This is a genomic window from Nonomuraea sp. NPDC050478, from assembly GCF_044458265.1.
GTDB lineage: Bacteria > Actinomycetota > Actinomycetes > Streptosporangiales > Streptosporangiaceae > Nonomuraea > Nonomuraea ferruginea.
This window is the reverse complement of record NZ_JBITHT010000007.1, coordinates 56865-166493: the sequence shown is the minus strand read 5'-3', so window position 1 is coordinate 166493 and position 109629 is coordinate 56865. Positions and strand designations below refer to the sequence as shown.

Annotated in this window: 114 protein-coding genes, 2 pseudogenes and 1 riboswitch (2 of these 117 running past the window's edge); of the genes and pseudogenes, 56 read left to right on the top strand and 60 right to left on the bottom strand. The window is 72.0% G+C overall.

What is annotated here, in order from left to right; translation table 11 throughout:
* From ACIBF7_RS33680 to ACIBF7_RS33665, 4 genes are all read right to left on the bottom strand, one after another.
* A protein-coding gene (locus ACIBF7_RS33680) for a polysaccharide lyase family 1 protein (RefSeq protein ID WP_397198943.1) crosses the window boundary here: on the bottom strand, positions 1 to 755 show its 5' portion. It extends 58 nt beyond the left edge of the window; the window shows 755 of its 813 coding nt (coding positions 1-755); its start codon is at positions 753 to 755; its stop codon lies off the left edge, out of view.
* Between the two features lie 147 nt (positions 756 to 902).
* The gene (locus tag ACIBF7_RS33675) at positions 903 to 1979 is read right to left on the bottom strand and encodes a tyrosine-type recombinase/integrase (protein WP_397198942.1); all 1077 of its coding nucleotides are present in this window, start codon (positions 1977 to 1979) and stop codon (positions 903 to 905) included.
* 64 nt (positions 1980 to 2043) lie between these two features.
* Complete coding sequence (locus tag ACIBF7_RS33670) at positions 2044 to 3573, bottom strand: UDP-N-acetylglucosamine 1-carboxyvinyltransferase (RefSeq protein WP_148031568.1); 1530 nt, start codon at positions 3571 to 3573, stop codon at positions 2044 to 2046.
* A 16-nt stretch (positions 3574 to 3589) separates the two neighbouring features.
* On the bottom strand, positions 3590 to 5275 hold the full coding sequence (locus ACIBF7_RS33665) for an enoyl-CoA hydratase-related protein (RefSeq protein ID WP_397198941.1): 1686 nt from the start codon (positions 5273 to 5275) through the stop codon (positions 3590 to 3592).
* 177 nt (positions 5276 to 5452) lie between these two features.
* Here ACIBF7_RS33665 and ACIBF7_RS33660 point away from each other — a divergent pair, with 177 nt between their 5' ends.
* Positions 5453 to 5899 carry a pyridoxamine 5'-phosphate oxidase family protein gene (locus ACIBF7_RS33660; protein ID WP_397198940.1) on the top strand — a complete coding sequence of 149 codons (447 nt, stop codon included), beginning with the start codon at positions 5453 to 5455 and terminating at the stop codon, positions 5897 to 5899.
* 86 nt (positions 5900 to 5985) lie between these two features.
* Here the strand turns inward: ACIBF7_RS33660 and ACIBF7_RS33655 are convergent, their stop codons facing one another.
* The 5 genes from ACIBF7_RS33655 to ACIBF7_RS33635 form a co-directional block, all read right to left on the bottom strand.
* Positions 5986 to 6231 (bottom strand): hypothetical protein, encoded by a 246-nt coding sequence (locus ACIBF7_RS33655; protein WP_219546391.1) that lies wholly within the window; start codon positions 6229 to 6231, stop codon positions 5986 to 5988.
* 36 nt (positions 6232 to 6267) lie between these two features.
* Entirely contained in the window at positions 6268 to 6708 is a 441-nt protein-coding gene (locus ACIBF7_RS33650) for a ribosomal protein L7/L12 (RefSeq protein WP_397198939.1), read from the bottom strand.
* Positions 6709 to 7538: 830 nt separating this feature from the next.
* Positions 7539 to 7841 carry a DUF952 domain-containing protein gene (locus tag ACIBF7_RS33645; protein WP_219546390.1) on the bottom strand — a complete coding sequence of 101 codons (303 nt, stop codon included), beginning with the start codon at positions 7839 to 7841 and terminating at the stop codon, positions 7539 to 7541.
* Positions 7829 to 8377: a GNAT family N-acetyltransferase gene (locus tag ACIBF7_RS33640; protein ID WP_271277553.1), complete on the bottom strand. Its 549-nt coding sequence runs from the start codon at positions 8375 to 8377 to the stop codon at positions 7829 to 7831. The genes ACIBF7_RS33645 and ACIBF7_RS33640 overlap by 13 nt, the downstream gene beginning before the upstream one ends.
* Before the next feature lie 20 nt (positions 8378 to 8397).
* A complete protein-coding gene (locus ACIBF7_RS33635) occupies positions 8398 to 8721 on the bottom strand; it encodes a multidrug efflux SMR transporter (protein WP_148031575.1) in 324 nt (107 codons plus the stop codon).
* Between the two features lie 112 nt (positions 8722 to 8833).
* On the opposite strand from ACIBF7_RS33635, the gene ACIBF7_RS33630 reads away from it, so the two are divergent.
* Positions 8834 to 9787: a radical SAM protein gene (locus ACIBF7_RS33630; RefSeq protein ID WP_271277554.1), complete on the top strand. Its 954-nt coding sequence runs from the start codon at positions 8834 to 8836 to the stop codon at positions 9785 to 9787.
* Positions 9788 to 9832: 45 nt separating this feature from the next.
* Here the strand turns inward: ACIBF7_RS33630 and ACIBF7_RS33625 are convergent, their stop codons facing one another.
* Both ACIBF7_RS33625 and ACIBF7_RS33620 read right to left on the bottom strand, forming a co-directional pair.
* Entirely contained in the window at positions 9833 to 11020 is a 1188-nt protein-coding gene (locus ACIBF7_RS33625; protein WP_271277555.1) for an Ig-like domain-containing protein, read from the bottom strand.
* A 171-nt stretch (positions 11021 to 11191) separates the two neighbouring features.
* Positions 11192 to 13426, bottom strand: a complete 2235-nt coding sequence (locus tag ACIBF7_RS33620) for an ATP-dependent RecD-like DNA helicase (RefSeq protein ID WP_378525202.1) — start codon at positions 13424 to 13426, stop codon at positions 11192 to 11194.
* A 78-nt stretch (positions 13427 to 13504) separates the two neighbouring features.
* Positions 13505 to 13570: riboswitch (guanidine-III (ykkC-III) riboswitch) on the top strand.
* A gap of 32 nt (positions 13571 to 13602) precedes the next feature.
* On the opposite strand from ACIBF7_RS33620, the gene ACIBF7_RS33615 reads away from it, so the two are divergent.
* Genes ACIBF7_RS33615 through ACIBF7_RS33595 form a run of 5 tightly spaced genes read left to right on the top strand, consistent with a single transcriptional unit; the run spans position 13603 to position 17738 of the window.
* Positions 13603 to 13917, top strand: a complete 315-nt coding sequence (locus ACIBF7_RS33615) for a multidrug efflux SMR transporter (RefSeq protein ID WP_271277572.1) — start codon at positions 13603 to 13605, stop codon at positions 13915 to 13917.
* Positions 13918 to 13958: 41 nt separating this feature from the next.
* Entirely contained in the window at positions 13959 to 14939 is a 981-nt protein-coding gene (locus tag ACIBF7_RS33610) for an alpha/beta hydrolase family esterase (protein WP_397198938.1), read from the top strand.
* 19 nt (positions 14940 to 14958) lie between these two features.
* Positions 14959 to 16308, top strand: a complete 1350-nt coding sequence (locus tag ACIBF7_RS33605; protein WP_397198937.1) for a serine hydrolase domain-containing protein — start codon at positions 14959 to 14961, stop codon at positions 16306 to 16308.
* Between the two features lie 52 nt (positions 16309 to 16360).
* Complete coding sequence (locus ACIBF7_RS33600) at positions 16361 to 16843, top strand: hypothetical protein (protein ID WP_219546383.1); 483 nt, start codon at positions 16361 to 16363, stop codon at positions 16841 to 16843.
* Positions 16827 to 17738 carry an alpha/beta fold hydrolase gene (locus ACIBF7_RS33595; RefSeq protein ID WP_397198936.1) on the top strand — a complete coding sequence of 304 codons (912 nt, stop codon included), beginning with the start codon at positions 16827 to 16829 and terminating at the stop codon, positions 17736 to 17738. The genes ACIBF7_RS33600 and ACIBF7_RS33595 overlap by 17 nt, the downstream gene beginning before the upstream one ends.
* Positions 17739 to 17756: 18 nt before the next feature.
* Here the strand turns inward: ACIBF7_RS33595 and ACIBF7_RS33590 are convergent, their stop codons facing one another.
* Positions 17757 to 18623 carry a hypothetical protein gene (locus ACIBF7_RS33590; protein ID WP_397198935.1) on the bottom strand — a complete coding sequence of 289 codons (867 nt, stop codon included), beginning with the start codon at positions 18621 to 18623 and terminating at the stop codon, positions 17757 to 17759.
* A gap of 263 nt (positions 18624 to 18886) precedes the next feature.
* Between ACIBF7_RS33590 and rox the strand changes: the two genes are divergently transcribed.
* Positions 18887 to 20359 (top strand): rifampin monooxygenase, encoded by a 1473-nt coding sequence (gene rox, locus ACIBF7_RS33585; RefSeq protein WP_397198934.1) that lies wholly within the window; start codon positions 18887 to 18889, stop codon positions 20357 to 20359.
* 36 nt (positions 20360 to 20395) lie between these two features.
* Here the strand turns inward: rox and ACIBF7_RS33580 are convergent, their stop codons facing one another.
* From ACIBF7_RS33580 to ACIBF7_RS33565, 4 genes are all read right to left on the bottom strand, one after another.
* The gene (locus ACIBF7_RS33580) at positions 20396 to 20815 is read right to left on the bottom strand and encodes an SRPBCC family protein (RefSeq protein ID WP_397198933.1); all 420 of its coding nucleotides are present in this window, start codon (positions 20813 to 20815) and stop codon (positions 20396 to 20398) included.
* Between the two features lie 21 nt (positions 20816 to 20836).
* Positions 20837 to 21058 carry a hypothetical protein gene (locus tag ACIBF7_RS33575; protein WP_397198932.1) on the bottom strand — a complete coding sequence of 74 codons (222 nt, stop codon included), beginning with the start codon at positions 21056 to 21058 and terminating at the stop codon, positions 20837 to 20839.
* Between the two features lie 111 nt (positions 21059 to 21169).
* Positions 21170 to 21610 (bottom strand): pyridoxamine 5'-phosphate oxidase family protein, encoded by a 441-nt coding sequence (locus ACIBF7_RS33570; RefSeq protein WP_219546377.1) that lies wholly within the window; start codon positions 21608 to 21610, stop codon positions 21170 to 21172.
* A 77-nt stretch (positions 21611 to 21687) separates the two neighbouring features.
* Complete coding sequence (locus ACIBF7_RS33565) at positions 21688 to 23979, bottom strand: ATP-binding cassette domain-containing protein (protein ID WP_397198931.1); 2292 nt, start codon at positions 23977 to 23979, stop codon at positions 21688 to 21690.
* Between the two features lie 114 nt (positions 23980 to 24093).
* Between ACIBF7_RS33565 and ACIBF7_RS33560 the strand changes: the two genes are divergently transcribed.
* The gene (locus tag ACIBF7_RS33560; RefSeq protein ID WP_397198930.1) at positions 24094 to 24774 is read left to right on the top strand and encodes a MerR family transcriptional regulator; all 681 of its coding nucleotides are present in this window, start codon (positions 24094 to 24096) and stop codon (positions 24772 to 24774) included.
* Positions 24775 to 24782: 8 nt separating this feature from the next.
* Here the strand turns inward: ACIBF7_RS33560 and ACIBF7_RS33555 are convergent, their stop codons facing one another.
* The 5 genes from ACIBF7_RS33555 to ACIBF7_RS33535 form a co-directional block, all read right to left on the bottom strand.
* Entirely contained in the window at positions 24783 to 25187 is a 405-nt protein-coding gene (locus ACIBF7_RS33555; RefSeq protein ID WP_364235979.1) for a hypothetical protein, read from the bottom strand.
* Between the two features lie 2 nt (positions 25188 to 25189).
* Entirely contained in the window at positions 25190 to 25723 is a 534-nt protein-coding gene (locus ACIBF7_RS33550; protein WP_397198929.1) for a dihydrofolate reductase family protein, read from the bottom strand.
* 102 nt (positions 25724 to 25825) lie between these two features.
* A complete protein-coding gene (locus tag ACIBF7_RS33545; protein WP_148031591.1) occupies positions 25826 to 26470 on the bottom strand; it encodes a response regulator transcription factor in 645 nt (214 codons plus the stop codon).
* Positions 26461 to 27576: a sensor histidine kinase gene (locus tag ACIBF7_RS33540; protein ID WP_397198928.1), complete on the bottom strand. Its 1116-nt coding sequence runs from the start codon at positions 27574 to 27576 to the stop codon at positions 26461 to 26463. Before ACIBF7_RS33540 ends, ACIBF7_RS33545 begins: the two co-directional genes overlap by 10 nt.
* A complete protein-coding gene (locus ACIBF7_RS33535) occupies positions 27560 to 28177 on the bottom strand; it encodes a DedA family protein (RefSeq protein ID WP_222708935.1) in 618 nt (205 codons plus the stop codon). The genes ACIBF7_RS33540 and ACIBF7_RS33535 overlap by 17 nt, the downstream gene beginning before the upstream one ends.
* A gap of 100 nt (positions 28178 to 28277) precedes the next feature.
* Between ACIBF7_RS33535 and ACIBF7_RS33530 the strand changes: the two genes are divergently transcribed.
* Both ACIBF7_RS33530 and ACIBF7_RS33525 read left to right on the top strand, forming a co-directional pair.
* A complete protein-coding gene (locus tag ACIBF7_RS33530; RefSeq protein ID WP_397198927.1) occupies positions 28278 to 31001 on the top strand; it encodes a DEAD/DEAH box helicase in 2724 nt (907 codons plus the stop codon).
* Positions 30998 to 32176: a hypothetical protein gene (locus ACIBF7_RS33525; protein WP_397198926.1), complete on the top strand. Its 1179-nt coding sequence runs from the start codon at positions 30998 to 31000 to the stop codon at positions 32174 to 32176. Before ACIBF7_RS33530 ends, ACIBF7_RS33525 begins: the two co-directional genes overlap by 4 nt.
* Positions 32177 to 32179: 3 nt before the next feature.
* Here the strand turns inward: ACIBF7_RS33525 and ACIBF7_RS33520 are convergent, their stop codons facing one another.
* The 6 genes from ACIBF7_RS33520 to ACIBF7_RS33495 form a co-directional block, all read right to left on the bottom strand.
* Positions 32180 to 32575, bottom strand: a complete 396-nt coding sequence (locus ACIBF7_RS33520; protein WP_397198925.1) for a VOC family protein — start codon at positions 32573 to 32575, stop codon at positions 32180 to 32182.
* A 4-nt stretch (positions 32576 to 32579) separates the two neighbouring features.
* Positions 32580 to 33191, bottom strand: a complete 612-nt coding sequence (locus ACIBF7_RS33515; protein ID WP_148031595.1) for an SRPBCC domain-containing protein — start codon at positions 33189 to 33191, stop codon at positions 32580 to 32582.
* Positions 33192 to 33196: 5 nt separating this feature from the next.
* Positions 33197 to 33550: a helix-turn-helix transcriptional regulator gene (locus tag ACIBF7_RS33510; RefSeq protein ID WP_148031596.1), complete on the bottom strand. Its 354-nt coding sequence runs from the start codon at positions 33548 to 33550 to the stop codon at positions 33197 to 33199.
* Positions 33551 to 33659: 109 nt separating this feature from the next.
* Positions 33660 to 33809: a hypothetical protein gene (locus tag ACIBF7_RS33505; protein ID WP_187281160.1), complete on the bottom strand. Its 150-nt coding sequence runs from the start codon at positions 33807 to 33809 to the stop codon at positions 33660 to 33662.
* A gap of 28 nt (positions 33810 to 33837) precedes the next feature.
* Complete coding sequence (locus ACIBF7_RS33500) at positions 33838 to 34398, bottom strand: dihydrofolate reductase family protein (RefSeq protein WP_397198924.1); 561 nt, start codon at positions 34396 to 34398, stop codon at positions 33838 to 33840.
* A 66-nt stretch (positions 34399 to 34464) separates the two neighbouring features.
* Positions 34465 to 35232 (bottom strand): putative protein N(5)-glutamine methyltransferase, encoded by a 768-nt coding sequence (locus tag ACIBF7_RS33495; RefSeq protein WP_219546417.1) that lies wholly within the window; start codon positions 35230 to 35232, stop codon positions 34465 to 34467.
* A 423-nt stretch (positions 35233 to 35655) separates the two neighbouring features.
* Here ACIBF7_RS33495 and ACIBF7_RS33490 point away from each other — a divergent pair, with 423 nt between their 5' ends.
* Positions 35656 to 36495 carry a nitroreductase/quinone reductase family protein gene (locus ACIBF7_RS33490; protein ID WP_397198923.1) on the top strand — a complete coding sequence of 280 codons (840 nt, stop codon included), beginning with the start codon at positions 35656 to 35658 and terminating at the stop codon, positions 36493 to 36495.
* A gap of 49 nt (positions 36496 to 36544) precedes the next feature.
* Here the strand turns inward: ACIBF7_RS33490 and ACIBF7_RS33485 are convergent, their stop codons facing one another.
* Both ACIBF7_RS33485 and ACIBF7_RS33480 read right to left on the bottom strand, forming a co-directional pair.
* Complete coding sequence (locus tag ACIBF7_RS33485) at positions 36545 to 37666, bottom strand: winged helix DNA-binding domain-containing protein (protein ID WP_397198922.1); 1122 nt, start codon at positions 37664 to 37666, stop codon at positions 36545 to 36547.
* A gap of 147 nt (positions 37667 to 37813) precedes the next feature.
* Positions 37814 to 38236 carry a VOC family protein gene (locus ACIBF7_RS33480; protein WP_397198921.1) on the bottom strand — a complete coding sequence of 141 codons (423 nt, stop codon included), beginning with the start codon at positions 38234 to 38236 and terminating at the stop codon, positions 37814 to 37816.
* A gap of 101 nt (positions 38237 to 38337) precedes the next feature.
* On the opposite strand from ACIBF7_RS33480, the gene ACIBF7_RS33475 reads away from it, so the two are divergent.
* Entirely contained in the window at positions 38338 to 39699 is a 1362-nt protein-coding gene (locus ACIBF7_RS33475) for a helix-turn-helix transcriptional regulator (protein ID WP_397198920.1), read from the top strand.
* A 16-nt stretch (positions 39700 to 39715) separates the two neighbouring features.
* Here ACIBF7_RS33475 and ACIBF7_RS33470 read toward each other — a convergent pair whose 3' ends face one another.
* A complete protein-coding gene (locus ACIBF7_RS33470) occupies positions 39716 to 39889 on the bottom strand; it encodes a hypothetical protein (protein WP_397198919.1) in 174 nt (57 codons plus the stop codon).
* An 11-nt stretch (positions 39890 to 39900) separates the two neighbouring features.
* Between ACIBF7_RS33470 and ACIBF7_RS33465 the strand changes: the two genes are divergently transcribed.
* On the top strand, positions 39901 to 40086 hold the full coding sequence (locus tag ACIBF7_RS33465; RefSeq protein ID WP_397198918.1) for a hypothetical protein: 186 nt from the start codon (positions 39901 to 39903) through the stop codon (positions 40084 to 40086).
* A gap of 330 nt (positions 40087 to 40416) precedes the next feature.
* Positions 40417 to 40857, top strand: coding sequence for a hypothetical protein (locus ACIBF7_RS33460; protein ID WP_397198917.1), 441 nt, complete (start codon positions 40417 to 40419; stop codon positions 40855 to 40857).
* A gap of 7 nt (positions 40858 to 40864) precedes the next feature.
* Here the strand turns inward: ACIBF7_RS33460 and ACIBF7_RS33455 are convergent, their stop codons facing one another.
* The 4 genes and pseudogenes from ACIBF7_RS33455 to ACIBF7_RS33440 all read right to left on the bottom strand — a co-directional run.
* Complete coding sequence (locus tag ACIBF7_RS33455) at positions 40865 to 41782, bottom strand: CU044_5270 family protein (protein WP_397198916.1); 918 nt, start codon at positions 41780 to 41782, stop codon at positions 40865 to 40867.
* Positions 41779 to 42345: an RNA polymerase sigma factor gene (locus ACIBF7_RS33450; protein ID WP_148031602.1), complete on the bottom strand. Its 567-nt coding sequence runs from the start codon at positions 42343 to 42345 to the stop codon at positions 41779 to 41781. Before ACIBF7_RS33450 ends, ACIBF7_RS33455 begins: the two co-directional genes overlap by 4 nt.
* Positions 42346 to 42404: 59 nt before the next feature.
* Positions 42405 to 42668 (bottom strand): annotated as a pseudogene (locus ACIBF7_RS33445) (sensor histidine kinase); the annotation flags it as partial.
* 123 nt (positions 42669 to 42791) lie between these two features.
* Positions 42792 to 43345 (bottom strand): annotated as a pseudogene (locus ACIBF7_RS33440) (response regulator transcription factor); the annotation flags it as partial.
* Positions 43346 to 43630: 285 nt separating this feature from the next.
* On the opposite strand from ACIBF7_RS33440, the gene ACIBF7_RS33435 reads away from it, so the two are divergent.
* A complete protein-coding gene (locus ACIBF7_RS33435; protein WP_397198915.1) occupies positions 43631 to 44650 on the top strand; it encodes a hypothetical protein in 1020 nt (339 codons plus the stop codon).
* Here ACIBF7_RS33435 and ACIBF7_RS33430 read toward each other — a convergent pair.
* Both ACIBF7_RS33430 and ACIBF7_RS33425 read right to left on the bottom strand, forming a co-directional pair.
* On the bottom strand, positions 44647 to 45879 hold the full coding sequence (locus ACIBF7_RS33430) for a PP2C family protein-serine/threonine phosphatase (protein WP_397198914.1): 1233 nt from the start codon (positions 45877 to 45879) through the stop codon (positions 44647 to 44649). The two genes, ACIBF7_RS33435 and ACIBF7_RS33430, sit on opposite strands and share 4 nt — an antisense overlap.
* A 68-nt stretch (positions 45880 to 45947) precedes the next feature.
* Positions 45948 to 46736, bottom strand: a complete 789-nt coding sequence (locus tag ACIBF7_RS33425) for an IclR family transcriptional regulator (protein ID WP_261808552.1) — start codon at positions 46734 to 46736, stop codon at positions 45948 to 45950.
* Positions 46737 to 46867: 131 nt separating this feature from the next.
* Here ACIBF7_RS33425 and ACIBF7_RS33420 point away from each other — a divergent pair, with 131 nt between their 5' ends.
* The 5 genes from ACIBF7_RS33420 (at position 46868) to ACIBF7_RS33400 (ending at position 53507) form a co-directional block, all read left to right on the top strand.
* Positions 46868 to 48109, top strand: a complete 1242-nt coding sequence (locus ACIBF7_RS33420; RefSeq protein WP_271279440.1) for a flavin reductase — start codon at positions 46868 to 46870, stop codon at positions 48107 to 48109.
* 9 nt (positions 48110 to 48118) lie between these two features.
* Positions 48119 to 49396: an acyl-CoA dehydrogenase family protein gene (locus tag ACIBF7_RS33415; RefSeq protein WP_219546361.1), complete on the top strand. Its 1278-nt coding sequence runs from the start codon at positions 48119 to 48121 to the stop codon at positions 49394 to 49396.
* Positions 49393 to 50793, top strand: coding sequence for an aldehyde dehydrogenase family protein (locus ACIBF7_RS33410; RefSeq protein WP_397198913.1), 1401 nt, complete (start codon positions 49393 to 49395; stop codon positions 50791 to 50793). The genes ACIBF7_RS33415 and ACIBF7_RS33410 overlap by 4 nt, the downstream gene beginning before the upstream one ends.
* Positions 50790 to 51920 carry an FAD-dependent oxidoreductase gene (locus ACIBF7_RS33405; protein WP_397198912.1) on the top strand — a complete coding sequence of 377 codons (1131 nt, stop codon included), beginning with the start codon at positions 50790 to 50792 and terminating at the stop codon, positions 51918 to 51920. The genes ACIBF7_RS33410 and ACIBF7_RS33405 overlap by 4 nt, the downstream gene beginning before the upstream one ends.
* Before the next feature lie 168 nt (positions 51921 to 52088).
* Entirely contained in the window at positions 52089 to 53507 is a 1419-nt protein-coding gene (locus tag ACIBF7_RS33400; protein ID WP_397198911.1) for an aldehyde dehydrogenase family protein, read from the top strand.
* A gap of 21 nt (positions 53508 to 53528) precedes the next feature.
* Here the strand turns inward: ACIBF7_RS33400 and ACIBF7_RS33395 are convergent, their stop codons facing one another.
* Positions 53529 to 55121 (bottom strand): nitrilase-related carbon-nitrogen hydrolase, encoded by a 1593-nt coding sequence (locus tag ACIBF7_RS33395; protein ID WP_397198910.1) that lies wholly within the window; start codon positions 55119 to 55121, stop codon positions 53529 to 53531.
* A gap of 87 nt (positions 55122 to 55208) precedes the next feature.
* On the opposite strand from ACIBF7_RS33395, the gene ACIBF7_RS33390 reads away from it, so the two are divergent.
* The 8 genes from ACIBF7_RS33390 to ACIBF7_RS33355 all read left to right on the top strand — a co-directional run bounded on the left by ACIBF7_RS33390 (position 55209) and on the right by ACIBF7_RS33355 (position 61446).
* Positions 55209 to 55490: a Dabb family protein gene (locus ACIBF7_RS33390; RefSeq protein ID WP_397198909.1), complete on the top strand. Its 282-nt coding sequence runs from the start codon at positions 55209 to 55211 to the stop codon at positions 55488 to 55490.
* A gap of 90 nt (positions 55491 to 55580) precedes the next feature.
* Entirely contained in the window at positions 55581 to 56387 is an 807-nt protein-coding gene (locus tag ACIBF7_RS33385) for an oxidoreductase (RefSeq protein WP_148031611.1), read from the top strand.
* A complete protein-coding gene (locus tag ACIBF7_RS33380) occupies positions 56384 to 57292 on the top strand; it encodes an alpha/beta hydrolase family protein (RefSeq protein WP_397198908.1) in 909 nt (302 codons plus the stop codon). Before ACIBF7_RS33385 ends, ACIBF7_RS33380 begins: the two co-directional genes overlap by 4 nt.
* Positions 57285 to 58415 (top strand): aromatic ring-hydroxylating dioxygenase subunit alpha, encoded by a 1131-nt coding sequence (locus tag ACIBF7_RS33375; RefSeq protein ID WP_364236042.1) that lies wholly within the window; start codon positions 57285 to 57287, stop codon positions 58413 to 58415. The genes ACIBF7_RS33380 and ACIBF7_RS33375 overlap by 8 nt, the downstream gene beginning before the upstream one ends.
* Positions 58390 to 59088, top strand: a complete 699-nt coding sequence (locus ACIBF7_RS33370; protein WP_364236044.1) for a hypothetical protein — start codon at positions 58390 to 58392, stop codon at positions 59086 to 59088. Before ACIBF7_RS33375 ends, ACIBF7_RS33370 begins: the two co-directional genes overlap by 26 nt.
* Positions 59085 to 59999, top strand: coding sequence for a hypothetical protein (locus ACIBF7_RS33365; RefSeq protein ID WP_397198907.1), 915 nt, complete (start codon positions 59085 to 59087; stop codon positions 59997 to 59999). The genes ACIBF7_RS33370 and ACIBF7_RS33365 overlap by 4 nt, the downstream gene beginning before the upstream one ends.
* Entirely contained in the window at positions 59984 to 60706 is a 723-nt protein-coding gene (locus tag ACIBF7_RS33360; protein WP_397198906.1) for an SDR family oxidoreductase, read from the top strand. The genes ACIBF7_RS33365 and ACIBF7_RS33360 overlap by 16 nt, the downstream gene beginning before the upstream one ends.
* Positions 60703 to 61446 carry an arylmalonate decarboxylase gene (locus tag ACIBF7_RS33355; protein ID WP_271279346.1) on the top strand — a complete coding sequence of 248 codons (744 nt, stop codon included), beginning with the start codon at positions 60703 to 60705 and terminating at the stop codon, positions 61444 to 61446. The genes ACIBF7_RS33360 and ACIBF7_RS33355 overlap by 4 nt, the downstream gene beginning before the upstream one ends.
* On the opposite strand, the gene ACIBF7_RS33350 is transcribed toward ACIBF7_RS33355, so the two are convergent.
* Positions 61440 to 62783, bottom strand: coding sequence for an MFS transporter (locus ACIBF7_RS33350; protein ID WP_271279345.1), 1344 nt, complete (start codon positions 62781 to 62783; stop codon positions 61440 to 61442). The two genes, ACIBF7_RS33355 and ACIBF7_RS33350, sit on opposite strands and share 7 nt — an antisense overlap.
* A gap of 84 nt (positions 62784 to 62867) precedes the next feature.
* Between ACIBF7_RS33350 and ACIBF7_RS33345 the strand changes: the two genes are divergently transcribed.
* From ACIBF7_RS33345 to ACIBF7_RS33325, 5 genes are all read left to right on the top strand, one after another.
* On the top strand, positions 62868 to 63503 hold the full coding sequence (locus ACIBF7_RS33345) for a hypothetical protein (RefSeq protein WP_397198905.1): 636 nt from the start codon (positions 62868 to 62870) through the stop codon (positions 63501 to 63503).
* Positions 63503 to 65161, top strand: a complete 1659-nt coding sequence (locus ACIBF7_RS33340) for an ABC transporter ATP-binding protein/permease (protein WP_397198904.1) — start codon at positions 63503 to 63505, stop codon at positions 65159 to 65161. The genes ACIBF7_RS33345 and ACIBF7_RS33340 overlap by 1 nt, the downstream gene beginning before the upstream one ends.
* Positions 65158 to 66897 carry a thiol reductant ABC exporter subunit CydC gene (cydC, locus tag ACIBF7_RS33335; protein ID WP_271279343.1) on the top strand — a complete coding sequence of 580 codons (1740 nt, stop codon included), beginning with the start codon at positions 65158 to 65160 and terminating at the stop codon, positions 66895 to 66897. Before ACIBF7_RS33340 ends, cydC begins: the two co-directional genes overlap by 4 nt.
* An 82-nt stretch (positions 66898 to 66979) precedes the next feature.
* On the top strand, positions 66980 to 67876 hold the full coding sequence (locus ACIBF7_RS33330; RefSeq protein WP_271279342.1) for a hydroxymethylglutaryl-CoA lyase: 897 nt from the start codon (positions 66980 to 66982) through the stop codon (positions 67874 to 67876).
* A gap of 87 nt (positions 67877 to 67963) precedes the next feature.
* A complete protein-coding gene (locus tag ACIBF7_RS33325; protein ID WP_397198903.1) occupies positions 67964 to 68782 on the top strand; it encodes a VOC family protein in 819 nt (272 codons plus the stop codon).
* A 68-nt stretch (positions 68783 to 68850) separates the two neighbouring features.
* On the opposite strand, the gene ACIBF7_RS33320 is transcribed toward ACIBF7_RS33325, so the two are convergent.
* The gene (locus tag ACIBF7_RS33320) at positions 68851 to 69987 is read right to left on the bottom strand and encodes an alpha/beta hydrolase family protein (protein ID WP_397198902.1); all 1137 of its coding nucleotides are present in this window, start codon (positions 69985 to 69987) and stop codon (positions 68851 to 68853) included.
* A 110-nt stretch (positions 69988 to 70097) separates the two neighbouring features.
* Between ACIBF7_RS33320 and ACIBF7_RS33315 the strand changes: the two genes are divergently transcribed.
* Positions 70098 to 71237 (top strand): sensor histidine kinase, encoded by a 1140-nt coding sequence (locus ACIBF7_RS33315; RefSeq protein WP_397198901.1) that lies wholly within the window; start codon positions 70098 to 70100, stop codon positions 71235 to 71237.
* Complete coding sequence (locus ACIBF7_RS33310) at positions 71234 to 71878, top strand: response regulator transcription factor (protein WP_364236065.1); 645 nt, start codon at positions 71234 to 71236, stop codon at positions 71876 to 71878. The genes ACIBF7_RS33315 and ACIBF7_RS33310 overlap by 4 nt, the downstream gene beginning before the upstream one ends.
* Positions 71879 to 71885: 7 nt before the next feature.
* Here ACIBF7_RS33310 and ACIBF7_RS33305 read toward each other — a convergent pair whose 3' ends face one another.
* From ACIBF7_RS33305 to ACIBF7_RS33265, 9 genes are all read right to left on the bottom strand, one after another.
* A complete protein-coding gene (locus ACIBF7_RS33305; protein WP_397198899.1) occupies positions 71886 to 72902 on the bottom strand; it encodes an NAD(P)-dependent alcohol dehydrogenase in 1017 nt (338 codons plus the stop codon).
* A gap of 9 nt (positions 72903 to 72911) precedes the next feature.
* On the bottom strand, positions 72912 to 73136 hold the full coding sequence (locus ACIBF7_RS33300) for a helix-turn-helix transcriptional regulator (RefSeq protein ID WP_219546342.1): 225 nt from the start codon (positions 73134 to 73136) through the stop codon (positions 72912 to 72914).
* A 2-nt stretch (positions 73137 to 73138) separates the two neighbouring features.
* Complete coding sequence (locus ACIBF7_RS33295) at positions 73139 to 73558, bottom strand: hypothetical protein (protein ID WP_364236069.1); 420 nt, start codon at positions 73556 to 73558, stop codon at positions 73139 to 73141.
* A gap of 126 nt (positions 73559 to 73684) precedes the next feature.
* Positions 73685 to 74272: an isochorismatase family protein gene (locus tag ACIBF7_RS33290; RefSeq protein ID WP_364236071.1), complete on the bottom strand. Its 588-nt coding sequence runs from the start codon at positions 74270 to 74272 to the stop codon at positions 73685 to 73687.
* Positions 74269 to 76113: a hydantoinase B/oxoprolinase family protein gene (locus ACIBF7_RS33285; RefSeq protein ID WP_246640292.1), complete on the bottom strand. Its 1845-nt coding sequence runs from the start codon at positions 76111 to 76113 to the stop codon at positions 74269 to 74271. Before ACIBF7_RS33285 ends, ACIBF7_RS33290 begins: the two co-directional genes overlap by 4 nt.
* Positions 76110 to 78113, bottom strand: a complete 2004-nt coding sequence (locus tag ACIBF7_RS33280) for a hydantoinase/oxoprolinase family protein (protein ID WP_364236074.1) — start codon at positions 78111 to 78113, stop codon at positions 76110 to 76112. The genes ACIBF7_RS33285 and ACIBF7_RS33280 overlap by 4 nt, the downstream gene beginning before the upstream one ends.
* 16 nt (positions 78114 to 78129) lie before the next feature.
* Entirely contained in the window at positions 78130 to 79326 is a 1197-nt protein-coding gene (locus ACIBF7_RS33275) for a CaiB/BaiF CoA transferase family protein (RefSeq protein WP_397198898.1), read from the bottom strand.
* Positions 79323 to 79964 carry a GntR family transcriptional regulator gene (locus tag ACIBF7_RS33270; RefSeq protein WP_397198897.1) on the bottom strand — a complete coding sequence of 214 codons (642 nt, stop codon included), beginning with the start codon at positions 79962 to 79964 and terminating at the stop codon, positions 79323 to 79325. The genes ACIBF7_RS33275 and ACIBF7_RS33270 overlap by 4 nt, the downstream gene beginning before the upstream one ends.
* A gap of 76 nt (positions 79965 to 80040) precedes the next feature.
* A complete protein-coding gene (locus ACIBF7_RS33265) occupies positions 80041 to 81033 on the bottom strand; it encodes an alpha/beta fold hydrolase (protein ID WP_397198896.1) in 993 nt (330 codons plus the stop codon).
* 80 nt (positions 81034 to 81113) lie between these two features.
* Between ACIBF7_RS33265 and ACIBF7_RS33260 the strand changes: the two genes are divergently transcribed.
* Complete coding sequence (locus tag ACIBF7_RS33260; RefSeq protein WP_397198895.1) at positions 81114 to 81701, top strand: TetR/AcrR family transcriptional regulator; 588 nt, start codon at positions 81114 to 81116, stop codon at positions 81699 to 81701.
* Between the two features lie 112 nt (positions 81702 to 81813).
* On the top strand, positions 81814 to 82278 hold the full coding sequence (locus tag ACIBF7_RS33255) for a hypothetical protein (protein WP_397198894.1): 465 nt from the start codon (positions 81814 to 81816) through the stop codon (positions 82276 to 82278).
* A 50-nt stretch (positions 82279 to 82328) separates the two neighbouring features.
* On the opposite strand, the gene ACIBF7_RS33250 is transcribed toward ACIBF7_RS33255, so the two are convergent.
* Together ACIBF7_RS33250 and ACIBF7_RS33245 are read right to left on the bottom strand one after the other, a co-directional pair.
* Positions 82329 to 82769 carry an ArsR/SmtB family transcription factor gene (locus ACIBF7_RS33250; RefSeq protein WP_397198893.1) on the bottom strand — a complete coding sequence of 147 codons (441 nt, stop codon included), beginning with the start codon at positions 82767 to 82769 and terminating at the stop codon, positions 82329 to 82331.
* A gap of 498 nt (positions 82770 to 83267) precedes the next feature.
* Positions 83268 to 84341 (bottom strand): TetR/AcrR family transcriptional regulator, encoded by a 1074-nt coding sequence (locus tag ACIBF7_RS33245; RefSeq protein WP_397198892.1) that lies wholly within the window; start codon positions 84339 to 84341, stop codon positions 83268 to 83270.
* A gap of 18 nt (positions 84342 to 84359) precedes the next feature.
* On the opposite strand from ACIBF7_RS33245, the gene ACIBF7_RS33240 reads away from it, so the two are divergent.
* From ACIBF7_RS33240 to ACIBF7_RS33200, 9 genes are all read left to right on the top strand, one after another.
* The gene (locus ACIBF7_RS33240; protein ID WP_345483050.1) at positions 84360 to 86051 is read left to right on the top strand and encodes a right-handed parallel beta-helix repeat-containing protein; all 1692 of its coding nucleotides are present in this window, start codon (positions 84360 to 84362) and stop codon (positions 86049 to 86051) included.
* Positions 86052 to 86060: 9 nt separating this feature from the next.
* The gene (locus tag ACIBF7_RS33235; protein WP_271280243.1) at positions 86061 to 86876 is read left to right on the top strand and encodes an LLM class flavin-dependent oxidoreductase; all 816 of its coding nucleotides are present in this window, start codon (positions 86061 to 86063) and stop codon (positions 86874 to 86876) included.
* Complete coding sequence (locus ACIBF7_RS33230; RefSeq protein WP_271280244.1) at positions 86873 to 87307, top strand: nucleoside deaminase; 435 nt, start codon at positions 86873 to 86875, stop codon at positions 87305 to 87307. Before ACIBF7_RS33235 ends, ACIBF7_RS33230 begins: the two co-directional genes overlap by 4 nt.
* A 135-nt stretch (positions 87308 to 87442) precedes the next feature.
* Positions 87443 to 87781 carry a YciI family protein gene (locus ACIBF7_RS33225; protein ID WP_148031639.1) on the top strand — a complete coding sequence of 113 codons (339 nt, stop codon included), beginning with the start codon at positions 87443 to 87445 and terminating at the stop codon, positions 87779 to 87781.
* Positions 87778 to 88995, top strand: coding sequence for an RNA polymerase sigma factor (locus tag ACIBF7_RS33220; RefSeq protein ID WP_397198891.1), 1218 nt, complete (start codon positions 87778 to 87780; stop codon positions 88993 to 88995). Before ACIBF7_RS33225 ends, ACIBF7_RS33220 begins: the two co-directional genes overlap by 4 nt.
* Before the next feature lie 69 nt (positions 88996 to 89064).
* Positions 89065 to 89208 (top strand): hypothetical protein, encoded by a 144-nt coding sequence (locus ACIBF7_RS33215; RefSeq protein ID WP_378582199.1) that lies wholly within the window; start codon positions 89065 to 89067, stop codon positions 89206 to 89208.
* A gap of 96 nt (positions 89209 to 89304) precedes the next feature.
* Positions 89305 to 90720, top strand: coding sequence for an alpha/beta fold hydrolase (locus tag ACIBF7_RS33210; RefSeq protein ID WP_397198890.1), 1416 nt, complete (start codon positions 89305 to 89307; stop codon positions 90718 to 90720).
* 1 nt (position 90721) lies between these two features.
* The gene (locus ACIBF7_RS33205) at positions 90722 to 91795 is read left to right on the top strand and encodes a sensor histidine kinase (RefSeq protein WP_397198888.1); all 1074 of its coding nucleotides are present in this window, start codon (positions 90722 to 90724) and stop codon (positions 91793 to 91795) included.
* Entirely contained in the window at positions 91789 to 92448 is a 660-nt protein-coding gene (locus ACIBF7_RS33200) for a response regulator (RefSeq protein ID WP_397198887.1), read from the top strand. The genes ACIBF7_RS33205 and ACIBF7_RS33200 overlap by 7 nt, the downstream gene beginning before the upstream one ends.
* Positions 92449 to 92581: 133 nt before the next feature.
* Here the strand turns inward: ACIBF7_RS33200 and ACIBF7_RS33195 are convergent, their stop codons facing one another.
* Complete coding sequence (locus tag ACIBF7_RS33195) at positions 92582 to 93541, bottom strand: YafY family protein (RefSeq protein ID WP_271280249.1); 960 nt, start codon at positions 93539 to 93541, stop codon at positions 92582 to 92584.
* 83 nt (positions 93542 to 93624) lie between these two features.
* On the opposite strand from ACIBF7_RS33195, the gene ACIBF7_RS33190 reads away from it, so the two are divergent.
* Positions 93625 to 94023 (top strand): VOC family protein, encoded by a 399-nt coding sequence (locus ACIBF7_RS33190; RefSeq protein WP_148031642.1) that lies wholly within the window; start codon positions 93625 to 93627, stop codon positions 94021 to 94023.
* A gap of 6 nt (positions 94024 to 94029) precedes the next feature.
* Here the strand turns inward: ACIBF7_RS33190 and ACIBF7_RS33185 are convergent, their stop codons facing one another.
* The 3 genes from ACIBF7_RS33185 to ACIBF7_RS33175 are packed head-to-tail and all read right to left on the bottom strand — an operon-like array spanning position 94030 to position 97213.
* Complete coding sequence (locus ACIBF7_RS33185) at positions 94030 to 94476, bottom strand: response regulator (protein ID WP_397198886.1); 447 nt, start codon at positions 94474 to 94476, stop codon at positions 94030 to 94032.
* The gene (locus ACIBF7_RS33180; protein ID WP_397198885.1) at positions 94473 to 96083 is read right to left on the bottom strand and encodes a CHASE3 domain-containing protein; all 1611 of its coding nucleotides are present in this window, start codon (positions 96081 to 96083) and stop codon (positions 94473 to 94475) included. The genes ACIBF7_RS33185 and ACIBF7_RS33180 overlap by 4 nt, the downstream gene beginning before the upstream one ends.
* Entirely contained in the window at positions 96080 to 97213 is a 1134-nt protein-coding gene (locus ACIBF7_RS33175; RefSeq protein WP_261808556.1) for a PP2C family protein-serine/threonine phosphatase, read from the bottom strand. Before ACIBF7_RS33175 ends, ACIBF7_RS33180 begins: the two co-directional genes overlap by 4 nt.
* A 318-nt stretch (positions 97214 to 97531) precedes the next feature.
* On the opposite strand from ACIBF7_RS33175, the gene ACIBF7_RS33170 reads away from it, so the two are divergent.
* The 3 genes from ACIBF7_RS33170 to ACIBF7_RS33160 all read left to right on the top strand — a co-directional run bounded on the left by ACIBF7_RS33170 (position 97532) and on the right by ACIBF7_RS33160 (position 99869).
* Positions 97532 to 98104, top strand: coding sequence for a hypothetical protein (locus ACIBF7_RS33170; RefSeq protein WP_397198884.1), 573 nt, complete (start codon positions 97532 to 97534; stop codon positions 98102 to 98104).
* 66 nt (positions 98105 to 98170) lie between these two features.
* Complete coding sequence (locus ACIBF7_RS33165; RefSeq protein ID WP_148031645.1) at positions 98171 to 98650, top strand: hypothetical protein; 480 nt, start codon at positions 98171 to 98173, stop codon at positions 98648 to 98650.
* A gap of 64 nt (positions 98651 to 98714) precedes the next feature.
* Positions 98715 to 99869, top strand: a complete 1155-nt coding sequence (locus ACIBF7_RS33160; RefSeq protein ID WP_397198883.1) for a tetratricopeptide repeat protein — start codon at positions 98715 to 98717, stop codon at positions 99867 to 99869.
* A 72-nt stretch (positions 99870 to 99941) separates the two neighbouring features.
* On the opposite strand, the gene ACIBF7_RS33155 is transcribed toward ACIBF7_RS33160, so the two are convergent.
* Positions 99942 to 100889, bottom strand: a complete 948-nt coding sequence (locus ACIBF7_RS33155) for a helix-turn-helix transcriptional regulator (protein WP_397198882.1) — start codon at positions 100887 to 100889, stop codon at positions 99942 to 99944.
* Here ACIBF7_RS33155 and ACIBF7_RS33150 point away from each other — a divergent pair.
* Positions 100864 to 102069, top strand: a complete 1206-nt coding sequence (locus tag ACIBF7_RS33150; RefSeq protein ID WP_397198881.1) for an alpha/beta fold hydrolase — start codon at positions 100864 to 100866, stop codon at positions 102067 to 102069. The two genes, ACIBF7_RS33155 and ACIBF7_RS33150, sit on opposite strands and share 26 nt — an antisense overlap.
* 48 nt (positions 102070 to 102117) lie before the next feature.
* Here the strand turns inward: ACIBF7_RS33150 and ACIBF7_RS33145 are convergent, their stop codons facing one another.
* Positions 102118 to 102480: a nuclear transport factor 2 family protein gene (locus ACIBF7_RS33145; RefSeq protein WP_261808557.1), complete on the bottom strand. Its 363-nt coding sequence runs from the start codon at positions 102478 to 102480 to the stop codon at positions 102118 to 102120.
* A gap of 151 nt (positions 102481 to 102631) precedes the next feature.
* Positions 102632 to 102907 (bottom strand): helix-turn-helix transcriptional regulator, encoded by a 276-nt coding sequence (locus tag ACIBF7_RS33140; protein WP_148031648.1) that lies wholly within the window; start codon positions 102905 to 102907, stop codon positions 102632 to 102634.
* 44 nt (positions 102908 to 102951) lie between these two features.
* On the opposite strand from ACIBF7_RS33140, the gene ACIBF7_RS33135 reads away from it, so the two are divergent.
* The gene (locus ACIBF7_RS33135; protein ID WP_148034591.1) at positions 102952 to 103317 is read left to right on the top strand and encodes a glyoxalase superfamily protein; all 366 of its coding nucleotides are present in this window, start codon (positions 102952 to 102954) and stop codon (positions 103315 to 103317) included.
* A gap of 583 nt (positions 103318 to 103900) precedes the next feature.
* Positions 103901 to 104137, top strand: a complete 237-nt coding sequence (locus ACIBF7_RS33130) for a DUF3224 domain-containing protein (protein WP_271276532.1) — start codon at positions 103901 to 103903, stop codon at positions 104135 to 104137.
* Here the strand turns inward: ACIBF7_RS33130 and ACIBF7_RS33125 are convergent.
* Both ACIBF7_RS33125 and ACIBF7_RS33120 read right to left on the bottom strand, forming a co-directional pair.
* Positions 104125 to 104961, bottom strand: a complete 837-nt coding sequence (locus ACIBF7_RS33125) for a virginiamycin B lyase (RefSeq protein ID WP_271276531.1) — start codon at positions 104959 to 104961, stop codon at positions 104125 to 104127. The two genes, ACIBF7_RS33130 and ACIBF7_RS33125, sit on opposite strands and share 13 nt — an antisense overlap.
* Entirely contained in the window at positions 104955 to 106430 is a 1476-nt protein-coding gene (locus ACIBF7_RS33120) for an ABC-F family ATP-binding cassette domain-containing protein (RefSeq protein ID WP_397199125.1), read from the bottom strand. Before ACIBF7_RS33120 ends, ACIBF7_RS33125 begins: the two co-directional genes overlap by 7 nt.
* A gap of 72 nt (positions 106431 to 106502) precedes the next feature.
* Between ACIBF7_RS33120 and ACIBF7_RS33115 the strand changes: the two genes are divergently transcribed.
* Together ACIBF7_RS33115 and ACIBF7_RS33110 are read left to right on the top strand one after the other, a co-directional pair.
* On the top strand, positions 106503 to 107090 hold the full coding sequence (locus ACIBF7_RS33115; RefSeq protein WP_364236116.1) for a TetR/AcrR family transcriptional regulator: 588 nt from the start codon (positions 106503 to 106505) through the stop codon (positions 107088 to 107090).
* A gap of 440 nt (positions 107091 to 107530) precedes the next feature.
* On the top strand, positions 107531 to 107731 hold the full coding sequence (locus ACIBF7_RS33110) for a hypothetical protein (RefSeq protein ID WP_397198880.1): 201 nt from the start codon (positions 107531 to 107533) through the stop codon (positions 107729 to 107731).
* On the opposite strand, the gene ACIBF7_RS33105 is transcribed toward ACIBF7_RS33110, so the two are convergent.
* A protein-coding gene (locus ACIBF7_RS33105) for a BTAD domain-containing putative transcriptional regulator (protein ID WP_364236119.1) crosses the window boundary here: on the bottom strand, positions 107728 to 109629 show its 3' portion. Its footprint extends 1602 nt past the window's final position; 1902 of the gene's 3504 nt are visible here — the last part of the coding sequence; its start codon lies off the right edge, out of view — the gene reads right to left on this strand; its stop codon occupies positions 107728 to 107730. The two genes, ACIBF7_RS33110 and ACIBF7_RS33105, sit on opposite strands and share 4 nt — an antisense overlap.

Sequence of the window (109629 nt, the reverse complement as noted above, 5' to 3'; positions counted from 1 at the left end):
GAGGCCGCCTCCAGGCTGTAGGAGTAGAACGAGCCGGGCGTGAACGCCGAACCCCCGGTCTCCTGCCGGCCCGTGCACCCGGAGCAGACGCTGCCCGACTGCCGCAGCTGGGCCGAGGCATCGCGGTAGTACGGATCCTTCACGTTCTGGAAGTAGCTGTTCTCCAGCACCATCCTGGTGGCGCCGCGCGCGTAGTTGCCGTAGCCGGTGATGTTCTGCAGATAGTTGTTGTACAGGTGCGCATAGGCCACGTTGTCCGTGGACGGGTTACGCGAGGCGTTGTCACGCAGCCAGTTGTGGTGGATGGTCATCCGCGAGGTGACGTTCGGCGTCCAGCCGATGCCGAACGCCTTGCGGCCCTCCGCGATGACGTTCCACGACACCGTCAGATACGAGGTGTCCTCGCGGCTGTCGATCAGGCCGTCGTTCATCCGGGTGATGTGGTTGTGGTCGATCCACACGTGGTGGGCGCCGTCCATCTGGACGCCGTCGAAGTCATAGGTGTCGTCACCGGGGTCGTCCTCGGGCATCAGCGTGTCCCGGATCGTCATGTTGCGGATGATGACGTTCGAGACGCCGTCCAGGAGGAAGCCGCCGCCGGCGAGGGTGCCGTTCCTGCCGACGCCGACGATGGTCTTGTCGGAGGCCACGCGGATCTCGCTGCCCCTGGGCGAGGCGGCCAGGGTGCTGTTGACCCGGATCACGTACGGCTGACTCGCCGTGGCGTAACGGACCAGGTCCGCGTAGGTCGTCACGGTGACCGTCTGGCCCGCGGCGCCGCCCGTGGTGGTGGACAGGCCGCCGCCGCTGGTGGCGGCGAAACCGTCCGCGGTGCCCGGCCGTCAAACGATCCGCAAAAGGTCCGATGCCAGACCTCGGCAGCCCATGCCCGAGGGGGACCCTCAACCCTGCCCGTCGTGAACGTCCCCGCCCGGCCCCACCCCGTCCCGGACGCGACCGGGACGCGGCTCCTTCAACAGCGGATGAGCCCGCATCGCCACCTCCAGCTCACCCGGCAACTCGTCACGATAACGCCCCAGCGTCGACAGATCACCATGCCCCAGCACCCGCCGCACCGCGTCCATGTCGACCGCGTCCGCCAGCAGATGCGTCGCCGTCGTATGACGCAACCCATGAGGCGTGACCGTACGCCGCCGATCCGGATCCACCCGCCGCTGCACCCGATCGATCACCGCCTGCACGTCACCCCGCGCCAGCCGCCGCCCACGCCACGACAACAGCAACGCCTTGTCCGCCGACTCCGACCGGCCCCGCTCCAGATAGGCCTCCAGCACCCGCGCCACATCCGACGGCAACGGCACGTCACGCGTCCGCCCGCCCTTGCCGAAGATCCGCCAATAACGCACACCGTCATTGGTGAAGAAATCCTCCACATTGGCCCGCACCAGCTCCGACACCCGCGGCCCCAGCGTGGCCAGCAACAGCACGATCAACGCGTCACGCAACTCCGTCCGCTGATCACGACGGCCCGGCCCCGACGGCTCCTCACCCAGCCGCCGCGCCGCCCCCACCAGACCCTGCGCCTGCTCACGCGTCAGCGCCCGCCGCTCCGGCCGCAGCCCGCCCCGCTCCCTGGCCGTGATCGTCGCCACCGTCATCGGATTGACCTGCACCCAGCCCACCAGCGCCGCATGCTTGAACAACGCCGAGATCGACCGCCGGAACCGCGCCTGCGACGACGCCGACTGCCGGCCCCGCCCACCAGCCTCCCCACCGGCGGGCCGGCGGCCGTCGGGCTTGCGGGCGAACGCCAGCAGCACCGCGTCGACATCCTCACCCGTCAGATCGTCGAGCACCCGGCCCGCGCCCGCCAGCTCCACCAACGTCGCGACGTCACGCGCGTACACCTCCGCCGTCGCCGCCGACAACGCCCCCGTCAGCACCCTCGCCCGCACCAGCTCCACGTAGCGGTCCGCCGCCTCCGCCACCGACACCCGGTCGAGCTCCGCAGGCCGCACCCGTGCACCCCTTCTCCCGTCAAGATCCAGCAGAAGGACACGGTAGCGGCCGCCACCGACACTTTCAGATGTCGCGGAAGGTCTCGATCCGCGCCCCCAACGCGTTCAGCCGCTCCGCCAGATCCTCGTAACCACGGTTGATCACGTACACGTTGCGCAGCACCGACGTGCCCTCAGCCGCCATCATCGCCAGCAGCACCACCACCGCGGGCCGCAACGCCGGCGGGCACATCATCTCCGCCGACCGCCACCGCGTCGGCCCCTCCACCAGCACCCGATGCGGATCCAGCAGCTTCACCGAAGCACCCAGCCGGGTCAGCTCCGTCAAGTAGATCGCCCGGTTGTCATACACCCAGTCGTGGATCAGCGTCGACCCCTCCGCCGCCGCCGCGATCGCCGCGAAGAACGGCACGTTGTCGATGTTCAGACCCGGGAACGGCATCGGATGGATCTTGTCGATGGGGGAGACGAGCTTCGACGGCCGCACCGTCAGATCCACCAGCCGGGTACGGCCGTTGGCCGCCGCGTACTCCTCACCCCGGTCATGGTCGAGCCCCATCTCCTCCAGCACCGCCAGCTCGATCTCCAGGAACTCCACCGGCACCCGGCAGATCGTCAGCTCCGACGACGTCACCACCGCGGCGGCCAGCAGGCTCATCGCCTCCACCGGATCCTCCGACGGCGAATAGTCCACATCCCGCTCGATGTCCGGCACCCCGTGCACCGTCAGCGTCGTCGTGCCCACCCCCTCGACCCGGACCCCCAGCTCCTCCAGGAAGAAGCACAGATCCTGCACCATGTAGTTGGAGGAGGCGTTACGGATCACCGTCACCCCGTCATGACGGGCCGCGGCCAGCAGCGCGTTCTCCGTCACCGTGTCACCGCGCTCCGTCAGCACGATCGCCCGCTTCGGCGACACCCCCCGCTCCACCTCGGCGTGATAGAACCCACCGGTCGCGGTGATGTGCAGCCCGAAATGCTGCAGCGCCGACATGTGCGGCTGCACCGTACGCGTGCCCAGATCACAACCCCCCGCGTACGGGATCCGGAACACGTCCGTGCGGTGCATCAGCGGACCCAGGAACATGATGACGCTCCGCGTACGCCGCGCCGCCTCGGTGTCCATCGACTCCAGCTCCAGCCGGGCCGGCGGCACGATCTCCAGATCGTTGCCCTCGTTGATCCACCGCGCCCGCACCCCGATCGACGCCAGCACCTCCAGGATCCGGTACACCTCCTCGATCCGCGCCACCTTGCGCAGGATCGTCCGCCCGGAGTTCAGCAACGACGCGCACAGCAACGCCACACACGCGTTCTTCGACGTCTTCACCTCGATACTGCCCGACAGGCGCCGCCCGCCCACGACCCGCAGGTGCATCGGCCCCGCGTAACCGAGAGAGACGATCTCACTGTCGAGCGCCTCACCGATCCGGGCGATCATCTCAAGGCTGATGTTCTGGTTGCCGCGCTCGATCCGGTTGATAGCGCTCTGGCTGGTCGCCAGCGCATCCGCCAGCTGGAGCTGCGTCCATCCGCGGTGCTGCCGCGCGTCCCGGATCAGCCGACCGATCCGTACAAGGTAGTCATCTCCCACAACACCTCAACCTATCTCACATATGAGATGCCTCCGCGTCAGGTGCCGGCGACGCGCCGGACCCCCGCCTATGCAGGGCCAGACGCGCCGGCGTGCACGCGGGCCGCCGCCCGTGCACCAACGCCCTCCGGGCCTCCCCGAACCCGCGACGGTCACCGAACACGTCACGACTCAGCTCCGCCAGCTCCTCCGCACGATAAGCCTCCAACGGCTTACGCCGCTCATCGGCCTCCCGCGCCTCCCGCTTGGCCGCCAGCAACCGCTCATAACGCGGGCTGGAAGCGAGCCTGTCAGCGTACTCCAGCACCGCCCCCTCGAACTCCGGCCGCGACCCCGGCACCACCCGATCCGCCAGCCCCAGCTCCACCGCCTCCTGCGCGCCCACCGGCAACGCCCGCCAGGCCAGCCGCCGCGCCTGCCGCGCCCCCACCCGGCGCGGCAGCACGTACGCCCACAACCCGCCCCCCGACAACCCCAACGTCCGAAAATGCGGATTCAGCACCACACCCGAACGCACCATCACCCGATCACCGCCCAGCGCCAGCATCACCCCGCCCGCCCACGCGTCACCACCCACCGACGTCACCACCAGCTGCCCCGTACACGCCACCAGCTCCCGGCACAGCAGACCGAACGCGGTCACGTTCATCCACGCCTCCAGCTCCGGATACCGCGCCGCCTCGATCACCTCCAGATGCACACCCCGGGAGAACACCTCACCACCCCGCACCACCAGCACCCGCGTATCCTGCGCCGCCGCATACCGCAACGCCGCCACCAGCCGCCGGCACTGACCCGCCGACATCGCCCCCTCATAGAAATCGAACCCCACCACACCCACACCATCACCCCGGTCATAGGTGATCTCGCTGAAGCCCGGCCGCTCCCGCACCCCGTCCAACCGCCCACCCAGCACCGACACCGCCGGCAACGTCACCGCACCCCCCTCCCCGGCCCGCAACTGGCCCACCCACACCGTCCCGTCACCGGTGTGCACCAGCACCGCACCCTCCCGCCGCCCCGCCACCACACCCGGCGCACCCCCCAACACCGGCCCCCGATACACGTCGAACACCCGCACCGCCAGCCCGCACAACTCCGCCACCACCCCCGGCTCCCCATCAGCCGCCCGCACCCGCCGCACCACCTCCTCCGTCGGCGCCTCCCACGACAACACCCCACCCGGCTCCCGCACCCGCACCACCGGCCCGCCCGGCACCGGCGGCTCCGGCACGAACCCCGGATCGGCAGCCCTGTCCGCCACCTCCAGCACCAGCTCCGCCGCCGCCTCCGCCACCGGCCCCCGATACAACGCCGACCTGCGCGGCGGCTCAGCAGGCATCGCGAACATCCGATGCCCCCACACCGGCGCCCCCTCCATCTCCCGCCCGGCCTGCAACGCCGTCACACCCCACTCACCCACCCCGCCCGCGATCGCCCGCTCCAGCGGAAAAGGACCCCGATCACCCGGCGGCCCCGGACGGATCACCACCGTCCGCGCCCCCTCCCACAACGGCGCCGGCGCCCGCCCCGCCGCCGACGGGCAGATCACCAGATCCGGCTTCGCCAGCCGGACCGCCTCCATCACCAACCGCTCCGACAGCGCCAGCTCCACGCTGACCTCGTGCCCGGCCCGGCGCAACGCCAGCCAGACACGCTGCACCAGACCGTCGAAGGAGGAACAGACAAGCAGGATACGCACAGGAAGATCATCCTCACCGGTGGGACGTGCCGCCGGAAGGGACGCGCACAGCCCCGCCCGGCCCGTACAGGCAAGCATGCTGACACGTCCACGCAAACGTCGATGACAGATCCCAGCAAAACCCGCCACATCCGGGGGAGTGGAGCCACCCCCACACGACCGTGCCACCATGGGCCCATGACGGCGTGGCACGAGGTCGAACAAGCAGAGCCCGCATTCGCCCGGCGCGTACGAGCGCTGTTCGACGCCCACAGACACAAGACCATCGCCACCCTGCGCACCGACGGATCACCCCGCATCTCCGGCATCGAGGCCGCCTTCGAGGACGGCGAACTCGTCTTCGGCTCCATGCCCAACGCCCGCAAGGGCGCCGACCTGCGCCGCGACCCGCGCTTCGCCCTGCACAGCGCCACCGTCGACCCGGTCGAGGGCTCCGAGGCGCAGTGGCCCGGCGAGGCGAAGATCGCCGGGCGGGCGCTCGCCGGCGGGGGAGGAGCGGACGGTGATCGTTTCCGTGCCGACATCGCCGAGGTCGTGCACACGCATCTCGACGACAAGGCGACGGTGCTCGTCGTCGAGTGGTGGACGCCCGGGCATGGGCTGCGCAGGGTGGAGCGCGCGTAGCCGCGACCTTTTTTCCGCGTTGACCGGTTCCGATCCGATACCAAACAGAATTCAGCTTCTGTTTGGTATCGGGTGGTTTGTCCGGGTTAGAGGCGGTTGACGAGGCGAGTGGCGGCCCGGTGACTCATGCCGGTCTCGCCGCGTACGAGGAAGACCGCCTCCTGGATCTGACCCATCGCCTTCAGCTCGCGGGCCTGGTCGATGATGTCCTGCCGGGGGGAGGGACGGTTGCGGGGCGCCTTGGTCAGGCGGACGGCCAGGATGATCAGGTAGATGATCGCGACGGTGACGACGAAGGTCAGCGCGATCAGACCCCCGGTGGATACGGCCATGAGTCGATCGTACGTAAAGAGATCGCCTCGCGGGAGTCAGAGCGTGCCGACGAAGGTGGCGGCGTCTTCCTCGTTCATGCCGGTTTCTGCGCGTACGAGGAGGATGGCCTGTTCGGTGTGGCCGGCTTCTTTGAGGTGGCGGGCCCGGGTGGCGAGGTCGGGCTGGGCGGGTGTACCGGTGAGGGCGGTGTAGGCGGGGTGGCTGATGGGGCGGCCCGCGGCGAGGCCGTCGACGGCGTCCTTGGCTTCTCGCAGGCCCATGCCGGTCTGTTCGCGCAGGAGTTTGATGGCGTGGATCATCTTGTTCTGCTGGATGAGGGTGTGGAGCTGGGTGTCGAGCTGGTCTCGTGTGAGCTGGACGTGTGACGGCGCTGGTGTGGTGCGGCCGCGGGTGTTTCTGTTTTTGATGAGGATGGTGGCGCCGGCGGCGAGGATGGCGAGGGTTGTGGCGATGATCAGTAACTCGGTGGTGGGCATGGCTGGGATGGTATCTCGGGCGCTCTTGTGGTTGCTTGATAATGGACATTATGTCAAGTAGTGGCTGAGTGGTGCCCTGTTGGCGGTTAGTCAGATTGGGTGGTTTCGGTGGTGCGGGATTTATATGTTGTGACATGCGTTACGTGACGGTGAGTGACGTCGTTGTGGCTGTCGGGCGTTATCGATGTGTGATGTGATCTTGTGGTGCCGGTGTTGTCGCTGGTGGCGGGGTGTGGCGGGTTCAGGTTGGGACCTCTCCCCCGGTGGGCGGCGGGTGCGGGCTGGATGCGGTGTGTGGTTGACAGGTGACATGACTTGTCGTTGATTCCTCGCCCTCGGGCAGGGGTGGCCTTTAGGGTGGTCTTCTGCTATCGCGCCGCGAGAGGAGCAGCACGTGGGGAACGAGTCCGTGTTATGTCCGGTGTGTCAGGGGGTTCTTCCCGCTGACGGGCGCGAGGCGTATACGCCGCTGCGTGGGCGGTTGATCCTGACGAACGGTTACTGCCCGGGTGGGTGTGCCGATCGGCGTGCCGCGCATGTGGAGCAGGTGCGGCAGCGCGCGCCTCAGGCGCCTCAGGCGTTGCCTCAGTCCATGGTGCCGTCGATGGGGCAGGGGGTGTCTCAGCCGGTCGCGGGGCCTGGTGGGGAGCTTCCGGTGCGGCGGCCGCAGGCGGCTGTGGTGGGGCCGGGGGTGCGGGTTCCGCGCTGATTGTTCCGGTTGCCGGTGTGCGGGGGTGTGCCGGTGGCGGGGTGTTGTGTACGGCGGGTCCATGGTCTGAGGCGGGTGTGCCGCTGAGGATGGTGGGCTCGCCGTTTTCGTGTGTGCGGGGTCAGGGGTGGTAGGGGCGGGTGCGGGTGACGGCGGTGGTGGGGAGCGGTCCGTACAGGTGGGGGTAGCCGTTCTCGTGGCGGATGTCGAGTCCGGTGGGGTCGATGTCGAGGATGAGCAGGGGTTCGGTCACGTGGCTGTAGTAGGTGGCGTGGACGGTGCGGAGTTGGTCGTGGTCGCGGCTGCAGTGGATGAAGCCTTCTTGGTCGAGGGTGCGGCCGAGGGTGGAGATGCGGTACTCCCCTGTGTTCTGGGCGTGGGTCCAGTCGGTGGCGAGGGCGAGGTGGTGGATCATGGGGTCCATTCGTGGTCGACCATGGCGTAGATGAGTTCTGAGGACCATTCGCCTTTGACGTGTTCGTTGTCGATGAGGTGGGCTTCGCGGCGCATGCCGAGTTTTTCGAGTACGCGGGCGCTGGCGGTGTTGCGGGCGTCGAGGCGGCCGGTGATGCGGTGGAGGTGGAGGCCGTCGAAGCCGAGGCGGAGCATTTCGCGGGCGGCTTCGGTGGCGTAGCCGTGGCCGTGGTGGTCGGGGTGCAGGACGTAGCCGATTTCGCCTTGGCGGTGGGCTTTGCTGGTCCAGATGAGCAGGCAGTTGCCGATCAGGGTTCCGTCGTGGGTGATGGCGAGGTCGATGGCGTCGCCTTCGTCGAGGAGTGCGGTGCGGGTGGTTTTTTTGTCGAGGAAGGTGCGGGTGGCGTCGCGGTCGCGGGGGTGCCAGTAGAGGTAGCGGGTGACGTCGGGGCGGGATTCGTAGGCGTGGAGGGCGTCGAGGTCGTCGGGGGTGAAGGGGCGGAGGGTGAGGCGGGGGGTGGTGATGGGGTATTGGGGTTTGAGCACGAAGGCATTTTAGGGGGGTTTCAGTGGGTGCCGGCGAGGTTGAGGATGACGACGCCGGTGATGATGAGGAGGATGCCGCCGATTTTGTGCAGGGTGAGGGTTTCGCCCATGAAGGCGGCGCCGATGAGGGCGATGGCGGCGGTGCCGGCTCCGGCCCAGACGGCGTAGGCGGTGCCCATCTCGAGGTGGAGTTTGAGTGCTTGGGCCAGGAGGGCGAAGGAGGCGATGTAGCCGAGGGCGGTGGTGACGGTCCAGCCGGGGTTGGTGAAGCCGTTGCTGAGTTTGAGTGCGGTGGTGGCGGTGACCTCGCAGATGATGGCGAGGGCGAGCAGGAGCCAGGCCATGGTGTTTCTCCCCGGGAGGCGGTGCGGGTGTCCCAGCGTATGGGGGGTGTGCGTCCGGGTGGGGTGGTGGGCCGGGTTGAAAAGGGTGTCGAATGCGTGTTCCACTTGGTCGGTGGGTTGGGACGCGCAGCCTCTGGTGGAGGCGGCCGATGAGCGGCCGCTGATCGAGCGGCGTGCCGTGGTGCGTGACGGTTTCTACGAGCTGCAGGCGCGTGTGGTGATCGAGCGGGTGGCGCGGACGGCGGGGATCGCGCAGCGGTGGGCGGTGTCGCCGTATCGGGGGTGTGTTCACGCGTGCCTGGGTTGTGGTGCGCGTGGGGGGCATCGGCGGCTGGGGCTGGACGCGGGGCGTGATTTCGACTCGCGGGTCGTGGTGAAGCCGAATGTGGTGGCGCGGTTGCGGGCGGAGCTGGCGCGGTGGGGTGGTGAGCCGCTGGCGGTGGGGGTGAGTGGTGACTGTTATCAGCCGGCGGAGGAGACGTACCGGTTGATGCCGGGGGTGGTGACGGCGCTGGCGGAGGCGGGGGTGCCGGCGACGGTTTATACGCGCAGTCCGCTGGTGTTGCGGGATGCGGCGTTGCTGGCGGAGTGCGGGGTGCGGGTGGCGGTGTCGATCGCGTTCGTCGACGAGCGGATCCGGCGGGCGGTGGAGCCGGGTGCGGTGGGGGCGCAGGCGCGGTTGGAGCTGGTGGCGTCGCTGGTGGAGGCGGGGGTGGATTGCCGGGTGCTGATGGGGCCGGTGCTGCCGTTGCTGAGTGATGGTTCTGATCAGCTGGCGGCGACGGTGCGGCGGATCGGGCAGGCGGGGGTGCGGTCGGTGGAGCCGGTGGTGTTGCGGCTGCCGGCGGGGACGCGGTCGTGGTTCGGGGCGTGGCTGGAGCAGGCGCATCCTGGGCTGGTGGCGCGTTATGAGGAGTTGTACGGGCGTGACGGGTTGCCCTCCCCCGCTTATGAGGAGCGGATTCTGGGGCAGATCGCGCAGTTGTGCCGGGTGTACGGGATGCGGTGCGGGCCGGGTGAGCCGGAGCCGCGTGATCCGTGGTTCGGGCAGTTGGCGCTGGTGTGACCGCTCCCCCGCGCGTGGGGTCGTGCGGGGGGTGTCAGGCCGGGCTCAGGTCTGGTTCTTGAGTGCGCTGCCTTGCTTCCACTGTTTGAAGGACATCTGCCAGAAGCCCCAGCCGTTGTTCCATTCGAGTTCGCGGTCGGTGCCCTTGATCTCGACGATGTCGCCGCGCTGGAAGTTGTCGTAGTACCACTTGGCCTGGTCGGGGCGGGCGTTGATGCAGCCGTGGCTGACGTTCTGGCGGCCCTGGGCCCAGACGTTGTTCTTGGCGTGGACGTATTCGCCGCTGTTGGAGATGCGGACGGCGTGGTCGACCATGACGTCGTAGTAGCCGGGGTCGCCCTTCTTGCGTCCTGGGGAGATCATGCGGACGGGGTTGACGCGTTCCATGGTGAGGTGGACGCCGCTGGTGGTGGTGTATTCGCGGGTGGTGGCCTTGCCGGCGCTGATGGCCATGGTCTGGACGCGTTTGCCGTTGCGGTAGACGTACATCATGTGCTTGGCGGCGTCGACCTTGCTGATGACCTTGTCGCCGATGTCGATGGCGTAGTCGTAGTTCTTCATGCCCCACAGGTCTTTGCCGGCCTTGACGCCGTCGAGGGCGGCGTTGAAGCTGACGGTCTGGTTGGGGGCCCAGTATTTGGCGGGGCGGTAGATGGCGTAGGAGTCGTCGATCCATCGCCAGGCGCCGTCGACGGGTTTTTCGGCTTCGACCGTCAGGGCGCGTTCGACGGCGGCCTTGTTGGCGACGGGCTGGTTGAACCTGACCATGATCGGCATGCCGATGCCGACGGTTTCGCCCTTGATGTTGGGGGTGACGTCGGTGATTTGCAGGACGCGGTCGGGTTTGCGGGTGGTGAAGGCGCTGGCGGCGGTGGCCGCGCCGGCGGTGGCGGCGACGTTGTAGTCGGTGGCCGGCTTGAGCGCGGTTTTGGAGACCCATTTGGTGCGGTCGGTGTTGAAGGTGCCTTCGAGCTGCTGGCCGCCGGTTTGGACGGTGACGTCGTCGAGGGTGCCGCCTTCGGCGGTGACGACGATGCGTTTGCCGGGGTTGACCTTGGTGCTGCCCTGGGCGGGGGTGATGGTGATGGTGGGGGGTTCGGGGGTGGCGGAGGTGGTGGCCTCGGAGGCTGCCGGGGTGGTGCCGCCGGCGGCGGAGCAGGAGGCGGTCAGGGTCGCGGCGGCGAGCAGGGCGACCCCTGTGGCGGTCTTCCTCCAGGGTGTTGTGATGGTCAAGTGAACCTCTCCCCACTTACATGCACTGCACTAAAAGACCTTAATGCTCCTGCATGTAAGACGAGCGTTGGTTTCGGAGAGTTCAGTCACATTTCGATCACTTCTGGCGGTGAGTCGCTGGTCAGCGCGCCGCCGGGTGGAGGGAAAAACTCGCGGCCGGGCCGTACGGGGTCAGTCGCGGCGGGTGAGGCGGTGGGTGAGGCCGGTGTGGCGGCGGCCGGCGCCGCGGGTGCGGACGGCCTGGGCCAGGGCGCGGCGGGAGCCGACGATGACGACGAGCTTCTTGGCGCGGGTGATGGCGGTGTAGAGGAGGTTGCGCTGCAGCATCATCCAGGCGCTGGTGGCCAGCGGGATGACCACGGCGGGGTATTCGCTGCCCTGGGAGCGGTGGATGGACACGGCGTAGGCGTGGGCGAGCTCGTCGAGTTCGTCGAAGGCGTAGTCGACGCGTTCGTCCTCGTCGGTCAGGACGGTGAGAGCGTGGTCGTCGGGGCTGATGTCGGCGACGACGCCGACGGTGCCGTTGAACACGCCGGCGGCGCCCTTGTCGTAGTTGTTGCGCAGCTGGGTGACCTTGTCGCCGACGCGGAAGACGCGGCCGCCGTGGCGGCGTTCGGGGGCGCCGTCGCGGGCGGGGGTGAGGGCTTCCTGCAGGGCGGCGTTGAGTGCGCCGGCGCCGGCCGCGCCGCGGTGCATCGGGGCCAGGACCTGGATGTCGCGGCGGGGGTCGAGGCCGAAGCGGCGCGGGATGCGGCGGGCGGCCACGTCGACGGTCAGGGCGGCGATGTCGTCGGGTTCCTCGCAGGGGAAGAGGAAGAAGTCGTCGAGGCCGGCGAGCTGGGGCTGCAGGCCGGAGTTGACGCGGTGGGCGTTGACGACGACGCCGGACTCGGCGGCCTGCCGGAACACCTGGGTGAGCCGTACGCGGGGGATGTCGGCGGCGGCGAGCAGGTCTTTGAGGACCTCGCCGGCGCCGACGGACGGCAGCTGGTCGACGTCGCCGACGAACAGCAGGTGGGCGCCGGGGGCGACGGCCTTGACGAGGCGGTTGGCGAGCAGCACGTCCAGCATGGAGGCTTCGTCGACGACGACGAGGTCGGCGTCCAGGGGGTTGTCGCGGTCGTAGGCGGCGTCGCCGCCGGGGCGCAGCTGCAGCAGCCGGTGGACGGTGGTGGCCTCGTGGCCGGTGAGCTCGGACAGGCGTTTGGCGGCGCGGCCGGTGGGGGCGGCGAGGATGACCTTGGCGCGTTTGGCGCGGGCCAGGGTGACGATGGAGCGGACGGTGAAGCTCTTGCCGCAGCCGGGGCCGCCGGTCAGCACGGCGACCTTGTGGGTGAGGGCCAGGCGGACGGCCTGGCGCTGCTCGCCGGCGAGGTCGGCGCCGGTGCGTTCGCGCAGCCAGGTCTCGGCCTTGGCCCAGTCGACGTCGGCGAACGCCTTGAGCCGGTCGTGGCCGTGGTGCAGGAGGGTGAGCAGGGAGCCGGCCAGCGACTGCTCGGCCCGGTGGAAGGGCGGCAGGTAGACGGCGGGGACGTCGTTGTCGCCGGCGGGCACCTGCTCGCGGACGACGCCTTCGGCGGCGGCCAGCTCTTCCAGGCAGGTGGCGGTGAGCGGGGCGGGCACGTCGAGGATCTTGACGGCGTCGGCGGTCAGGTTGGGGGCGGGCAGGTAGCAGTGGCCGTCGTCGGCGGCCTGGGACAGGGTGTAGCGCAGTCCGGCCTTGACGCGTTCGGGGCTGTCGTGCGGGATGCCGACGGCCTGGGCGATGGTGTCGGCAGTCTTGAAGCCGATCCCCCACACGTCGTCGGCCAGCCGGTACGGTTCGGTGCGCACGACTTCGACGCTGCGTTCGCCGTACTGCTTGAAGATGCGCACGGCGATGGAGGTGGACACGCCGACGCCCTGGAGGAACACCATCACCTCTTTGATGATCTTCTGTTCTTCCCAGGCGTCGGCGATCATGCGGGTGCGTTTGGGGCCGAGGCCGGGCACTTCGGTCAGGCGGGCGGGTTCCTTCTCGATGACGTCGAGGGTGGCGGTGCCGAAGTGGTCGACGATCCGTTCGGCCATTTTGGGGCCGATGCCTTTGATGAGGCCGGAGCCGAGGTAGCGGCGGATGCCCTGGACGGTGGCGGGCAGGACGGTGGTGTAGGACCAGACCTCGAACTGGCGGCCGTAGCGGGGGTGGGAGGTCCAGCGGCCGGTCAGCCGGAGCGACTCCCCCACCTGGGCGCCGAGCAGGGGGCCGACGACGGTGAGCAGTTCGGTGGCGGAGCGGCCGGTGGCGACGCGCGCGATGGTGTAGCCGCTGTCCTCGTCGGCGTAGGTGATGCGTTCGAGCACGGCGTTCAGGTTGGTGCCGACGTCTTTGGAGCCGCCGTCCCGGCTTCCTTCAGGCCTGCCCACACGGAGGAGACTAGGACAGATCTTCACCGCCGCGACACCTCCCCCGGCGTGGCGGGGGGTGGCTGGTAGCGTGGCGGGTGGCTGCCCGCTGCGGGTCACGCCCCGGACGAGCGCGTCGTACCCGGCATGACAAGACGACGTGGACCGTGGTCTGTTCTCCTGCGGAGGTGCGTGTCGTGGCGTGGATCGTGCTGGTCGTGTCCGGGGTGCTGGAAGCGGTGTGGGCGGCGGCTCTGGCTTCGTCGCAGGGGTTGTCGCGGTTGCGTCCCACGCTGCTGTTCGTGGCGGCGCTGGCGGTCAGCATGGCGGGGCTGGGGTACGCGTTGCGGACGATCCCGGTTGGCACGGGTTACGCGGTGTGGGTGGGGATCGGCGCGGTCTGCACCGCGGTGTACGGGATGGTGTTCCTCGGTGAGGCGGTCACGGCCGCCCGGCTGGTGTGCCTGATGCTGATCGTCGCGGGTGTGGTGGGGCTGAGGCTGGTGTCCTGACGGGATCTCCCGCGGACTGCCTGGGGAGGGCGGGAGGTGCCATGGGCGGAGGGCGGGGCGTCGGCGTGGCGCTGCTGACGGCGATGCTGGTGGTGGTGACGGCCGCCGGCTGTTCCGGCCAGTCGCCGGAGCGGCCGTCGGCCGTGCCCACCGCCGTCCCCACCGTCGCTCCCCCGCCGGACGGTTGCGCGGGCGGGCCGCGGCTCGCGGAGGGGCGGCACACGATCGAGTTCGGCGGGCTGGAGCGGGTGTTCCTGCTGGCGCTGCCCGAGGGGGACGGCCCGCACCCGGTGCTGCTGAACCTGCACGGGCTGGGTTCCAACGCGCGTGAGCAGGCCGCCTACAGCCGGCTGCCGCGGGTGGGCGCCGAGCGCGGCTACGTCGTGGCCACCCCGCAGGTGGCCAAGGGCAGGCTCGCCTGGACGCTGCCGAACGGGTTCGGGCCCGACGACACCGGGTTCCTGGGGGCGCTGCTGGACCGGCTGGAGCAGGAGTTGTGCGTGGACCGGCGGCGCCAGTTCGCGGCCGGGCTGTCGTACGGGGGCGGGATGGCGGCGGCGCTGGCGTGCTCGATGGATGGGCGGCTGGCCGGGGTGGCGGCGGTGGCCGGGCTGAGCCTGGTGCGGCCGTGCCCGGAGCCGCCGCCGGTGACGCTGGTGTCCTTCCACGGCACCGCCGACCGGACCGTCCCGTACGGGGGCGGGCATCCGCTGCGGGACGCCACCGGTGACCTGCGCAAGCTGGCCGACATGGTGAAGCTGCCGCCGGTGCGCCGGAGCGCCGAGGGGTGGGCGGCGGCGCTCGGCTGCCCGGAGCCGCGGGTGAGCTCTCCCGTACGGTCGGTCGAGCTGCGTGCGTGGGACGGGTGCGCGGCGGGGGCGGACGTCCGGTTGTACACGGTCGGCGGCGGCGGTCACACCTGGCCGGGGCCCATCGAGGTGCCGCGGCTGGGCGCCACGGCGCGGGGGCTGGACGCCAGCGCGCTGATCCTGGACGCCTTCGACGCCGCCGAGCCGCGCTGACCCCCTAGGCTTGCTGTTCATGACTCAGGTGGGACAGGTGACGGCCCGCGCGCTGATGCGCCGCCTGGCCGTCGAACAGAGCGAGTCGCGGATCCCCTCGATCATGGCGGCGGTGGTGCGTGAGGGGCAGGTGGCCTGGCAGGGCGGTCGCGGCCGGACGGCCGGTCCGCCGGGAGGCGAGCCGACGCCGGGCACGCAGTACCGGCTGGGGTCGATCACCAAGAGCATGGTGGCGGTCGTCGTCATGCGGATGCGTGACGAGGGCCTGCTCGATCTGGCCGATCCGGTCGGCAAGCATCTGCCGGGGGTGCGGGCCGGGGAGGCCACGGTCGCGCAGCTGCTGTCGCACACGGGCGGGCTGACGGCCGAGCCGCCGACCGACTGGTGGGAGCGCACGCCGGGCGTGGAGGCGGGTGAGCTGCTGGGCAGGCTCGGGCCGGCGCATGTCAAGCATCGGCCGGGGCGGCGCTACCACTACTCCAATCTCGGTTACGGGCTGCTCGGCGAGCTGGTCGCCCGGTTGCGGGGGGTGCCGTGGCTGGAGGCGGTGCGGGAGGAGGTGCTGGAGCCGCTCGGCATGGGTGACACGACGCCGCGGCCGCGGCCGCCGCACGCCGTCGGTTACGCCGTCCATCCGTACGCCGACGTGCTGCTGGCCGAGCCGGAGCATGATCATGGGGCGATGGGGCCGGCGGGGCAGCTGTGGTCGACGGCCGGTGATCTGGCGCGGTGGGCGGCGTTCGTGGCCGGTGACACCGGCGGGGTGCTGGCGGAGGGCACGCTGGCGGAGATGCGGGAGCCGGCGACGGTCGACGACGGTGACGCCTGGACCGGCGGTTACGGGCTGGGGCTGCAGCTGACGCGGCATGCCGGGCGCCGGTTGGCCGGGCACACCGGGTCGATGCCGGGGTTCCTGGCGACGGTGTGGGCCGATCCGGCCGCCGCGACGGGGGTGCTGTTCCTGGCCAACGCCACGTCGGGGGTGGGGCGGACGTTGCTGTTCGATCTGCTCGACATCCTGGAGGAGCATGAGCCGCGGATGCCGCGGGAGTGGGTGCCGGGTGCCGCCGACCCGGATCTGCTGGCGCTGACCGGGTTGTGGCACTGGGGTCCGGCGCCGTACACGCTGCGGCTGCTGCCCGATCGGGGGCTGGCGCTGGGGCCGGTGTCCGGTGGCGGGCGGGCGTCGCGGTTCGTGCCGCAGGACGACGGCACGTGGCTGGGGCTGGACGGTTACTACGCGGGCGAGACGTTGCGGGTGGGGCCGGATCATCTGGATCTGAACACGTTCGTGTTCACGCGTGAGCCGTACGATCCGGGGGCGCCGGTGCCGGGTGGTGTCGGGGACTGGCACACCCCCATTACTTGACGTCAGGCGTAAAGTACTTGCTATGGTACGTCAAGTAGTGGCGGGAGGCGGCGTGACCCACGACGAGCAAGGCGCGCTCGAACAGGACATCCTCCGGCTGGTCGGCAGCAGACTGCTCGACCCGCTGGAGATCCTGCTCGGCGACGGCGCGTCGGGGGCCCTGGAAGAGCTGCGCGCGAAGGCGCGGCACGACGCCGCCACCTGGGCGGCCGACCTGCTCGGGCCCGACCGGCCGCGCGCCGTCCACACCGGCGCGCGGCTGATCGCGGTCCTCTACCCCGGCGACGCCGCCTTCGACCCGCCGCTCGAGTGGTGGCGCACCCCTCTGGGCCGGGCGATCGCCCGGCGCGTCGGCCATCCCTCCGCCGACCGCGTCCCGTACGCGGTCGCCGGGGCGATGCTCGGCATCACCCGCCAGGGCGTCCACGACCTGGTGCGGCGCGGGAAGCTCCAGCAGCACCCGGACGGGGGTGTCGCCACGCGCTCGGTCCGCGAACGACTCGACCCCGGAGGGGCGCATGGAGACCATCCTTGACGGCGACATCCCGATCGCCGTCTGCGACCACGGCGGCGACGGCCCGCCGCTGCTGCTGCTCCACGGAGCCGGCGGCAACCTGCTCAACTGGCGGCAGGTGGCCCCCCATCTGAGCGGGGTGCGCGCGGTGGCGGTCGACCTGCGCGGCCACGGCCGCTCCGGCGACGGCCCGTGGACGTGGAAGGCCGTCCTGGACGACCTGGAACACGTCGTGGCCGCGCTCGGCCTCGGCGAGCCCGCCGTGGCGGGCCACAGCCTGGGCGGCATGCTCGCCGGCCTGTGGGCCGCCCGCCACCCCGCCTGCCCCGCCGCCGTCAGCCTCGACGGCCACCGCGCCGCCGAGACCCACCCCGCCAACTACGCCGGCCTGGACGCCGGGCAGGTGACGGCCGGCCTGGCCACGCTGCACGAGATGTTCAGCCGGCAGGCCGAGGCGGCGGCCGCGCCGATGACCGCCGCGCAGGCCGAGGCCTTCCTCGACGGGCAGCGCGCCTTCGCCGCCGCCCAGAACGCCGACCCCGACGACTGGGAGGAGTCGGTGCGGCGCAACCTGCGCCCCCACGACGGCGGCTTCCTGCTGCGGCCCGGCCCCGCCGTCACCTCCGCGCTGCGCGAACTGCCCGAGTTCGCCGACGCCCTGCCCGTCTTCCGCCGCCTCACCGGCCCGTTCCTCATCGTCAACGCCACCCGCAACCCGCCCGTCCCGCCGCCCCTGGTCCCGCTCATGGACGCCTACCGGGCCGGGCTGCGCCGCGACCTCGCCGCCCTGGCCGCCGAACGGCCCGCCATCGAGGTCCGCGAGATCGACGCCGGGCACGGCATGGTCGCCGAACGGCCCGCCGAGGTCGCCGCCCTCATCACCGGCTTCGTCCACCGCCACAGCAGGGCCGCCTGACCCGCCGGTCGCCGCCCCTCATGCCGGCCAGGCCCGCTCCGCGGCCACGACGCGGGCGGACTCGGCGCGGGTCGCGTCGCGGACGGTGAGCAGATCGCCGTCCGCGGCCAGGACGGTGACGATCGCCCGGCCCGCAACGGTGACACGGTGGGACGTCCCGGGATCCGGCGGCCGGGAGACGGCCAGATCCTGCCTGCGGACGGTGGAGACCGGCGCGCCCGCGGGGTCGAGGTCGTGGCGGATCCGGGTGCGGCACCGGTGCCGCGCGAGGGTCCGCCACGGGTAGGGGTCGCCGGTCACATCGGGCCCGGATCCGTCCCCGGGCGGCGGGGCCGTACGCTCGCGCAGGACGGGCCAGTCCATCGACGGGACGTAACCGGAGGGCAGCGCCGCCGCGTCCTCGCGCAGCCCCGCGGGGCGCGCGTGCAGTGCCGGGTCGAAGACGTCGCGCAGCGGCCAGAACCGTAACAGCACGTGGGCCTGCCGGGGGTCCTCCCAGAAGTCGCCGTCGCTGCCCCTGGCCGGGGGCACGCGATGAGCGCGCACACCGTACAGGAAGCAGGGCGGGCCCAGCACGAGCGCGCCGAGGGAACGCTCGCCCTCGTCGTCGCCCATGGTCACGATGCCGCCGGCGCTCAGGTAGGCGCTCTCCCCCGCCGCCGTCCACGGGGCGGGGGCGGGCGGCGGGTCGGAGTCCCAGATTTCCAGGCGGACGTCCGCTCTGCCGTGGCGGACGCCGCTCTCGACGCGCATCCAGCCGCCCGCGGTCTCCAGGACGCCGTCGGACAGCGACGGGCCTGCCACGACGCCGTACAGGTCGTCGAGCTGGAAACCGCCGTGATAGGTGTCCACGGTGTCCCTGAACGATCGCAGCGTCATGGCCATGGTCTCTCCGCTTCCCGCGGGGATGGGCCCGCGGACAGTGACTCTAGGGACCGCGGCCGACAGTTCCGGCCCATCGGGGAAAGGGTTGGACGGGAGGGTGCCCGGGCTTGTAGTTTGCGGCTGACCGTGACGCCGCCCGAGGAGGTGAGACCCATGAACGCTGTAGCGATGTGGGTGCTCCCCCTTCCCGTCACGGCCGGGCGACCGAGGTAGGGGCCGCCGGGAGCGCCTCGCTGACAAGGCACTCCCGAAAGGCGACACCTATGCACTCTCAGCAGGTCACCGGCGAAGGCGCCGGGCGCGCGCCCCTCACCCACGATGTGATCATCGCCGGGTGCGGGCCGACCGGTGCGATGCTGGCCGCCGAGCTGCGGCTGCACGACGTACGGGTACTCGTCCTGGACAAGAGGACCGAGCCCGCGTCGTTCGTCCGCGTCGTCGGTCTGCACATGCGCAGTCTCGAACTGATGGCGATGCGCGGACTGCTGGACCGCGTCCTCCCGCACGGGCGGCAGCGTCCGGCCGGCGGTTTCTTCGCCGCCATCCCCAAACCCCCGCCCCAGGGCCTGGATTCCGCCTACGCCTATCTGCTGGGCATCCCTCAGCCGGTCATCGAGCGTCTGCTCGAGGAGCACGCGGCCGCACGGGGCGCGCAGGTCCGGCGCGGTCGCGCGGTGGCCGGATTCGAGCAGGACGACGAGGGCGTGACCGTCGAGCTGGCCGGCGGGGAGCGGCTGCGTTCGCGCTACCTCGTCGGCTGTGACGGCGCGCGCAGCACGGTGCGCAAACTGCTCGGCGTCGGCTTCCCCGGCGAGCCCTCGCGGACCGAGACGCTGATGGGCGAGATGGAAGTGGGCGTGCCGCGGGAGGAGATCGCCGCCAAGGTGGCCGAAGTCGGCCAGACCCACCGGCCGTTCTGGCTCCGGCCCTTCGGCGAAACCGTCTACAGCGTCGTGGTGCCCGCCGCGGGAGCCGGCGACCGCGCGGAACCGCCCACCCTGGAGGATTTCCGGCAGCAGTTGCGCGCCATCGCCGGAACCGACTTCGGCGTGCACTCCCCGCGCTGGATGTCCCGCTTCGGGGACGCCACCCGGCTGGCCGAACGTTACCGCGTCGGGCGGGTGCTCCTGGCCGGCGACGCCGCGCACATCCATCCGCCCATCGGCGGGCAGGGCCTCAACCTGGGCGTCCAGGACGCGTTCAACCTCGGCTGGAAACTGGCCGCACAGATCCGCGGCTGGGCCCCGGCGACACTGCTGGACACCTACCAGGCCGAACGTCACCCGGTCGCCGCGGACGTGCTGGACAACACCCGCGCCCAGACGGAACTGCTGTCCCCCGAACCGGGCCCGCGGGCCGTGCGCAGGCTGCTCACCGAACTGATGGACTTCGACGAGGTGAACCGCCATCTGACCGAGAAGATCACCGCGATCGGCGTCCGCTACGACTTCGGCGAAGGGCCCGGCCTGCTCGGCCGCCGCCTGCCCGACGTCGAGGTGAAGAACGGCCGCCTCTACGCTCTGCTGCACCACGGCCGCGGCCTGCTGCTGGACCGCACCGGACGCCTGACCGCCGGCGGCTGGGCGGACCGGGTCGATCACCTCGCGGACGCCTCCGCGGGCGTGGACGTCCCGTGCGTCCTGCTACGCCCCGACGGCCACGTCGCCTGGATCGGCAACGACCAGCAGGACCTGGACGACCACCTGTCCCGCTGGTTCGGCGAGCCCGCCACCTGAACACCGGCCGGTGGTGAGCCGTCAGGGCCGGGGTCGTCAGGTGAGCAGCCGGGCCAGCCGGCGCAGCGACAACCGGGCCAGCGCGTTCACCACCGGCCGGGCCAGCGGCCACAGCAGCCACCCCACCGGCCCCAGCGGCGGCCGCAGCCGCTCGGCCCAGATCACCCGGCTGCCGCCCGCGCACGCCCGCACCCGGATCACCCCGTCGCCGCGCACCAGCCGCCCCACATGCCGCATCTCCACCACGTGGGGCGGCTCCCACCGGGTGATCGTCGTCACGTCCAGGAAGCCCAGCCGGCCGACCCCGGTGAACGCCTCCACCCGGTCGCCGGCCCCCCACGCCGACGTCAGCACCATCCACTCCCGGTGCCGCGGCCAGTCCGTCACGAGCGCGAACACCCGCTCCGGCGGCGCCGGCACGAACACCTGCGCGGCCGCGTACACGTGACAGGTCACCTCAGAGGTCCTGCCCCGCGCTCACCGGCTCGAACATCCGCGCCGGTTCACCCCCTCGACGACGGGCGCCGCGCCATCCTCCGCCGCGACCCGGACCGCCAGGGCCCGGGCCCGCCGCCGGCAGGCCGGGTCGGTGAGCCCGGCGGCCAGCCGTGCGGGCGTCAGGCGGCGCCACGGGATCGCGCCCGGCGCCGTCAGCCCGGCGGCCCAGAACGGCTGGTCGTTCACGCTGGACGCCGCCAAGGAGACGAGAGTCCTGTACGGAACGCCACCCTGGTCGGCCACTACACCCCCGAAGAGGTCACCGCGTCGCTCGACTACCACCTGGCGCGGCTCCGCGTGCGGTGACGCCGGCTAGGCGTCCAGCCACTCGCCGTCACGCATGAGGTCGCGGCCCGCCAGCTCGTCCTCCTCCCGCCACGCCTGCACCCAGACCGGGCGGATCCGGAAATACAGGTACGGGGACGAGAGCGCGCGCGGGTCGAAGCCGGTCTTGGCGGCGAACGCGTCACCCGTCGCCTCCGGCAGCTCCTGCGGCCGGACCGCCTCGGCCGTCCCCTCGATGAGCACCACGTCACGCGTCAGCCCCACGCCGACGCGCACCCGGCCGTCGGCCACCAGGTTGCGCGCCGTCGGAGTCCTCGCCGCCGTGGAGATCAGCAGCGTCTCACCGTCCCACAGGAACGACAGCGGCACCATGCACGGCCCCTCCCCCGCCGTGGCCACCCACGCGTCCACGTCCTTCTCCAGCCGGGACAGGGTGTCCTTCAACCGTTCCGCCGGCGTACGAGGCATTCTCGAGTCCTTTGCTGTCACATGTGGCACTGATGCGGTCACCACCATGACACGCCGCGGAGGGAGAACGTGACGCGCTACCGGCCCACGTAGGCGCGCAGGTGGCGGGCCGTCAGCGTGTCGCCCGAGTCCACCAGGTCGGCGGGCGTGCCCGCGAAGACCACCCGGCCGCCGTCGTGACCGGCGCCCGGCCCCAGGTCGACGATCCAGTCGGCGTGCGCCATCACCGCCTGGTGGTGCTCGATCACGATCACCGTGTTGCCGTCGTCCACCAGCCGGTCCAGCAGGCCCAGCAGATGGTCGACGTCCGCCAGGTGCAGGCCCGTCGTCGGCTCGTCCAGCACGTAGGTGGAGCCGTTCCTGGCCATGTGCACCGCCAGCTTCAGGCGCTGCCGCTCACCGCCCGACAGCGTCGTCAGCGGCTGGCCCAGGCCCAGATAGCCCAGCCCGACCGCCTCCAGCCGGTCCAGGATGACCTTGGCCGGGCCGCTGGTGAAGAACCCGGCCGCCTCGGCCACCGGCATCTCCAGCACCTCGCTGATGTTCTTGCCGCGCAACCGGTAGGCCAGCACCTGCGGCGTGAACCGCCTGCCCTCGCACTCCTCGCACACCGTCGCCACCCCGGCCATCATCGCCAGGTCGGTGTAGATCAGGCCGATGCCCTTGCACGCCTGGCAGGCCCCCTCGGAGTTGGGCGAGAACAGCGCCGGCTTGACCCCGTTGGCCTTGGCGAACGCCGCCCGGATCGGGTCGAGCAGCCCCGTGTACGTGGCCGGATTGCTCCGCCGCGACCCGCGGATCGGCGACTGGTCGGCCACCACCACGCCCTCGCGGCCGGCGACGTAGCCGTGGATGAGCGAGCTCTTGCCCGACCCGGCCACCCCGGTGACCACGGTCAGCACCCCCAGCGGGAGGTCGGCGTCCACACCTTGCAGGTTGTGCAGGGTCGCGCCGCGGATCGGCAGCCACCCGGCCGGCTCGCGCACCTTCTCCCGCAGCGTCACCCGGTGGTCCAGGTAGCGGCCGGTGAGGGTGCCGGAGGCGCGCAGCCCCTCCAGGTCGCCGGCGTAGCAGAGCGTGCCGCCCTGCGCGCCGGCGCCCGGCCCCAGGTCGGCCACGAAGTCGGCGATGGCGATCATCTCCGGCTTGTGCTCCACCACCAGCACGGTGTTGCCCTTGTCGCGCAGTTTGATCAGCAGCTCGTTCATCCGCTGGATGTCGTGCGGGTGCAGCCCGGCGGTCGGCTCGTCGAAGACGTAGGTGGCGTCGCTCAGGCTGGAGTTGAGGTGGCGGACCATCTTGACCCGCTGCGCCTCGCCGCCGGACAGCGTGCCCGACTCCCGGTCCAGGCTCAGATAGCCCAGCCCGATCTCCACCAGCGAGTCGAGCGTGGCCCGCAGGTTGTCCAGCACCGGGCCCACCGCGGGGTCGCCGATGCCGCGCAGGAAGCCGGCCAGGTCGTTGATCTGCATGGCCGAGCACTCGGCGATGTTGCGCCCGCCGATCCGCGCCGAGCGGGCCGCCTCGTTGATCCGGGTGCCGTCGCAGGCCTGGCAGCGCATCAGCTTGACCGCCCGGTCGGCGAACGCGCGGGCCTGCCCCTTCAGCGACTCGCGGTCCTTGCCCAGGTACTGCTTGCGCACCCGGACCACGAGCCCTTCGTAGGTGAGGTTGCTGGAGCCGACCTTCACCTTGGTGGTCGGCTTGTGCAGGAAGTCCTCCCACTGCTGGGGGGTGAAGTCCTTCAGCTTGACCGCCGGGTCGTAGAAGCCCGAGTTCGCCATCACCTGCCAGTACCACGAGTCGACCGGGAACCCGGGCGCCTTGATCGCGCCCTCGTTCAGCGACAGCTCCCGGTCCACCAGCTCGTCCACGTCGATGTCGGTGATCTGGCCCAGGCCCACGCACTCGGGGCACATGCCCTGCGGGGTATTGAAGCTGAAGGCGTAGGCCGGGCCCACGTGCGGGGTGCCGATCCGGCTGAAGACGATCCGCAGCATCGTGTACGTGTCGGTCGCGGTGCCGACCGTGGAGCGGGCGTTGGCGCCCATCCGCTCCTGGTCGACGATGATCGCCGCGCTCAGGTTGTGCAGCGCGTCCACGTCCGGCCGGTTCAGCGGCGGCATGAACCCCTGGATGAACGCGGTGTACGTCTCGTTGATCAGCCGCCGCGACTCGGCGGCGATGGTGTCGAAGACCAGCGACGACTTGCCGGAGCCGGACACCCCGGTGAACACGCTGAGCCGCCGCTTCGGGATGTCGAGGGAGATCCCGGCCAGGTTGTTCTCCCGGGCGCCGCGCACCTGGATGTGGTCGTGGCCGTCGGCGGCGCGGTAATCAGACTTTCGTAGATCGTCGGCGATAGTCATGCCATCAAGTCTGTCATTGAAGTTGCAAGTGTAAGGTTTCACGGTCGTGGCCTGGAGGAGGCGTCGGTAACCTTAAAGTGCGACGTAACCCCTGTTTGTGGAAGGCGGGCGCCCGTGCGGCCCATCGATCTGGCGCGCGTCGCGGGCCTGTCGACCCAGCAGATCCGCAACTACGCCGACGACGGCGTCCTGCCGCCCACCCCGCGCACGCCCGCCGGTTACCGCCGCTTCGACGCCCGCCACCGGCAGGCGCTGCTCACCTACCGGGCGCTGGCCGCCGGCCACGGCTGGGACGCCGCCCGCCAGATCATGCGGGCCGTGCACGCGGGCGACGTGCCGCGCGCCCTCGAACTCGTCGACGCCGGCCACGCCGAGCTGCACGGCCGGCGCGCGGCCCTGGAGTCGGCAGGGCGGGCGTTGGAGACGGCGGGCCACGAGGAAGGCGCCTTCCGGGGCAGCCTGCGCATCGGCGAGGTCGCCGCCCGGCTGGGGGTGCGGACCTCGGCCCTGCGCGTGTGGGAGTCGGCGGGGCTGCTGGCGCCTCGCCGCGACCCGGCCACCGGCTACCGCCTCTACGGGCCTGCCGACGTCCGCGACGCGCGGATGATCTTCATGCTGCGGCAGGCCCGCCACCCGTTCCCGCAGATCAGGCCCGTCCTCGACGGGCTGCGCCGCACCGGCAGCAGCGACGCCCTGCGCGCTGCCATCGCCCGCCGCCGCCAGGAGCTGACCGAGCGCGCCACCGCCATGCTGGCGGCCGCCGCACGCCTGCACGAGTATCTTTCCGGCGGTTGAGACCCGGTCTATCGGGACGCGCCGCCGGTGAAAGGCGGCTCGCCCTCCTTCAGCGGGCGGAAGCGCAGCGCCGACCACGTCTCGTCTACCGCCACCTGGCCGTTCGGGCGCAGCCCGAACTCGCCCACGATGGGCCAGAGCGTGTCACGGTTGACGTCGGACTTGCCGCCCTTCGGGTAGGCGACCCAGAGCACCGGCGGGCCGGTCAGCCGGTCGCGCTGCCCGTCCAGCAGGCCGCGGGCCGAGGCCGCGTCGGCGGCGAAGAACACCCCCACCGCAGCCTCGCCCAGGTCCTCGACGTAGTCCGCGCCCTCCGGCAGGGGGCCGACGAGCGGCCGGTGCTCCCCCGCGGAGATCCACACGGTGCCGCCCGGCTTGACGAGCAGCTTCTCGGCGACGGTCTTGGCGGCCATGGTCAGGCCCTTTCGTAGGTCAGGTCCAGCACGCCGGTGCCGAACGTCTCGGACTTGGTGAGCTTGAGCGGGATGTGCCCCGCGCCCTCCTCGAACAGCCGCTGCCCGCTGCCGACGACCACCGGGTGCACCAGCAGGTGCAGCTCGTCCAGCAGGCCCTCCCGCAGCAGCGACACCACCAGGGTGGGGCTGCCGCTCATGCCCAGGTCGCCGCCCGGCCCCTCCTTGAGCGCGGCCACGTCTCCGGCGGCGATCACCGTGGTGTTCTGCCAGGCGGGGTCGGTGAGCGTGGAGGAGACCACGTACTTGGCGCGGCCGTTCATCATGGTGGCCAGCGGGTCGTCCGGACTCTGGTGAGGCCAGTGGGAGGCGAACGTCTCGTAGGTGTTGCGGCCCAGCAGCATGGCCTCGCAGCGCCGCATGAGCGTGTCGACCGACCGGCCCATGTCCTCGTCGTAGTACGGGAAATGCCACTTCTCCGGCGACTCCACGACGCCGTCGAGCGAGATGAACAGCCCTGCGACGATCTTCCGCATCGTTGACTCCTCGTTTCGGGGTGTGGCTCCACCGTCCCACCGACAAATAAATTTGTCAAGGCGGGCCGCAGGTCACCTAGGAGGGTGATACGTCCAGAAAAATCAGGAACCGAGGAAGCGGAGCACCGCCAGCATCCGCCGGCTGTAACCGGTGACGTGCGACAGGTCCAGCTTGTCGAACAGCGCGTTCACGTGCTTCTCCACCGCGCTCTGCGACACGTGCAGCGCCTGCGCGATCGAGGCGTTCGTCAGCCCCTGCGCCATCAGCTCCAGCACCTCGCGCTCCCGCGCCGTCAGCCTGGCCAGCGGATCCACCTGACTGGTGCGGGCCAGCAACTGGCGCACCACCTCGGGATCGAACGCCGCGCCGCCCGCGCCCACCCGCTCCAGCGCGTCCAGGAAGTCGGCGACCTGCGCCACCCGGTCCTTCAGCAGGTAACCGACGCCCGACACGTCCGAGCTCATCAGCTCGGTCGCGTACCGCTTCTCCACGTACTGCGACAGCACCAGCACCTTCACCCCCGGCCAGCGCCGCCTGATCTCCAGGGCCGCGCGCAGCCCCTCGTCGGTGTGCGTCGGCGGCATCCGCACGTCCACCACCACCGCGTCCGGCAGATGCGCGGCCACCGCCGCCACCAGCGCCTCACCGTCGCCCACCGCCGCCGGCACCTCGTGCCCCTCCTCCAGCAGCAGCCGGACCAGGCCCTCGCGCAGCAGCGTCGAATCCTCCGCCAGGATCACCCGCACGGCAGCTCCGCCCTGATCACCGTCGGCCCGCCGGGCGGGCTGTCCACCGCGAAACCGCCGTCCAGCGCAGCCACCCGGCGCCGCAGCCCCGACAGCCCGCCACCGGACGCGCCCGCGCCGCCCACCCCGTCGTCACGCACCGACACCACCAGCGCCGCCCCCTCCATCCGCACCGCGACCTCGACGCGACCGGCCCCGGCGTGCTTGTTGGCGTTCGTCACGGCCTCGCTCACCACGAAGTACGCCGCCGCCTCCACCGCGGGCGGCGGCCGCCCCGGCAGGTCACACGACACGGTGACCGGCACCTCGGACCGCTCGGCCACCCCGGCCAGCGCCTCCTGCAGCCCGAGCGCGTCCAGCCCGCTCGGATACACCCGCCAGGCCACCTCCCGCAGCTCGCCCAGCGCCTGCTGCGCCTCGACGTGCGCCTGGTCCATCAGATCCGGATGGCCGCGCCGCGCCCGCCCGATCAGCATCGACAGCGCCACCAGCCGCTGCTGCAGCCCGTCGTGCAGGTCACGCTCGATCCGGCGCCGCTCGGAGTCGACCGCCGCCACGATGCCGGCCCGGCTCTCCGACAGCTCGGCGATCCGGCGCTCCAGCGCCTCGGTACGGTCGGGACCCAGCATCCGCGCGGCCAGCCGCCGCTCCAGCGTCCGCACCCCCACCAGTCCCATCAGCGCCAGGAACAGCAGCACGCCGCCCAGCGTGAACATGTAGAGCCCCAGCGGCACCGAACGCGACATCCCGTCGTACGCCTCGTCCAGGACCCACGCCCAGACCAGCCGGCCCGCCTGCCAGGCGCCGAACACCAGCAGCACCAGCACCAGCGCGCCGAGCAACCCCAGCGGCACCCGCGCGGCCAGGAACAGCCGCGCCCGCGAGCCGTCCCCGCCCCCGGCAGGGGGATCCAGGCTCGCGCGGTCCAGGACGGCGGGATCCAGCCGCAGGCGGCGCGCCTCCCACCGGGCCAGCCACCGCGCGGCCCCGGCCGTGCCGCCGGCGAACGGCAGCGTCACCAGCAGGAACACCGCCTCCACCGGCGCGGTCAGCGCACCCAGCACGACCGCGCCGAGCACCCGCGCCCCCTCAGCGGCGAAGCGCATGGCGCCCCTTGCGCCGCTCGCTCAGCCGCACCACCACGAAGACCACCACCGCGAGCAGGACCAGGCCGAGCACCACCTTGGAGGCCACCCCCATGTACGTCTCGACCAGACGCCACTGCTTGCCCAGGTAGTAGCCGGCCAGCACGAAGGTGGTGTTCCAGATGCCGCTGCCGGCCGCCGTGAGCAGGGTGAACTGCAGCACCGGCATCCGCTCCACCCCGGCGGGCACCGAGATCAGACTGCGGAAAATCGGAATGAACCGGCCGAAGAACACCGTCGCCTTGCCGTGCTTGAGGAACCACGACTCCGTCTTCTCGATGTCGGAGACCTTCACCAGCGGCATCTTCGCGGCGATCGCCAGCACCCGCTCGCGACCGAGCAGCGCGCCCACCCAGTAGAGGGCCAGCGCGCCGACGATCGAACCGACCGTGGTCCAGACGAGAGCGTCGACCAGGCCCATGTTGCCCCGGCTGGCCGTGAAGCCCGCAAGCGGCAGGATCACCTCGCTCGGAATCGGCGGGAACAGGTTCTCCGCCGCCACCGCCATGCCGGCTCCAGGCGCGCCCAGGAGCTCCATCAACTGCACAACCCAATCAACCATGCGCCAAGGGTACGGAAGATCGGGTGGTCCCGTTGATGAGGCGGGCTTCCGTGTTCAGGTGTGGGAAACCACACCCCCGCGTACCGTACACTGTACGGTTGTGACAGGCGGACAGGAATCGGTACGGAACGCGGTCGTCTTCGAGCCCGGCGAACCCCCCAGAGCGGGCCGCATGGCCTTCCTCGGACCGGCGGGCGCGGACACCGTCACCGTCGCCGAACCCTACGACGAGGGCATCCGCGTACGCGAGGCGGCCGCCACCAGGACGCCCGTGGCCGAGGCCGTCGCCGCGCTGGCCAGAGCCCGCACCGACGCCTCGGCCCACCCCGCGGCCCGCTTCTGGGGCGCGGCGGCGCTGGTGGCGCTCCAGCTGGTCACCCGCGGCCGCATCCGCCCCACGGTGACCGCGGCCGGCCACGACGCCTGGCGCGCCGGCCCTTTCGACGCCGCCGACGTCCAGCGCATCCGCGAACTCGCCGACGCCATGCCGGCCTCCGCCCGCGCCGTCCCCCTCGGAGAGGACCACGGCGACGCCGGACCCGTGCTGGCCGACGCCGAGACGCTGGTGCGGGCGTTCCTGGACGCCGTGGCCGACGGCATGCCGCGCTCACCCGGCGCCGTCAAGGCGACCGGCACCACCGCGTTCGCCGCCGTGCGCCCCGTCAAGGTGCCGAAGCTGCGCCGGTGGGCCGAGGACGTCTCCGCCGACCTCGACGCCGGCGTGCGGGTGTCCCTGCGGATCGAGGCCGACGACGTGGCCGCGGGCGAGTACCGCGCCGTGGTGCAGGTGCACAGCCTGGCCGGCCCGTCACTCGTGGTGGACGCCGCCGACCTGTGGCAGGGCCGCGACCCCGGGTTCGGCGGCCGGGCCAGGATCGAGACGACCATCGCCCTGCGCCGGGCCGCCCGCGCCTGGCCCCGCCTGGCGGCGCTGCTCGACAGCCCCGTCCCCGACGAACTGCCGCTGACCGACGAGGACGTCGGCGACCTGCTGGCCGGAGCCGCCGAACGGCTCACCGCCGCCGGGGCCGAGGTCCACTGGCCGCGCTCCCTCGTACGCGGACTGAGCGCCCGCGCCGCGATCGGCGAGCGCGACGCGGCCCCGTCCGACCTGCCCTCGTTCCTCGGCGGCCACCACCTGGTCGCCTTCGACTGGCAGCTCGCCCTCGGCGGCGAGCGGCTCACCGCCGCAGAGATGGACCACCTCGCCGAGACGCACCGGCCCGTCGTACGGCTGCGCGACCAGTGGGTGCTCATCGACCCCGACCTGGCACGCAAGGCACGCCTGCGCGAGCTCAAGCCGCTCACCCCCGTGGACGCGCTCGCCGCCGCGCTCACCGGCACCGTCGAGGCCGACGGCGAACAGGTGCCGGTCGAACCCGGCGCATGGCTGAGCGAGCTGCGCGACCGGCTGGCCCAACCGGAGGACCTCGCCCCGCCGCCCGGCCTGGCCGCCACGCTGCGCGACTACCAGCTGCAGGGCCTGCGCTGGCTGGCCAGGATGACCTCACTCGGGCTCGGCGCCTGCCTGGCCGACGACATGGGTCTGGGCAAGACCATCACCCTCATCGCCCTCCATCTGCACCGCGGCGGCGGGCCCACACTCGTCGTGTGCCCGGCGTCACTGCTGGGCAACTGGGAGCGGGAGATCACCAGGTTCGCCCCCGGCGTGCCGGTACGCCGCTACCACGGCTCCGCCCGCACCCTGGCCGACGAGGGATTCGTGCTCACCACGTACGCCACCATGCGGCGCGACGCCACCCGCCTGGCCGCCCACCCGTGGGACCTGGTCGTCGCCGACGAGGCCCAGCACGTCAAGAACCCCGCCTCCGGCACCGCCGGCGCGCTGCGCGAGATCCCCGCCGCCGCCCGCGTCGCCCTCACCGGCACCCCCGTCGAGAACAACCTGTCGGAGCTGTGGGCCATCCTCGACTGGACCACCCCCGGCCTGCTCGGCACGCTGCCCCGGTTCCGCGCCCGCTGGGCCGGGCCGATCGAGTCCGGCGACACCGGGACCGCCGACCGGCTGTCGCGGCTGGTGCGGCCGTTCCTGCTGCGCCGCCGCAAGTCCGACCCCGGCATCGCGCCCGAACTGCCGCCCAAGACCGAGACCGACCGGCCGGTCGCCCTCACCACCGAGCAGGCCGGCCTGTACGAGGCCGTCGTACGCGAGATGATGACGCGGATCGAGGGCGCCGGCGGCATGGCCAGGCGCGGCCTGATCGTCAAACTGCTCACCGGGCTCAAACAGATCTGCAACCACCCCGCCCAATATCTGCACGAGACCGCGCCCCGGCTGACCGGCCGCTCCGGCAAGCTCGAACTGCTCGACGAACTGGTCGACACCATCGTCGCCGAGGACGGCGCGGTGCTGGTCTTCACCCAGTACGTGACCATGGCCAGGCTGATCGCCCACCACCTGACCGCCCGCGGCGTGCCCAACCAGCTGCTGCGCGGCGGCACCCCGGTCGCCCGCCGCGAGGAGATGGTCCGCCGCTTCCAGGACGGCGAGACGCCGGTGTTCCTGCTGTCGCTCAAAGCCGCCGGCACCGGGCTCAACCTCACCCGCGCCGACCACGTCATCCACTACGACCGCTGGTGGAACCCCGCCGTCGAGGACCAGGCCACCGACCGCGCCCACCGCATCGGCCAGACCCGGCCCGTCCAGGTCCACCGGCTGATCACCGAAGGCACCATCGAGGACCGGATCGCCCTGATGCTCGCCGCCAAACGCGAACTCGCCGACGCCGTGCTCGCCTCCGGCGAAGCGGCCCTGACCGAACTGACCGACGCCGAGCTCGCCACCCTCGTGGAGCTGAGATGACCGCCGCCCGCGGCTTCCCCGCCTTCCCCCGCCAGCGCGCAGGCGCCCGCTTCGCCACCACCTGGTGGGGCCAGGCCTGGCTCAAGGCCCTCGCCGACACCTCGCTCGACCAGGGGCTCCTCCAGCGGGGCCGCGCCTACGCCAAGACCGGGCAGCTCGGCCCCATCACCGTCAGCCCCGGGCGGCTGGCCGCCGTCGCCGAGCACGAGCACGACACGGTCGTGCGGGTCGAGCAGCTCTCCGACGCCGCATGGGACCGCTTCCTGGACCAGGTGGCGGCCAAGGCCGGGCACATCGCCGCCCTGCTCGACCGCGACATGCCCCACGACCTGGTACGGGCCGCCGAGGCCGCCGGCGTGCCGCTGCTGCCCGCGGTCGGCGACCTGGAACCGGAGTGCTCGTGCCCCGACTGGGCGTGCCGGCACGCGGCCGCGCTCTGCTACCAGGCCTCATGGCTCCTCGACGCCGACCCCTTCGTCCTGCTGCTGCTACGCGGCCGGGGCGAGCAGGAGCTGATCGAGGCGCTCCACCAACGAGACATCCCGGGCACGACGGGCGCGCGGAGCGAGAGCGCCGAGGGCACTGAGGGCGCGGCGGGCACTGGCGGTGCGGCGGGCGCGCGGGCCGGGACGCTGCCGGGCACGCCCGCGCGCGAGGCGTTCGCGCGCGGGGTGCCCCCGCTGCCCGAGCCGCCCCCGCTGGACGCCCCCCACGCGCCGCTCGGGCTGGAGCCCGCCCCCGGCGTGGACGTGGCCGCGCTGGAGGTGCTGGCCGCCTCCGCCGCCTCCCGGGCGCGCGACCTGCTCGTCTCCGGCCGCCTGCCGGCCCTGACCGAACACCAGGACCGGGTACGGATGAGCGCCGCGTTCGGCCTCGACCTCGGCCTCGACGCCCAGGTGGCGGCCTGGCGACACGGCGGCGCCGCCGGGCTGGAGGCGCTGGAGACGGCGTGGACCCCCGCCCGGCAGGACCTCGCCAGGGCCCAGGCCATGCTGGACGCGGCCTGGGAGGGCGAGCCGCCCGCCGGGGTGGAGTCGGCCCGCAACCGCTGGACCATCGGCGACCGCCAGCTCAGATACGGCAGGGACGGCCGGTGGTACCCCTTCGAGCGGCGCGGCGACACCTGGTGGCCCGCCGGCCCGCCCGCCCGCGACCCGGCCGCGCTGCTCGGCTGACCGTCAGGGCAGGTTGAGCTGCCAGGAGACGCCGAACCGGTCGGCCACCCAGGCGAACTTGGCGCTGAAGCCGTACTGGCCGAGCGGCATCATCGCCCCGCCCTGCTCCGACAGCACCGGGTAGAGCCGGTCGATCTCCTCCTCCGACTCGCACTCCACGAACAGCGACAGCGACGGGGTGAACGTGAAGGCGTGCGACACAAAGCTGTCGTTGCAGAGGAACTCCTGGCCGCAGACCCGCAGGTGGGCGAGCTGGATGCTGCCCTCCGGCCCCGGCTCGCCAGGGCCGTAGCGGACCACGGAGATCACCTCCGCGTCGTCGAACACCTTCAGGTAGAAGTCGATCGCTTCCTGCGCCCTGCCCTCGAACATGAGGAACGGCGTGATCTTCTTGGGCATCGCGTCACTCCGCGGGGGGTGCGTAGAAGGCGGTGGTCGCGGCGGTCACCGCGGCGGCCAGCTCGGGCGAGGCGCCGGAGGCCCGGAACGCCTCGCCCCAGGACCCGCTGCTGCGGACGATGAACTCCCGCCCCTCATCGGTCTCGTGGAAGTGCTCCTCGTCCACCTTCTCGCCGCCGGTCAGGTGCAGCGCCAGGCCGAGCAGCCCGAGATCCCAGCCGACGCCGACCGAGCCGGGACCGAACTGCTCCCAGAACTCGGGCGGCACCACGGCCTCGTGGCGCAGCTCGAAGCGGGTGCGGTCGCCGTCGGCCGCCAGGCGCACCTCCACGTACGACGCCGGGGCCTCACCCATCACCCACGACACCCTGAACCGGTTCGGCGGCTCGCAGGACAGGACCTCGCCGCCGGCGTTGCCCTTCAGCTGGTAGCTGCCGCCGAGCCGCAGGTCGCCGGTGATCGGCAGGAACCAGCGCGAGATGCGCTCGGCGCTGGTGCAGGCGTCCCAGAGATCCTCCAGGCCGGTGTCGTAGTGGCGGGTGAGCTCGACGACCTTGGCCTCGCCGGTGTCGCGCACCTCGCGATGCGTACGGGTGATCTCGTCGATGATGTCCATCGAAGTCAGCTTTCTGTCGGATGGCTGTCGCGGGCACGGCGTTCCCGCTTGCCGCGGGCGATCTCCGTGGACAGCGCGTCGAGGCGCTGCTCCCAGAAGCCGCGGAAGCGATCCAGCCACTGGTCGACCTCGCGCAGGGGCGCCGGGTTCACGACGTAGAAACGCCGGGTGCCCTGGGCGCGCACGGTGGCGAAGCCGTTGTCGCGCAGCACCTTCAGATGCTGCGACACCGCGGGCTGGGAGATGCCGTGCTCACGCTGGATGACGGCGGTGACCTCACCGGAGCTCAGCTCGCCGCCGGCGAGCAGCTCCAGGATCCGGCGCCGGACCGGATCACCGAGAATGTCGAACGCGTGCACGAACAGAGTGTTTCAGGCAACGCTTATATAAGTCAAATGTGAAATATTTGGGGTGTCCGCGCAAGGCGACGGCGGCGCCACGCCGGGCGCCGCCGTCACGAAAGAGCCGTCAGTGCCGCCGGGAACGGAACTTGTCCAGGAAGTGCCTGGCCTTGTGTTGGTTACGGGGGTCGCGGGCCATCCGCTTGGCCGATTCGACCGTCTGCCTGCCTTTCGGGCTGCGCATGTACGCGCGCACCCGGTCCATGAGCGATGCCATGGCCGTCCCCTACCCCACACGGCCGCGGCTACCGCCCGACCCCGTAACGCAGGAAGATCACCCCGTTGCCGAAGCGCCGCTCGTCCAGCAACTCCAGGTCGGCGCGCACCCCGGCAGGGAAGAACGGGACGCCGCCGCCGGCGACCGCCGGCCCGACGAAGAGCTGGAACTCGTCCACCAGCCCCGCCCGGATCGCCTGCGCCGCCAGGTTCGGCCCGTCGACGGTGAGGTCGCGGTCGGAGGCCGCCTTCAGCTCACGCACCCGCTCCGGGTCGAAAGCCTGCTCGATCCGGGTCCGCCCGCTGGACACCTCCTCCAGCGTCGTCGAATAGACGACCTTGTCGGCGGCCTGCCAGACCTTCGCGCACTCCAGGATGAACGGCGGCTGGTCCGGCAGCGTGTGCGCGGTCTCCCAGAAGACCATCGTCTCGTACATCCGGCGGCCGTAGAGGTAGGTGCCGATCGACCGCATGTGCTCGTTGACGAACGTGTGCGACTCCTCGTCCGGCGCGCCCCAGCCGTAGTCGCCGTTCTCGTCGCTCACGTAGCCGTCCAGCGAGGTGATCATCGAGTAGATCAGCTTGCCCATCGCGGGCCTCCCGTCCTTCCGTCACTTCCCCGGGCAGACCTCGGGCCGCCCGGAAACTCATCGGGGTCAGCCCTGCCGGGTGGCGATGAGGACGGTGGCGTCCCAGTCGCCGGAGTGGGCGACGCGCGGTGTCAGGCCATGGCGGGCGATCGCCTCGACGGCGTGCGCCGCCTGCCGGCCGCCGGTCTCGAACAGGAGGTGACCGCCGGGGGCCAGCCATCGCCCGGCGGACGCGGCCACCCGGCGCAGCACCTCCAGCCCGTCCCCGCCGCCGTCCAGCGCCACCCGGGCCTCGTGCAGGCGGGCCTCCGCGGGCAGCAGCGGGATCTCGCCGGTGGGCACGTACGGGACGTTGGCCAGCAGCAGGTCCACCCGGCCGCGCAGCCCGGCGGGCAGCGGATCGAACAGATCTCCCTCGTACACCCGGGCGCCCGGCAGGTTGCGGCGGGCGCAGGCGACGGCGGCGGGGTCGATGTCGGAGGCGTGCAACTCGACCTCGCCCAGCGCCGCCACCAGGGCGGCGCCGAGCGCGCCGGACCCGCAGCACAGATCCACCACGACCGCCGCCGGGCCGGGCGCGGCGGCGATCGCCTGCTCGGCCAGGAACTCGGTGCGCGGGCGCGGCACGAAGACGCCAGGATCGACCTGGATACGCAGACCGCGGAAACGGGCCCAGCCCAGGACGTGCTCCAGCGGCTCGCCGGCGGCGCGGCGCTCCACCAGGCGGGCCAGCTCGGCGGGATCGGGGGCGGCGGCGGCCAGCAGGCGTGCCTCGTCCTCGGCGAAGACGCAGCCCGCGGCGCGGAGCCGGGTGACGATGGCGGCAAGGGACATGAGCGCCTTTCGGTATGTCACGGGCGCTCTCCCCCGGCCGGCTAGACCGGGCAGATGTCGTGAGGTGAGAGCATCCGGCGGGTACGTGCGGGAATCGGTCTCACCTCCTCGTCCATCGCTGGGATGGCGACATTAGCCGAGCCGCGTCCCCGCCCGCAAACACCGGGACGGGATTTGACAGCCGTCGAACGGGCGGCGTTGAATGATCGGCAGGTCGCGTGACGCCGCATGGGAGGACTGCGGCGGCATGGAGGCCGCGACGCAAGGGGACGACACCGTGACCACTTCACACGGACGCGCCTGACCTGAACCGCGCCTGCGCGCCGTCCCCGCTTCCCCTTTTTTCCTCCATAGCTCCGCCAGCTATGCGCTTTTCCGCGCGGTCGGCGTGCGGGCTTTCCCACCGATCGGAGAAAGCACCGCATGACCATGGACTTCAACCAGCACGTCATCGAGCAGTTCAGAGCCGGCCAGGGCCGGGTCGGGCCGCCCTTCGAGGACGCCCGCCTGCTCCTGCTGACCACCACCGGCGCCAGGACCGGCACCCGCCACACCACCCCGCTCGGCTACCTGCTCGACGAGGATCCGGGCCGGCTGTACGTCATCGCCTCCGCCGGCGGCTCCCCCCGCCACCCCGCCTGGTTCCACAACCTCCGCAAGAACCCGCGCGTCACCGTCGAAACCGGCGCGTTCACGTACGAGGCCGACGCGCGCATCCTGGAAGGCGCCGAACGCGACCGGATCTTCGCCCGAGCCACCGGGACCGACCCCGGATGGGCGCGGTACGAGACCGCGTCCGGCCGCACCCTGCCCGTGGTGGCACTCGACCCCGCGGGCCCGCCCGCCCCCGCCGCCGCGCGGCCGGGCGACGGGCTCAAGCTCATCCACGACGCCTTCCGCAAGGAGCTGGCCATCGTCCGCAAGGAGGTCGCCGAGTCCGGCGGCGGCCTGGGCGCGCAACTGCGCATCAACTGCCTGGCCGTCTGCCAGGGGCTGAGCCACCACCACACGATGGAAGACGCCCACATGTTCCCGCACCTCGACGAGCAGTACCCGGAGATCGCCGACGTCATGGCCCGGCTGCGCCGCGAGCACGAGGAGATCGCCCGCCTCCTGGAGGAGCTGCAGCGGCTCGTCGCGGGCGAGCACACCGACCGGGCGGCGGTGTCGGCGGAGGTGGACCGGCTGACCGCGCAGGTGGAGGCACACCTGGACTACGAGGAGGAGAACCTCATCCCGATCCTGAACGCCAACGCCCCATGACGTCTCCGGCCTAAGCTTGACCGCCCGCACCGCCAGAGGCGTCCGGTGGTCAGTGGGGGGATGCGGTGATCCGGACGCCGTCACTGTCGCCGTCGGACAGGAACGTCGCCAGTTGCTGTCCCTGGTCGGCCACGGCTGTCCGGTCGGCCGAACTGAGGCGGCGCAGCGGGGTGACCGTCACGGTGCCCGACTCGACGGTCCAGGTCGCGGCGACCCGGCCGTCGACCAGGACGACGCGGGCGCCGGCGACCGACAGGCCCCGGTGCGCGTCGTCGATGATCCGGCCCCGGGCGTGGTAACCCAGGATCGCGTTGTCGAACGCCGGCAGGAACCGCACCGGGGCGGGCGTGTCGGGGTCGGGGCGCGGCGCGTCGGGCAGGTCCAGCAGCTCCCGGCCCCGCTCGTCACGGAAGGAGACCAGCTCCTCCCGTACCGCGCCCACCGCGCCCGGCAGCCCGGCCAGGCCGGACCAGGCGCGCAGATCGGCCGTGGCGGCCGGGCCGAACGCGGCGAGATAGCGCCGCACCAGCGCCTGGCCGACCGGATCGGAGCCGTCCTGGGCGTGCGGGTCGATCTCCCGCCCCAGCCAGGACGAGAGCAGCACGTTGCGCACCCCCGCCCTCGCGCGCCAGAGCCCGCGCGGGGGCGCCTGCGCCACCGGGACGAGGGCGGAGATCACCATCTCGCCCAGGGCCCGCCGTCCTGGCTCCGGCCAGCGCCCGGCGAGCGCCTCCACGACCTCGGCCATCGAACGCGGCTCGCCGTCGGCCATCACCGCCCGGCCCACCGCGGCCAGCTCGTCCAGGTCCACCCCGGCGAGCTCGCGACGGTAGACCCCGAGCACGCGCTGGCGCAGCATGGCGTCGTGGCGCGCCCGCCAGGCCAGCACGTCACCGGCCGTGACGAGATGGACGGTACGGCGCATCAGATGAACCCGCACCACGCTCCTACGGACCAGCAGACCGGAGAGCGCCGCCGGGTCGAACGCGCGCAGCCGCGACCAGAGGCCGACGAACGGCTCCTGAGGCTCCTGCGCCTGCAGCCCGCACAGGTGCGCCACGGCGCCGGTGACCGGCAGGTCGGCGCGATCGAGCAGCAACTGCCGGGCGAGCGTCGCGCGGTTCAGCGCCCGCTCACCGAGAACGGTCCGCACCGGGGGCCGCATCGTCATGGTGGTCACTTCCTCGTCGTGCTTCCGGGGGCGTCGTTTCCAGGAATGTGGTCGTTTCCGGTGTCGTCGTTCTGGGACGTGTCGTCGTTCTGGAGGGTGTGGTCATTCTGGGGGTGTCGTCGCGAGAGTGCGGCGTACGCCTGTGGCTCAGCCGCTGTATTCGCTCACCACGTCCAGGACCCAGACGACGCCGAAGCGGTCCGTGAGCATCCCGTAGAGAGGCGCCCATTCCGCGGGCGCCAGCGGCCGCGCGACGGTCGCTCCGGCGGAGAGCTTCTCCCAATATGTGGTGACCTCCTCGGCGGTCTCGCCGCGGAGGGAGACGAAGAACGAGTTCTCACCCCGGTCCCACGGCATCCCGGCGGGCACGTCGTAGGCCATCACGTGGAAGCCGTCGCCGGCGATCACCTGGCCCCACATCACCTGGTCCGCCTCGGCGGGGTTCCGCACGTTCCCGGCGTCCTCGTACGTCACGGCGGTGAGTTCACCGCCGAAGACGGAACGGTAGAACTCGAGCGCCGGGCGGGCGTCGCCGCGGAAGTTCAGATGAGTCACGGACTTGACGGACATTTCGGCTCCTGACCTCTTCATGGGTTTCGTGGTGTTCCGGGGACAACAGTCGCAGGGGTAGCGGTCAGGTTGTGGCCGCTATTCACGGCAATATGGGGGACATGCCGAAGACCTCAGCACGGCTGCTGGCGTTGCTCTCGCTGCTCCAGGCGCGCCGCGACTGGCCCGGCGCGGTGCTGGCCGAGCGACTGGACGTCAGCCCGCGCACCGTCCGCCGCGACGTCGACCGCCTGCGCGAACTCGGCTACCCGATCGTGGCCGCCAAAGGTCCCGACGGCGGGTACCGGCTCGACGCCGGCGCCGACCTGCCCCCGTTGCTGTTCGACGACGAGCAGGCCGTCGCGCTGGCCGTGGCGCTCCAGACCGCCGCCGCCAGCGGCGCCGGCATCGGGGAAGCGGCGGCACGCGCGCTGACCACCGTCCGCCAGGTCATGCCCGCCCGCCTGCGCCACCGGATCGACACCCTCCAGATCACCGCCGTCGAGCGACCCGCCCCCCACCCGCTCCCACAGGTCGACAGCGGCGTACTAACTGCGCTCGGCACCGCCGTCCGCGCCCGCGAAGTCCTCCGCTTCGACTACGCCCCCGCCTCCCTGATCATCAACCCCGCCTCCCGGCCACCAACGGACGATCACCCTCCCACGTCCCCGAAGGACGACAACATCCGCCCACCCCGCCGGTACGCCCCCGCACCGCCGACCGACGATCACCCTCCCGCGTCCCAGACGGACGATCACGCCCCAGCGCCGCCAGCGGACGATTACGCTCCCGCGTCCCTGAGGGATGATGACATCCGCCCGCCTCGCCAGCACGCCTCCGCGTCCCCGATGTCCGACTGCGCCCCCGCGCCATCGACGGACGACGGCATCAACCCGCCCCGCCGGTACGCCCCCGCGCCGCCGACCGACGATCACGCTCCCGTGTGTCCGACGGACGACGTGCCCGCGTCACCGACGAATGAGGGCATGCGGCCGCCTCGCAGGGTGGAGCCGCATCATCTTGTCACCTGGGGTGGGCGGTGGTATCTCGTCGCCTGGGATCTTGATCGCGACGACTGGCGGACCTTCCGCGTTGATCGCATCAACCCCCGCACCCCCAACGGGCCCCGCTTCGCTCCGCGTGAGGTGCCCGGAGGCGATGTGGCCGCGTTCGTGGCGGGCCGGTTCCGCGGGGGTGGCTCCGGTGACTGGCCCTGCCGTGGTGAGGTGGTTCTCCGGCTGCCCGCCGCCACTGTCTCGCGCTATCTCCGTGACGGCGTCGTCGAGGAACTCGGCGCGGACCGCTGCCGGCTCGTCCTGGGCTCCTGGTCGTGGGCCGGCCTCGCCGCGAGCGTCGGCAGGTTCGACGCCGACATCGAGGTCGTCGGCCCGCCCGAGCTCAAGGACGCCTTCGCCCAGCTGGCCCGCCGCTTCGCCCAAGCCGCCACCGCCCCTCTGCCGCCACCCTCGCGAGAAGGCGCCTGACCGGCCGTCGCGGGGCTCAGGCGGGGTGGTCGATCCGAAGGGAGGCGGCGGCGTGGCCCGCGCCGAAGCCCTCCGCGCGGGTGACCAGGCGGCCCGACGCGACCCGTACCGCGCTCTCCGTGGCGTCGGCCGGGACGCCCGCGGCCGCCCCGGCGTCGCGCTGGATGATGGGATCATCTGATTTGACCATGGGAGATGACGATGGCCGGCGTTCCGGAGATCCTCCTCGGCGACCCCGAGGCGCTGCGCGACCCCTTCACCGCCTACGGGCGGGCCCGCGAGCAGGCGCCGGTGGCACGTCTCGTCACTCCCGGTCACGGCGCGATGTGGGCGGTGACCAGGTACGACGAGGCCAGGGCGATGCTCGCCGACCGCGTTTCCGGCTGAGCTCCGACAGCTTCATGCGCCCCCCGGTGCCCGACGAGTACGTCCCGTACATGCGCACCATGCAGGAGATGGACGGCGCCGAGCACGCCCGGCTGCGCAAACTGGTCGCGCCCGCGTTCACGCCACGCCGCGTCGCCGCGTTCGCCCCGCGCATCGAGCGGATCGTCGACGGCCTGCTCGGCGCGCTGCCCCCGGGCGAGCCCGTGGACCTGGTGGCCGACCTGGCCAGGCCGCTGCCGATGGACGTGATCACCGGCCCGCCTGGCGCGATCCCGGCGCCGCCGTCGCCACCGGAGACGTGCGCAAGCTCACCGGGCCATCCCGGCAGTCATGGAGGGCGCCAAGGCCGCCATCGCCCGCAGGCGGGCCGCACCAGGCCCCGACGTGATCTCCGACCTGATCCGCGTGCGCGACGGCGACCGGCTGAGCGAGACGGAGCTGGTCACGCTGGTGTGGCAGCTCGTCCTCGGCGGCCAGACGCCCGCCAACCTCATCGCCAACGCCGTCGAGGCGCTGCTCGCGCACCCTGATCAGCTCGCGGCGCCGCGCGCCGACCCCGACCGGCTCGATCTGGCCCGCGACGAGGCCGCCCACCTGGGTTACGCGCACGGCCCGCACTTCTGCCTGGGCGCGTGGCCGGCCCGGCTGCAGGTCCGCATCGCGCTGACCGCCCTGCTGCGCCGATCCCCCGGCCTGGCGCCCGCCAAGACGCCGGAGCGGATGCCCGACCCCGGCACCTGGCGGCTGGCCTCCCTGCCGGTCGTCCTCTGACGCGCGATCAGGAACGCAGGCCGGGCCGGTCCACGATCGCGGCCTCCAGCTGCGCGGTCAGGCTCGCCGTGCCCGCCTCGAAGGTCTCCTTGGTGCCGTCGGACCACTCGTAGGTGCGGTCCTTCAACCGCGTCGAGCTGGTGCCCAGATACCGGTAGGTCTCCGGGTCCAGGACGAGGTAGCTGCGGGACTCGGCGTCGGTGAGGCTGAAGGCGACGCCTCGCCGTCCGTCGGCGACGGGCACGTCATGGGTCACGGTGATGCCCTTGATCGTGGGCAGCGCGCGGAAGAGCGCGGCACGCACCTCGGGGGCGAGCCACTGCTCGGAGATGAGCTGGTTGATCTCCATCCAGAGGATCCCCGGCGGGACCTGGCCGTTCAGCTCCTGGGAACCCCTGCGGTCCTCGTCGAGGACGGCCGCCTCGATCTTGGCGAGCACCCCGGCGGGGGTGACAGGCGGCCGGGCCAGTTCGGCCGGGTCGAAGCTCGTGCTTCCCGAGAACGTCAGCTTGCCGTCCTGGTACCAGGCCGACCGCTTGCCGTCCACCCGCGTCCATCGTTCCCAGGTGTCACCCTGGTCCCCTGCGACGCCGGTCAGTCGCAGTTCCTTGGTGTAGAACCACTGGGCGGGGTCCGGGACGGGCGTGGGGTCGTTCTCGGCCGCCCGGGCGGCGTGCTCGCCCAGCTCGGCCACCCCGGCCACCGGCGCCATGTCCGGCCGGCCGCCGAACACCACGGCGGTCCCGCCGACGGCCAGGGCCAGCGCCGCCGCCACCACGATGCGCCGGCCGAGCCCGTGGGTCACGGCTCGCTTCGGTGCGGCTTCCGGCTCGTGGATCGCCGTCATGAGCCGCGCCCTCGCGGCGGCCTCGGCTTCGTCGGTCATGGCCGGGGTGTTCCGGCGAAACTCCCTGATCGCGTTCATGACAGCTCCTCGTCCCCGAGCACGTTCCTGGCCTTCTTCCGTGCGCGGTGCAGCCGTGACCGCACGGTCCCCACCGGGATGTCCAGCGCTCGCGCCGCTTCCTCGTACGACATGTCCTCCCACGCCACCAGCAGCAGCACGTCCCGGTCCCCGCGTGACAGCGACGCCAGCGCCCCCGCCAGCTCGCGATCCCTGCCCTGCGCCGTCACCCGGCGCGTCACGGTGTCGGCCAGCGCCTCGGGCAGCGGGTCCACGCCGGTACGGCTCAGCGCCCGCAGCATCCGCTCCTCCTGCCGCCGATGCCTGGCGATCAGCGTGGTGGCGATCCCGTACAGCCAGGGCCTGGCCAGCGCGAACGACGTGTCGTACGTCCCGCGCCTGCGGAAGGCGGCCAGGAACGTCTCGGCCACGATGTCGTCGGCGGCCTGCGTGCCGAGTCGCCGGGCCGCGTACAGATGGATCTGTCTGGCATAGCGGTCGAACAGCGCCGCGAACTGCTCTGGGTCGTGCGCCGATCGACGGATCAGCTCTCCGTCGTCGATCTCGACCGTCTCAGCACCCAACGCCTCTCCTTCGTGAGTCGGTGTCTCACCGTGCTGTCTCCCGAAGGGCGGCACCGGGTTCACCGCGCGAACCGCACAGTGATCGACAGGCCGCCTTCAGTGCGTGTGCTGGTGGTGAGTGTGGCGTGGTGAGCCTGCGTGACGGCGTTGACGATGGCGAGGCCGAGGCCGTAGCCGTCGCGGCTGCCGTGACGATCGGGCGCCAGCTTCTGGAAGGGATGGAAGAGGCGCTGGATCTGGTCGTCGGGGATGACCGGCCCGCTGTTGGTGACCGTAAGGGCCACCTGCGTGTCAGAGGCCTGAGTGGTGACCTCTACGTGCCCGTCCGCGTGGTTGTGACGGATGGCGTTGTCGACGAGGTTGGCGACGAGGCTTTCGACCAGTCCCAGGTCTCCCGCCATCACCGCGGGCGCCAGGTGACAGGCGAGGTCGATGCCCTTTTCCGCTGGATCGGCGGCCTCGTCCCAGACGCGTTCGAGCAACTCCTCGGCCGAGATCACCAGCCCGGGCCGGGCGAGCAGGCATTCGAGCAGGGCGAACTCCTTGGGGCTCAGCTCAAGGCGCCGCCCGGCCCGGGACGCGACGCGGCGGGCCGGATCGAGGGTGATGTCCCCGCAGGTCAGGGTGGGCGGCAGCGGCGGGGTGGCGCGGCGGGCCAGGGCGCGGACGCGGGCGACCAGTTCGGCGAAGGCGAAGGGCTTGGGCAGGTAGTCGTCCGCACCGAGGCTGAGCCCGTCGACGCGATCCTCGATCGTGCCGGAGGCGGTGAGCATGAGCACCCGGGTCTGGCAGCGGCCCTGGGCGAGTCGCCGGCAGATCTCGTCCCCATGGACGCCGGGCAGGTCGCGGTCGAGGATCACCACGTCGTAGCGGGTGACGGCCAGGCGGCGAGGGCGGCGGTTCCGTCCAGGACGACGTCGACGGCCATGCCCTCGCGGCGCAGCCCGGTGCCTATGGAGCGGGCGAGGACCTCGAAGTCCTCGACGAGGAGGACCCTCACCGCCGCTCACCGGCGGTCGTCGTGCGGGTGGGGCAGCCGAGCCGGCCACCGGGTCGAGGTGCCATGGGTCAACGATGCCAGAGCCCAGGTTCCGGCCGGGTCGCAGCCGCTGCGACCCGGCCGGAACCTGGTGCCGCGTACAACCGTCGGCATGAGTCCATCTCGGACTGCTGGTCGCCGGAGGTGCCCGCACCACCTGCGTGACCGGGCAGGGCGAAGGCTCCTGCCCGGCGCCCTTGCTGGGACCCGACGGCACGGCGGTGGCAGTACAACTACGTCCACGACATGCCCGGCGGTCCCCACAACGGCCCGCGGTGGCTACGGCTGACCAGGTCGGGCGACACCATCAGCGGGTACGAGTCGGACGACGGCAGGACGTGGACCGAGGTCGGCACGGTCAAGCTGACCGGCCTGCCGGAGACGGTCGAGATCGGGCTGTTCGTCACCTCACCAGGCGTTCTGTGGGACATGGCGAAAGCCTTCGCCCAGGCGACCGCCACCTTCGACCAGATCACGCCGCAGGGCGCGAACGGATCGTGGCGGCACGACGACGTCGGCGCCGTCCTGGAGTCCGACGGCAGGACCCCGCATCACCCGGGCGGGGTCGTGGAGTCCGGCGGCAAGCTCATCGTGACCGGCGGCGGTGACATCGGGCCCGCCACGGTGGAGGGCGGTATACGCGCCGACCTCATGCTGATCGGCGGGGCCTTGGGGCTGATCCCGGTACTCGTGGCGGCGGTGACGTTCTTCACGGCGGACCACCGGCGCGGGCGAATCGGCCTGCCGGCGCGGCGGCTGGCGGCCAAGGCCGCGGTGGTCGGTGCGGTCGCGTTCGTGGCGGGGCTGGTCGCCTCGGGAGTCGTGGTCCCCGCCGGCCTGGCGGTGTTGCGCGCCCATCAGAACCCGATCCAGCCGATCACCCTGGGTACCGAGGTGCGGATGATCGTCGGCTTCGCGGCGCTGACCGCGGCCGCAGCCGTGCTGGCTCTGGGCCTGGCCGCGCTGGTCGAACGGGGCGTCGTCGCCGTCGGACTGGCCGTCGCGCTGGTCGTCGTGCCCTATCTGCTGGCCACCGCCGGTCTGGCGCCATGGCTTCTGGCGGTCACCCCTGCCGCCGGGTTCGCGATCACGCAGAGCGTCGCCACGTTCGCGCATGTGGATGTGGACCGGTCACTGCTCGGCGGCTATTACCCGCTCCCGCCATGGGCAGGCTTGACCGTGACGTGCGGATATGCCGCCCTCGCGCTCGGGGTGGCGATCACCGCCTACCGCAGGAAAGGCCGACCGGGTGCAGCGGTGTCTTAGAGCGTGACGCCCGGGCGTCTGCCGGACATCCACTCGACCGTCAGCACGGTCGCGTCGTCCTGCAGCCGGCCGCGCTGGTAGCGCATGATCGACTGGATGAGCCGGCGCAGCGTCTCCGGCGCCGGCAGGCCGTCGGCCTCCCTGCGGACGATGAAGTCGATGAACCGCTCCAGCCCGAACGGCTCCCCCTCGGGGCTGCGCGCCTCGACGATGCCGTCGGTGTAGAAGAGCAGCCGGTCGCCGGCGTGGAGCTGGTAGTGCTCTACCACGGCGGGCCGGCCCAGCCTGAAGCCCATCGGCGGCGCGGGCTTGGCGCTTCCCAGGGTGGCGGCCAGCTTGCCGTTGCGGACCACCAGCGCCGGGTGGTGGCCGCGGTTCACCCAGGACAGCGTTCCCGTCGACATGTCGAGGTTGGCGATGATGCCGGTGGCGAACCGGCTCAGCTGGAAGTGCTGGGCGATCGCCTCGTCGATGGCCTCGCTGATCGCCACCAGGCCGGCGCCTTTGAGCCGGTTGCTGCGGCAGGAGCCGACCGCGATGCTCGCCGTCAGCCCGGACGCCAGATCGTGCCCCATCGCGTCGAAGATCGACACGTGCAGCTGGTCGTCCTCGATGCCGTACTCGAACACGTCACCCCCCACCTGGTAGGCGGGCTCCAGCGCGGCGGCGATCACCACTTTGTCGTTGGCGAAGCTGCCGTTCGGCAGCAGGTTGTGCAGCACCTCGGCCGACAGCGTCATCGGCTTCTCGCGCACCATCCGCGAGTAGGTGTCGCTGGTCTGGCGCTTGCTCACCACCAGCAGCGACAGCAGCGTCGACAGCCGCTTGAACCGCCACTCGATGACCTCGTCGACCCGTTGCGTGATGCCGCCCACCACGCCGACCCGCTCCGTGCCGTCCAGGAGCGGCGACCACAGGCGCAGCCCGTCCTCCTGCTCGCAGGGCGGGAGGTCCTCGTCGGGCCGGGCGTGCACCAGCTCGACGTTGCGGAACGCGCGACCGGCGATCGTGGTGTCGATGTTCAGCCGCGTGAGCGGCTCGCCCCCGGCGCTGAACTGGTTCGGCAGCGGCACCAGGTACTTCTGCTGCAGGTCGGAGACGTAGACCATGGGGTTGCTGAAGCCCGCCATGGGGGCGTGCTCGTTGAGCAGCGGGACGATGTCCTCGAAGGAGGCGGTGTGGCTGTTGCGCAGCAGGCCGCCCAGCATGAGCTCGCCGTCACTCCGCATGACACCCCTTTCCCCTCCGGCATCAGAGCATCTACCCCGGCGGCGGCGCCTTGCACGTGGGAGGACGCTCAGCCGGAGTGGCCGAGCTGGGCCGACAGCCGGGACGCCGACTCCACGACGAGGGGCGCCTGCTCCTGCATGCGCGGCTTGAAGCGGCTGCTCGGCCCCGCGACGCTGACCGCGGCGATCACCAGCCCGTCGTGGTCGAAGACGGGGGCGGCGATCGACGCCGCGCCCTCCAGGCGTTCCCCGAGCGAGGAGGCGTAGCCGCGCCGCCGGATCGCCGCCAGCTCGGCCCGCAGCCTGACGGCGTCCGTGATCGTCCTGCCGGTGAGGGCGGTGAGCTGGTGCCTGGACAGGAAGCCCTCGATCTCCTCCTCGCGCAGGAACGCCAGGATGGCCTTGGAGGAGCTGCCCGCGTGCAGCGGGTAGGGGATGCCCAGCGAGACCTCCATGCGCAGGTCATGGTCGGGCACGACCTGCTCCACGTAGAGGCGGGTGTCGCCGCGCCGCACCGACAGGGTGGCGGTCTCGCCGGACTGGGCCGACAGCCGGCGCAGCTCGGGACCGGCCATCGCCCGCAGGTCGGTGCGCGCCAGGTAGGCCCGGCCGAGCGCGATGGCGGCGTGGCCCAGCGAGTATCGCCTGGTGACCGGGTCGACGGCGATGAGGTCGCGGTTGCGCAGCGCGGTGAGGATGCGGTGGACCGCCGCCTTGGTCAGGTCGAGCTCGGTGGCGATCTCGGTGACCCCCAGGTCAGGGCGCGTGCTCCGGCCGAACAGCAGCAGAACGTCCATGGCGCGCTCCACCGCGGCGATGGAACGGCTCTGGTTCTCCGACTCGGCCTGGGCGTGCACCTGACCCCCTCGTAGATCGACGACACGCCCAGTCTATTTCCCTTGGGGAAACGCCGTCACATTGACACGAAAATGGCCGTTCGTTACCTTCAGCGTGACACTGTTTCCATCAATGGAACATATGGAGACCGGTGACTGCAGACGGCGAGTCCTTCCGCGCGGCCATGGCGCAGTGGCCGAGCGGCGTGGTCATCGTGACCACCGGGGCCGCGGGCGCCTGGCACGGCATGACCGCCAGCTCCTTCGCGAGCGTGAGCCTCGACCCGCCGATGGTGCTCATCTGCCTGGCACGCGGCACCAGGACCCACCGGCTGGTGACCGAGCACGGCTTCTTCGCCGTCAGCGTGCTCGGCAAGGACCAGGTCGCGATCGGCCGCAGGTTCGCCGGCCAGGAGCCCGCCGCCGACAGGTTCGCCGGCACCGCCTGGACCCCGGGCCCGAGCGGCTCCCCCGTGCTCGCCGACTCCGTCGCCTGGCTCGACTGCCGGGTCGCGCACGCGTACCCGGGAGGAGACCACACGATCTTCGTCGGCGAGGTGCTCACGAGCGCCACTCCGCGCCGGGTGGCGCCGGTGCTGTTCCACTCGCGCGCCTGGGGCCAGCTCGCCGACCCGCTGCCCGACCACATCGGCGTGGCCGACACCGGGCTGCTCGCCGTGCTCCGCGCCCGCGGCTTCACCGGCGCCCGGATGGGCGGCATCGCCCGCGCCCTGCGCGCCGCCGGCAGCCGCGTACGCCTGTTCGACCCGTACGAGTTCGATCCGTACGCGTTCGCGCGGGACCTCGACCCGGCCACCGCCTCGGCCCTGATCACCGAACCCGCCCAGGTGCGGGCCGTGGCCTCGGCAGGAGCGGGGGTGGCCGAGTTCACCGCCGCGGAACCCGGACCGGCCGCCCGCGTCCTGGAGGCCGCCCGCCGCGCCGGACTGGCCACCGTCGGGCACGTCCCCGAAGCCTTCGCCGCGGACCGCGCCGAACAGGTCATGGCCACCGTCGCCCGGCTGGCCGAGCTCGGCTGCGACGAGATCGGGCTGGAAGAGGGCGCCGTCCCCGCGACCCCGGTCCGCGTCCGCGGCCTGCTCCAGGACGCCGCCGCGGCCGCACGACAGGCCACCGTCCGCGTCGGCCTGCGCGAACGCCACGGCATCGGCCTGGTCAACGCGCTGGTCGCGATGAAGAGCGGGGTGCGGCACTTCGACACCACGCTGGGCGGCCTCGACGGCGCGCTGCCCGCCGAGGACGTGCTGTTCCTGGCCGGCCAGCTCGACGTCGACACCGCCGTCGACCGGTCGGTGCTGGTCGCCAGCGCCGCCGAGCTGGAGAGCACCTGGGGGTCCGTGCTGCCCGGACGCACCTACAGATTCGCCAACTAAGGGGAGAACGTGACCCACGATCTGACCGGTGAACGGCTCGTCGACGACATGACCGAGGCCGAACGCGCCCGCGCGGAACGCGTCGAAGCCGTGCTGCCCGCGCTGCGCGCCGCCGCCGTCAAGGCCGACGAGGAGGCCCGCTTCCCGATCGAGCACGTCGCGCTGCTGCGCGACGCCGGGCTGCTCGGCCTCGTGGTGCCGGAGAAGTACGGCGGGCTCGGCGGCACGCTGCGCGACCTCGCCGCCGCGACGTTCGCGATGGGCACCGCCTGCCCGTCCACCGCCCTGGCCTACTTCTTCCACAACACCAGCGCCTCCCGCGGCCTGCTGCCGCTGGAGGCGATCGAGGCCGGCCTGTTCGACGACGGCGAGATCCCCGCCGTACGGGCGTTCGCCGAGAAGGTGCTGACCAGGATGGCGTCCGGCGTCTGGCTGGCCAACTTCGCCTCCGAGTCGGTCAAGAGCTCCACCGCCAACATCACCATCGCCACCACCGCGCGCCGCACCGACGGCGGCTGGCTGCTGGACGGCGAGAAGTCGTTCGGCTGCGCCACCGGCGTCGCCGACTACTACCTGACCACGGCCAAGCTGGAGGGCCACGACACCGCCGAGGGCCTGGTCACGTTCCTGGTGCCGCGCGACGCGGCGGGCGTCTCCACCCGCGCGCCGTGGGACGGGCTCGGCATGCGGGCCACCGCCAACAACGGCATCAGGCTGGAGCGGGTGTTCGTCCCCGAGGACGAGGCGCTGACCGTGCCGGGGGCGTTCACCCGGATGCTCAGGATGAGCCGCGGCAGCTTCGTCGGCAACCAGCTCGCCATCGCCGCCGTCTACACCGGCTGCGCGCAGAACGTCTACGACGTCACCGTCGAGCAGCTCACCCGCAAGACCTTCGCCGACACCGGCCGGCCGATCGCCTCCTCGCCCATGCACCAGCAGCTCATCGGCGAGATGACCGTCCAGCTGGAGACCGCCTACCTGTGGCTGCGCCGCCAGCTGCTGCTGGAGACCTCCGAACCGCCGCTGCGGCCCAAGCCCGAGGTCTTCCGCCAGTGGCGGATGGGCAAGGGGTCGGTCACCGAGGCCTGCTTCCAGGTGGCACTCGGCGCGTTCAAGGCCTCGGGCACCTCCGGCGCCATGATGGGCGGCACGGCCGGCCGGGCACTGCGCGACCTGGCGATGGGGCTGGTCATGACGTTCCCCGCCGAACGCGGCAGGCTGGAGGTCGCCCAGCTGGTGACCCAGGCGCAGGAGAACGCGCTGTTCGCCACCGCGGAGCGGCCATGATCGAGCTGCCGGAGACCGCCGACCTCGTCGACGGCCGCTGGGCCCGCTGCACCGAGGACCTCGGCTTCGACCTGGAGAACCCCGCCACCGGCGAGCCCGCCGCCCGCGCGCTCGGCTCCTCCGGCGCGCGCGCCGAGGCGGCGCTCACGGCCGCCGGCCGGGTGGCCGCCGCCTGGGCGGGCACCCCCGCCGAGCGGCGGGCCGACCTGCTCGACGCCGCCGCGGCCGCGCTGCGGGACCGCACCGGCGAGATCACCGCCCTGGAGTCCTTCGCCACCGGCGTGCCGATCCGGCAGACCACCGGGCTCGGGCTGATCGTGCACGGCGCGTTCGCGCTGGCCGCCGCCCAGATCAGGCAAGGGCTGCTGCGCGCCGACCGCGACGGGGTCGAGGTGCACCATCTGCCCTGGGGCCCCGCCCTGTGCCTGGTGCCGTGGAACGCGCCCGCCCCGATGGCCGCCCACAAGGCCGCGAGCGCGCTGGCGGCGGGGTGCCCCGTCGTGCTCAAGGTCAGCGAGTACGCCCCCTACGGCACCCGGGTGCTGGCCGAGGTCCTCGGCGAGATACTGCCGCCCGGCGTCTTCCAGCTCGTCATGGGCGACGCCCGCACCGGAGCCCTGCTGGCCGCGGACCCGCGGATCCGCGCCGTCTCCTTCACCGGCGGCCTGGCCGGCGGCCGCGCCGTCGCCGCCGCCTGCGCGAGCGCGCTCCGGCCCGCCCAGCTGGAGCTCGGCGGCAACAACCCGCTCGTGGTGCTGCCCGACGCCGGCACCGGCGCCGCCGCCGCGTCCGCCGCCGAGCTGCTCACCTCGCTCAACGGCCAGTGGTGCCGGGCGCTGGGCCGGCTGATCGTGCCCCGCCCGCGCCTGCCCGAGCTGGTGGCGGCCGTCGGCGAGCGGCTCGCCGCGCTGCGCGCCGGCGACCCGCTCGACCCGGAGACCGAGTACGGCCCGCTCGTCCACTCCGCCCACCTCCGGCGGGTACGGGACGCGACGGAGAACGCCGGAGGACAGGCCATCTCGTACGGTGACATGCCCGGCAAGGGCAACTACCTGGCGCCCGCTCTCATCACCGGAGCCGACCTGGCCGACGAGATCTTCGGGCCGGTCGCCGCCGTGGTGCCCTACGACACCGAGGAGGAGGCGGTCGCGCTGGCCAACGCGACACCGTACGGGCTCGAAGGGTATGTCGTCGGCGCCGACGAGGAACGGGCGCTGGACGTCGCCCGGCGGGTGCGCGCCGGCGAGGTCAAGGTCAACGGGTCCAGCGTGCTGAGCCTGCACCTGTTCACGCCGCGACCGGCGTGGGGGCTGTCCGGGCTGGTGGACGAGGGCACGGCGGAGACCATCCGGTTCTTCACCGGCACCCGCGTGGTCGGCGTCGAGCGGGCGCCGTGAGCCGCGTGCTGATCGCCGGGGCCGGGCCGGTGGGGCTGACCGCGGCGCTCACCCTGGCGCGCGGCGGGGCGCCGGTGACCGTCCTGGAGGCCGGGCCGGGCCTGGCCGCCGAGTCACGGGCCTCCACCTTCCACCCGCCGACCCTGGAGATGCTCGCCGGGCTCGGCGTGCTGCCGGAGCTGATGGCCCTGGGCCTGGTCGCGCGTACCTTCCAGTACCGCGACCGGCGGGGCGGCGCCATCGCCACCCTCGACATGGGCGTGCTCGCCGCGGACACGCCGTACCCGTACCGGGTGCAGTGCGAGCAGAGCAAGCTGACCCCGATCCTGATGGAGCACCTGGTCCGGCACGGCGGCGAGGTGCTGTTCGGGTCGGCGGTCCGCGAGGTCCTGCCGCGCGGCGGCGGCGTGCTGGTGACCACCGCGGGTGGCGCGCGGTTCGCCGCCGACCGGCTGATCGCCGCCGACGGCGCCCACTCGGCGGTACGGCGGGCGCTCGGGATCCCGTTCGAAGGCATCACGTACCCCGAACGGTTCCTGGTGGCCTCCACGGACGAGGACCTGGACGGGCTGCTGCCGGGCATCGCGCCGATCAACTACGTCTTCGACCCCGAGGAGTGGCTCGTCCTGCTGCGCACGCCCGACCACTGGCGGGTGCTGCTGCCCACCCCCAGCGGTACCTCCGACCAGGCGGAGCTCGCCCGGCTGGCCGGTCGGCTGCGGGCCGTCGCCGACCCCGGGCGTGAGTGGAAGGTCGCGCACGCCTCGCTCTACCGGGTCCACCAGCGGGTGGCCGCCCGCTTCCGGCACGGGCCCGTCCTGCTGGCCGGGGACGCGGCCCACGTCAACAACCCGCTGGGCGGTCTCGGCATGAACAGCGGCATCCACGACGCGGTCCTGCTCGCCGGCGCCCTGCTCCAGGACGATCCCGGGGCGGTCGACGCGGTCGCCGCCAGGAGGCGGGAGGTGGCGCTCCAGCACGTGCGCGCGATCAGTCACGGCAACTGGGAGAAGCTGCGCTCGGCCGCCCCCGCCGCCCACCACGCCGAACTGCGCGCCCTGGCCGCCGACCCGAAGGCCGCCAGAGCGCACCTGCTGCGCGCCTGCCTGATCACGTCCCTCAGATGACACCCGCTCCCCGCCAGGGGCAAGCACCGCTCGGGAGAGGCCGCCCTCGAAAGGGGCGGACACGCACCTTTCGGGAGAGAAACCCGCTCTCAGAGGGGGCGGGCAAGCACCGCCTGGGCACCCGCTCGACGCCCGGGTAGCGCGCCGACGAGGCGGAAAGGAGATGTGGTGGACGTGATCAGGCGGGAGAACCCCGCACGGGTCGCCGAGGTCGTGGGCCGGGTTCCCGTCACCGATGCGGACGGCGTGGACGCGGCGGTGCGGCGGGCCGGCGAGGCGTGGCGGGAGTGGGCGGCGCGGCCGATCGGGGATCGGGTGGCCGTGCTGCGGGAGGCCGCGGGGGTCATAGACGGCAGGACCGGCGAGCTGGCCGTGCTGCTCGCGCGCGAGTCGGGCAAGCCGCTGGCCGACTGCCGGGGCGAGATCTCGTTCGCGCTCACGTACCTGCGCTGGGTGTGCGACAACGCGCCCCGGGTGCTCGCCCCGGCCGAGATCGACGACGCCGCGGGCCGCCTGGTCGTGCGGCGCGCACCGTACGGGGTGGTGGGGTGCGTCACGCCGTGGAACGCCCCGGTCATCCTGGCCATGGTCAAGCTGGCGCCCGCGCTGGCGGCGGGCAACGCGGTGGTGCTCAAGCCGTCGCCGCTGGCGCCGCTGGCCGTGAGCGAGGTGGCCGCGGCGCTGCCCACAGTGGAGGTGGTGCACGGGGGCGCGCCGGCCGGGCGGGCGCTCGTCACCCACCCGGCGGTCCGCAAGGTGGCCTTCACCGGCGGCGACGCGGCCGGGCGGGAGATCGCGGCGGCGGCCGGTTCGATGCTCACGTCTTCGGTCATGGAGCTCGGCGGCAACGACCCGGCGATCTTCCTGCCGGACTTCGCGCTGTCCGGCGACGACTACGAGCGGCTGGTCATGGCGACGTTCGCGACCAGCGGGCAGGTGTGCATGGCCGCCAAACGGCTGTACGTGCCGCGCGCCCGGATGGCGGAGTTCACCGAGGCGTACACGGCGGCGGCGGAGCGGGTCCTGGTCGTCGGCGATCCGCTCACGCCCGGGGTCACCATGGGGCCGGTCATCTCCGGCCCGGCCGCCGACCGGATCCGGGCGCTGGTCGCGGGGTCGCTCTCCCGTGGGGGTACGGCGGTGCCGCTCGGGCGGGCAGTCGGCGGCCTCGAATCCGGATATTTCGTGACCCCAACCCTCGTGACCGGGCTGGACGACCAGGCGCCCCTGGTCACCGAGGAGCAGTTCGGCCCGGCGGTGCCGTTGCTGCCCTACGACACCGAGGAGGAACTGCCGGCCAGGGCCAACGCGGGGGATCTCGGCCTCGCCGCCTCGGTGTGGTCCGCCGACGAGGACCGCGCCTTCGGCCTGGCCGCCCGCCTCGAAGCCGGCTACGTCTTCGTCAACACCCACAACCGTACCGGCATGTCCCTGCGCGCCCCCTTCGGCGGTGTCAAGCGCAGCGGCTACGGCCGGGAGTACGGCGAAGAAGGGCTCCTGGAGTACGTCCAGAGCGCGGTCGTGCACGCCCCCGCGGCCTTCCGCGACGGCGGCGCCGGCCTGCCCGCGACCGCCTACCCGGCGTGACGAGCACCGACCCGGTGCTCGTCAGCCTGCCTGGCCGAGCAAGGCTCCGGACAGGTGCCAGGGGCGGCCGTCCACCAGATCGGTGCCCCGGGAGACGTGCCGGTTGACCGCCTGCTCCGGCCACACCACGGCGTGCACGACCTCGTCCGCGTTCTTCACCGTGGTCACCACGGGGTGGCTGATGCGGCCGGTGAACGGCCCCTCCCAAGCGGTCCAGAGCGTGAAGTCCCGGGGCGCGGCCAGGACGAGCCCCGCCACCCCGTCCGGGCCGTCCTGCCCGGCCACCACCAGGTTGAGCCGGTTCTCCGCCGCCCTCTCCAGCAGGCCGAGCCGCAGTTCCCACGGCTCCCTGGCGGTGTACGGGACCGCGACCACGTCGGCGTCGGCCAGCGCCGCCAGCCGGAACTCCTCCGGATGCCGCGCATCCTCACCGGCGACGATCGCCAGCCGTCCCCAGGGCAACCGGTGGATCGGGCAGGGGCCGACGCCGGAAGCGTCCCCAGCGGACCCGCCGGGGTCCCCGACGCTGGGCCCGGGTGGGTCTTCGCGGGGTACCTCGCCGGTGGCATTCACCAGGGCGCCGGTGCCGGTCACCACGTGGGCCGGCGTGTCCCGTACCGCTGCCGAGGCGTCCGCCGCCGACAGCGGGGAGCCTTCCGGCAGGACGATGAGCAGGGCGCCGTCGCGGGCGGCCCGGCGGACGGCGGGGGCGCCGGCGCGGACCACCGCGACAGGGAGGACGGCCGCGCCCGGCGGGGCGGTGCGGCCGCGCGGGGGCCGTGTGATGGCGGCGTAGCGGGCGGGACGGCGGGTGGCGAGGAGGCGGGCGCGGTCGGCGTCGGCGGCGGCCGGGTCGATGTCGGCGACCACCACGGCCTCGCCGGTGCGCGGGGCCCGGGCCACGACGGTGCCGTCCGGGGCGACGATCTGGCTCTCGCCCGCGCCGTGCAGCCAGCCGACCGGCACCCCGAGACCGGCGCCGACCTGCGCCAGCCGGTCGGCGGGGATCAGCGGGCCGACCTTGTTGGCCGCGACGACCCACACCTTGTTCTCGGCCGCGCGGACCGGGACGTGCAGCGAGGCCTCGTCGGTGGCGAACGAGTTCAGGCTGTTGAGCAGGATCTGCGCGCCACGCACCGCCAGCCCTCTGGTGACCTCGTTGATGACGCCTTCCATGCAGGCGTACATGCCGACGCGGCCGGCGGCGGTGTCCACCACCGGGCCGGGAGCCGTCGCCGGGTCGAGGTGGTCGTTCTCGGCGCCCATCAGGATCTGCTTGTCCGCCTCGCCCAGCAGCTCGCCGTCCGGGCCGTAGAGGAGGGACGCGCCGGTGGTGCGGCCGTCGTCGCGGGCCAGGGTGACGCCGATCTTGACGTGGGCGCGGTGCCGTCGGGCGGCGCCGGCGACGGCCGTCAGGAAGGGGTCCCCGTGCCGGCAGGCCATCGCGCGGGCGTGCTCGCGGCTCTCGTACCAGGACAGATGGTTGCAGAACTCGGGTAACACGATCAGCTCGGCGCCCCGGCCGGCGGCCTCGCCGATCATGCGAAGGCTGGTGGCGAGGTTCGCGGCGACGTCCTGGCCGGCCTCGAACTGCACCGCGGCGACGCGCACCACAGCGCCTCCCTGTTACATCTAGAGAAACGGCGTTTCCAATGCCTACAATCTCGCGAAACAGGGCGAGATGTCCAGAGGAGGCAGCCTGTGCTGACCCACGTCGTGCTGATGAAGTTCACCGATCCCGCCGACGCGCCCGAGGCCAAGGAGCGGCTCGAAGCGCTGGCGGGCAGGGTGCCGCAGATCAGGGGGCTCTCCGCGCACCTGGACGTGGTCCACTCGCCCGTCTCCTACGACCTGTGCCTGGTCACCAGGCACGAGTCCGCCGACGAGCTGCGCAGCTACCAGCAGCACCCCGACCACCTGGAGCTGGCCGGCTGGCTGCGTCCGAGGCTGGCCGCGCGGGCGGTCGTCGATCACGAGGGATAGCCCGATGTCCTGGACACGGGTCACGCTTTCGGGGGATCCTGCAAAGGAAACACCGTTTCTTTACCGGTAACAGACTGGGGAAGATCAGCTGTGAAGGAAACGCTTCAGCACGTCGAGCAGATGCTCGACGAGTCCCCGGTGGTCGACGTCACCGAGACCTTCGAGCAGATGCGCGGCATCCTCGCCCGGCTCAAAGCCAGGATCGAGGCGAAGTTCGTGCTCACCCGGGACCCGTCGAGCGAGCAGTTCGACAGCTACGGCACCTACCCCGACGGCCCCGGCGGCCGGATCGAGGCCTACACCGGCCCGGAAGTGGACTGGATGGTCCACTCCTGGCTGGGCAACCCCACGGCGAGCTTCGCCAACCTGCACCTGACCGTGTGGCTCGGCCCGCAGATCGACGTGCCGCACCTGGGCATCGCGCTGCTGGTGTGGCCGGAGGGCTGGTTCTACACCGACGCGATCCCCCGGGTGAACCTGACCGAGGACGGCGACTACTACGACCGCTACTACGCGCCGCTCGACGCCGACTGGCTCCGGTTCAAGGAGGAGCACCCGGACTTCACCTGGTTCACCAGCCGCGCCGGGTTCATCCGGGCCAGTCTGTCGCCCGTCGCGCACTGCTACTCCTTCCCCCGCGCGCAGGACAACATCGACCTGGTCGCGAAGCTGCTCGACGACCGCGTGGACCGCTGGCTGACCTGGGTGGACGAGGCCGAGCCCGTGCCGGAGGAGCGGCGGCCCGCGCTCGCCGCCACCGACCTGGCCATCCGCCGCAACATCGCCGACCGCGACCCGGCCAACGTCATGGGCGTGCGGTTCTTCGGCGAGGAGCTGACCGGCAAGCTCGTCCGCGCCCTGTGGGGCGGCGACCGGGTGCTGCCGAGGCCGTCGTGATCAGGTCGCTGTGGTGGGCCGCGGAGACGGGTGGCGAGCCCCCGTTCGGCACCGCCCATCTCAAGGTCCACTACCCGGCGGCCGCCGAGGGCGACCGTCTGACCGGCACGTTCCCGCCCGACGGCGGACCGTACCCGGTCGTGCTGTTCCTGTCCGGGATCAACGTCGGGCAGGACGCCTACCGCTGGCTCGCGGTCGAGATCGCCGCTGCCGGGTTCGTGTGCGTGACGTTCGACCGGGTGGGCGAGCTGTTCGGCGGCGAGTACGGGCTCACCCCCGGCGTCGACCTGGAGGCCGCCACCCCCGGGCGGTACGGCACCCGCCCAACCTGCCCGGCCATCGGCGCCGTCCTGGCCTCGCTGGCGGAGATCGAGCTGCTCAAGGGCGTGCTCGACCTCGACCGGGTGGCCATCGGCGGCCACTCCGCCGGCGGCACGGTGGCGATGCAGTCGGCCAGGTTCTTCCCCGGCGTCAAGGCGGTCTTCTCCTACGGGGCGCACACCATGGTCGCCACCATGCTGGGCTGGCCCGCGGGCACCGTGGTGCCCGCCCAGGCCGACTGCCCCGTACTGCTGTCGGTCGGCACCCGCGACGGCGTCATCATGGGCAGCGCCGACCGCTACGGCCAGGACGGGCACGCCACGGACCCCGTCACCCGGACCTTCGAGGAGGCGCTCGGCGACGGCGAGCACCTGCTGGCCGTCTTCGACGGCGCCAACCACTTCATGATCGCCGACCCGGTGGATCCGACGGCCGCGCGCGCCTTCCTGGATCTGCCGGCCACCGCCCAGCCCCGGCCCGAACTGGCCCGGCTGGTCACCGCGTTCCTCCGTACCCATCTGCACGACGATCCGGAGGCACGGGCCGTCCTGTCCGGCCTGCCCGTAAGGAGGAAGCATGCTTAAGAACTTCTGGTACGCGATCGAGTTCAGCCACGTCGTCGAGCACCGGCCGCGCAAGGTCACCTGCCTCGGGCAGGACTTCGTGATCTGGCGGCGGCGCGACGGCTCGGTGGCCTGCCTGTCCGACCTGTGCGTGCACCGGGGCGGGGCCCTGTCGCTGGGCACGCTGGTCGAGGACCGCGTCGCCTGCCCGTACCACGGCTGGGAGTACGAGTCGGACGGCACCTGCGTGAAGATCCCCGCGAACCCGCCCGGCCGCGGCATCCCGAAGAAGGCCCGGGTCGACGCCTACCCGATCGTCGAGAAGTACGGCCTGGTCTGGGCCTATCTGGGCGACCTGCCCGAGGACAAGCGCCCGCCGATCCCGCACATGGCCGAGCACGACGACCCCTCCTTCCGCGCCGTCTACTGGCAGACCGTCGTCGAGGCGAACTACGAGCGGGCGATGGAGAACGTCGTGGACGCGGCGCACACCCCGTTCGTGCACGGCACCGCCTTCGGCAACCCCGACAAGCCGGAGATCCCGGACTACGAGGTGACGCAGGGCGAGTGGCACGCGGAGGCCGACATCCTGCTCAACCCGCCGGCGCCCAAGGGCCTGTGGGGCATGCTGTCCCCCAAGCGCCTCGACCCCGTCGTGGTCACCAACGGCTGGTACCTGCCGAACGTGGTCAAGCTGCACATCCGGCTCCCGTTCGGCGACCTGATCATGTACGACCACAACATCCCGATCTCCCAGGGCCGCACCATGGTGAAGCTCGTCGGCTACCGCAACTTCTTCACCGGCAAGTGGGCCGACCGCAACGCCGTCAAGCGGATCCAGCGGATCTTCGAGCAGGACCGGGTGGTGGTGGAGTCGCAGCGGCCCGAACTGCTGCCCTTCGACCTCGCGGCCGAGCTGCACCTGCGCAGCGACGCCCTGCAGATCGCCTACCGGCGGCGCCGCCAGGAGCTGATCGACGACGGCTGGTGGCTGGGCGGCGACGACATCGTGATGGGGGACGTGCCGCGCCGCGAGGCCACCGTCATCCCTTCGCCGGCCCGCCGGGACAATCCCGAACTCGCCCGTGCGTGGGTGCACAAGACCCGAGGAGACAGCCATGAGCCTGCCCGAAGCGCTGAGTGAGCGCGTCCTGGAGCGGCTGACCGACGCCCTGAAGCTCCGGCCGGCCCGCGACGTGCCGCTCACCTCGCCGATGTCGCCCGCCCCGGTCGGCCGCCTGCGGGTGCTGCGCCCCGCGGACGAGACCGTCGTCGACAAGGCGGTCGCGGTCGGCCTGGTGGTGCCGCAGATCGGGCTGGACAGCCACATGATCTTCGTGTTCACCCGTCCGGGCTCCGCGGTGCCGCACTTCACGCTGGACTCGGTCGCCTCCGCCGAGTACCACGCCATGCACCTGGACCTGATCCCGCGGGCCGAGCTGGCCGTCAACCTGGAGTATCTGGACGCCTGCTTCCTGCCGCTCACCGAGCCGCTCGACGGCGCCTGGCAGCTCGACGGCCTCTCCCCCGCCGCCATCGGCCCCCGGCAGCGGGCCATGATGTCGCCCTGGATGCTGGTGTGCCGCGCCACCGAGGACGCCTTCGCCAAGCTCGGCGGCACCGTGGACGCCTACCTGGACCACTGGCTCGCGCTCGTCGCCGGCGGCGTGCCCGAGCCCTCCGGTGACCTGGCGGGGCGCGACCGCGTCAACCGGGCCAACCTCTTCTCCCCGGCCGTGGACCCCGTCTGGCACCAGGTCACCCGACTGATCGGCGAGGAACAGGCCGAGACCGTACGTGAGGAGCTTCTGCGTTGACCGAGCCGAGCGAGTGGCAGCGGCGCATCGAGGGCGAATGGGTCGGCAGGCCGTCCCTGTTCGACGCGACAGGGACGTGGCAGGGGTACGAGGACATCCGCCGCTCCTCCGTCCACGAGGACGGCGTGACCACCTACTACATGGACGGCGGCCTGGAAGGCGGCGGGCCGATGGCGGGCCGGTTCCGGCTGGGCGCCCCGTTCGCCTTCGGGGTGGTCGACTCCGACGCCAGCCGGATCTACACCGGCCCCGACTTCTACGGCACCGGCCAGCCGTACGGGACCTTCGTCGACGCGCACTACTACGGCCCCGGCTGGCAGGTGGACCTCAACACCTGGAACCAGGTGATCGGCGACACCCAGGTCTACTCCTCGATGCTCTACCAGGGGCCGGCGGTCGTGGGCTGCTTCAACGGCCTCTACACCCGCGACCCGGCCAGGACCGCCGACTGGCTCGCCGCCGAGACGCGGAACGGGCCGGTCCCGTACATCCTGCCGACCAAGACCGGCGGCGCGTTCGCCGGCGCCTGCGAGCTGTTCGGCGCCGACCAGAAACCCGCCGGCACGGTCGAGGTCCGGGTCGAGCTGGAGCCGCTCGACCTGCTGAGGACCCGCCGGCGCGTCACCTGGTCGGGCGCGCTGGAGCGGGAGTACGCGGCCGACGTGCGGCGCGACGGCTGCCGTTCCTTCTACGAAGGGCCGGACGCGTGGGGCAACGCCCAGGCGTTCGGCCGGGCCGACTACCCCAGCGTGCACTTCGCGGACGTGTGGAAGCTGAAGGGCCGGGAGTTCATGCTCGACGCCACGCCCGACATGGGCTCGGGGACGGAACTGGCGGTGGTCTACGAACTGTTCGAGGGCGGCACGCTCGCCGCGGTGATGCACGGGGTGCTGACGTGGTCATCGTCGTGACCGGCGGCAGCCGCGGCATCGGGCGCGGCCTGGTCAGGGAGTTCCTGGCACGCGGCCACCAGGTGGTGACCTGCGGCAGCGCCACGGCGCCCGAGGACGGGCTCGGCGTCGTCGCCGACGTCACCGACCGGGCCCAGGTGCGCGAGCTGTGGGACACGGCCGTCGCCGAGTACGGCCGGGTGGACGTGTGGATCAACAACGCCGGCGTCACCCAGCGGCGCGTGCCGCTGTGGGAGCTGACCGAGCAGGAGACCCGCGCGGTCGTCGACGTCAACCTCAACGGGGTGATCAACGGCTGCGCGGTGGCGCTGGCGGGCATGGCCGGCCAGGGCCACGGCCACGTGTGGAACATGGAGGGCCTGGGCAGCGACGGCCGGGCGGTGCCCGGACTGTCGGTGTACGGGTCCACCAAGCGGGCGCTGAACTACCTGACCAAGGCCCTGGCCAAGGAGGTGCCCGACGGGGTGTCCGTCGGGCTGCTCAGCCCCGGCATGGTCGTCACCGACCTGCTCGTCCGCGACCTGAACCCGAAGTCCCGCAAGGTCTTCGACATCCTGGCCGACCGGGTCGAGACCGTGACCCCGTGGCTGGCCGAGCAGGCGCTCGCCCGGATCGGGAACGGCGCGCACGTCCGCTGGCTGACCAACCGCAAGGTCATGGCCCGCTTCGCCACCGCCCCCTTCACGAGGAGAAAGGTGCTGCCGTGACCGACGCGCTCGGCTGGCGACGCAAGTTCGGCGTGATCGCGCCGTCGACGAACACGATCGTGGAGCCGGACTTCTCTGCGATGACCGTGCCGGGGGTGACCGCGCACTTCGGCAGGATCCACATCAGAGATCAGAACATGTCCGGAAATGAGGGCATGGAACGCCTGCTCGGCCAGATCCGCGACGAGCTCGGCGCCGCCTGCGAACGGGTGATGACCTGCGAGCCCGACTACATGGTCATGGGCATGTCCGCGGAGACCTTCTGGGGCGGCGTCGAGGGCAACCGGCAGTTCGTCGAGCAGATCCACGGCCTCACCGGCCTGCGGGTCGCCACCGGCGCCGAGGCCTGCGAGCGCGCGCTGAAACTCTTCGGCGCCCGCCGGATCGGCGTCGTCACCCCCTACCAGCCGGTCGGCGACGAGAACGTGGTCCGCTTCTTCTCCGAGATCGGCTTCGAGGTGACCGCGATCAAGGGACTCAAGTGCCCCACCGCCGTGTCGATCGCGCACGTGGGCGAGGCCGAGCTGCGCGACGCGCTGGTGGAGGTGAACTCCGCCGAGGTGGACGTGCTGGTGCAGTGCGGGACGAACCTGTCGATGGTGCGGCTGGCCGACGAGGCCGAGCGCTGGCTGGGCAAGCCGGTCATCGCCATCAACGCCGCCACCTGGTGGATGGCGCTGCGTGACAACGGCATCGAGGACAAGGTGTACGGCGCGGGCTCCCTCCTGCGCGATCACTGAAGGGCCCGGAGGGCGGTCCCCCTGTCGTCCTCCAGGCTCGCCCTGCCACGGAACGCCAGCAGCGCGCCGGCCAGCAACGGGACGGCGAGGATGGCGTACGCCCAGCGCAGCGATCCGGTGGCGTCGGAGAACGCGCCCACCAGCAGCGGTCCAGCCGATCCCGCCAGGGAGAGCAGGAACTGCAGCAGCGCGAACCCGAGCCCCCGCCGCGCGGCGGGCACCACGTCGGCGGCGGCCGCCGTCAGGTTGGGGATGGCCACCAGGAACCCGCCCGAGGCGACCGCCAGGCAGAGCAACTGCACCGGCAGCACCAGCAGCAGGGCGACACCCGTCAGGGCCAGCGCCCCGACGAGCAGCCCCCAGGCGCCGACGGTCACCCGCCATCCCGGCCTGACCAGGTGCCCCCTGTCACCGAGCCGGGCGCCGAGCACGCTGCCGGTGACCATGCCGAGCAGTCCGACGCCGCCGGCCAGCCCGGAGGCGGCGCCCACGGACAGGTCGAAGGCGCGCTGGTAGAAGGTGGGCAGCCAGAACATCAGCCCGCCCAGCCCGAAGAAGACCGTGCCGAGCCCGACGGCGATGGCGCGCAGGGTCCTGATCCGGAGCAGCTCCCGCATCTCGGCCAGGACCGGGCCCCGGCGATCCGGCGCGGCGGCGGGCTGCGCCTGCCGGCCGGTCCTGAGCATCTCAATGCGGTCGCCGGTGCCCCGCTCGGGCTCGCGCAGCGTCAGGCAGAGCAGGGCGATCACCATGCCCGGCACCGCCACGAGGAAGAACATGGTCCGCCAGCCGTACGCCTCCGCCAGCGCGCCGCCGGCGACGATGCCGACCGGCGGCCCGGCGAAGTAGCCGAACCGCTCCAGCGAGAACGCCCGGGTCCGGCTGCCGCCCGGGAAGTAGTCGGCCAGCAGGCTGGAGGCCGCCGGGTTGTAGAGCAGCCCCGTGCCGCCGAGCAGCACCCGCACGGCGAACAGCATCGCGTACGAGGTCACCAGCCCGCTGCCGAGGGTCAGCAGTGACCAGACGGCCACCACCAGGAACAGCGTCCAGGTCCTGCGGCCGTGGTCGGCCAGCCGCCCGGCGGGGATCAGCAGGATGACGCCGGCCAGCGCGGCGGAGGTCGCGATGGCGCCGCCCGCCGTGTCGCCGAACCCGAGATCCCGCTGGATGTCGGCCAGCGCCCCCGCCATCAGGTTGTACTCCACCCGGTCGACGAAGGCGATCAGCGCGACGCAGATCGCGGGCCACCATCCGAACGGCGCCGCCGCGTCCAGGCGCACCCGCCGGGGGCCCCTGCCCGCGACGGGGATCTCGACGTAGTCGTCAGCGCCCGCCATGCGCACATCGTTATGGAAACACTGTTTCCCGTCAATGGATCTCGTGTCTTACTTGGAAACGACGTTTCCCCAATGGGAGTTGCCATGGAATACCCACTCTCCCTCGCCCTCGTCGACTTCCTGCCGGTCATCGCCATGGCCGTCGGGGTCGCGCTGCTCGTCCCCTACGCCCGCCATCCGGCCGTGGCCGCAGGCGGCTGGCTCACCGTGCTGGGCGGCGCGCTCAAGGCCGTCTGGAAACTGATCATGGCGATCCGCGGGCCGGACCTCGTGTGGCTGGCCGAGGCCCAGTTCTTCCTGCTCGGCATCGGGTTCACGCTGATGGCCTGGGCGCTGCTGGGGACCGGATCCGGCCGGCGTCCGCCGGCGTGGGCGTTCGCCGGCTTCGCCCTGCTGGGCGTCGCCGCCGCGATCGCGGTCATGGACACCTGGCCGATGCTGATCGTGACCACCGTCTCGGCCACCCTCGTGGGCATCCGGCTGCTGCTGCTGTCCCGCCGGGCCGGGGCGGCCGCCGCGGTCTACCTGTTCGGGTTCAACCTTCTCGGCACGTACGTGATGGGCCTGCTGGCCTCGCGGCCCGAGCAGACGATCGCCTTGCAGTGGGCGGAGGAGATCCTCAACACGCTGAACTGGTCGGCCTTCGCCCTGGGGGTCTGGTTCCTGACGCGGACGAAGTCGCCTGTGGCACATTCGCGGAGGTTCACGTGGAGTCGCTGATGCGGCCCATCCGCGGGCCGGTCCTGCTGTCCGTGCTGGGCACGTGGCTCCAGGCCCTGGCCACGACCGCGCTGCTGCTGTTCACCGGCCACGCGATCGGCCGGATCGCCGCGGGCGGGCCGCCTGACGGCGGCGTCGTCACCGGGCTGGCCGTCGCGGCCGTCGCCCGGGCGCTGTTCGCCGCCTGGGTGCCGGCGATCACCGTCAGGGCCGGCGGGCGGCTGGAGCTCGACCTGCGCGACCGGGTCTACCGCCACCTGCTCCGGCTCGGCGCCCCGCTGCGCTCCAGCGAGCAGACCGGCCGCCTGGTCTCCACCGGAACCGAGGCCGTCGAGCTCGTCGCCACCTACTACGCCACCTTCCTCGGCCCGATCCTCGCCTCGATGACCGTGCCGATCCTCGTGCTGGCCGCCATCGCGATCCTCGTCGACCCGTGGACCGCGCTCGTCCTGGCCGTCGCGGTCCCGGCCATCCCGCTCACCGTCGGCGTCTTCCAGCGGGCCTTCGCCAGGGTCAGCGACGGATACCGCGACACCGCCAACCGGCTGGCCGCCCGCTTCCTGGACGCCCTGCAGGGCCTGACCACGCTCAAGCTCTTCAACCAGGGCACCGCGCACGGCCGGACCCTGGCCAAGGCCTCGGAGGACCTGCGCCAGGCGATCATGCGGCTGCTGGCCGGCAACCAGGTCATCCTCTTCGTGATCGACACGGTCTTCTCACTGGGGATGATCACCGCGGCGACGGTCCTGGCGATGATCCGCTTCCGCGACGGCGCGATCGGCACGGGCGAGGCGGTCGCCCTGGTGCTGCTGGCCACCCAGCTCGTCGAGCCGCTGGACAAGGTCGGCCAGTTCTTCTACGTCGGCATGGGCGGCATGGCCGCCGCCAAGGAGATCAGGACCCTGCTCGCCGAGCGGCCCTCGGTCACCGACGCCGACACCGGGCACCCGGCAAGGACCACCTCCGAGGTGACCTTCGACGCGGTCGGCTTCGGCTACCTGCCGGACACCCCGGTGCTGCGCGAGGTGAGCTTCACCGTCGCGCCCGGCGAGAGACTGGCGCTGGTCGGGCCCTCGGGATCGGGCAAGACCACCGTCGCCGCCCTGCTCCAGCGCAACCTGGACCCCGGCGAGGGCACGATCCGCGTCGGCGGTCACGACGTCACCGCGGTGCCCGCCGCCTGGGTGCGCGAGCAGATCAGCGTCGTCGCCCAGACGACCTACCTGTTCACCGGCACGCTCAGGGACAACCTCAAGGTCGCCGCGCCCGACGCCGACGACGACCGGCTGCGCGAGGCGCTCGCCGTGGCCGACCTCGACCTGGACCTCGACACGCCGGTGGGCGAACGCGGCCTGACCCTCTCCGGCGGCCAGGCGCAGCGCGTGTCGATCGCGCGGGCCGCGCTGAAGGACGCGCCCATCCTCGTCCTCGACGAGCCGACCTCCAACGTGGACTTGGAGTCCGAGGCCGCGATCCTGGCCGCGCTGGACCGGCTCACCACCGGGCGGACCGTGCTGATGATCGCGCACCGGCTGTCCACCGTCCGCGACGCCGACCGGATCGCGGTCCTGGAGGACGGAGCCGTCACCGAGCAGGGCACGCACGAGGAACTGATGACAGGCGACGGCCACTACGCCAGGGCGGTGAGGTCACGATGACCAGGATCCAGATCAGCCGGCGGCTGCTGGCCTTCGGCCGGCCCCTCCTGGTCCCGCTCGCCGTCTCGGTCCTCTTCCGCGTGTTGCAGCAGTGCCTGGGCATCGCCCTGTACGGCGTGGGCGCCTGGGGCGTGGTCAGGGTCGTGTCCGGCGAGCCGGAGGTGATCGGCGAGATCGCCGTGGCCATGGTCGTCATGGCCTTCGCCAAGGGCCTGTTCCGCTACGTCGAGCAGTACTCGGGGCACTTCGTCGCCTTCAAGCTGCTCGCCCTGCTCCGCGACGACTTCTACGAGCGGATCGAGCCGCAGGCGCCCGCCGGGACCGAGGGCGGCCGCTCCGGCGACCTGCTCGCCCGCGTGATGAAGGACATCGACCGCATCGAGGTGTTCTACGCCCACACCATCGCGCCGGCGCTGGCCGCCGCCGTCGTGCCGGTGATCTCCCTGACCGTGCTGGGGACGGTCTTCAGTCCCGTGGTGGCGCTCGTGCTCGCGCCGTTCCTGATCGGGGTGGGCATCGGGGTCCCGTGGCTGAGCCACCGCGCCGCCGCCACCGCCGCCACCGAGCTGCGCCGCTCGCGCGGCGAGGTCTCCCAGCACCTCACCGACGGCGTCCAGGGCATCAGGGAGGTGCTCGCCTTCGGGTACGGGCCGCGCCGCCTGGCCGAGCTGGGCGCGCTCGGCGGCGCCGGCGCGTCGGCCGTCGGCCGGCTCGGCCGCCTGATCGCGCTGCGCCGGGGCCTCAACGAGCTGCTCGTCGCCGCCGGGATGATCGCGGTCCTGTTCACCGGCCACGCGCAGGGCCTCGGCTGGCAGGACATCGCGATCACCGTCGCGATCGGCCTGGCGGCCTTCGGGCCGGTGCTGGGCGTGGAGGAGTTCGTCGCCGACCTGGAGCAGGCGTTCGCCGCCGCGCGCCGCCTCTGGGAGATCACCGACCGGCCACCCCTGGTCGTCGACCCCGGCTCCCCCGAGCCCCGGCCCGCCGGCCGGTCGATCGCCTTCGAGTCGGTGACCTTCACCTACCCGGGCGGGCCGGCTCCCGCGTTGCAGGACGTCTCCTTCACCGTCCCCGAGGGCGAGCGGTACGCCGTCGTCGGCGCGTCCGGCTCGGGCAAGTCCACGCTGGTCTCGCTCCTGCTCCGGTTCTGGGATCCGGACTCCGGCAGGGTGCGCGTCGGCGGCGTCCCGGTCGACCGGCTCGGCCTCGGCGACCTGCGCGACCTGGTGGCCGTGGTCGGCCAGCGGACCTACCTGTTCAACGACACCGTGGCCGCCAACCTCAGGCTCGCCCGGCCGGCCGCCACCCAGGACGAGCTGGAGGCCGCCTGCCGCCGCGCCGCCCTGCACGACACGATCACGGCGATGCCCGAGGGCTACGACACCGTGATCGGCGAGATGGGCGAACGGCTGTCCGGCGGCCAGCGGCAGCGGCTGGCGATCGCCCGCGCCCTGCTGAAGGACGCCCCGATCATCGTCCTGGACGAGGCGACCTCCGAGCTCGACACGCACACGGAGGCCGAGATCCAGCGGCAGATCGACGACCTGGCCGAGGGCAGGACCCTCCTGGTCATCGCGCACCGCCTGGCCACGGTGACCGGCGCCGGCCGCATCCTCGTGCTGGACCGCGGCCGCCTGGTGGAGCAGGGCACCCACGAGGAGCTCCTGGCCCGCCAGGACGCCTACGCCCGCCTGTACGCCCGCCAGGCCGACGACCTCGACCGGGCGGCCGGCTGAGGATTGTATGCATCAAAACCAGATATCTCCCTTTATGACCTTATATCTGGATTTTTTGCATACATGTTGGTATCCAGGAAGCATGCATCCCCCCGAAGTGAACCTCGTCGAAGTCGGCCCCAGGGACGGGCTCCAGAACGAGTCCGTCCTGGTGGGCACCGATGACAAGGTCGCCTACATCGAGGCCCTGGCCGACGCCGGGCTGACCCGCATCGAGGCGGTCAGCTTCGTCCACCCGCGCCTGGTGCCGCAGATGGCCGACGCCGAGCAGGTGATGGCCCGGGTGCCGAGACGCGACGGGCTCAGCTACATCGGCCTGATCGTCAACGCGCGCGGCCTCGACCGGGCGCTGGACGCCGGAGTCGACGAGGTCAACATGACCGTGGTCGCCACCGAGACCTTCTCCCGGCGCAACCAGGGCATGAGCATCGCCGAGGCGCTCGACTCCTTCGCCGCCGTCTCGGCCCGCGCGCACGCCGCCGGGCTGCCGGTCACCGCGACGGTCGGCGCCTCGTTCGGCTGCCCCTTCGAGGGCGAGGTGTCGCCGGACCACGTGGCCGTCATGGTGCGGCGCTGCGCCGAGGCGGGCGCCGACGAGATCGCGCTCGCCGACACGATCGGCGTCGGCGTGCCCGCCGACGTGCGCCGCCTGGTCGAGGCGGTGCGCGCCGTCACCGGCCTGCCCCTGCGCTTCCACTTCCACAACACCCGCAACACCGGGTACGCCAACGCGCTGGCCGCCGTCGAGGCCGGCGCGAGCGCGCTGGACGCCAGCAGCGGCGGGATCGGCGGCTGCCCGTTCGCCCCGGCCGCCACCGGCAACATCGCCACCGAGGACCTGGCCTACGCCCTGCGCCGGTCGCGCGTCCGTACCGGAGTGGACCTGGGCCGGCTGACCGAGGCCGCGGCCTACATCGGCGAACGGCTGGGCGCGCCGGTGCCCGCCCTGCTCGGCCGCGCCGGCGACTTCCCGGCCTGAGGGCCCCGCCCTGCGGCGAGGGCGCGATCCCGAAGTGGTCAGGAATCGAGAAGCGTCGCCCTCCAGGCTGGACCTAGCGTTGCCCGCGTGAACAGCACAGCCACCCCAGCTTCCATGGGCCTCACGCTCGACGTCATCACCCTCGGGACGCCCGAGGTGGAGGCCGCGCGCAGGTTCTACAGCACGACGCTCTCCCCCACCGTCGCCGACGACGACGACTCGGTGAACCTCGACCTGCACGGGACCGGGCGACTCACTCTGTCCGCGGCCGAGAGGCTCGCCGCGGGCGCGGGCGCGCAACCGGCGGCGCCGGGATTCCGCGGCTACGTGCTGACCTATGTCGTCAACCAGCCCACCGAGGTCAAGACGCTGATGGACGCCGCCGTCCGCGGCGGCGCGGAGGTTCTCAAGCCCGCCAAGAAGGCCCTCTTCGGTTCGTTCTCCGGGGTGTTCCGGGCACCGGACGGCGCCATCTGGAAGCTGGCGGCGGCCACCGGCAAGGACACCGGCCCCGCGGCGGAAAGTCCGCTGCCGACTGAGACCACCCTCATTCTCGGCGTATCCGCGCCGAAGGCGTCGAAGGCCTTCTACGAGGCCCTGGGCATGTCGGTCGACCGGGACTACGGCAGCAAGTACATCGACTTCCACCCCGCCGCAGGCGCGGCCAGGCTGTGCCTGATGGAAGGCGGGGTCCTGGCCAGGGATGCGGGCACGGCCAAGGACGGCGACGGCTTCCCCTCGATGGTCCTCACCCACAGGGCCGGGTCCCGGGAAGAAGTCGATCTCCTCCTGTCAGCGGCCGCCGCTGCCGGAGGCCGGACCACCGTCGCCGCCACGCGGACTACCGAGGGATATTCCGGTTTTTTCACCGACCCGGACGGCTTCTGGTGGCAAGTGACGCACTGAGCCCCACGAGCCGGTGTCCATCGCGTCGTCGGCCTCCCAGGCGATCTCCGAGACGACGAACTCCACCATCACCAGAACCGCACCTCGGGATAGTCCTTCGACGGCTTGTCCAGCAGGGGCCGGCGCTCGCCCTTCAGGTGCAGGTCGAGGAAGGCGGTCACGTACGCGCGGGTGATCCCGATCGACCGCGCGCCGTCCATCGGCGCCGCGGGCAGGCCGAGCTGGGGCTGGAGCACCGCGTAGTCGGTGAAGCTCGCGTGCTCGGCGCCGGTCACGGTCAGCCAGCGCTTCCAGTCGCCGGTCACGTGCGGCCAGAACGTGTCCCACGAGCCGTCGCTCCCGCCGTGTCCCGGCGCGTGCCGGGGATTGCCGATCATCATGAAGGGCTTGTCCAGCGGCTTGGCCGGGGTGCCGGGGTGGTAGGTGCCGTCGAGGTTGACCGCGGCCTTGATCCGCTTGGAGGAGGGCAGCAGGTGCGCGGCGCTCTGGCCGCCCGCCGAGTGCCCGACCATCGCGATCCGCCTCTCGTCGATCAGCCGGTTCCAGCGCTTGCTCCCGGCCAGCCGGTCCAGCACGAACTCGGTGTCGGCGGCCCGTACCCGGGCCACCTTCGCGCCCGTCTCGGGGGTCTGACCGGCCTTTCCGGCCTCGAAGGTGACGGTCCGGCCGCCGGGGAACGTGGTCGCCAGCGACTCGTAGGTGTGCTCGATGCCCGCCACCAGGTAGCCGCGGCTGGCGAACTCCTCGGCCAGCGAGGTCATGGTCGCGCGGGGCATCGTCATGCCGGGTGACAGGACCACCAGGGGCCGGCCGCCCTTGCGCGGCAACGCGGGAGCGTCGGCGCGGGCGTGCGTCCTGGTCTTGGCGAGGGTGTCCGCCGGTACGTCCTTGAGCTGCGGCACGCTTCTGATGACCAGTTCTGATTCCCGTGGTGTGAGGTACCGGGAGGGCTTCCCGGTGGCCTTGCGCGCCGGGTACCAGATCGAGACCATCAGCTCGCGCGCCTTCCGGCTGGGGACCCACGGGTCGGGGCGGCTGGAGTCGATCAGGTGCAGGTCCGTCCTGCCGACCGGGTGGTCACCGGTCGGCGCCGGCAGGGCGGTCACGGGCTTCTTCGCCACGGGGACGGCTTCTGCCGGCAGGGCGGCCATGGCCGGGGTGGTGAGTGATGCGGAGAGCGCGAGCGTGGCAACGGTTTTCCTCATGCGTCCCACCGTGCCGGGTGGTCCCGCCGTACCGTCCCCGACGAAAGCTGCGCGGTGTCTGCGACTTTCGTAGGGGATGTCTGGATCGGTGCGCCTTGTAGTCTCTGGCCATGCTTGACCGGGCATCGAGGATCGCCGGACGGATCACCCCCTGGGCTCTGGGGCTGACGGTGTTCCTGCTGTCCATGGCCGCGGTCACCGGGTCCATGGGGGTGCGTTCGGCGCTGCCCGCGCCGGTGCTCGTGGCCGTGGCGGCGTGCTGCGGTGTGGCCGCGGCCTTCGCCGGGCGGGCGCTGTGGCCGCTCGTCGCGGTGGCGGCCGTGGCCCACCTCTGGCTGGTGATGTGGCCGGCCGCCGTCGTGGCCTCGTACTACGCCGGCATCCGGTTGCGCCGCCGCGACCTGTGGCTCTACGTCGCCGGCGCGGTCGTGGTGCACGCGCTCGCCGGGCTCGTCTCGTACTGGAACGAGGGTTATCGCGCCCTGGTCGCCGGCACCCCGCTCAACGCGCTGCTCATGGGCGGCGCGATGCTCGGGCTTCCGCTGGTCGCGGGGCTGTGGGTGGGCGCCAGGCGGCAGGTGCTCGACGCCGCGCGCGAGCAGGCCGCGCAGCTGCTGCGCGAGCAGGTGCTCCGCGCCGGGCAGGCGCGGGAGCAGGAGCGGTCGCGCATCGCGCGGGAGATGCACGACGTGGTCGCCCACCGGGTGTCGCTGATGGTCCTGCACGCCGGGGCGCTGGAGGTCAACGCCTCCGACGCCCGTACGGCGGAGGCCGCCGCGCTGATCGGCCAGGTCGGCAGGGAGGCCCTGACGAACCTCAGGGAGGTGCTCGGCGTGCTGCGTTCGCCGGATCCGGTGAGCGGCCCGCAGCCCACGCTGGCCGACCTGGACCGGCTGCTCGACCAGTCCCGGGCCCTGGGCATCGTGGTCAACCGCCACGACGAGGGCGAGGCCCGCCCGCTCCCGCCCACCGCGGAGCGCACCGCGTACCGGGTCGTCCAGGAGGCTCTGACGAACGTGCACAAACACGCGGGCGACGCCGAGACCGACGTGCACCTGCGGTTCCGGAGCGCCGAGCTGGAGGTCCTCGTCCGCAACCGGCCCGCCACGGCGGCGGACGGCGGCCTGCCCGGCTCCGGCTGGGGGCTGGTCGGGCTGCGCGAACGCGTCGAGCTCCTCGGCGGCAGGCTGGAGGCCGGGCCGCAGGAGGAGGGCGGGTTCCGGGTGCTGGCCGGGATACCCACCGCATGATCCGCGTACTGGTCGTCGACGACGAGGCGCTGGTCAGGTCAGGACTGCGGATGATCCTGGAGGCGTCCGGCGACATCGCGGTGGTCGGCGAGGCGGGCGACGGCGAGGCCGCGGTGACCGCCGCGGCCCGGCTCAGGCCGCAGGTCGTGCTGATGGACGTGCGCATGCCGGGCACCGACGGCCTGACCGCCGCCGCCGGCATCCTGGCCCTGCCCGGCCCGCCGAAGCTGATCATGCTCACCACGTTCGACCTCGACGAGTACGTCCACGAGGCGCTCCGGCTGGGCGCCGTCGGCTTCCTGCTCAAGGACACCCCGCCGCGGGACCTCGCCGCCGCGGTCCGCACGGTCGCGGCGGGCCAGGCCATCCTCTCCCCCGCCGTCACCAAGCGGTTGATCAGCTCGTTCGCCGGCAAGGCTCCCTCGCGGGCCGTGTCCGCGAGGGAGCGGCTGGCCGCGCTGACCGCCCGCGAGGAGGACGTGATCAGGGCTGTCGCTCGCGGCCTGTCGAACGCCGAGATCGGCCGCCAGCTCCGGCTGACCGAGGCCACGGTGAAGGCGCATGTCAGCCGGGTGCTGGCCAAGCTGGGCCTGGCCAACCGGGTGCAGGCCGCGATCCTCGTCCACGACGCCGACCTCTAGGGGCGGCTCAGATGGTGATAGCGATCTTGCCGGCGACCTGGCCGGTGGTGAGGTAGGCCAAGGCGTCGGGCGTCCGGGCGAGGGGGTAGGTGCGGTCGAGAGCCGGGGTGAGGGCGCCGGAGTCGATGAGGCCGGTCAGGGTTTCCAGGTCGGCGGCGGACTCGGTGGACATGAGGCCGGTCAGGCGCTGGCCGACGAAGAGCGACAGCAGCATCGCCCGGATCTGGCGGTCGGCGCCCTGGAGCACGCGCCCGCCTCCGGGCCCGCCCACGATGACGAGCGCGCCCCGGGGGGTGAGGACGCGGCGCAGCCGGCCCAGGCGGCGGTTGCCGGCCGTGTCGAGGATGAGGTCGTACCGGTCGGCGCCGGTGGTGAAGTCCTCGCGGGTGTGGTCGATGACGTGGTCGGCGCCGAGGGAGCGGACCACGTCGGTCTTCGCGGTGCGGCACACGCCGGTGACGTGGGCGCCGTCGGCCTTGGCGATCTGGACGGCGTAGCTGCCCACGCCGCCGCCCGCGCCGGTGATGAGGACCCGCTGCCCGGCGGCGAGCCGGCCGGCGTCGCGCAGCCCGTGGAGGGCGGCGCAGGCGGAGATGGGCACGGTGGCGGCCTGGGCGAAGCTGAGGGAGGCCGGTTTGGGGGCGAGCTTGTCCTGGTGGGCGCGGGCGTACTCGGCGTAGGCGCCGTCGCAGGTGCCGTAGACCTCGTCGCCGGGACGGAACCGGGTGACGTCGGCGCCGACGGCCGCGACGCGGCCGGCCACGTCCATGCCGGGGACGGGGTTCCTGGGCCGGCGCAGCCCGAAACCGGCGGCGCGCACCACGTAGGGCAGGCCGGTGACGACGTGCCACACGCCCTGGTCGACGCCGGCGGCCTCGACGCGGACGAGCACGTCGCCGGCGCCGACGGCCGGGACGTCCATGTCACGCAGCTGGAGCTGCGCCGGTGCGCAGTAGGCGTCGCGGGCGATCGCGGTCATCGTCTTCTTCGTCATGGTCGTCTCGATCCTGGCCGGGGTGGTCATGGGGTGTGGTTACTCCTGGGAGTCCGGGTACTGGAAGACGTCGTCGAGCGGCACCCCGAACACCCGGGCGATCTGGAACGCCACCTCCAGCGACGGCGAGTAGCGGCCCTGCTCGATGGCGATGACGGTCTGCCTGGTGACCCCGATGCGGTCGGCCAGCTGTGCCTGCGTCATCTCGCCGTGCGCGAACCGCAGGGCCCGGATCGAGTTCGTGACCTTCGTGGGCTTGACCATGGTCAGAAGCCCCGGCGGTACAGGACGATCTTCACGGCCGAGGAGACGACGGTGGCCAGGACGAACGCCAGGTACAGCGCGTTGGCGATCCAGAAGTGGGCGGCCTCCGCCATGGCCAGGGCCATGGGCACGAGTGCCGCGATGCTCATGACGTAGAAGCCGACGTAATCGCCCAGCCGGTTGATCTGCCGGTCACGCTCGTCGGTCCGGCCGGCCTCCTTCGGCGAGGCGACGGCGGCCGCGATATTGGCGACGATGCCCAGGCCGATCCCGGCGGCGATCGCGATGAGCATCGGCCGCACGTAGGCGATCCGCGCGACGTCCGCTCCCGGCACCTGCGACAGGACGACGACGAAGTAGACCGCGTAGACGCCGACGCCCACCACGAGGTAGATCCACGAGCGTTTCTCTTCGGAGGACATGCCCTGCTCCCATGTAAAGAAATTTTTACAAGGTCAAAGGTAAAGCAGCGCAGACATGGTGTCAATAATCTTTAACACGAGGCGGCATGCCGAAGCCGGGTGCCGGCCGAGCCGGCACCCGGCTTTCTAGGCGTCCAGGCGCCGGAGCACCGCCTCCTCGTCCCAGATCTCGCCGTACTTGGCGCCGATGTCGAACAGGTTCGCCTCGTGCGGCCCCGGGTCCCGGTCGCCGACCGCCTGGCGGACCACGACCGGGACGAAGCCGTGCTGCACCGCGTCCACGGCGCTGGCCCGTACGCACCCGCTGGTGGACACCCCGGCGATGAGCAGCGTGTCCACCCGCAGCGAGGTCAGCGTGGAGGCGAGGGTGGTGCCGAAGAACGCGCTCGCGTACTGCTTGACGATCACCACCTCGCCGTCGGCGGGCGCCACCTCCGGCATCAGCTCGCCCAGCGGGCCGGCCAGGTGCCGCAGCGGCGGCACCTTCCGGTAGAACAGCCCGCCGTCGAGACCGCCCGCGCCGAACGCGACCCGGGTGTGGACCACCGGCACGCCGGCCGCGCGGGCCGCCGACAGCACCCGGGCGGCGCTGTCGAGGCAGTCGCGCGACCCCATGTAGAGATCCGCCCCGGGCTCGAAGTAGGCCCGCATCAGGTCGATGAGGATGAGCGCGGGACGCTCCCCGAACGGGAGCGTCCCGTCGAACGGGTTCACGCCCTGGCCGGGGGCCGGGGGGCGGGCAGGCCGGTCTCCTCCTCGCACCTGGCCAGGATCTCCGCCATCGGCGGGCCCATGTCGAACACCTTGAGCTCCGGCCTGGTGCCCTCCAGCTCCGCCCGCAGGTCGCGGGTGGCCGCCTCGTCCACCGTGCCGTCGGCCGCGCAGACCACCCCGTACCGGCGGGCGCCGCCGGCCGTCAGCAGGCCGCGCCGTACCTCCAGCCCGACCAGGGCGGGGTCGCGGGCCAGCGGGTCGCCCCAGCCGCCGCCGCCCCAGGTGACGAAGTGCAGGACGTCGCCCGGCCGGACCGGCACGTCGTGCACCTTGCTCGGCAGGATCTCCTTGCCGCCGTCCGCCCGCTCGATCCACTTGCGGCCGCGCGCGCCCGGCTCGCCGCCGTTGACCCCCCACGGGTAGGTCAGCCAGCGGTCGTCGTGGATGGCGATGGTGCCCGGCTTCAGGAACCGGTACGCCACGTCCACGCCGTTGCCGCCCCGGTGCAGGCCCGCTCCCCCGGTGTCGGCGACGGTCTCCCAGCGTTCGATACGCAGCGGGTAGTACGACTCCAGGAACTCGCACGGGATGTTGGTGAACGACGGCCACAGCGAGTGCCCGTCGGGGCCGTCGCCGATCGGCCTGCCGGGGATGCCGCCGAAGCCGATGGAGTACAGCTGGAACCCCTCGCCCGCGTACATGAAGTGGGGTGAGGAGGAGAAGCCGGCCGCGTTCAGCAGGTCGGGCGTCTTCTGCCCGAGCAGCCCGCCGAACAGGTCGAAGATGCGGCCGATGCCGTGGTTGCGGGCGTTGAGCGCGGCCGGATACTCCGGCTTCCAGAAGCTCTTCTCCGGGATCCGCACGTCGACCAGCGGGTAGAAGCCATCGTTCCAGAGGATCTGCGGGTCGGCCACCGTGATGAGGTAGATCCCGAAGAACATCCGGGCGAGGTTCTCGTTCAGGTAGTAATTGATCGGCCCCTCGGCCTGCTCGGAGCTGCCGGTGAAGTCGAGCAGCACCTTGTCGCCGGTCCGCGTCAGCGACAGCGACAGCTCGTACGGGCCGTTGCCGACGCCGTCGTCGCAGATGTAGTCCTTGAAGGTGAGCGTCTCACCGTCCTCGAACAGCGTGGTGAGCAGGACGCGCATCGCGTCGTGGTTGCGCTGGAGCAGCGCCCGCAGGGCCGAGGTGTAGGTGTCCGCGCCGAAACGGGCGCACAGCTCCTGGATCCGGCGCCCGGCGGTGCGGCAGGCCGCCACGATGCCGTTGAGGTCGGCCCGGTTCCAGTCGGGCCTGCGCACCTGGTTGAGGATGATCCGCAGCGCGTCCTCGTTCAGCACGCCCTTGGAGTAGAGCTTGAAGGGCGGGATGACCACGCCCTCCTCGAAGATGGTGCGCGCGTCGGTGGGCATCGAGCAGGCGGTCTTGCCGCCGACGTCCGACATGTGGCCGAACATCGAGGCCCAGCCGACCACCCGCCCGTCCACGTACACCGGCATGACCACCAGCCAGTCGTTGGCGTGGCTGATCGCGCCGTCGCAGGAGTACGGGTCGGAGGTGAGCAGCACGTCGCCCTCCTCCACCGTCCCGTCGAACCGGTCGAGCAGGGCCGGGATCGACAGGCCGAACTGCCCGGCGACCATCCGCCCCTCGGCGTCGGCGATGAGCGGGAACTCGTCGTGCTGCTCGCGGATGCCCGGCGACAGGGCGGTGCGGAAGAGCACCTCGTCCATCTCGTAGCGGGCGTTGCGCAGCGCGTTCTCGATGATGTCGAGCGTGACGGGGTCGACCTCGGTCTCGGCCAGGGGTCCCGTCGCGGTCTGGATGATCTGGGCCATCATGCCTCCAGTGGCCGGATGAGCAGGCTGCCGCTCTCGTGCACGTCGGCCACGTGGCCGGGCAGGACGAGCGTGGTGGAGTCCATCTCGGTGACGATCGCGGGACCTTCGATCCGGTTGCCCGCGAGCAGGGTGCCGCGGTCGTAGATCGAGGCCTCGGCCCAGCCGCCGTCGATCCAGACCTCGTGCTTGTCGACCGGCTCGGCGGCGGGGCCGCCCTGGTCGAGGCGGACCGGCCGGACGTCGGGGCGCGGCCCGCTCACCGAGGCGCGGGCGCTGACGACCTCGTGCTCGTTGCTCAGCAGGAACGAGAACAGCCGCTCGTGCTCGGCGTCGAACGCCTTGCCCAGCGCCTCCAGCCCGGTGTCCAGGCCGAGGTCGATGGGGATCTCGAAGCCCTGGCCGTGGTAGCGCACGTCGACCTGGTACGTGACGGTCTGGTCGGCGCGGCCCACCCCCTCGGCCTCCAGCGTGGCGGCGGCCCGCTCGGCCAGCTCGGTCAGCATCTGCCGCAGCTCGTCGTCGGTGAGCTGGGAGAAACGCTTGATGCTGGTCCTGGACGCCTCGTCGCGCAGGCACGTGGTGGCGTCCCCGTACGCGCAGAGCACGCCGGGCGACGGCGGGATGATCACCGGCCACGAGCCGGTCAGCCGGCCCAGCGCGTTGGCGTGCAGCGGCCCGGCGCCGCCGAAGGCGACCAGCGCGAAGTCGCGCGGGTCGAAGCCCTGCTGGACGGAGACGAGGCGGAGCGCGCCGAACATGTTCTCGTTGACGATGTCGACGATGCCCTGCGCGGCGGCCTCGACCGACAGCCCCATCGCGTCCGCGACCTGGGCCACGGCCGCACGGGACCGTTCCCGGTCCAGCACGATCTCGCCGCCGGCCAGCCGCGACGGCAGGTAGCCGAGCACCACGTTGGCGTCGGTGACGGTGGGATCGGTGCCGCCCTTGCCGTAGGCGGCCGGTCCGGGCTCCGCGCCCGCCGACTGCGGGCCGACGCGCAGCGCCCGGGTCAGCTCGGGGACGTGCGCGACCGAGCCGCCGCCCGCGCCGACCGTCCGCACGTCGACCGAGGCCGAGCGGACGGTGAGGTCGCCGACCTTGGTCTCGCGGCCGACCCGCGGCCGGGCGTCCTGGACGAGCGCCACGTCGGTGGAGGTGCCGCCCATGTCGAAGGTGAGGAAGTCGGTGAATCCGGCCTGCTCGGCGACCCAGGTCGCGCCCGCGACCCCGCCCGCCGGGCCGGACAGCAGCATGTTGACCGGCGCCGCCTTGGCGCTCGCCTGGGAGGCCAGGCCGCCGTCGCTGCGCAGCGCGTACAGGTCCAGGCCCAGGTTGTCGAGGTACCTGGCCACCCTCGGCTGGACGTAGGCGTTGGCGACCGTGGTGACGGTCCGCTCGTACTCCCGCAGTTCGGGCAGCACCTCGGAGGAGATCGAGACGGGCACGCCCGGCAGCTCCTCGGCCGCCAGCTCGGCGATGCGGCGCTCGTGGCCGTCGAAGGCGAAGGAGTTGATCAGCGAGACGGCCAGCGCCTCCACGCCGCGCAGGGAGCGCAGCTTGGCCCGCAGGTCGTCCTCGTCCAGCGGCGTCACCACCGAGCCGTCGGCGGCGACCCGTTCGACGGCCTCGACGGTGTCCTCCAGCGCGGCCAGCGGCTCCGGCTTGGGCCAGATGATCCATCCGGCCAGGCCGCCGGGCACGAACGAGCGGGCGATCTGCAGCACCTGGCGGAAGCCCGCCGTGGTGACCAGGCCCACCCTGGCGCCCTTGCCCTCCAGGATGGCGTTGGTGGCGACGGTGGTGCCGTGCAGGATCTCCCCGATCTCGTCCGGGGAGACGTCCGCCACCGCGCACGCCTTCCGGATGCCGGCCAGGACACCGATCGACTGGTCATGGGGAGTGGACGGAGTCTTGGCGCGGTAGGTCTGCCCTGACTCCTGATCGATGAGAAGGATGTCGGTGAACGTCCCTCCGACGTCCACCCCGAGCCGGTAGCGCATGGGGGGTTCCTCGCTTCTAGATGATTCCGGCCGTGGAAAGGCCGGCGATCTCCTGGGGGGAGAGACCGAGCAGTCCTCCGTAGACCTCGTCGTTGTGCTGGCCGAGCGCGGGGCCCGCGCTGCGCACCCGGCCGGGGGTGCCCGACAGCTTCGGCACCACGTTCTGCATGGCCACCTCGCCGAAGTCCGGATGCGGCACCCGCACGATGGCCTCGCGGGCCTCGAAGTGCGGGTCGGCGAACATGTCCTGGGCCGTGTAGATCCGCCCGGCCGGCACGCCGCCGTCGTGCAGCAGGCGGAGCAGCTCGTCGGCCGGATACGTGACGGTCCAGGCCGAGATGAGCTCGTCCAGCTCGGCCATGTGCTCGCCCCGCGCGCCGTGGGTGGCGTACCGCTCGTCGTCCGACAGCTCCTTGGCGCCCATGACCTGGGCCAGCCGGGTGAAGACGCTGTCCTGGTTGGCGGCGATGAGGATCGCGTCGCCGTCCCGGGTGGGGTAGACGTTGCTGGGCGAGACGTTCGGCAGCACGGGGCCGGTGCGCTCGCGCTGGTAGCCGGCCTGCTGCCACTCCGGCAGCAGCGACTCCATCATCGCCAGCACCGCCTCGTAGATCGCCGAGTCGACCACCTGGCCGCGGCCGCTGCGCTCGCGCTCGTGCAGCGCCACCAGCGTGCCGACGCACGCGTGGGTGGCGGCCAGGGAGTCGCCGATCGAGATCCCGGCCCGCGACGGCGGCAGGCTGGGGTCGCCGGTGACGTAGCGGATGCCGCCCATGGCCTCGCCGATCGACCCGTAGCCGGCGCGCGGCGCGTACGGGCCGGTCTGCCCGAACCCGGTCACCCGCGTGATCACCAGCCGGGGGTTGACCGCGTGCAGCTCCTCCGGCGACATGCCCCAGCGCTCCAGCGTGCCGGGGCGGAAGTTCTCCAGCAGCACGTCCGCCTCGGCGACCAGCTTCCTGACCAGGTCCTGGCCCCGCGGGGTGCGCAGGTCGCAGGTGACCGACTTCTTGTTGCGCGCCACGACCGGCCACCACAGCGACTTGCCGTGCGGCTTCTCCCTGCCCCACTGCCGCATCGGGTCGCCGCGGCCCGGGTCCTCGACCTTGATCACTTCCGCGCCGAAGTCGCCGAGCAGCTGCCCGCAGAACGGCCCGGCCAGCAGCTGGCCGAGCTCGATGACCCGGACGTCGTCCAACGGGAGATGTGTCATGCCTGCTTCCTCGGCTTCCTAAGCTTCCTCGGGCCGAGCAGGGACGCACGGGCCGAGAACAGATGGGCCCGCATGACGGCCTCCGCCCATTCGGGGTCCCCGGCCCGTACGGCCGCCGCGATCTCGATGTGGTGGTTGACGCTGCGCCGCATCGCCTCCTCGTCGAAGGCGCTGTACGTGCGCAGCAGGACGGGCGAGTGGACCAGGGCGCTGATCGACTGGGCGAGCACGGTGCTGCCGCCCAGGCGCACCAGCTCCTGGTGGAACTCGGCGTTGAGCCGGTAGACCGCGTCGAGCTCCCGCCTGCCGGCGTGCTCGCCGAGCGACACGGCCACCTCGTGCAGCCGCTCGACGTCCTCATCGGTGGCGGTCGCGGCGGCCTGCCGCGCGGCCAGGCCCTCGATCCTGGCCCGCAGCTCAAAGATGGTCTCCAGGTCCGCCGCCGGATACTCGATGACCCTGGCGCCCTTGTTGGCCGTGACCTCGACCAGGCCCTCCGACTGCAGCTGGCGCAGCGCCTCACGGACGGGGGTGCGGCTCACCTGGAGCAGCTGGGCGAGCTCGACCTCGCCCAGCCGGTCGCCGGGCGCGTAACGGCCGCCGAGTATCAGGGACCGAAGATCATCAATGACGGACATGCATACATCCTCACGCCGAATTCCCCGATTATGAGGACTGCTGAGGAGAAATGGCAAGGTTTTGCATACATCTGGTTCAGTGGGCGTCGAGGAACACGGCGATGTCCGCGGCGACCTCCTCGGGGTGCTCGCCGTTGATCGCGTGCGAGGCCTCCGGGTAGACCTTCACCGTGCCGTTCCGCAGCACGCGCCCGGCGACCTCGCGGGAGACGCCGGGGTCGTGCATCACGGACTCACCGGCCAGGATCGCCAGCACCGGCATCGTCAGGCCGCTCAGCGCCCCTTCGGCGATGAGCGAGGGCTGCGGCAGGCGGAGCGTGTAGTTCTCCATCCCGGACTCGATCATGTCCGCCACCGGCACGTCCTCCACGGGAGCGCCGCCGGCGGTGTAGGAGTTGAACGAGTCGCGCCAGGACTTCGGCAGCCACGGCACGGACGCGGGGATGGCGCGGATCGCGGTGCCGGCCGGGATGCCCGAGAACGTGTACACGGGGTCGAGCAGGGTCAGCGTGGCGACGTGCCGCGGCCGGTGGACGGCGAGGTTGACGGCCGTCCAGCCGCCGATGGACAGCCCCACCAGGTGGAAGGACTCCTCCGGAAGCTGCGCGAGCACCTGGTCGAGCCAGGCCGCCTGGTCGGCGTCGGAGGTGATCGGCGCCTCCTGCACGCTCTTGCCCGGCTCGCCCAGCAGGTCGATGGTGTAGACGTCACCGATCTTGAGCAGGTGCGGCAGGTTGTCGGCCCACACCGGCGACGCGGACGCCCTGCCGGGCAGCAGCACCAGCGGCCCGGCCCGGCCGGAGGCGCCCTGGTAGCGGTGGACCCGCACGAACCCGAAGCCGGTGCGCACGTCGATCGTCTCGGCGGCCCGCGGCATGTCGGCCATCGCCCTGTCGTAGGCGGCCGTGAAGCGGGCGTGGCCCTCGGCGCTGTTCCAGTGTCCCACCGGTGACGGCTGGCGAAAGGCGAAGGCCAGGGCGACGGCCGCCACGGCGACCACGACACCCGCGATCTTCAATCTCCGGCGACGGCGCTTCGGCGGTGCCGTTCCGACGGTCTGCTCGGTCATCCTTCCCTCCCTGCTGAACAAGGGTCAATTTTTTGACCACACGGTCAGAGCATACGCGAGGGGCGGGTACGGTGGTGGCCATGGCAGGAAGGCGAACCGAGGACCGGCCGCTCAGCTTCATCGAGCAGGCGCGGCGCGACCAGCTCGTGGAGGTCACCATCGGCGTGGTGGCCGAGCACGGTCATGCCGCCGCCTCGCTGGCCCGGATCGCGGAGGCGGCGGGGATCACCAAGGGCGCGGTGCTCTACCACTTCGCCTCCAAGGACGCGGTCGTGGCGGCGGCCCACGCGCACGTGCTCGACGCGCTCGTGGCCGACATCGGGGCGGCGGTCGACGCCGCGCCGGCCGACGGGGCGCCGGCCGCGTACGTGCGGCGGATGGTCGGGCACCTGGCCGAGCGGCCGGACCACGCCCGGATGATCATCGAGGCGATGATCCACGACCACCGCCCCGACTCCTCGGCCCGCTGGAAGCCGCTCGCCACCCTCCTGGGTCATGCCCGCGAAGCCCGCGGTCTCGGCCCCGGGCCCGACCTGCGCACGATCGCGATCATCACCGGCGGCGCGATCGACGCGATCGTCGGCGAGCGCCTGCAGGACCCCGCCTATGACGCCGGGGCCGCGGCCGAAGCGCTCGTCACGATGCTGGAGTCGGCGGCCTTCGCCTGAGAGCGGACGCCCCTTTCGATCCTGGCTGAAAGGTCTCGCCGGGCTCCCGCGGCGATCCGTAGGTTCCCCTTGTCCGCGGCTCTCGCCGCGGACCGAAACGACTGGGGGAACGATGAAACGCACGCTGCGAGCCGCCGCGGGGGCCGGCTTGACCCTCGCGACGCTCCTCGTCGCGCCCGCGCCGGCCTCGGCGGGGTCCGACGTGAAGGTCCACACGCTTCCTGTCATGCAGTACCCGAAGTGGGGCCCGCCGAAGGCCCAGCTCCAGAACGTCCGCGTGACCTGGCGCAGGGACCGCGCCGACCGGCGGGTCTGGGTCACGGTCAGCGGCCGGCTCCGCGACTCCGGCCCCGGTGACGGCTACTGCGCCCGTTTCGGGCTGCACACGTCGATCAACAGCTGGAAGATCGAGGAAACGTCGACCAGGGAGTGCGACGGGGTGTGGCGATCCGCCTCCCTGGCCCTCGAGCCCGGCAGCGGGGGAATGGTCTTCCTGGATCTCTACACGAAGCCCGGGGCCGACAGGACTTCGACGCCGCTGCGGGACCCGTGGCGGACGGACCATCACCCGTACTGACCCTTACCGGGCCGCCGGGTCCCCCCGCAGGAGTGACTCGCCCGACGGGGTCAGCGTGTGCAGGACGGCTCCCCGATCCTGGACGTGCGGATCAGGCCGGCGTTGCGCAGCACGGTGGCGTGCTGGCTGGCGGAGGGGAGGGAGATCCCGACGCGCTCCGCCAGCGCCGTCGTGGTGGCCGGAACGCGCAGGGCGGCCAGGACCGCCGCCCGGGTGCGGCCCAGCAGCGGGCCGAGGGCGTCCGCTGAACCCGACGACTCCTCGCCGCGGCATATCGGGTACACGAGCACCGTGGAGTCGTCGGGCCGGTACGTCAGTACGGGCGACGGCGCGAAGTACGAGGGGATCAGCAGCAGCCCGCGCCCGCACAGCCGGACGTCGTACGTGTGAGCCGAAGGGATGTGCAGGACGGGCGGGTCCCAGCGCCACGTGACGCTGAGCGTGGCCAGCATGGCGTCGAGCCCGCCGCGGAGCATGGTTTCGAGGCGCACCGAGCGGCCGCCCGCACCGCCGGCCACATGGGCGCCAGCGACGAGGCGAAATAGGCGCGCAGGTCGGTCGTCAGCGTCCGCCGCCCGGCGGCCGACCCGGCGGCCAGCTCCCGTAGCCCCCGGCTCGGGTCGCGGGCGGACAACAGCCCTACTTCGGCGGCGATCCGGTCGGCGGGGATCTGGCCGATCCGCTCCACTGCGGCGGCGAAATCATGGCAGTCCGGCTGCAGCAGGAAGTCCGGCACGAAGCCGTCGGCGCGGACCAGCTCCATGATGACGCCCGACCGGGCCGGTAAGTCGCCGCGGGGCGGGCGTCGTGCGCCGGGCCGCCACCGGCCTCCGCCGCGGGCGCCGGACAGCAGCCGCACGCTGAGCGCCGTCTCGAACACGGCGTTCGGCTCGGGGGCGAAGGTGATCCTGCGCAGATCGGCTTCGGTGAACGTCAGTCTCAGCACGGGGGTTGATTTTCGCACGCCCGCGCGGGCCCCGGGCGTGCCGTCATCGCCGGGCCCGCCGTTCCCGGTAGGCGCGCTGGCGGCAGGCCCTGGAGCAGTACGCGCGCGGCCGGCCGGTCATGGCGCCCGGCAGAGGAGTGCCGCACACACCGCAGGTTTCGTCACACGTTTCGTCACCCACGAGCAGCTCGATGGAGTCCAGCAACCGAGCCAGGCCGAACTCGAAAGGGTCGGCCGGCTCGTCCCAGGCGCCCGCCTCCCACAGGGCGGTGACGACCGGGTAGGCGCTCAGGCGCTCGTAGAGCGAGTCCCGCGCGCCCCACCACTCCTCCTCCCCCACGCCGCTGGCCCGCTCGGCCGCGGCGACCTCGACCAGGCGCAACGCCTCGGCGTCCACGAACCTCCCCAGCAGGTCGGCGGCCGCGACCGTCCGGGCGGGGGCGAGGCCGGCGCCGGAGAGTATGCCGAGCAGGCGGTCGTAGACGGCGACGGCGTTCGGTCCGGGAAGGTGCCGGGTGCCCCGGATCTCCGCCAGCCACGGATGCCGCTTGCGCAGCTCCCAGCTCTGCCGCAGGCACCCCTCCAACTCCTCCCGCCAGCCGCCGGCCGCTCGGACGCCCACCCTCTCAGCGGCCTTCGCCGCAACGGTGTCTGCCTTCTCGGCGGACCTCGCCGGAACAGCGTCCGCTCCCTCGTCCGTCTCCTCCCCAGCGGCGCCCGTTCCACCGGCGCGCGACCGAGAGGACGGCGCAGCGGCGCTGGGGGTTGGGTCCGCGGCGTCTGGAGACGGCGCAGCGGCGCTGCGGGACAGCGCGGCAGCGCCTGGTGGCGGCGCGAAGGTGCCGAGGGGTGGCGCGGAGGTGGCGGGGGGTGGGAGTGCGCCGATGGCGGTGTCGCGCATGAGGTCGACGAGGTGGTCGCGGCTGGGGACGTGGCGGTAGAGGGACATCGTGGTGAAGCCGAGCCGCTCGGCCACCTTGCGCATGGACAGCCCCGACAGCCCTTCGGCGTCGGCCACCTCGATGCCCGCCCGCACGATCGCGTCCACGCTCAGCCCCTGCCGCGGATCGCCGTCCGCGTCCCGCCACAGCAATTCCACCGGATCTACGTACGCCATGGTTTATGGTATATACCTGTGTACGCCATAAACGACATCTTCGTGTCCCCCACCGGCGACGACGACGCCCCCGGCACCCTCGACCGGCCCTTCGCCACCATCCCCCGCGCACTTGAGGCCGCCAGGAAGGGCGGCGAGGCCGTCATCCACCTCAGGGCGGGCTCGTACCCGCCGTTCGAGCTCACCGACCAGGACCGCGACCTCACCCTCCAGCCCCACGACCAGGAGGAGGCCGTCATCAGCGGCGGCCGGACGATCACCGGCTGGACCTGGGAGGACGGCGTGTGGGCCGCCGACGCGGGCGACCTCGACACCCGCGGGCTGCACGTCGACGGCCGCAGGGCCGAGCGCGCGGGCATCGAAGGCTTCCCCGGCGACGCCACCCAGACCGTCACGGGTTACGTCACGTCCGAGCCGCTCACCTGGGAGAACCCGGCCGGCGTCGAGTTCGTCTACCGCGGCGTCTATCCCTGGACCGAGGCCAGATGCCCGGTCGCCGCCGTCACCGCCGGAGGCACCGAGGTCGTCATGGCGCAGCCCGCCTTCGGCTGGGCGCTCGACCTGTACAACTCGGCCTGGGACGGCCAGACCCAGTCAGGCCCCGGCCTGCCCACCAGGATCGAGAACGACCCGTCCTTCCTCACCGAGCCGGGCACGTTCGTCCTCGACCGCTCCCGCCGCAGGCTCCTGTACCGCGGCGAGCGGCCCGGAACGGCCGTCGCCGCGGAAGCCGGGACCGTGCTGCGCGCCACCGGAGCCAGGAACGTCACCGTGCGCGGCCTGACCTTCGCCGACACGACCTGGTCCAGGCCCGGCTCACCGGAGGGCTTCCTGCATTACCACAGCACCGGCTACTACGACGGCGGCCCCGTCGAGAAGGTCGTCGTGGTCGAGGACCAGGCGTGGGTCACCGTACCGGGAGAGTCGAAGAGCATCCCCGCCGCCGTCACCCTCGACGGCTGCGCGGATGTGACGTTCGAGCGGTGCCGGTTCACCCGGATGGGCGCCACCGCGCTCGGCCTGTCCGGCGGCTCCGGCCTGGCGGTGCGGGCCTGCGTCTTCGACGACCTCTCCGCCTCGGCCGTCTCCGTCGACGGCGGCGCGGGCGTCGTGATCGAGGACAACCTGATCGAACGCCCCGGCCTCGACTACCCCGGCTCCCCCGGCATCGCCGTGTCCGGCGCCACCGGGTGCACCATCGCGCACAACGAGATCACCGACGCCGCCCACTGCGGCATCGCCGCCGGGCCCGCGAACGGCACCCGGATCCTGCGCAACCTGGTCACCGGCGCGATGCGGGTGCTCGCCGACGGCGGCGGCGTCTACGTCTCCGGCCCGCAGGGCGCGAGCGCGGCCGACGCCGCGCTGATCAGCGGCAACGTCATCACCGACACCCGCACCCCGTACCACTTCGCCCTCTACACCGACTACGGCGCCGCCTGGGTGACGGTCGAGGGGAACGTCGTGGCGCGCGCCGACAACACCGCGGTCCTGCAGGTCTTCCCGCCCTTGGAGAACGTCACGTACCGGGGCAACTTCTGGGACGCCGACCCGGTCGGCAGCGACGCCGTCCCGCCGGGAGTGACGTACGAGGACAACACCACCCTCACCGGGGAGGCGCTGGAGGACGCCACCGCGCACATCCGGGCGCGGGCGGGCCGCCGCCTCGATCCGCCGGGGCCGCTGGAGGCTCCGGCGATCAGGCCCTAAGCTGATCCGATGCGCCTCGGGGTGAACGTTCCCAACTTCGGACCCGGCACCGATCCCGGCACGCTCGAACGCTGGGCGTTGACCGTCGAAGGGCTCGGCTACGACCTGCTCATGCTCTCCGACCACCTCGTGATCACCCCCGACGTGGCCGGACAGTACCCCGCGCCGTTCTACGAGCCGTTCACCACGCTGGCCTGGCTGGCGGGCGTCACGCGGCGGATCCGGCTCGGCACCACCGTGCTGGTGGTGCCGTACCGGCATCCCCTGCTGACCGCCCGCATGGCCGCCAACCTGCAGCAGCTCAGCGGCGGGCGGCTGGTGCTCGGCGTGGGCGTCGGCTGGGCGCGGCAGGAGTTCGACGCGCTCGGCGTGCCGTTCGGGCGGCGCGGCGCGCTCACCGACGAGTACGTCGAGGCGATGCGGGCGGCCTGGGCCGACGAGGGCGACTACGGGCCCGGCCGCATCCCGATCTGGGTCGGCGGCAACAGCGACGCCGCCCTGCGCCGGGCCGCCCGGCTCGGCGACGCCTGGCACCCGCTGCGCTTCCGGCTCCCCTGGCTGCGCGAGACGCTCGGCCGGGCGGAGGTGCCGGAGCTGGTGCCGCGCATCGCCCTCCGGATGACCGACACCCCCGTCACCGGCCCCGACCGGCTGGCCGGCGAGGGCACCCTCGACCAGATCATCGGCGACCTCGCCGAGCTGCGCGACCTCGGCGCCGCCACGGTCGTGCTCGACCCGTTCAACGGCGACCCCGCCGAGACCGCGCACCCCGAGACGGCCTGGCACGCGCTGGCCGCCGTCGCCGCCCGAAGGGAACTCCGGTGAACCACGACGACGAGCGCCGCCTGCGCAGGGCCATCGAGCTGGCCGCCTCCGCCCGCGACGCCGGCAACCCGCCGTTCGGGTCGCTGCTGGTGGGCCCCGACGGCACCGTGCTGGCCGAGGAGCGCAACACCACCGTCGCCGACCGCGACATCACCGCCCACCCGGAGCTGAAGCTGGCCCGCTGGGCCGCGCGCGAGCTCGACCCCGCCACCGCGGCCGGCACCACCATGTACACGAGCTGCCAGCCGTGCGGCATGTGCGCGGGCGCCATCGAGCGCTCCGGCCTCGGCCGCGTCGTGTTCGCCCTCTCCGGAGAGCAGCTCGACGCGATGAAGCCGGGCGGCGGCTTCCCGCCGGTGCCCCAGGAAGGCCCGGCGCTGCCGCAGGAGGCGCGGGCCCCGGTCGAGGGCTACTACAGCCCACATCCGTGATCACTGGCGGCCCGCTCACGGTCTCCATCCTCCACTTCGCCTGACGGCACGCTGACCGCTGCCGGAAAACGGGCCGGCCCGCTGTCGATCCCGGCGGGGGCCGTTCGTATAACGGGTGAGAGAGAGGAAAAGCCGATGAAGCAGTATCTGCTCAGCATCTACCAGCCTGACGGCGACCCGCCGCCGCCCGAGGTCCTGGAGCCGGTCATACGGAAGCTGGACGCGCTCAACGAGGAGATGCGGACGGCCGGCGCGTGGGTGTTCGCCGCCGCCCTGCACCCGCCGAGCACCGCCACCGTACTGCGGGCGAAGGACGGCGACGTGCTGATGACCGACGGCCCGTACACCGAGGGCAAGGAGCACCTGGGCGGCTTCACCGTCATCCAGGCGCCCGACCTCGACGCGGCGCTCGGCTGGGGCGGCAGGCTGGCCGAGGCCGTCGGGCTGCCGATCGAGGTCCGCCCCTTCCGATGACCGACGTCGAACGCGTCTTCACCGAGGAGTACGGCCGGGCCGTGGCCGTGCTCACCCGCATGCTCGGCGACATCGACCTCGCCGAGGAGGCGGTCCAGGACGCGTTCGCCGTCGCGGTCCGGCGGTGGCCCGAGGAAGGGCCGCCGCCCTCCCCCGCCGGATGGATCATCACCACCGCCCGCAACCGCGCCGTCGACCGGCTGCGCCGCGAGTCCGCGCGGGCCGGGAAGCACGCCCAGGCGGCCCTGCTGCACGCCCGTGACGAACCCGCCGAGGAGGGGCCCGTGCGCGACGACCGGCTGCGCCTGATCTTCACCTGCTGCCATCCGGCCCTGTCCAGGCCCGCCCAGGTGGCGCTGACGCTGCGGCTGCTCGGCGGCCTCGGCACCGCCGAGATCGCGCGTGCCTTCCTGGTGCCGGAGACGACCATGGCGCAGCGGCTGGTGCGCGCCAAGGGCAAGATCCGCGACGCGCGCATCCCGTACCGGATCCCGCGCGAGGCGGACCTGCCGGACCGGCTGCGACCGGTGCTGGCCGTCCTCTACCTGATCTTCAACGAGGGGTACGCGGCCGGGTCCGGCGAGCGGCTGGTGCGCGAGGACCTGTGCGCGGAGGCGATCCGGCTGGGGCGGCTGCTGGCGGAGCTGATGCCGGACGAGCCGGAGGTGCTCGGCCTGCTGGCGCTCATGCTGCTGCTGGAGTCGCGCCGCCCGGCCCGCACCACCCCCGACGGCCGGCTCGTCCGGCTCGCCGACCAGGACCCGCGGCTGTGGAACGGCGAACTGGCCGAGGAGGGGCGGGAGCTGGTGCGCCGCTGCCTGCGGCGCGACCGGCCGGGGCCGTACCAGATCCAGGCGGCGATCAACGCCGTGCACAGCGAGCCGCCGACCGACTGGCGGCAGGTGGTGGCGCTGTACGACCTGCTGATGGCCGTCGCGCCGAGCCCGGTGGCGGCGCTCAACCGCGCGGTCGCGGTCGCCGAGGTGTCCGGCCCGCGAGAGGCTCTCGGCCTGGTCGAGGCCCTCGACCTGGACCGCTACTACCTCTTCCACGCCGTACGCGCCGACCTGCTCAGGCGGCTCGGCCGTACGCGGGAGGCGGCTCGGGCGTACGAGGAGGCGATCGCCCGTACGGAGAACGGGGCGGAACGGGCGTTCCTGAGCCAGGCCCGCGAGGCGCTCACGAACGCGGAGTCCCCCTCCTCAAGGCAGTGATCGACCACGTGCCCGGGGCGACGGCGGGTGTCCCGGGCAGTCCGGTGTCGCAGACGCCGTCCTTGTTACGTGGCCCGCCGGCTCGGCGACGAGACGGCCGACGACGTCGTCTCCGAGACGTTCCTCGCCGCGTTCAGGCAGCGCCGCGCCTGCCGTACGCCGCCCTCTCGCCCGTCTGGACCTGCGTCCCCGGTGGTCGAGGAGACCTCGTAGTCCATGACGTACGGCCGCTCGACGTCGTCGCGCACGCGTAAGGATCTATCGAAAGGTGGACGACCGGCGGCAGCCCTCTCGGCGAAGCTGAGGGCCATGAAGAAGGCGATCATTGCCGTGCTCGGCACCATGTTGCTTCCCGTGGCGATGGCGACGCCCGCGGTGGCGGATACGGGGCTGTCCTGGCAGGACTGCGGAGACGGCCTGCGATGTAGCCGGATCATCGTGCCCGCCGACTGGGCCGCGCCCCGAGGAAAGCAGATCACGCTGGGGCTCGCCAAGCTTCCCGCACGTGACCCGGCGACGAGGAAGGGCACGCTTGTCCTCAACCTGGGCGGTCCCGCCCAGCAGATCTCGATCCTGCGCCAGGCAAAGGGCACCTTCGCCGACCTGACCCGATGGTTCGACGTGGTGCTCTACGACCCGCGCGGGTTCGAGGCGAGCACCGAGGTGCGCTGCCCCGATCCGGCGCCGTATCCCGCCAACGGGAAGTGGGTGTTCACCAGTCGCGCCGCCTTCGCCCGGTACACGAAGCAGAACCATCGCTTCGCCTCGGGATGCGCCGAAGCCGCCGGCCCGCTCGCGGGCAACCTGGACACCTGGCAAGGGGCCCGCGACCTGGAGGCGGTCCGGGTGGCGCTGGGCGAGCGGAAGCTGAACTACTTCGGCAACTCCTATGGCGGCGTCCTCGGTGTGGCCTACGCCGAGTATTTCCCGTCCCACGTCGGCCGCATGTACCTGGACAGTCTGATCGACCACACCAACCGGTCGTGGGATGAGTGGGTCCTGGTCAGGGCGAAGGTCAAGGAAGACAACCTGCACCGCTTCGCCGATTGGTGCGCCACCGACCGGAGTTGCGCGCTGTACGGTCGCGACGTGCTCAAGGTGTGGGACGGGGTCATGGCCCGCGCCGCCAGGCGGCCCATTCCCGCACCCGGTGCCGGAGCGGGTGCCACGGCCGACGCGGCCCTGATCGCGTCCCGCGCGGCTGTCTCGTTCGATGCGACATGGCCCGGACTGGCCAAGTCCCTGGCCGAGGCGGACGCGGGTGACGCCAGCCGGTTCGCCGAGCCGTTCGCCGGGGCTCCTGACCCGGACCTCAGCAGGATCACGATGTGCGCCGACTTCCCCTTCCCGAGCACATACCGTGAGGTCGAGGCCATGGAGGCGCGGCTGAGAAAGACCACGCCACGCATCGGCTGGACCTCGGCCTGGCCGATGGCCGCCCTGTGCGCCGGACTCCCGAAGAAGACGTCCTACCCGCCCCATCCCATTCGCCCACGCGGCCTGCCGCCGATCCTCATCGCCAACGGCGAGTACGACGACACATCGACGCCCGCGTACGGACGCCGAATCGCCGTGCAGCTCGACGGCGCCCGCTACCTCCCGGCCAAGGGCGGTCACGCGCTCTACTGGAGCGGCAACCTCTGCGTACGCGACCAGGTGCACCGCTACCTGACCACCGGGCAACTCCCGCCGGCGGGCACGACCTGCGGTCCGGCATCATCGTGACATGCACTGGCTGAGGGAGGTTCTGCTCGTCGCCGGTGCCGCGGCCGCCGCGGCGCTGCTGACCGTACTGGAGCGGCGAGTCCCGGTCGACCTGCCGCTCCTGGTCCTCTTCAGCGCCGGGGTAAGCCTCCCTCTGCTGATTCGGCGGGTGCTGCCGCTGACCGCCGCCGCGACATCGGCGGTGATCGCGCTGGTCGGGATGGCGCAACTGCACCGCTGGGAGGGGATGCTGATCGCGATGTCCCTGTTCTGCGCGGCCGTCTACCACCGCCCGCGGCGTCCGGGCCTGGTGCTGACGGTCTCCTCGTGCTGGGTTCTCGGCACCCTGGCGACGATAGGGGGCGAGGGTGTCCCGGAGCTGACCAGCATAGTGATCATGAGCATCGCGCCCGTGGCCACCGGCTACGCGCTGCGACTGCACCGGGATCAGGCCGACCAGTCACTGCGGCGGCAGCGGGCCGAGGCGGAGCGCGTGCTGGCCGAGGAGCGTACCTGGCTGGCCAGGAACGTGCACGACAGCGTCGGCCACCACCTGACCGCGATCCGGCTGCAGGCCGCGGCGGCCCGGCGGGCGCCCGGCGACGCGCCCGCGAAGCAAGCCCTGCGGACGATCTCGAACCTGTCGCAGTCGGCGCTCACCGAGGTACGCGGCCTGCTGCGGACACTCGACGAGCACCCGGCCGCCATCCAGCCCGGCGCCGCCGACCTGGAGCGGCTGGCCGGACGGCTCACCTGCTCAGAGCGGACGATCACCGTGCGCCGCTCCGGGACCGGATACGCGTTACCGCCGGCCGTCGATCACACCGCCTACCGGTTGGTCCAGGAGGCGCTGACAAACGCCGTACGACATGCGGACGCGACCGAGGTCACCGTCCACCTGCGGCAGGACGAACGCGGCCTGCGCATCGAGGTCCTCGACAACGGCGCCCCGGCCGCAGCGCCCCAGGCCGAGGGGCGGGGAATCCGCGGCATGCGCGAACGGGTGCGCCTGCTCGACGGCACCCTGTCGGTGGGACCGGTCGAAACGGGCGGCTGGCGGGTCCGCGCCGACCTGCCCAGGGATAACGCGTGGTGACGATCCGGGTGCTGGTCGCCGATGATCAGGAGGCGGCGCGGGAAGCGTTGCGACTCATCCTCGACGGCGAACCCGACATCGACGTGATCGCGTCGGCCGCCGACGGCGCCGAGGCGGTGCACCAGGCGCTGTCGCGCCGGCCGGACGTGGTGGTGATGGACCTGCGGATGCCGGGTATGGACGGCATCGCCGCCATCGACCGCCTCGCCGCCGCCGAATCCGCCCCCCGTGTGCTCGCTCTGACCACGTTCGACCTCGACGAGTACCTGTTCGGCGCGCTGCGCGCCGGGGCCGCCGGTTTCCTGCTGAAGGACAGTGATCCCGACGTGCTCGTCGCGGCGGTCCGCGAGCTGCACCAGGGCAGGGGCTTGATCGACCCGCAGGTGACCGGCCGCCTGATCAACCGCTTCGCCGCGCTGTCCCCGCGCCCCGCCACCCCCGAACTCGACCTACTGACCCCGCGCGAACACCACGTGCTACGCCTCCTGGCCCGAGGACTGAGCAACGGCGAGATCGCCGCCGCGTGCACCATCGGGGAAGGCACGGTCAAGACACACGTCAACCGAATCCTCACCAAACTCGGCCTCCGGAGCCGCGTGCACGCCGCGATCTATGCCCACGAACACGGCCTTGTCGCCCGCGAAGCTCCTTGACCGCCCGCCGTCTTGAGCCCTGTCCCGTGGGACGAACGTCGGGCCGCCCGGCCCGTACACCCCCGACGGCCGGCCCTTCCGGCTCGGGCGTACGGGGCGGAACGGGCGTTCCTGCAGGAGTCCCGCGCGGCGCTCAGCCGCTGACCCCGGCCGCGCTCGCGTAGCGGGCGGCCAGTTCGCGCAGGTGGGCGCGGAGCTCGGGCGGGTCCAGCACCTCGAACCCGACGCCCAGGCTGCCGAGGAAGCCCGCCAGGTCGTGCAGCGAGTCGCCGCCGGTCTCCAGCAGGGCGCCGTCGCCGTCCGCGGTGAGCAGCCCGGCGGCCGGGGTGAGCCGATCCGCCACCACCCCGACGGGGGCGTGCAGGCGGACCCTGGCCTGGTGGCGCCAGGCGGTGGAGCCCGCGCCGCGGACCACGCGGGTCGCCGCGTCCTCGTCGGGCAGCTCGCGGGGGGTGAAGCGGGGGCCGTTGGGGACGCGGAGGGTGAGGCGGTCCGCGCGGAACGTCCGCCAGTCGCCCCGCGCGGTGTCCCAGGCCAGCAGATACCAGCGGCGGCCGGTGTGGACCAGCCGGTGCGGCTCGGCGGCCCGGGTGCTGACGGTCCCGTCATGGCCCCGGTAGTCGAAGCGGAGCGTCTCCCTGGCGCGGACGGCGTCGGCGACGGCGGTCAGGGTCGCCGCGTCCACGGTGGGGCCGCGGCCGGTGACCGAGACCGTCGCGTCCCGTACCGCCTCGATGCGGTGGCGCAGCCGCGACGGCAGCAGCTGCCGCAGCTTGGCGAGCGCGCGCAGCGAGGTCTCCTCGATGCCGGTGACCGTGCCGCCGGCGGCCGCGTGCAGGCTGACCGCCACCGCGACGGCCTCCTCGTCGTCGAGCAGCAGCGGCGGCAGCGCGGCCCCCGCCCCCAGCCGGTAGCCGCCCGCGGTGCCGGTGGTCGAGGAGATCTCGTAGCCCATGAGGCGCAGCCGCTCGACGTCGTTGCGCACGGTGCGGGTGGTCACGCCGAGCCGCCCGGCCAGCTCGGCGCCGGTCCAGCCGGGGCGGGCCTGGAAGAGCGACAGCAGCCGCAGCAGCCGTACCGAGGTTTCCAGCATGACCCGATGATGCCAGTCGTTGAGGAAACGCACGTTCCTCAACGACTCCTAGCGTGGTACCTACCGAACGAAAGGGGCAACACATGTTGCGCGGACTCGCGACGATCAGCTACTGGGCCGACGACCTGGAGGCGGCCAAGCGGTGGTACACCGAACTCCTCGGCGTCGAGCCGTACTTCCACCGGAACGGGCCCGACGGGCGGCTCGGCTACACCGAGTTCCGCATCGGCGACCACGAGGCCGAGCTCGGCCTCGTGGACAGCGCCTGGCGCCCGCACGGCGGGGAACAGGCCGGGGTGGTCGCGTACTGGCACGTCGACGACGTGCGGGCGGCCTACGAGCGGCTGCTGGCGATGGGCGCCAAGGAGCACCATGAGATCACCGAACGGGGCGCGGGCTTCGTGACCGGGTCCGTGGTCGACCCGTTCGGCAACATCCTGGGCGTCATGTACAACCCGCACTACCTGGAGCAGGTGGGCTGATCCGGGCTAGTGGCTGCGGCCCGGCAGCCGCACCACGGTGACGAAGAACTCGTCGATCTGCCGGATCACGGCCATGAACTGGCTCAGGTCGACGGGTTTGGTCACGTAGGCGTTCGCGAACAACTTGTAGCTGCGCAGGATGTCCTCCTCGGCGGAGGACGTGGTGAGCACCACCACAGGGATGGCCCGCAGCTCAGGGTCGCTCTTGATCTTCTCCAGCACCTGACGGCCGTCGTACTTGGGCAGGTTGAGGTCGAGCAGGATCAGGTCGGGGCGCGGCTTGCCCTCGTAGCCGCCCCGCCGGTAGAGGAAGTCGAGCGCCTCCAGGCCGTCACGGACCACGTGGAGGTTGTTGCCGATCTTGTTGTCCTCGAAGGCCTCCCGGGTGATGAGCTCGTCGCCGGGGTCGTCCTCGACGAGGAGCACTTCGATGGGTTGTCCGATGGAGCTCATGTACGGGATCCTTCTGAGCTGGCTGTGGCGGCCGCGAAGCGGGCCTCCGAGGAGAGCGTGTCAGAACGAAGCGTAAAGCAGATCCGGATTCCGCCGTCCTGATATGCGGTGTCCAGCCAGATTCGTCCGCCGTGGTTCTCCACGATCTTCTTGCACATCGCCAGGCCGATCCCGGTGCCGCTGTAGGCCTCGCGGCTGTGGAGACGCTGGAAGATGACGAAGATCTTGTCGGCGAACTCCGGGTCGACGCCGATGCCGTTGTCGGTGAGTGAGAAGCGCCACTCACTCTCCTCCACCTGCTCATGGTCGATCCGGATGACCAGCGGGCGGTCCGGGTGGCGGAACTTGATGGAGTTGCCGATGAGGTTCTGCCAGAGCATGGTCAGCAGCATCGGGTCGCCGGTGATCTCCGGCAGGTCGTCCGGCCGCTCGATCGTCGCGCCCGACTCCTCGATGCCGGTGGCCAGGTTGTCCAGCGCCTTGTCCAGCTTCAGGTTGAGGTTCACCGCCCGGCGCGCGTCGTACAGCCGGCCCACCCGCGAGTAGCTCAGCAGGTCGTTGATCAGGCCCTGCATGCGGGTGGCGCCGTCGACGGCGAAGCGGATGTACTGCCGGCCGCGGTCGTCGAGCGCGTCGGTGTAGCGCTTCTCCAGCAGCTGGCAGAAGGTGGCGATCTTGCGCAGCGGCTCCTGCAGGTCGTGCGAGGCCACGTAGGCGAACTGCTCCAGCTCGGCGTTGGAGCGGCGCAGCTCGACCGCCTGCGCGTCGAGGTCGGCGGCCTGCGTGCTCAGCGTCGCCTCGTGCTCGCGGGAGGTCTCCAGCGCCGCCACGAGCTTGGTACGCATCGCGTCCACGTCCAGCGCGACCTCGCGGATGTCGGCCGGTCCGTGGGCCGGGATCGGGTGGTCGAAGTTGCCCTCGGCCACCTCGCGCGAGGCCATGCGCAGCTCGTCCAGCGGCCGGACCACGGCCCGGCGCAGCAGCACGGCCATCGCCAGCCCGGCCACCAGGAACGTCGTGATCATGGCGACGAACATCCAGTTGCGCAGGGTCTGCGCCTGGATCAGCTCGTCGCGCGCCTGCTGACGGCTCTGCGCCAGGCTGTCGTTCAAGGTCTCGGTCAGCGCCCGGATGCGGTCGAACGCGGGCTTGCCGCTCTCCATCTGCGCGTTGCTGATCGGGCTGGCGGCCTGCCGCTCCGCGACGAGCGGCTCGGCGTAGTCGCGCCGCCAGGCGGCGGACGCCTCACTGATCTGCCGCAGGTGGGAGAGGATCTCCGGCTCGTCGCGGACGAGCTCCTCGACGCGCTCGTACTGGCGCTGCTCGTCGGCCATGCCGCGCTCGTACGGTTCGAGCAGCTGCCGGTTCCCCGTCAGGAGGAACCCGCGGACGCCGGTCTCCTGGTCGAGCAGGGTGCCCTGGAGCTCGGCGGCCTCGATCCGCGCCGGCGAGATGCGGTCGACCAGGTCGTCCGCCAGGTCGGTGGTGCGTTGGAGCATCACCGCGGCGATCACGCCGAAGATCATGACCACGATCATGATCGCGGCGAGCACGAGCAGGAACCACTGATGGACGGTGAGTCGCCGCCACGCGGTGCTGGCGTTCACTGCTCCTCCTTCCAGCGCAGATGGACGACGGCGACGTCGTCGGCGGACGCGTCGGGCGCGGTGGCCTGCTCGGTGCCGGAGATCAACGCGTCCACGAACTCCTCTCCGTTCAGGTGGGCGTGCCTGCGCGCCACCGCGAGCAGGCCCTCCTCGCCCAGCAGTCGCATGCCGTCGCCGGGCAGCCGGCGCTCGAACAGCCCGTCGGTGAACAACGTCAGCCCGCCGCCCGCGGGCAGCTCCAGCTCGGTCGGCTCCCACTCCGACTCCAGCGGCAGCCCCAGCGCCGGGCCGATGCCGGGCTCGGCCCAGGTGACCGAGCTGCCGGAGTGGACCAGCAGCCCCGGATGGCCCGCCCGCCACACACGGACCGTGCGCTGGTCGGACTCCAGCGCGAGCGTCGACATGGTCACGAAGATCTCGTCGCCGCCGCGCTCGGCCCGCAGGACGCGCTCCAGCTGGCGCAGCAGGGCGGTGCCCGTCACGCCGCTGAGCACGAGCGTGCGCCAGGCGATGCGTAGGCACACGCCGAGCGCGGCCTCGTCGGGGCCGTGGCCGCACACGTCTCCGATCATCGCGTGCACGACTTTGTCGTCGTCCTCCACCACGTCGAAGAAGTCGCCGCCGAGCGTGCCCGACACGCGGCTGGCGCGGTAGCGGGTGGCCACCTGGATCGGCATCTGCTGCAGCAGCGGCGTCGGCAGCAGGCCGCGCTCCAGGCGGGCGTTCTCCTCGGCGCGCAGCCGCTCGGCGTGCAGCGCCACCGCCGCCTGCTCGGCCTGCTTGCGCTGCATCGCGTAACGGAGGGTGCGGCCCAGCCACTCGCCTTCGACGCGCCCTTTGACCAGGTAGTCCTGGGCGCCCGCGGTGACCGCGGCGAGGCCCGCCTGCTCCTCGGCCAGCCCGGTCAGCACGACCACCGCGGCGTCGCCGCTCGCCTCCCGCATCGCGGCCAGCGCCGACAGACCGCGCGCGTCGGGCAGGCCCAGGTCGAGCAGCACACACTGGACCCGCTGCCGCGCGAGCAGGTGCCGCGCCTCGTCCAGCGATCGCGCCCATTCCAGCCGCACCGACAGGTCGCCGTCTTCCAGCAGCTCCCGCACGATGAACGCGTCTTGGGGGTCGTCCTCCACCAAAAGCACCAGCGGAAGAGCGGGGGGATCCCCAGCGATCATTCCGGCACCGCCACCCTCTCCAGACAGCGCCGTGTGGCTGTCGTCCTCTTCCGGTCGATGGACAGTGCCCGCAGCAGGGGTCATCACACGTGAACCGCGGGCCCATCCGGTAACGATCTGGACTCAGCATAAGGGCTGTTCGTACCTGTTCATCCTCCTCTGAGCTGCTGACGGTCCCTTGGAGGACGCTCTGGAGCCGGCTGACAGGAGCTTGTGCGTGATCTGACAGCGCGTCCACGCAGCCTCGGAGACGACACCACACCGGGAAGGACAATCATGCTTTTCATCGAGGTCTACGCCCGCCGGGGCGCGTTCGGTCAGGAGGAGCTGCGACAGATCGCCGCCAGGCTGGCGCCCAGCCGGATCTTCGCCGCGACCGAGGGCGACGAGGAGGCCGCCGACCCCGGCGTGCTGGCCCTGTTCGACTCGCTCGGCCACGTGGTGGTGCACGAGCCCGCGATCTGGGTGACCGAAGGTTCGGCGCGGTGCGTGGTGAACGTGTACGCGCCGGCCTGGGCCAAGGAGATGAGCGAGCACCTCGTCTCCGAGGTCACCGCCGCCGTGCCGGGCGGCGACGTGATCGTGCACGTCTTCGGCGTCCCTCAGGGCGGGTACGGCATCGGAGGGCGGGTGCGCCGGTCGTCCGACATGCTCACCATGATCGAGGACGCCAAGCGGGAAGCGCCCGCGGAGGCGCCACCGGGGACCTACGTCGACCCCGTGTGCGGGGCCACGGTGGCGAAGGAGAAGGCGGTCACGCTGGAGCTGGACGGACACACGTACGGGTTCTGCTGCCCCCACTGCCGCGGCCACTTCGCCAAGCGCCGCCGTGAGGAGGCCGCCACCTGACCGCCGTCGTATGACTCGCTTATGACGCCGCTGCGGACACTGGGGGAAACCCCCTGAGGAGGCGCCATGAAGCGATTACTCATTCCCCTGCTCATGGTCACGGTGCTGGTCGCGTCGGCGTGTAAGTGGGACGAGTCGTACGTCCTCGTCGGCGGCAAACGCGTCGGGGAGTGGACCCTGCGGTACGGCGATCCGCAGTCATACGACATCACGCTCTACAGGAACGGCAGCGGCCGTTATCTCGGAGTCTCCTCGATCATTCTCGGGCACTACAAGAACCTGCGGGCCCGGGGCCGCTCCGTCGAATCCGCCGCCAGGAAGACCTTGAGCGACATCCTGCGGCCCGCGTGCCGCGACATCCGCAACCAGGCCATCAGGGCCAAGTGCAACGAGGCGACCGGCGGCGGCCGGTGGTCGGACTTCCGTGGGGCGCTCGTGGACATCGACCACAACAGGGGCGGGTGCCTCACCATTTCCATCCGCGGCAGGACGACACCGAACTGGACCTGGCGTCCCCGTACGGACCGGCACTGCAGGCCCGGCTGAGCGGCCGGCGATCGCCAGGGCGCTCGGCGGCTGGCTGGCGGTCACGGAACGCGCGCACATCGCGGTGTCCGGCGGCGACTTCGCCACCTTGCACAGCGACGCGCCGCGCTGGACCGCGGGCCTGCCGGACCTGCCCGCGGATCCGCTGGCCTGGTACGACCTGGAGCGGCTCAACCTGATGACGGCGGTGCACCAGGCCGCCGCCGCGGGCCTCGACGAGCTGTGCTGGGACCTGGTCGCCAGCGGTTACACGCTCTTCCTCACCCGCGGGCACAACGACGACTGGGAGGAGACGCTCAGGGCGGCACTGGCGTGCACCCGTCTGGCGGGCAACGCGCGCGGCACGGCGACCATGCTCATGGGGCTCGGGCTGCTGGGCACCTACCGGCACGACTACGCCGGCGCGGCCGAGGCGCTGGAGGAGTCGATGCGCCTCTTCCGCGAGATCGGCGAGCGGCAGGGCCTGATGTACGCGCTGGGCGTGGCGGCGCACGTGGACGGGATGCTCGGCCGCTACGACCACGCGGTCGCGCTGCACGAGGAGGCGCTGGAGGTCCACCGCGCCTCCGGCGACCTCGGCGCCGAGGTCCTGCTGCTGCGCTCGCTCGGGCAGCTCCTGGTGGAGATAGGCCGCCTGGAGCACGCCAGGCCGCACCTGGAGCGGGCGCTCCTGGCCGGACGCGACGGTGACCGGCGGGTGCACGCCGAGGTCCTGTACTGGCTGGGGCAGCTCCACCTCGCCGCCGCGGAGGTGGGACCGGCCGAGTCGGCGTTCAAGGACATGCTCGCGATCGCGGAGGACCTCGCCGACCCGCGCGAGGAGGCCGAGGCCCGCTACGGTCTCGGCCTGGTCCGTCTGAACACCGGGGCGCTCGGTGCCGCGGCCGGCCTCTTCAGGCAGGCCCTGGCGCTGAACCGGCCCCTCGGCGAACCGCTGACCGAGGGCCGGATCCGGACCGCGCTCGGCATCCTGCACTGCCGGAACGGCCAGCCGCGTCAGGCGATCGGCCATCTCACGGAGGCCGCCGGGATCTTCGACGCGATCGGCATCCCGCTGTGGAGCGGGCGGGCGTACCGGGCGCTCGCCGACGCGCACGAGGCCCACGGCGACCGGACCGCCGCCCACGCCGCCAGGAAACGCGCCCTCACCCTGTTCACCTCGGTGGGCGCGCCCGAAGCGGCCGACATCGCCGGACCCGACGCCGACCGACCACCCTGAGACCGCCTGATGTGATCATTGGAGCAAACCACCCTACGGTTCTGACGTACTCGGTCTGGTCAGGTGACGGTCTCAGCGGTAGCGTTCGGCGAGCGCGTTGCCGATCGAGGCCAGGTGGTCTCGGACACCCGGAGGACCGGTCACCTCGAGCCATTCGACCAGCCCCGCGAGCTCGCCGGCGAGCGTGTACTCGTCGTAGCCGCGGATCACGACCTCGATGCGGCCGTCGGCCGTGGAACCTCCCACCTCGAGCCGAGCACCGAGCCCCATCCGGAGTATGCCGATCCCGTGGGGAGCGCAGACCGCCTGGACCTCCACCGGTGTTCGTCTGCGGTCGACCTCGTCGGCGATCTCGCGCCAGCTCTCGGCGAGGTCGAAGTCCTCGGGCCGGTGCACGGGATCGCCGGTCGGGTCGGCGGATGACACGCGGTCGATCCGGAAGGTCCGCCGGCCGGTCTCGGTGGTGGAGACGAGGTACCACGACGGGCCTTTGGCGACGATGCCCAGCGGGTGGACGGTTCTCTCGGTTTCGGCGCCGTCGCGGTCGACGTAGCCGAGCCGCACCTGGACGCCGCGGATCACCGCGTCCTGGAGTTCGTCGAGGAAGCGAGGCGGTCGGCGCTCGACCGGGCTCGACCCCCATCGCTGCGGGTCCATGACCAATGACGACGCTGCCGCCTCGGCCTGCGTCCGGAAGGGCTCCGGCAGGGCATGGACGAGCTTGCGCAGAGCCGCTTTCACGGCCGGCGTCGCAGCCGAGGCCGGGCCGGCGACCAGGAACAGGGCGCGGGCCTCGCTCGCGGTCAATCCGGACAGGTCGGTACGGGCGCCGCCCACCAGGCGCCAGCCGCCACCTCGGCCCTGCACCGAGTAGACGGGCACCCCGGCCATGGCCAGGGCGTCGAGGTCGCGGCGGGCGGTGCGCTCAGAAACCTCCAGCTCTCGGGAGACCTCTGCTGCTGTCACCTGCTCGCGCCGCTGCAGCATCAGGAGGATGGCCACCAGCCGGTCGGTTCGCACGCCGACAAAACTCTCACACGAAACCGGTCGTGGGGTGACCGGTTTCGGTCGGCAGGATGGCGATACGACCTCACCGGCGAGGTCGACCGCAAGCGAACACCCGGGCCTGTCAAGGGTGCGCCGGCGCCCGATCATCCGCAAAGACAATGAGGAACACGCGATGCTGAATCCAACCGATTTTCCCGAGCCCACCCTTATTCCGGTCAACGGTGTGGAACTCGAAGTCTTCGAAGCAGGCCGAGAAAACGTGGGAAAGCCTGTCGTGCTTTGCCACGGCTGGCCGGAGCACGCCTTCTCCTGGCGTCACCAGATGCCGGCCCTCGCCGCGGCCGGTTACCACGTCATCGCACCGAACCAGCGGGGTTACGGCAACTCGTCCCGCCCGACGGAGGTGACGGATTACGACATCGAACACCTGTCGGGTGACCTCGTCGCGCTTCTCGACCACTACGGATACCAAGACGCCACCTTCGTCGGCCATGACTGGGGTGCGTTCGTCGTCTGGGGACTGACCCTGTTGCACCCCGGCCGTGTGAACAAGGTGATCAACCTGAGCCTGCCCTACCAGGAGCGCGGAGAAAGGCCGTGGATCGAGTTCATGGAAGACCTGCTCGGCGGCGACTTCTACTTCGTCCACTTCAATCGGCGGCCGGGCGTCGCGGACGCCGTATTCGACGACAACACCTTCCGATTCCTCCGCAACTTGTACCGCAAGAACGTGCCCTTCGCGGCCCCTGAGCCGGGCATGGCGCTGATGAATCTCGCCAGGGCGGACACACCACTCGGCGAGCCCGTCATGAGCGACAGCGAACTGGCCGTCTTCGTCTCGGCATTCGAATCATCGGGATTCACGGGCGGCATCAACTGGTACAGGAACCTCGACCGCAACTGGCGTCTGCTGGCGGACGTGAACCCGATCATCCAACAGCCCGCCCTCATGATCTACGGCGACCGGGACCTGGCGATCCCGAGGTCCGAGAACCTGACAGAGTTCGTGCCCAACGTGGAAGTGGTCGGCCTGGACTGCGGTCACTGGATCCAGCAGGAAAAGCCCGAAGACACGAACCAAGCGATCCTCAAGTGGCTGGAACAGCAGGATGTAGTGTCTCGCGACCCGGTTCGTGTCACCGGAAGCTCGTCGCCCTCCAGCACGCATGAGCCTCGGACCCACCATGAGTGAATCTTGACAAGGCCCAGATTTCACGCGAACTGAAGGTGGTCGGCTAGGTCAATCGGTCGTGCCGGCGTGCACGGCGATGATGCGCCAGCCGTGCTCCTCGCCGTACAGCCACGTACGGGTGTAGCGCATCCTGGCCGCGAACGGCGTACCGGAGACGGTCCCTTCGACGGTGCCGAGAAACCACGTCACCCCGGTGTGCCCATCGGCGAGCACGGTCAACTCCTCCTCGGCCACCTTCGTCATCACCTGCGCCCGAGTGCGGTGCAGCTCCAGGTCGTCCGCCTTGGTCGCGACGTTCCCACCGAAGGTGAAGATCAGCCGATCATCCAGAAGCCGATCCAGCGCCTCGGCATCTCCAGCGAGCTGCGCGGCCTGGAGTCGGCGCTCGGCGTCCCGCAAGTCCTCCATCATGAGGTCCACCCTCCCAGCCGGCGCCGTACCCGCGCCAGGACGTTCACGCTCGGCTGATCTTCGCAGTCCGATCCAGGGACTCCGATCGTCGGTGAGCGGGTGCCGGGTTCAGAAGGCACCCGCACTGACCCCGGCGCCCGCCTGGGGCGGCCTAGTGCCGGGCGTATTGCGCGGACCACGTGGCGATCTCGGCAAGCGGAGAAGGCGCGAGGGTGTAGATGCGGCGACCGGCGTGCTCGGTGTAGCTCACCAGAGCGGCCCGACGCAGGATGCCCAGGTGTTCTGAGACGGTCGACTGGCAGGTGGTGAAGCTGTTCGCGAGCTCCCCGGCCGTGCGCGGCCGTTCGAAGAGCAGTTCGATGATCTTCCGTCGGGTCGGATCGGCGATCGCTCGAAACGGATCTCCATCAGCCTGTGGTCGCCCCATCCCTCAATGATAGGGTATCGGCGAAACCCGATAGAAGGAGCGCCGTGCAGTTCATCTCCGTCGTGTCGGTGCCGGTCAGCGACCAGGACCGAGCCAAGAGCTTCTACCTCGACAAGCTAGGCTTCGACCTCATCGCCGAGTCCACTTTCGGCGATGAGATGCGCTGGATTCAGGTCGGCATCCCCGGCGCTCAGACCAGCCTGACCCTCGTGACCTGGTTCGATGAGATGCCGCCCGGGTCGCTGCGCGGCCTGGTCATCGATTGCGAAGATCTTGACAAAGAGTACCGCGCTCTCACCGAGCGCGGCGTTGCGTTCCTCGGCCCCCCGAGTCAGCAGCCCGGCGGTGTCTTCGCCATCCTCAGCGACCCCGATGGCAATCTCATCAGCCTCCGGCAGGCCGGCAGCTAAGGCCCCTGACGCCCAACGGCGATCGAGAGAGTGGCCTGCTACCGCATCGTTCGCCCTCCTGACGATCCGGCACAGGCGGGGATTGTCGGTGTTGCGGTTGCGCCAGGCGATGCAACGGCGGACCATGCTGCCCTGCTCGCGGTGGCGGGCGTGGCCGGTGCCGTTGAGAGTGAACGCCCGCAGCGCGGTGAACTGGTCCTCGATTCGGTTCATCCCCGAGGAATCGGTCGGCGTGTAGGCGATCTCGACGTTGTTCGCCTGCGCTCACCCGCCGAGCCGCTCGTCCTTCTTGGTGCTTGTGCGGGCTGAAGTTGTCACAGATGATCGCCATCCGGACGTCGGTCGGGTAGAGGCTGCGCAGGTAGCGGCAGAACTCCAGGAACTCACCGCGCCGCTTGCGCCTCTTGATGTGTCCGTACATCTTGTTGCGGCCCAGGTTCAGGGCGGCGAACAGGTGCCGTACCCCCTCGGTGCGGGTGTAGGTCGCGCGCATACGTGGTCGGGGTCCTTGTGCCTGCCGCCGCGGTCGGTGGCCGTCCACCGGCCCTGGACACTCACGGCGTCGAGATGGCCCGAACCCTGTATGACATCACGGGCGTCGACGGCGGGCGGGGGCTACGTGGCCTCCGAAAGGATCGAGGGCGTGCTGGACGGTCGGCACGGCACCATCGTCATCCAGCACGGCGGCCTGGCCGACGGCCCTGATCAGTCCAGCTACGGGAACATCATCCCCAATTCCGGGACCGGGGACCTGGCCGGGATCTCCGGCCAGGTGATGGAGTTCGAGCTCCAGGTGCTCACGCTCGCCTACAAGCTGTGACGCGTCAGGGCACCGGACTCCATCGCGACCCAGATCGCCCCGTCCGGACCGACGGCGAGGCCGTGAGGTTCCGCGCCCTCCAGCGGGAACTCCTCGATCTTCCCGTCGGTCGTGACACGGGCCAGCCTGCTGGCACCCCACTCGGTAAGCCAGAGCGCGCCGTCCGGCCCGGCCACGATGGCGTGCGGCCGGGCGGCGCGGTCGGGCAGCGGGAACTCGGTGATCGCGCCCGAGGTGTCGATCCGGCCGACCTGGCCGGCGCCGATCTCCACGAACCACAGCGCGTCATCCGGTCCCGCGGAGATGCCGACCGGTGCCGCGCCCGGTGTGGGCAGTGGGTACGTCGACGCCTCGCCGCCGGTCGTGATGCGGCCGATCGCGTTGCCCTGGTTGAGCGTGAACCACAGCGCGCCGTCCGGCCCTGCGGTGATCGCGGAGGGCATCGCGCCGGTGCCGGGCAGTGGGTACGACGACACCTGCCCGTCTGGGGTGATGCGTCCGATCCGGTCGTCCTGCAGTTGGGTGAACCACATGGCCCCGTCAGGGCCGGCGGCGATGCCGTACGGCGAGGCCACATCGAACGTGGTGACAACGCCGTCCACGGTGATCCGCCTGATCCGGCCGCCGGCGAACTCGGTGAACCACAGCGCGCCGTCCGGTCCCGGGGTGATGACCGTGGGCTGACCGTCGGCCGGATCGAGAGGGAACAGCGTGGGTTCCGCACCCGGCACGACCCGGCCGATGCGGCCCTGATGGACGAGGGTGAACCAGAGCGCGCCGTCGGGGCCGCAGGTGATGCCGTACGGTGAACCGTCGATCAACATGAAAGAGCGATCTCCTTACCGGTGAAGCGACGCCGTAGCGCCCGGTCGTGCGTGACCACCACGAGCGTGCCCTGGTAGTCGCCGAGCGCCTGCTCGAGCTCCTCGACCAGGGTGAGCGAGAGGTGGTTGGTGGGTTCGTCCAGCAGCAGCAGGTCGTGTTCGCCCGCCAGCACTTCGGCCAGCGCCAGTCGCCGCCGCTGGCCCTCGGACAGTGCGCCGACTTTGAGGTGCAGCGCCTCGCGGTGGAACAGGCCCGTCGCGAGCAGGGCTTCTGGGTCGCCGCCGTAGGTCTCCATGACCGTCTTTTCGGGGTCGAAGGTGACTTCCTGCGCGAGGTAACCTGCCCGCCGACCGGCCTGGGCCGCGATAGCCGCCAGCAGCGTCGACTTGCCCGCGCCGTTCGGCCCGGTGATCAGCAACCGGTCGCCCGGTTCGATCCGCAACCTGCCGTGGTCGACGTGCGTGCCGGCGCCCGCGAACCTGCCGCGGAAACACAAAGGCTTGGGCGGTCGCGGTACCGGGTCGGCTTCTAGGCGGCGCAGGCGTTCTGTGGCTTGCCGTACCCGCGAGGCGACCGAGCTTTGCACGCGGCCGGCGTTGCGGTCGTAGGCCATCTTGTTGTTGTCCTTCATCTCGCGGCCCCGCGCGACGCGGCGCGCCGTGGTCGCGGCGAACTCCTTGACCTGCTCAACCTCCTCCCGCCAGGCGGCGTAGGCCTGCTCCCAGCGCTGCCGGGCGGCCGCCTTGTCGGTCAGGAATCCGGTGTAGCCGCCGCCGAACCTGGTGATCGTGCCGCCCTCGACCTCGAGGATCGTCGTGGCCACCCGGTCCAGGAAGGTCCGGTCGTGTGAGATTGCCACCACCGTGCCCTTGTGGGCGCGCAGCCGGTCCTCCAGCCAGGTGAGCGCCGCCTCATCCAGGTGGTTGGTGGGCTCGTCGAGCAGCAGGATCTCTGGCGAGGCGGCCAGCACGCAGGCCAGGCCGAGCCGGGCCTGCTCGCCGCCCGACAGGGTCGACAGCTCGCGTGAGCGCTCGATCTGGGCCAGGCCGAGCCCGTGCATGGCCTTGTCGACACGGGCGTCGGCCTCGTATCCGTCACGGGCCTCGAAGGCGGTGAGCAGCTCGCCGTACAGGGTCAGGTCCTGCTCCTCGGCGGCGCGCTGCATGTCGCGCTCGAGTGCGCGCAGCTCGGCCAGCGCGGCGTCGACGGCCTGCTGGACGGTGTGGTCGTCGGGCAGGTTGAGGGTCTGGCCCAGGTAGCCGACGCCGCCGGCGGCCGCTACCGTCACCTCACCGTCGTCTGGCTGGTCCACCCCGGCGATGATCTTGAGCAGCGTGGACTTGCCGGAGCCGTTCTCGCCGACGACTCCGGCGCGCTCGCCGGGCCGGATGCTGAAGGTGAGCTGGTCAAGGACGCGGTGCTCGCCGTAGGACTTCGAGACTCCCCGGAGGGAAAGCTGTGTAGTCAGAGGTACTCCAATCGCAACTACTGTTGCTTTAAGCTAGCATGGAAATCCCTCCTAACGCAACTGGAGTAGACTTTGGACAAACGTCCCGGCGGTCGCAGCGCCCGCGTGCGCGACGCCGTACGACAGGCGACCCTCACCGAGCTGGCCGAGCACGGCTACAGCAGGTTGACGGTGGAGAACGTGGCGATCCGCTCGGGCGTGCACAAAACCACCGTGTACCGGCGATGGGGCAGCGCGGAGGGCCTGATCGCCGACGCGCTCGAACTGGCCAGGGAGGAGCCGTGGCCGCTGCCCGACACCGGCTCACTCCGCGAGGACCTGCGGGAGATCGCCGGGCTGGTGCGAAGCGGGTTCGCCGATCCGGTCGCCGGGCCGATCTCCGCCGCATTCGTGTCGGCCGCCGTACAGAGCACCGGGCCCGCGCAGGCGCTGCACGACTTCTTCGCCGCCCGCCACGAACAGGCAGCCGAAGTGGTGCGGCGGGCGGTCGCGCGGGGCGAGCTCCCTGCGGACACTGACGTGGCAGACGTGATCAGAACGGCCGTCGCGCCCATCTACTACCGGCTGTTCATCACCCACGAACCGGTCACCGAACGCGACGCTGAACGTGCGGCGGATGCTGCCCTCGCCGCCGCCCGCGCCGGCGTTCTGCACTCCTGACGCCCGATACGCAGGGGGTGGAGAAGCTTCAGGGGTGGAAAGGAAGCCGCAACGGGGGCCGTTGCGCGTCCGGACAGGCTCGCATGCGTGGCGAACACGCGGCACTCACCGGGCCCCTCCCTGGTCAGTCGCTGCGCATCGACGAAGCAGCGGCCCTTCCCTCACCGCCGGTCGTGTTGTCCGGCCGACTGATAGCGGTACTACGGCCGGGCCTCCTGGCAGCTACCCGGGCCGGACTTCCACCGGCGAGCGACGACGAGCCCACGAACAACCGGATCCACCAGTACGTCACGGCTTCACCTCCTGCTCTGCTGGACGCACGGAAGAGCCTCACTGATCGTGGTGCGACGTGGTGAGCTGACCGACAAGGCGTGGTCGCGGATCGAGCCGTTGCTGCCGGTGACCGATGGCCGGGTTGTCCCTGGCGCGATCACCGGCAGGTGGTCGACGGCATTTTGTGGCGGCTGCGCCCATCAACACGCGGCCGGAGCCCGCAAAAGGGGGACGACGGCGGGACGATCGATACGAAGCAATCGCAAAACCGGCAGGCGCTCGGACGATCCCGCAGCGGACTGACCACCAAGCTGCATCTGCTCGTCGAAGCCCGCGTCCGCCACACCGAATTGTCAGGCACTCCCTAGGGGGCCGGGCGCCCGCCTGGGTCGTCGGAGGCTTCCGCCGCGCGCGGGACACGGATCAGCTCCTCCACCCTGGCGCTGATCAGCGCGAGCGCCTCGTCCGGGGTGCGGCCGCGGGCGTAGGCGGTCTCGTACCGCCGCGCGCCGAGGGCGGCGCGGAGTTCGGGGGCGAGGCGTACGAGGTCGTGGTCGAGCGCTTCGAGGGCGCCGATCAGGACGTGGGCGGCGCCGAGCAGCTCAGCCGCCTCGATCCGGCGGCCCTGGAACGCCAGGAGGTGTGCCAGGTGGGCGGCGGTGATGGCGGCCAGTGACGGCTCTCCTGCGCAGGCGTCGAAGGCCCGGGCGAAGCGCTCCCCGGCCCGCACCGGGTCGTCCCGCTCCATGGCCAGTCTGGCCCGCGCGCACGCGAGCGTGACGGCGAAGACGGGGTCCTCGGACGGCCGGAGACGCGCTTCGGCCTGCTCGTAATGGGCCTCCGCGCCCGCCAGGTCGCCGTCTCGGCGGGCCAGGTCGCCGAGCGTGACCCGGATGTAGACCGGCAGGCCGTCGGGAACGCCCGGCAGCGCGGCCAGCGTTTCGAGCTCGGCGCGGGCGGTCGCCGTGTCGCCCGCGCGGGCCCGGGCCTCGGCCAGCCACACCCGCTGGGACGCGGCCTCGTCGGACGGGTCCAGCTCCCGCAGCAGCCGCACCGCCTCCTCCAGCGCGGCCACCGCCTCCCCGTACGCGCCCCCGTTCGTCAGCACGTCGGCCAGCGACGTCAGCGCCCACGCCAGCCCGGCCCGTTCCCCGCCGGCGCGGAACCCGGCGACCGCCACCTCCAGATCGTGGCCCATGCCCCCGGCGTCGCCCGCATTTCCCCGCAGAACGGCTCTGACGAGCCGCAGCATCGCCCTCGTCCAGGCGTCGGGATGCGACAGCCGCCGCTCGATCGCGTCCAGCGCCGCCGCCTCGTCCCCGCACGCGGCAGCCAGCACCGGCTCGACCAGGACGACGAGCGGATGCCCCGAAAACCACCCGGACTCGGCTCCGGGACGCCGCTCCCCCTGCTCCGGAATCAGGCCGGGTTCCGGGTGGCCGGGTGCTTCCTCCGGCAGCAGGTGGCGGACGTGGGCGGCGTCCCGCGCGTCCATTTCCAGGCCCGCCCAGGTGGTGGACGCCAGCAGGTGGAGGGCGGCCGTCACGGCCCTGGCCTCGGCGGGGGCGCGGCCGGGGGTGTCCAGGGCCAGGCGCGTCCAGGATTCCATGGCCGCCCGGTCGCCTCGTACCAGCCAGAACACCCCCAGCGCCACGCAGAGCCGCAGCGCTCCCGCGGCGTCGCCGGTCTCATGCGCGAAGCGGAGGGCGGCGAGCAGGTTGCCGCGTTCGGCGGCGAGCCGGGTGATCCACCGGAGCTGCCCGGCCTCGCGCAGCTCCGGTTCGGCGCGGGCGGCCAGGCCGGAGAAGTAGGCGGCGTGCGCGGCGCGCACCCGGGCGAGCTCCCCGGACTCGACCAGCTCGCGCAGCCCGTACTCCCTGATCGTCTCCAGCATCCGGTAGCGCTCGCCGTCGAACCGCAGCAGCGACCGGTCGGCGAGGGCCGCCAGCAGGTCAGGGCGGGCGGCGGCGACCGCCTCCGCGCTCTCCACGGTGATGCCGCCGGGGAAGGCCGCCAGCCTGCGGGCCAGCCGCCGCTCGTCCTCGTCCAGCAGGTCCCACGTCCAGGCGACCACCGCGCGCAGCGTACGGTGCCTCGGCTCGGCGGCCCTGCTGACCCCCGAGAGCAGGGCGAACCGGTCGTCCAGCCGGGCCGCCAGCTCGTCCAGCGGGAACGAGCGGAGCCGGGCCGCGGCCAGCTCGATCGCCAGCGGGAGGCCGTCCAGCCGCCGGCACACCTCGTCCACCAGTCCCGGGTCGCGCACCGT

What these genes read in the sequence shown, in the direction of transcription:
- ACIBF7_RS33660 (WP_397198940.1), top strand. Translation starts at nt 5,453, where the DNA reads ATGACGGCGTGGCACGAGGTCGAACAAGCAGAGCCCGCATTCGCCCGG.
- ACIBF7_RS33655 (WP_219546391.1), bottom strand. Translation starts at nt 6,231, where the DNA reads ATGGCCGTATCCACCGGGGGTCTGATCGCGCTGACCTTCGTCGTCACC.
- ACIBF7_RS33650 (WP_397198939.1), bottom strand. Translation starts at nt 6,708, where the DNA reads ATGCCCACCACCGAGTTACTGATCATCGCCACAACCCTCGCCATCCTC.
- ACIBF7_RS33645 (WP_219546390.1), bottom strand. Translation starts at nt 7,841, where the DNA reads ATGGACCCCATGATCCACCACCTCGCCCTCGCCACCGACTGGACCCAC.
- ACIBF7_RS33635 (WP_148031575.1), bottom strand. Translation starts at nt 8,721, where the DNA reads ATGGCCTGGCTCCTGCTCGCCCTCGCCATCATCTGCGAGGTCACCGCC.
- ACIBF7_RS33610 (WP_397198938.1), top strand. Translation starts at nt 13,959, where the DNA reads ATGGGCGGAGGGCGGGGCGTCGGCGTGGCGCTGCTGACGGCGATGCTG.
- ACIBF7_RS33605 (WP_397198937.1), top strand. Translation starts at nt 14,959, where the DNA reads ATGACTCAGGTGGGACAGGTGACGGCCCGCGCGCTGATGCGCCGCCTG.
- ACIBF7_RS33595 (WP_397198936.1), top strand. Translation starts at nt 16,827, where the DNA reads ATGGAGACCATCCTTGACGGCGACATCCCGATCGCCGTCTGCGACCAC.
- ACIBF7_RS33590 (WP_397198935.1), bottom strand. Translation starts at nt 18,623, where the DNA reads ATGGCCATGACGCTGCGATCGTTCAGGGACACCGTGGACACCTATCAC.
- rox (WP_397198934.1), top strand. Translation starts at nt 18,887, where the DNA reads ATGCACTCTCAGCAGGTCACCGGCGAAGGCGCCGGGCGCGCGCCCCTC.
- ACIBF7_RS33570 (WP_219546377.1), bottom strand. Translation starts at nt 21,610, where the DNA reads ATGCCTCGTACGCCGGCGGAACGGTTGAAGGACACCCTGTCCCGGCTG.
- ACIBF7_RS33565 (WP_397198931.1), bottom strand. Translation starts at nt 23,979, where the DNA reads ATGACTATCGCCGACGATCTACGAAAGTCTGATTACCGCGCCGCCGAC.
- ACIBF7_RS33555 (WP_364235979.1), bottom strand. Translation starts at nt 25,187, where the DNA reads ATGGCCGCCAAGACCGTCGCCGAGAAGCTGCTCGTCAAGCCGGGCGGC.
- ACIBF7_RS33550 (WP_397198929.1), bottom strand. Translation starts at nt 25,723, where the DNA reads ATGCGGAAGATCGTCGCAGGGCTGTTCATCTCGCTCGACGGCGTCGTG.
- ACIBF7_RS33540 (WP_397198928.1), bottom strand. Translation starts at nt 27,576, where the DNA reads ATGCGCTTCGCCGCTGAGGGGGCGCGGGTGCTCGGCGCGGTCGTGCTG.
- ACIBF7_RS33535 (WP_222708935.1), bottom strand. Translation starts at nt 28,177, where the DNA reads ATGGTTGATTGGGTTGTGCAGTTGATGGAGCTCCTGGGCGCGCCTGGA.
- ACIBF7_RS33525 (WP_397198926.1), top strand. Translation starts at nt 30,998, where the DNA reads ATGACCGCCGCCCGCGGCTTCCCCGCCTTCCCCCGCCAGCGCGCAGGC.
- ACIBF7_RS33520 (WP_397198925.1), bottom strand. Translation starts at nt 32,575, where the DNA reads ATGCCCAAGAAGATCACGCCGTTCCTCATGTTCGAGGGCAGGGCGCAG.
- ACIBF7_RS33515 (WP_148031595.1), bottom strand. Translation starts at nt 33,191, where the DNA reads ATGGACATCATCGACGAGATCACCCGTACGCATCGCGAGGTGCGCGAC.
- ACIBF7_RS33505 (WP_187281160.1), bottom strand. Translation starts at nt 33,809, where the DNA reads ATGGCATCGCTCATGGACCGGGTGCGCGCGTACATGCGCAGCCCGAAA.
- ACIBF7_RS33500 (WP_397198924.1), bottom strand. Translation starts at nt 34,398, where the DNA reads ATGGGCAAGCTGATCTACTCGATGATCACCTCGCTGGACGGCTACGTG.
- ACIBF7_RS33495 (WP_219546417.1), bottom strand. Translation starts at nt 35,232, where the DNA reads ATGTCCCTTGCCGCCATCGTCACCCGGCTCCGCGCCGCGGGCTGCGTC.
- ACIBF7_RS33490 (WP_397198923.1), top strand. Translation starts at nt 35,656, where the DNA reads ATGACCATGGACTTCAACCAGCACGTCATCGAGCAGTTCAGAGCCGGC.
- ACIBF7_RS33485 (WP_397198922.1), bottom strand. Translation starts at nt 37,666, where the DNA reads ATGACGATGCGGCCCCCGGTGCGGACCGTTCTCGGTGAGCGGGCGCTG.
- ACIBF7_RS33480 (WP_397198921.1), bottom strand. Translation starts at nt 38,236, where the DNA reads ATGTCCGTCAAGTCCGTGACTCATCTGAACTTCCGCGGCGACGCCCGC.
- ACIBF7_RS33475 (WP_397198920.1), top strand. Translation starts at nt 38,338, where the DNA reads ATGCCGAAGACCTCAGCACGGCTGCTGGCGTTGCTCTCGCTGCTCCAG.
- ACIBF7_RS33470 (WP_397198919.1), bottom strand. Translation starts at nt 39,889, where the DNA reads ATGGTCAAATCAGATGATCCCATCATCCAGCGCGACGCCGGGGCGGCC.
- ACIBF7_RS33465 (WP_397198918.1), top strand. Translation starts at nt 39,901, where the DNA reads ATGGCCGGCGTTCCGGAGATCCTCCTCGGCGACCCCGAGGCGCTGCGC.
- ACIBF7_RS33460 (WP_397198917.1), top strand. Translation starts at nt 40,417, where the DNA reads ATGGAGGGCGCCAAGGCCGCCATCGCCCGCAGGCGGGCCGCACCAGGC.
- ACIBF7_RS33455 (WP_397198916.1), bottom strand. Translation starts at nt 41,782, where the DNA reads ATGAACGCGATCAGGGAGTTTCGCCGGAACACCCCGGCCATGACCGAC.
- ACIBF7_RS33435 (WP_397198915.1), top strand. Translation starts at nt 43,631, where the DNA reads ATGCCCGGCGGTCCCCACAACGGCCCGCGGTGGCTACGGCTGACCAGG.
- ACIBF7_RS33430 (WP_397198914.1), bottom strand. Translation starts at nt 45,879, where the DNA reads ATGCGGAGTGACGGCGAGCTCATGCTGGGCGGCCTGCTGCGCAACAGC.
- ACIBF7_RS33410 (WP_397198913.1), top strand. Translation starts at nt 49,393, where the DNA reads ATGATCGAGCTGCCGGAGACCGCCGACCTCGTCGACGGCCGCTGGGCC.
- ACIBF7_RS33375 (WP_364236042.1), top strand. Translation starts at nt 57,285, where the DNA reads ATGCTTAAGAACTTCTGGTACGCGATCGAGTTCAGCCACGTCGTCGAG.
- ACIBF7_RS33370 (WP_364236044.1), top strand. Translation starts at nt 58,390, where the DNA reads ATGAGCCTGCCCGAAGCGCTGAGTGAGCGCGTCCTGGAGCGGCTGACC.
- ACIBF7_RS33350 (WP_271279345.1), bottom strand. Translation starts at nt 62,783, where the DNA reads ATGGCGGGCGCTGACGACTACGTCGAGATCCCCGTCGCGGGCAGGGGC.
- ACIBF7_RS33345 (WP_397198905.1), top strand. Translation starts at nt 62,868, where the DNA reads ATGGAATACCCACTCTCCCTCGCCCTCGTCGACTTCCTGCCGGTCATC.
- ACIBF7_RS33340 (WP_397198904.1), top strand. Translation starts at nt 63,503, where the DNA reads ATGCGGCCCATCCGCGGGCCGGTCCTGCTGTCCGTGCTGGGCACGTGG.
- cydC (WP_271279343.1), top strand. Translation starts at nt 65,158, where the DNA reads ATGACCAGGATCCAGATCAGCCGGCGGCTGCTGGCCTTCGGCCGGCCC.
- ACIBF7_RS33330 (WP_271279342.1), top strand. Translation starts at nt 66,980, where the DNA reads ATGCATCCCCCCGAAGTGAACCTCGTCGAAGTCGGCCCCAGGGACGGG.
- ACIBF7_RS33320 (WP_397198902.1), bottom strand. Translation starts at nt 69,987, where the DNA reads ATGAGGAAAACCGTTGCCACGCTCGCGCTCTCCGCATCACTCACCACC.
- ACIBF7_RS33315 (WP_397198901.1), top strand. Translation starts at nt 70,098, where the DNA reads ATGCTTGACCGGGCATCGAGGATCGCCGGACGGATCACCCCCTGGGCT.
- ACIBF7_RS33310 (WP_364236065.1), top strand. Translation starts at nt 71,234, where the DNA reads ATGATCCGCGTACTGGTCGTCGACGACGAGGCGCTGGTCAGGTCAGGA.
- ACIBF7_RS33305 (WP_397198899.1), bottom strand. Translation starts at nt 72,902, where the DNA reads ATGACCACCCCGGCCAGGATCGAGACGACCATGACGAAGAAGACGATG.
- ACIBF7_RS33300 (WP_219546342.1), bottom strand. Translation starts at nt 73,136, where the DNA reads ATGGTCAAGCCCACGAAGGTCACGAACTCGATCCGGGCCCTGCGGTTC.
- ACIBF7_RS33295 (WP_364236069.1), bottom strand. Translation starts at nt 73,558, where the DNA reads ATGTCCTCCGAAGAGAAACGCTCGTGGATCTACCTCGTGGTGGGCGTC.
- ACIBF7_RS33285 (WP_246640292.1), bottom strand. Translation starts at nt 76,113, where the DNA reads ATGATGGCCCAGATCATCCAGACCGCGACGGGACCCCTGGCCGAGACC.
- ACIBF7_RS33280 (WP_364236074.1), bottom strand. Translation starts at nt 78,113, where the DNA reads ATGCGCTACCGGCTCGGGGTGGACGTCGGAGGGACGTTCACCGACATC.
- ACIBF7_RS33275 (WP_397198898.1), bottom strand. Translation starts at nt 79,326, where the DNA reads ATGACACATCTCCCGTTGGACGACGTCCGGGTCATCGAGCTCGGCCAG.
- ACIBF7_RS33270 (WP_397198897.1), bottom strand. Translation starts at nt 79,964, where the DNA reads ATGTCCGTCATTGATGATCTTCGGTCCCTGATACTCGGCGGCCGTTAC.
- ACIBF7_RS33265 (WP_397198896.1), bottom strand. Translation starts at nt 81,033, where the DNA reads ATGACCGAGCAGACCGTCGGAACGGCACCGCCGAAGCGCCGTCGCCGG.
- ACIBF7_RS33260 (WP_397198895.1), top strand. Translation starts at nt 81,114, where the DNA reads ATGGCAGGAAGGCGAACCGAGGACCGGCCGCTCAGCTTCATCGAGCAG.
- ACIBF7_RS33255 (WP_397198894.1), top strand. Translation starts at nt 81,814, where the DNA reads ATGAAACGCACGCTGCGAGCCGCCGCGGGGGCCGGCTTGACCCTCGCG.
- ACIBF7_RS33245 (WP_397198892.1), bottom strand. Translation starts at nt 84,341, where the DNA reads ATGGCGTACGTAGATCCGGTGGAATTGCTGTGGCGGGACGCGGACGGC.
- ACIBF7_RS33235 (WP_271280243.1), top strand. Translation starts at nt 86,061, where the DNA reads ATGCGCCTCGGGGTGAACGTTCCCAACTTCGGACCCGGCACCGATCCC.
- ACIBF7_RS33225 (WP_148031639.1), top strand. Translation starts at nt 87,443, where the DNA reads ATGAAGCAGTATCTGCTCAGCATCTACCAGCCTGACGGCGACCCGCCG.
- ACIBF7_RS33220 (WP_397198891.1), top strand. Translation starts at nt 87,778, where the DNA reads ATGACCGACGTCGAACGCGTCTTCACCGAGGAGTACGGCCGGGCCGTG.
- ACIBF7_RS33210 (WP_397198890.1), top strand. Translation starts at nt 89,305, where the DNA reads ATGAAGAAGGCGATCATTGCCGTGCTCGGCACCATGTTGCTTCCCGTG.
- ACIBF7_RS33205 (WP_397198888.1), top strand. Translation starts at nt 90,722, where the DNA reads ATGCACTGGCTGAGGGAGGTTCTGCTCGTCGCCGGTGCCGCGGCCGCC.
- ACIBF7_RS33195 (WP_271280249.1), bottom strand. Translation starts at nt 93,541, where the DNA reads ATGCTGGAAACCTCGGTACGGCTGCTGCGGCTGCTGTCGCTCTTCCAG.
- ACIBF7_RS33190 (WP_148031642.1), top strand. Translation starts at nt 93,625, where the DNA reads ATGTTGCGCGGACTCGCGACGATCAGCTACTGGGCCGACGACCTGGAG.
- ACIBF7_RS33185 (WP_397198886.1), bottom strand. Translation starts at nt 94,476, where the DNA reads ATGAGCTCCATCGGACAACCCATCGAAGTGCTCCTCGTCGAGGACGAC.
- ACIBF7_RS33170 (WP_397198884.1), top strand. Translation starts at nt 97,532, where the DNA reads ATGCTTTTCATCGAGGTCTACGCCCGCCGGGGCGCGTTCGGTCAGGAG.
- ACIBF7_RS33165 (WP_148031645.1), top strand. Translation starts at nt 98,171, where the DNA reads ATGAAGCGATTACTCATTCCCCTGCTCATGGTCACGGTGCTGGTCGCG.
- ACIBF7_RS33150 (WP_397198881.1), top strand. Translation starts at nt 100,864, where the DNA reads ATGGCCACCAGCCGGTCGGTTCGCACGCCGACAAAACTCTCACACGAA.
- ACIBF7_RS33145 (WP_261808557.1), bottom strand. Translation starts at nt 102,480, where the DNA reads ATGATGGAGGACTTGCGGGACGCCGAGCGCCGACTCCAGGCCGCGCAG.
- ACIBF7_RS33140 (WP_148031648.1), bottom strand. Translation starts at nt 102,907, where the DNA reads ATGGGGCGACCACAGGCTGATGGAGATCCGTTTCGAGCGATCGCCGAT.
- ACIBF7_RS33130 (WP_271276532.1), top strand. Translation starts at nt 103,901, where the DNA reads ATGACATCACGGGCGTCGACGGCGGGCGGGGGCTACGTGGCCTCCGAA.
- ACIBF7_RS33125 (WP_271276531.1), bottom strand. Translation starts at nt 104,961, where the DNA reads ATGTTGATCGACGGTTCACCGTACGGCATCACCTGCGGCCCCGACGGC.